The organism is Serinicoccus sp. JS2-9, from assembly GCF_059025165.1.
Map to the genome: position 1 here is coordinate 2978591 of NZ_CM180091.1, position 109692 is coordinate 3088282.

119 protein-coding genes, 2 tRNA genes, 1 other RNA gene and 3 pseudogenes (2 of these 125 only partly in view) are annotated in these 109692 nt (G+C 72.3%); 40 read left to right on the top strand and 85 right to left on the bottom strand.

From position 1 onward, the window contains the following. A protein-coding gene (gene nadC, locus AC5PYY_RS14370) for a carboxylating nicotinate-nucleotide diphosphorylase (protein ID WP_493897475.1) crosses the window boundary here: on the top strand, positions 1-627 show its 3' portion. It extends 348 nt beyond the left edge of the window; the window shows 627 of its 975 coding nt (coding positions 349-975); the start codon falls outside the window, past its left edge; its stop codon occupies positions 625-627. Positions 628-935: 308 nt separating this feature from the next. Here nadC and tsf read toward each other — a convergent pair whose 3' ends face one another. Beyond that, entirely contained in the window at positions 936-1763 is an 828-nt protein-coding gene (tsf, locus tag AC5PYY_RS14375) for a translation elongation factor Ts (RefSeq protein ID WP_493897476.1), read from the bottom strand. Positions 1764-1805: 42 nt separating this feature from the next. Then, the gene (gene rpsB, locus AC5PYY_RS14380; RefSeq protein WP_493897477.1) at positions 1806-2753 is read right to left on the bottom strand and encodes a 30S ribosomal protein S2; all 948 of its coding nucleotides are present in this window, start codon (positions 2751-2753) and stop codon (positions 1806-1808) included. Positions 2754-3011: 258 nt separating this feature from the next. On the opposite strand from rpsB, the gene AC5PYY_RS14385 reads away from it, so the two are divergent. The 3 genes from AC5PYY_RS14385 to AC5PYY_RS14395 are packed head-to-tail and all read left to right on the top strand — an operon-like array spanning position 3012 to position 5777. After that, positions 3012-4196 carry a pyridoxal phosphate-dependent aminotransferase gene (locus tag AC5PYY_RS14385; protein ID WP_493897478.1) on the top strand — a complete coding sequence of 395 codons (1185 nt, stop codon included), beginning with the start codon at positions 3012-3014 and terminating at the stop codon, positions 4194-4196. Positions 4197-4209: 13 nt separating this feature from the next. Then, on the top strand, positions 4210-4857 hold the full coding sequence (locus tag AC5PYY_RS14390) for an RDD family protein (protein WP_493897479.1): 648 nt from the start codon (positions 4210-4212) through the stop codon (positions 4855-4857). Further along, on the top strand, positions 4854-5777 hold the full coding sequence (locus AC5PYY_RS14395) for a tyrosine recombinase XerC (RefSeq protein ID WP_493897480.1): 924 nt from the start codon (positions 4854-4856) through the stop codon (positions 5775-5777). The genes AC5PYY_RS14390 and AC5PYY_RS14395 overlap by 4 nt, the downstream gene beginning before the upstream one ends. Positions 5778-5785: 8 nt before the next feature. On the opposite strand, the gene AC5PYY_RS14400 is transcribed toward AC5PYY_RS14395, so the two are convergent. The 5 genes from AC5PYY_RS14400 to AC5PYY_RS14420 are packed head-to-tail and all read right to left on the bottom strand — an operon-like array spanning position 5786 to position 9928. Next, on the bottom strand, positions 5786-6301 hold the full coding sequence (locus tag AC5PYY_RS14400) for a DUF4112 domain-containing protein (protein WP_493897481.1): 516 nt from the start codon (positions 6299-6301) through the stop codon (positions 5786-5788). Between the two features lie 15 nt (positions 6302-6316). Continuing rightward, positions 6317-6904, bottom strand: coding sequence for a M23 family metallopeptidase (locus AC5PYY_RS14405; protein WP_493897482.1), 588 nt, complete (start codon positions 6902-6904; stop codon positions 6317-6319). After that, complete coding sequence (dprA, locus tag AC5PYY_RS14410; RefSeq protein ID WP_493897483.1) at positions 6898-8013, bottom strand: DNA-processing protein DprA; 1116 nt, start codon at positions 8011-8013, stop codon at positions 6898-6900. Before dprA ends, AC5PYY_RS14405 begins: the two co-directional genes overlap by 7 nt. Continuing rightward, positions 8010-9539 (bottom strand): YifB family Mg chelatase-like AAA ATPase, encoded by a 1530-nt coding sequence (locus AC5PYY_RS14415; protein ID WP_493897484.1) that lies wholly within the window; start codon positions 9537-9539, stop codon positions 8010-8012. Before AC5PYY_RS14415 ends, dprA begins: the two co-directional genes overlap by 4 nt. After that, the gene (locus tag AC5PYY_RS14420; RefSeq protein ID WP_493897485.1) at positions 9539-9928 is read right to left on the bottom strand and encodes a YraN family protein; all 390 of its coding nucleotides are present in this window, start codon (positions 9926-9928) and stop codon (positions 9539-9541) included. Before AC5PYY_RS14420 ends, AC5PYY_RS14415 begins: the two co-directional genes overlap by 1 nt. A gap of 137 nt (positions 9929-10065) precedes the next feature. Between AC5PYY_RS14420 and AC5PYY_RS14425 the strand changes: the two genes are divergently transcribed. Continuing rightward, the gene (locus AC5PYY_RS14425; protein ID WP_493897486.1) at positions 10066-11598 is read left to right on the top strand and encodes a CoA-acylating methylmalonate-semialdehyde dehydrogenase; all 1533 of its coding nucleotides are present in this window, start codon (positions 10066-10068) and stop codon (positions 11596-11598) included. Between the two features lie 40 nt (positions 11599-11638). Here AC5PYY_RS14425 and AC5PYY_RS14430 read toward each other — a convergent pair whose 3' ends face one another. The 4 genes from AC5PYY_RS14430 to rplS all read right to left on the bottom strand — a co-directional run bounded on the left by AC5PYY_RS14430 (position 11639) and on the right by rplS (position 13998). Beyond that, positions 11639-11959: a DUF2469 domain-containing protein gene (locus AC5PYY_RS14430; RefSeq protein WP_493897487.1), complete on the bottom strand. Its 321-nt coding sequence runs from the start codon at positions 11957-11959 to the stop codon at positions 11639-11641. After that, a complete protein-coding gene (gene rnhB / locus AC5PYY_RS14435) occupies positions 11956-12693 on the bottom strand; it encodes a ribonuclease HII (protein WP_493897488.1) in 738 nt (245 codons plus the stop codon). The genes AC5PYY_RS14430 and rnhB overlap by 4 nt, the downstream gene beginning before the upstream one ends. Further along, a complete protein-coding gene (gene lepB, locus AC5PYY_RS14440; RefSeq protein WP_493897489.1) occupies positions 12690-13454 on the bottom strand; it encodes a signal peptidase I in 765 nt (254 codons plus the stop codon). Before lepB ends, rnhB begins: the two co-directional genes overlap by 4 nt. A gap of 121 nt (positions 13455-13575) precedes the next feature. Further along, complete coding sequence (gene rplS, locus AC5PYY_RS14445; RefSeq protein ID WP_493897490.1) at positions 13576-13998, bottom strand: 50S ribosomal protein L19; 423 nt, start codon at positions 13996-13998, stop codon at positions 13576-13578. A 298-nt stretch (positions 13999-14296) separates the two neighbouring features. Here rplS and serB point away from each other — a divergent pair, with 298 nt between their 5' ends. Next, positions 14297-15172 (top strand): phosphoserine phosphatase SerB, encoded by an 876-nt coding sequence (serB, locus tag AC5PYY_RS14450; RefSeq protein ID WP_493897491.1) that lies wholly within the window; start codon positions 14297-14299, stop codon positions 15170-15172. Between the two features lie 256 nt (positions 15173-15428). Further along, positions 15429-16835 carry an IS1380 family transposase gene (locus AC5PYY_RS14455; protein ID WP_493896825.1) on the top strand — a complete coding sequence of 469 codons (1407 nt, stop codon included), beginning with the start codon at positions 15429-15431 and terminating at the stop codon, positions 16833-16835. Positions 16836-16985: 150 nt separating this feature from the next. On the opposite strand, the gene trmD is transcribed toward AC5PYY_RS14455, so the two are convergent. The 4 genes from trmD to rpsP all read right to left on the bottom strand — a co-directional run bounded on the left by trmD (position 16986) and on the right by rpsP (position 19126). Continuing rightward, the gene (gene trmD, locus AC5PYY_RS14460) at positions 16986-17717 is read right to left on the bottom strand and encodes a tRNA (guanosine(37)-N1)-methyltransferase TrmD (protein ID WP_493897492.1); all 732 of its coding nucleotides are present in this window, start codon (positions 17715-17717) and stop codon (positions 16986-16988) included. Between the two features lie 5 nt (positions 17718-17722). Continuing rightward, the gene (rimM, locus tag AC5PYY_RS14465) at positions 17723-18247 is read right to left on the bottom strand and encodes a ribosome maturation factor RimM (protein ID WP_493897493.1); all 525 of its coding nucleotides are present in this window, start codon (positions 18245-18247) and stop codon (positions 17723-17725) included. Between the two features lie 112 nt (positions 18248-18359). Further along, positions 18360-18602 (bottom strand): RNA-binding protein, encoded by a 243-nt coding sequence (locus AC5PYY_RS14470; protein ID WP_493897494.1) that lies wholly within the window; start codon positions 18600-18602, stop codon positions 18360-18362. Between the two features lie 2 nt (positions 18603-18604). After that, positions 18605-19126 (bottom strand): 30S ribosomal protein S16, encoded by a 522-nt coding sequence (gene rpsP, locus AC5PYY_RS14475; protein WP_493897495.1) that lies wholly within the window; start codon positions 19124-19126, stop codon positions 18605-18607. A gap of 140 nt (positions 19127-19266) precedes the next feature. On the opposite strand from rpsP, the gene AC5PYY_RS14480 reads away from it, so the two are divergent. Then, entirely contained in the window at positions 19267-19431 is a 165-nt protein-coding gene (locus AC5PYY_RS14480) for a hypothetical protein (RefSeq protein WP_493897496.1), read from the top strand. Positions 19432-19470: 39 nt separating this feature from the next. Here the strand turns inward: AC5PYY_RS14480 and AC5PYY_RS14485 are convergent, their stop codons facing one another. Then, positions 19471-20973: a helix-turn-helix domain-containing protein gene (locus AC5PYY_RS14485; protein ID WP_493897497.1), complete on the bottom strand. Its 1503-nt coding sequence runs from the start codon at positions 20971-20973 to the stop codon at positions 19471-19473. A gap of 118 nt (positions 20974-21091) precedes the next feature. On the opposite strand from AC5PYY_RS14485, the gene aceA reads away from it, so the two are divergent. Then, entirely contained in the window at positions 21092-22399 is a 1308-nt protein-coding gene (aceA, locus tag AC5PYY_RS14490; RefSeq protein ID WP_493897498.1) for an isocitrate lyase, read from the top strand. Between the two features lie 84 nt (positions 22400-22483). Continuing rightward, entirely contained in the window at positions 22484-24103 is a 1620-nt protein-coding gene (locus AC5PYY_RS14495) for a malate synthase A (RefSeq protein WP_493897499.1), read from the top strand. Between the two features lie 271 nt (positions 24104-24374). Here the strand turns inward: AC5PYY_RS14495 and AC5PYY_RS14500 are convergent, their stop codons facing one another. Continuing rightward, positions 24375-25457 (bottom strand): amidohydrolase family protein, encoded by a 1083-nt coding sequence (locus AC5PYY_RS14500; RefSeq protein ID WP_493897500.1) that lies wholly within the window; start codon positions 25455-25457, stop codon positions 24375-24377. Between the two features lie 74 nt (positions 25458-25531). On the opposite strand from AC5PYY_RS14500, the gene AC5PYY_RS14505 reads away from it, so the two are divergent. Further along, entirely contained in the window at positions 25532-26242 is a 711-nt protein-coding gene (locus AC5PYY_RS14505; RefSeq protein WP_493897501.1) for an N-acetyltransferase, read from the top strand. 16 nt (positions 26243-26258) lie between these two features. Here AC5PYY_RS14505 and AC5PYY_RS14510 read toward each other — a convergent pair whose 3' ends face one another. Together AC5PYY_RS14510 and AC5PYY_RS14515 are read right to left on the bottom strand one after the other, a co-directional pair. After that, positions 26259-26837, bottom strand: coding sequence for a mismatch-specific DNA-glycosylase (locus tag AC5PYY_RS14510; RefSeq protein ID WP_493897502.1), 579 nt, complete (start codon positions 26835-26837; stop codon positions 26259-26261). Continuing rightward, positions 26837-27976 (bottom strand): M4 family metallopeptidase, encoded by a 1140-nt coding sequence (locus AC5PYY_RS14515; RefSeq protein ID WP_493897503.1) that lies wholly within the window; start codon positions 27974-27976, stop codon positions 26837-26839. The genes AC5PYY_RS14510 and AC5PYY_RS14515 overlap by 1 nt, the downstream gene beginning before the upstream one ends. Positions 27977-28045: 69 nt before the next feature. Here AC5PYY_RS14515 and AC5PYY_RS14520 point away from each other — a divergent pair, with 69 nt between their 5' ends. Continuing rightward, positions 28046-29011, top strand: coding sequence for a hypothetical protein (locus AC5PYY_RS14520; RefSeq protein WP_493897504.1), 966 nt, complete (start codon positions 28046-28048; stop codon positions 29009-29011). Positions 29012-29024: 13 nt separating this feature from the next. Here the strand turns inward: AC5PYY_RS14520 and ffh are convergent, their stop codons facing one another. After that, on the bottom strand, positions 29025-30677 hold the full coding sequence (gene ffh / locus AC5PYY_RS14525) for a signal recognition particle protein (RefSeq protein ID WP_493897505.1): 1653 nt from the start codon (positions 30675-30677) through the stop codon (positions 29025-29027). Positions 30678-30774: 97 nt separating this feature from the next. Between ffh and AC5PYY_RS14530 the strand changes: the two genes are divergently transcribed. Further along, positions 30775-31776, top strand: a complete 1002-nt coding sequence (locus AC5PYY_RS14530) for an oxygenase MpaB family protein (protein ID WP_493897506.1) — start codon at positions 30775-30777, stop codon at positions 31774-31776. Here AC5PYY_RS14530 and ftsY read toward each other — a convergent pair. After that, positions 31757-32944: a signal recognition particle-docking protein FtsY gene (gene ftsY, locus AC5PYY_RS14535; RefSeq protein ID WP_493897507.1), complete on the bottom strand. Its 1188-nt coding sequence runs from the start codon at positions 32942-32944 to the stop codon at positions 31757-31759. The two genes, AC5PYY_RS14530 and ftsY, sit on opposite strands and share 20 nt — an antisense overlap. Positions 32945-33111: 167 nt before the next feature. Here ftsY and AC5PYY_RS14540 point away from each other — a divergent pair, with 167 nt between their 5' ends. Next, a complete protein-coding gene (locus AC5PYY_RS14540; RefSeq protein WP_493897508.1) occupies positions 33112-33849 on the top strand; it encodes an AAA family ATPase in 738 nt (245 codons plus the stop codon). A gap of 2 nt (positions 33850-33851) precedes the next feature. Here the strand turns inward: AC5PYY_RS14540 and AC5PYY_RS14545 are convergent, their stop codons facing one another. The 3 genes from AC5PYY_RS14545 to smc form a co-directional block, all read right to left on the bottom strand. Then, positions 33852-34235 carry a hypothetical protein gene (locus AC5PYY_RS14545; protein ID WP_493897509.1) on the bottom strand — a complete coding sequence of 128 codons (384 nt, stop codon included), beginning with the start codon at positions 34233-34235 and terminating at the stop codon, positions 33852-33854. 116 nt (positions 34236-34351) lie between these two features. Further along, positions 34352-34930 carry a hypothetical protein gene (locus AC5PYY_RS14550; RefSeq protein ID WP_493897510.1) on the bottom strand — a complete coding sequence of 193 codons (579 nt, stop codon included), beginning with the start codon at positions 34928-34930 and terminating at the stop codon, positions 34352-34354. Further along, a complete protein-coding gene (gene smc, locus AC5PYY_RS14555) occupies positions 34927-38622 on the bottom strand; it encodes a chromosome segregation protein SMC (RefSeq protein WP_493897511.1) in 3696 nt (1231 codons plus the stop codon). Before smc ends, AC5PYY_RS14550 begins: the two co-directional genes overlap by 4 nt. A 343-nt stretch (positions 38623-38965) precedes the next feature. On the opposite strand from smc, the gene AC5PYY_RS14560 reads away from it, so the two are divergent. Then, on the top strand, positions 38966-39406 hold the full coding sequence (locus tag AC5PYY_RS14560) for a putative endonuclease domain-containing protein (protein ID WP_493897512.1): 441 nt from the start codon (positions 38966-38968) through the stop codon (positions 39404-39406). 183 nt (positions 39407-39589) lie between these two features. Here the strand turns inward: AC5PYY_RS14560 and AC5PYY_RS14565 are convergent, their stop codons facing one another. Next, positions 39590-39871, bottom strand: coding sequence for an acylphosphatase (locus AC5PYY_RS14565; protein WP_493897513.1), 282 nt, complete (start codon positions 39869-39871; stop codon positions 39590-39592). A gap of 23 nt (positions 39872-39894) precedes the next feature. Here AC5PYY_RS14565 and AC5PYY_RS14570 point away from each other — a divergent pair, with 23 nt between their 5' ends. Further along, the gene (locus AC5PYY_RS14570; RefSeq protein WP_493897514.1) at positions 39895-40926 is read left to right on the top strand and encodes a Gfo/Idh/MocA family protein; all 1032 of its coding nucleotides are present in this window, start codon (positions 39895-39897) and stop codon (positions 40924-40926) included. Between the two features lie 17 nt (positions 40927-40943). Further along, complete coding sequence (locus AC5PYY_RS14575) at positions 40944-41228, top strand: hypothetical protein (protein WP_493897515.1); 285 nt, start codon at positions 40944-40946, stop codon at positions 41226-41228. Positions 41229-41340: 112 nt separating this feature from the next. Here AC5PYY_RS14575 and mutM read toward each other — a convergent pair whose 3' ends face one another. The 9 genes from mutM to AC5PYY_RS14620 all read right to left on the bottom strand — a co-directional run bounded on the left by mutM (position 41341) and on the right by AC5PYY_RS14620 (position 49730). Continuing rightward, entirely contained in the window at positions 41341-42291 is a 951-nt protein-coding gene (gene mutM, locus AC5PYY_RS14580) for a bifunctional DNA-formamidopyrimidine glycosylase/DNA-(apurinic or apyrimidinic site) lyase (protein ID WP_493897516.1), read from the bottom strand. A 12-nt stretch (positions 42292-42303) separates the two neighbouring features. Further along, positions 42304-43053, bottom strand: a complete 750-nt coding sequence (rnc, locus tag AC5PYY_RS14585) for a ribonuclease III (protein WP_493897517.1) — start codon at positions 43051-43053, stop codon at positions 42304-42306. Positions 43054-43069: 16 nt separating this feature from the next. Then, positions 43070-43264: a 50S ribosomal protein L32 gene (gene rpmF / locus AC5PYY_RS14590; protein WP_493897518.1), complete on the bottom strand. Its 195-nt coding sequence runs from the start codon at positions 43262-43264 to the stop codon at positions 43070-43072. A 1-nt stretch (position 43265) separates the two neighbouring features. Next, positions 43266-43874, bottom strand: a complete 609-nt coding sequence (locus tag AC5PYY_RS14595) for a YceD family protein (RefSeq protein ID WP_493897519.1) — start codon at positions 43872-43874, stop codon at positions 43266-43268. A gap of 116 nt (positions 43875-43990) precedes the next feature. After that, positions 43991-44473 (bottom strand): pantetheine-phosphate adenylyltransferase, encoded by a 483-nt coding sequence (coaD, locus tag AC5PYY_RS14600; protein ID WP_493897520.1) that lies wholly within the window; start codon positions 44471-44473, stop codon positions 43991-43993. A gap of 31 nt (positions 44474-44504) precedes the next feature. After that, positions 44505-45047 carry a hemerythrin domain-containing protein gene (locus AC5PYY_RS14605; protein WP_493897521.1) on the bottom strand — a complete coding sequence of 181 codons (543 nt, stop codon included), beginning with the start codon at positions 45045-45047 and terminating at the stop codon, positions 44505-44507. A 38-nt stretch (positions 45048-45085) separates the two neighbouring features. Next, the gene (locus AC5PYY_RS14610; protein ID WP_493897522.1) at positions 45086-45745 is read right to left on the bottom strand and encodes an RsmD family RNA methyltransferase; all 660 of its coding nucleotides are present in this window, start codon (positions 45743-45745) and stop codon (positions 45086-45088) included. Positions 45746-45750: 5 nt separating this feature from the next. Next, a complete protein-coding gene (locus AC5PYY_RS14615; RefSeq protein ID WP_493897523.1) occupies positions 45751-48078 on the bottom strand; it encodes an ATP-dependent DNA helicase RecG in 2328 nt (775 codons plus the stop codon). Continuing rightward, on the bottom strand, positions 48078-49730 hold the full coding sequence (locus AC5PYY_RS14620; RefSeq protein ID WP_493897524.1) for a DAK2 domain-containing protein: 1653 nt from the start codon (positions 49728-49730) through the stop codon (positions 48078-48080). The genes AC5PYY_RS14615 and AC5PYY_RS14620 overlap by 1 nt, the downstream gene beginning before the upstream one ends. 362 nt (positions 49731-50092) lie before the next feature. Between AC5PYY_RS14620 and rpmB the strand changes: the two genes are divergently transcribed. Next, on the top strand, positions 50093-50278 hold the full coding sequence (rpmB, locus tag AC5PYY_RS14625) for a 50S ribosomal protein L28 (protein ID WP_151525143.1): 186 nt from the start codon (positions 50093-50095) through the stop codon (positions 50276-50278). A gap of 119 nt (positions 50279-50397) precedes the next feature. On the opposite strand, the gene thiL is transcribed toward rpmB, so the two are convergent. After that, positions 50398-51429 carry a thiamine-phosphate kinase gene (gene thiL / locus AC5PYY_RS14630; RefSeq protein WP_493897525.1) on the bottom strand — a complete coding sequence of 344 codons (1032 nt, stop codon included), beginning with the start codon at positions 51427-51429 and terminating at the stop codon, positions 50398-50400. 46 nt (positions 51430-51475) lie between these two features. Here thiL and AC5PYY_RS14635 point away from each other — a divergent pair, with 46 nt between their 5' ends. Together AC5PYY_RS14635 and AC5PYY_RS14640 are read left to right on the top strand one after the other, a co-directional pair. Next, positions 51476-51709 (top strand): Lrp/AsnC ligand binding domain-containing protein, encoded by a 234-nt coding sequence (locus AC5PYY_RS14635; RefSeq protein ID WP_493897526.1) that lies wholly within the window; start codon positions 51476-51478, stop codon positions 51707-51709. A gap of 41 nt (positions 51710-51750) precedes the next feature. Continuing rightward, positions 51751-52215, top strand: coding sequence for a DUF3515 family protein (locus AC5PYY_RS14640; RefSeq protein WP_493899388.1), 465 nt, complete (start codon positions 51751-51753; stop codon positions 52213-52215). A 42-nt stretch (positions 52216-52257) separates the two neighbouring features. Here the strand turns inward: AC5PYY_RS14640 and AC5PYY_RS14645 are convergent, their stop codons facing one another. The 3 genes from AC5PYY_RS14645 to AC5PYY_RS14655 form a co-directional block, all read right to left on the bottom strand. Next, complete coding sequence (locus AC5PYY_RS14645) at positions 52258-53466, bottom strand: D-alanine--D-alanine ligase family protein (protein ID WP_493897527.1); 1209 nt, start codon at positions 53464-53466, stop codon at positions 52258-52260. Between the two features lie 114 nt (positions 53467-53580). Then, entirely contained in the window at positions 53581-54582 is a 1002-nt protein-coding gene (locus tag AC5PYY_RS14650) for an NAD(P)H-dependent glycerol-3-phosphate dehydrogenase (RefSeq protein WP_493897528.1), read from the bottom strand. Further along, complete coding sequence (locus AC5PYY_RS14655; RefSeq protein ID WP_493897529.1) at positions 54579-55316, bottom strand: lysophospholipid acyltransferase family protein; 738 nt, start codon at positions 55314-55316, stop codon at positions 54579-54581. The genes AC5PYY_RS14650 and AC5PYY_RS14655 overlap by 4 nt, the downstream gene beginning before the upstream one ends. Before the next feature lie 45 nt (positions 55317-55361). Between AC5PYY_RS14655 and cofC the strand changes: the two genes are divergently transcribed. Both cofC and AC5PYY_RS14665 read left to right on the top strand, forming a co-directional pair. After that, on the top strand, positions 55362-56033 hold the full coding sequence (gene cofC, locus AC5PYY_RS14660; RefSeq protein ID WP_493897530.1) for a 2-phospho-L-lactate guanylyltransferase: 672 nt from the start codon (positions 55362-55364) through the stop codon (positions 56031-56033). A 163-nt stretch (positions 56034-56196) separates the two neighbouring features. Continuing rightward, positions 56197-56427, top strand: coding sequence for a hypothetical protein (locus AC5PYY_RS14665; protein ID WP_493897531.1), 231 nt, complete (start codon positions 56197-56199; stop codon positions 56425-56427). 130 nt (positions 56428-56557) lie between these two features. Here AC5PYY_RS14665 and AC5PYY_RS14670 read toward each other — a convergent pair whose 3' ends face one another. The 6 genes from AC5PYY_RS14670 to clpS form a co-directional block, all read right to left on the bottom strand. Continuing rightward, positions 56558-57397 (bottom strand): HU family DNA-binding protein, encoded by an 840-nt coding sequence (locus AC5PYY_RS14670; protein WP_493897532.1) that lies wholly within the window; start codon positions 57395-57397, stop codon positions 56558-56560. Positions 57398-57484: 87 nt separating this feature from the next. Continuing rightward, a tRNA-Glu gene (locus AC5PYY_RS14675) sits at positions 57485-57557 on the bottom strand. Positions 57558-57640: 83 nt separating this feature from the next. Beyond that, positions 57641-57712, bottom strand: a tRNA-Gln gene (locus AC5PYY_RS14680). Between the two features lie 229 nt (positions 57713-57941). Beyond that, complete coding sequence (gene gltX / locus AC5PYY_RS14685; RefSeq protein WP_493897533.1) at positions 57942-59501, bottom strand: glutamate--tRNA ligase; 1560 nt, start codon at positions 59499-59501, stop codon at positions 57942-57944. Between the two features lie 110 nt (positions 59502-59611). Then, a complete protein-coding gene (locus AC5PYY_RS14690; RefSeq protein ID WP_493897534.1) occupies positions 59612-60196 on the bottom strand; it encodes a DUF2017 family protein in 585 nt (194 codons plus the stop codon). A gap of 3 nt (positions 60197-60199) precedes the next feature. After that, positions 60200-60448 (bottom strand): ATP-dependent Clp protease adapter ClpS, encoded by a 249-nt coding sequence (clpS, locus tag AC5PYY_RS14695; RefSeq protein WP_493899389.1) that lies wholly within the window; start codon positions 60446-60448, stop codon positions 60200-60202. Positions 60449-60549: 101 nt separating this feature from the next. On the opposite strand from clpS, the gene AC5PYY_RS14700 reads away from it, so the two are divergent. Next, a complete protein-coding gene (locus AC5PYY_RS14700) occupies positions 60550-61848 on the top strand; it encodes a nicotinate phosphoribosyltransferase (protein ID WP_493897535.1) in 1299 nt (432 codons plus the stop codon). 55 nt (positions 61849-61903) lie between these two features. Here the strand turns inward: AC5PYY_RS14700 and AC5PYY_RS14705 are convergent, their stop codons facing one another. From AC5PYY_RS14705 to AC5PYY_RS14720, 4 genes and pseudogenes are all read right to left on the bottom strand, one after another. Beyond that, positions 61904-62341 (bottom strand): hypothetical protein, encoded by a 438-nt coding sequence (locus AC5PYY_RS14705; RefSeq protein WP_493897536.1) that lies wholly within the window; start codon positions 62339-62341, stop codon positions 61904-61906. 58 nt (positions 62342-62399) lie between these two features. Further along, positions 62400-62867: pseudogene (locus AC5PYY_RS14710) on the bottom strand (low temperature requirement protein A). Positions 62868-62909: 42 nt separating this feature from the next. Continuing rightward, positions 62910-63494, bottom strand: coding sequence for an isochorismatase family protein (locus AC5PYY_RS14715; RefSeq protein ID WP_493897537.1), 585 nt, complete (start codon positions 63492-63494; stop codon positions 62910-62912). 35 nt (positions 63495-63529) lie between these two features. Next, positions 63530-63991, bottom strand: a complete 462-nt coding sequence (locus AC5PYY_RS14720) for a hypothetical protein (RefSeq protein ID WP_493897538.1) — start codon at positions 63989-63991, stop codon at positions 63530-63532. Here AC5PYY_RS14720 and AC5PYY_RS14725 point away from each other — a divergent pair. Next, a complete protein-coding gene (locus AC5PYY_RS14725) occupies positions 63969-64136 on the top strand; it encodes a hypothetical protein (protein WP_493897539.1) in 168 nt (55 codons plus the stop codon). The two genes, AC5PYY_RS14720 and AC5PYY_RS14725, sit on opposite strands and share 23 nt — an antisense overlap. An 18-nt stretch (positions 64137-64154) precedes the next feature. Here the strand turns inward: AC5PYY_RS14725 and AC5PYY_RS14730 are convergent, their stop codons facing one another. The 4 genes and pseudogenes from AC5PYY_RS14730 to AC5PYY_RS14745 form a co-directional block, all read right to left on the bottom strand. Continuing rightward, entirely contained in the window at positions 64155-64970 is an 816-nt protein-coding gene (locus AC5PYY_RS14730; protein WP_493897540.1) for an RDD family protein, read from the bottom strand. Between the two features lie 27 nt (positions 64971-64997). Beyond that, complete coding sequence (locus AC5PYY_RS14735) at positions 64998-65624, bottom strand: HIT family protein (protein WP_493897541.1); 627 nt, start codon at positions 65622-65624, stop codon at positions 64998-65000. Positions 65625-65714: 90 nt separating this feature from the next. Further along, positions 65715-66704: pseudogene (gene hppD / locus AC5PYY_RS14740) on the bottom strand (4-hydroxyphenylpyruvate dioxygenase). Between the two features lie 74 nt (positions 66705-66778). Beyond that, complete coding sequence (locus AC5PYY_RS14745) at positions 66779-68140, bottom strand: cytochrome P450 (protein WP_493897542.1); 1362 nt, start codon at positions 68138-68140, stop codon at positions 66779-66781. Between the two features lie 180 nt (positions 68141-68320). On the opposite strand from AC5PYY_RS14745, the gene AC5PYY_RS14750 reads away from it, so the two are divergent. Next, positions 68321-69298, top strand: a complete 978-nt coding sequence (locus AC5PYY_RS14750; RefSeq protein WP_493897543.1) for a DUF559 domain-containing protein — start codon at positions 68321-68323, stop codon at positions 69296-69298. 220 nt (positions 69299-69518) lie between these two features. On the opposite strand, the gene AC5PYY_RS14755 is transcribed toward AC5PYY_RS14750, so the two are convergent. From AC5PYY_RS14755 to AC5PYY_RS14810, 12 genes are all read right to left on the bottom strand, one after another. Then, the gene (locus AC5PYY_RS14755; RefSeq protein WP_493897544.1) at positions 69519-71267 is read right to left on the bottom strand and encodes a DEAD/DEAH box helicase; all 1749 of its coding nucleotides are present in this window, start codon (positions 71265-71267) and stop codon (positions 69519-69521) included. A gap of 92 nt (positions 71268-71359) precedes the next feature. After that, positions 71360-71767: a hypothetical protein gene (locus AC5PYY_RS14760; RefSeq protein ID WP_493897545.1), complete on the bottom strand. Its 408-nt coding sequence runs from the start codon at positions 71765-71767 to the stop codon at positions 71360-71362. Further along, positions 71710-72594: a hypothetical protein gene (locus AC5PYY_RS14765; protein ID WP_493897546.1), complete on the bottom strand. Its 885-nt coding sequence runs from the start codon at positions 72592-72594 to the stop codon at positions 71710-71712. The genes AC5PYY_RS14760 and AC5PYY_RS14765 overlap by 58 nt, the downstream gene beginning before the upstream one ends. A 139-nt stretch (positions 72595-72733) precedes the next feature. Beyond that, the gene (locus AC5PYY_RS14770) at positions 72734-73549 is read right to left on the bottom strand and encodes a hypothetical protein (RefSeq protein WP_493897547.1); all 816 of its coding nucleotides are present in this window, start codon (positions 73547-73549) and stop codon (positions 72734-72736) included. Between the two features lie 80 nt (positions 73550-73629). Next, the gene (locus AC5PYY_RS14775; protein ID WP_493897548.1) at positions 73630-73959 is read right to left on the bottom strand and encodes a DUF3039 domain-containing protein; all 330 of its coding nucleotides are present in this window, start codon (positions 73957-73959) and stop codon (positions 73630-73632) included. Positions 73960-74018: 59 nt separating this feature from the next. After that, entirely contained in the window at positions 74019-74600 is a 582-nt protein-coding gene (locus AC5PYY_RS14780) for a YqgE/AlgH family protein (RefSeq protein ID WP_493897549.1), read from the bottom strand. Further along, positions 74600-74962 (bottom strand): VanZ family protein, encoded by a 363-nt coding sequence (locus tag AC5PYY_RS14785; RefSeq protein WP_493897550.1) that lies wholly within the window; start codon positions 74960-74962, stop codon positions 74600-74602. Before AC5PYY_RS14785 ends, AC5PYY_RS14780 begins: the two co-directional genes overlap by 1 nt. Positions 74963-75006: 44 nt before the next feature. Next, positions 75007-76431, bottom strand: coding sequence for an NAD-dependent malic enzyme (locus AC5PYY_RS14790; RefSeq protein WP_493897551.1), 1425 nt, complete (start codon positions 76429-76431; stop codon positions 75007-75009). Between the two features lie 156 nt (positions 76432-76587). Next, positions 76588-78180, bottom strand: coding sequence for an ABC transporter ATP-binding protein (locus AC5PYY_RS14795; RefSeq protein WP_493897552.1), 1593 nt, complete (start codon positions 78178-78180; stop codon positions 76588-76590). Further along, positions 78177-79052 carry an ABC transporter permease gene (locus tag AC5PYY_RS14800; RefSeq protein WP_493897553.1) on the bottom strand — a complete coding sequence of 292 codons (876 nt, stop codon included), beginning with the start codon at positions 79050-79052 and terminating at the stop codon, positions 78177-78179. The genes AC5PYY_RS14795 and AC5PYY_RS14800 overlap by 4 nt, the downstream gene beginning before the upstream one ends. Further along, positions 79045-80103 (bottom strand): ABC transporter permease, encoded by a 1059-nt coding sequence (locus AC5PYY_RS14805; RefSeq protein WP_493897554.1) that lies wholly within the window; start codon positions 80101-80103, stop codon positions 79045-79047. Before AC5PYY_RS14805 ends, AC5PYY_RS14800 begins: the two co-directional genes overlap by 8 nt. Next, positions 80082-81686 (bottom strand): ABC transporter substrate-binding protein, encoded by a 1605-nt coding sequence (locus AC5PYY_RS14810; RefSeq protein ID WP_493897555.1) that lies wholly within the window; start codon positions 81684-81686, stop codon positions 80082-80084. The genes AC5PYY_RS14805 and AC5PYY_RS14810 overlap by 22 nt, the downstream gene beginning before the upstream one ends. Before the next feature lie 145 nt (positions 81687-81831). Here AC5PYY_RS14810 and AC5PYY_RS14815 point away from each other — a divergent pair. The 3 genes and pseudogenes from AC5PYY_RS14815 to trxA form a co-directional block, all read left to right on the top strand. Then, a pseudogene (locus AC5PYY_RS14815) lies at positions 81832-82404 on the top strand (glycoside hydrolase family 3 N-terminal domain-containing protein); the annotation flags it as partial. Positions 82405-82471: 67 nt separating this feature from the next. Next, the gene (locus AC5PYY_RS14820; RefSeq protein WP_493897556.1) at positions 82472-83164 is read left to right on the top strand and encodes a fibronectin type III-like domain-contianing protein; all 693 of its coding nucleotides are present in this window, start codon (positions 82472-82474) and stop codon (positions 83162-83164) included. An 80-nt stretch (positions 83165-83244) separates the two neighbouring features. Continuing rightward, positions 83245-83637, top strand: coding sequence for a thioredoxin (gene trxA, locus AC5PYY_RS14825; RefSeq protein WP_493897557.1), 393 nt, complete (start codon positions 83245-83247; stop codon positions 83635-83637). Positions 83638-83928: 291 nt separating this feature from the next. On the opposite strand, the gene ssrA is transcribed toward trxA, so the two are convergent. Further along, positions 83929-84297, bottom strand: a transfer-messenger RNA (tmRNA) gene (gene ssrA / locus AC5PYY_RS14830). A 214-nt stretch (positions 84298-84511) separates the two neighbouring features. Between ssrA and AC5PYY_RS14835 the strand changes: the two genes are divergently transcribed. After that, positions 84512-84862: a hypothetical protein gene (locus AC5PYY_RS14835; RefSeq protein ID WP_493897558.1), complete on the top strand. Its 351-nt coding sequence runs from the start codon at positions 84512-84514 to the stop codon at positions 84860-84862. Here the strand turns inward: AC5PYY_RS14835 and smpB are convergent. After that, entirely contained in the window at positions 84846-85328 is a 483-nt protein-coding gene (smpB, locus tag AC5PYY_RS14840) for an SsrA-binding protein SmpB (RefSeq protein WP_493897559.1), read from the bottom strand. The genes AC5PYY_RS14835 and smpB overlap by 17 nt on opposite strands. Before the next feature lie 124 nt (positions 85329-85452). Here smpB and AC5PYY_RS14845 point away from each other — a divergent pair, with 124 nt between their 5' ends. Next, entirely contained in the window at positions 85453-85755 is a 303-nt protein-coding gene (locus AC5PYY_RS14845; protein ID WP_493897560.1) for a type II toxin-antitoxin system Phd/YefM family antitoxin, read from the top strand. A gap of 139 nt (positions 85756-85894) precedes the next feature. After that, on the top strand, positions 85895-86314 hold the full coding sequence (locus AC5PYY_RS14850; RefSeq protein ID WP_493897561.1) for a CBS domain-containing protein: 420 nt from the start codon (positions 85895-85897) through the stop codon (positions 86312-86314). Between the two features lie 102 nt (positions 86315-86416). On the opposite strand, the gene AC5PYY_RS14855 is transcribed toward AC5PYY_RS14850, so the two are convergent. The 3 genes from AC5PYY_RS14855 to ftsE are packed head-to-tail and all read right to left on the bottom strand — an operon-like array spanning position 86417 to position 89720. Next, on the bottom strand, positions 86417-88090 hold the full coding sequence (locus AC5PYY_RS14855; protein ID WP_493897562.1) for a peptidoglycan DD-metalloendopeptidase family protein: 1674 nt from the start codon (positions 88088-88090) through the stop codon (positions 86417-86419). Between the two features lie 14 nt (positions 88091-88104). Next, positions 88105-89028: a permease-like cell division protein FtsX gene (gene ftsX / locus AC5PYY_RS14860; protein WP_493897563.1), complete on the bottom strand. Its 924-nt coding sequence runs from the start codon at positions 89026-89028 to the stop codon at positions 88105-88107. Next, on the bottom strand, positions 89025-89720 hold the full coding sequence (ftsE, locus tag AC5PYY_RS14865; protein ID WP_493897564.1) for a cell division ATP-binding protein FtsE: 696 nt from the start codon (positions 89718-89720) through the stop codon (positions 89025-89027). Before ftsE ends, ftsX begins: the two co-directional genes overlap by 4 nt. Positions 89721-90251: 531 nt before the next feature. On the opposite strand from ftsE, the gene AC5PYY_RS14870 reads away from it, so the two are divergent. Beyond that, entirely contained in the window at positions 90252-92840 is a 2589-nt protein-coding gene (locus tag AC5PYY_RS14870) for an ExeM/NucH family extracellular endonuclease (RefSeq protein ID WP_493897565.1), read from the top strand. A gap of 363 nt (positions 92841-93203) precedes the next feature. Continuing rightward, positions 93204-93401, top strand: a complete 198-nt coding sequence (locus tag AC5PYY_RS14875; RefSeq protein WP_493897566.1) for a hypothetical protein — start codon at positions 93204-93206, stop codon at positions 93399-93401. Here AC5PYY_RS14875 and prfB read toward each other — a convergent pair. Further along, positions 93346-94461, bottom strand: a complete 1116-nt coding sequence (prfB, locus tag AC5PYY_RS14880; RefSeq protein ID WP_493897567.1) for a peptide chain release factor 2 — start codon at positions 94459-94461, stop codon at positions 93346-93348. The genes AC5PYY_RS14875 and prfB overlap by 56 nt on opposite strands. 554 nt (positions 94462-95015) lie before the next feature. Here prfB and AC5PYY_RS14885 point away from each other — a divergent pair. From AC5PYY_RS14885 to AC5PYY_RS14905, 5 genes are read left to right on the top strand one after another with little or no spacing between them, the layout of a single operon-like run. Next, positions 95016-95960: a lysophospholipid acyltransferase family protein gene (locus AC5PYY_RS14885; RefSeq protein ID WP_493897568.1), complete on the top strand. Its 945-nt coding sequence runs from the start codon at positions 95016-95018 to the stop codon at positions 95958-95960. Further along, positions 95957-96718, top strand: coding sequence for an ABC transporter ATP-binding protein (locus AC5PYY_RS14890; protein WP_493897569.1), 762 nt, complete (start codon positions 95957-95959; stop codon positions 96716-96718). Before AC5PYY_RS14885 ends, AC5PYY_RS14890 begins: the two co-directional genes overlap by 4 nt. Beyond that, positions 96675-97196 (top strand): ABC transporter permease, encoded by a 522-nt coding sequence (locus AC5PYY_RS14895; protein WP_493897570.1) that lies wholly within the window; start codon positions 96675-96677, stop codon positions 97194-97196. The genes AC5PYY_RS14890 and AC5PYY_RS14895 overlap by 44 nt, the downstream gene beginning before the upstream one ends. Further along, a complete protein-coding gene (locus AC5PYY_RS14900; protein WP_493897571.1) occupies positions 97090-99174 on the top strand; it encodes an ABC transporter permease in 2085 nt (694 codons plus the stop codon). The genes AC5PYY_RS14895 and AC5PYY_RS14900 overlap by 107 nt, the downstream gene beginning before the upstream one ends. Then, positions 99171-99701: a ThiF family adenylyltransferase gene (locus tag AC5PYY_RS14905; RefSeq protein WP_493897572.1), complete on the top strand. Its 531-nt coding sequence runs from the start codon at positions 99171-99173 to the stop codon at positions 99699-99701. The genes AC5PYY_RS14900 and AC5PYY_RS14905 overlap by 4 nt, the downstream gene beginning before the upstream one ends. Here AC5PYY_RS14905 and AC5PYY_RS14910 read toward each other — a convergent pair. The 6 genes from AC5PYY_RS14910 to AC5PYY_RS14935 are packed head-to-tail and all read right to left on the bottom strand — an operon-like array spanning position 99662 to position 102567. Next, a complete protein-coding gene (locus AC5PYY_RS14910) occupies positions 99662-99976 on the bottom strand; it encodes a transposase (RefSeq protein WP_493897573.1) in 315 nt (104 codons plus the stop codon). The two genes, AC5PYY_RS14905 and AC5PYY_RS14910, sit on opposite strands and share 40 nt — an antisense overlap. Next, the gene (locus tag AC5PYY_RS14915; protein ID WP_493899390.1) at positions 99957-101360 is read right to left on the bottom strand and encodes an IS30 family transposase; all 1404 of its coding nucleotides are present in this window, start codon (positions 101358-101360) and stop codon (positions 99957-99959) included. The genes AC5PYY_RS14910 and AC5PYY_RS14915 overlap by 20 nt, the downstream gene beginning before the upstream one ends. Beyond that, entirely contained in the window at positions 101246-102094 is an 849-nt protein-coding gene (locus AC5PYY_RS14920) for a DDE-type integrase/transposase/recombinase (RefSeq protein WP_493897574.1), read from the bottom strand. The genes AC5PYY_RS14915 and AC5PYY_RS14920 overlap by 115 nt, the downstream gene beginning before the upstream one ends. Before the next feature lie 2 nt (positions 102095-102096). Then, positions 102097-102231 carry a hypothetical protein gene (locus AC5PYY_RS14925; protein ID WP_493899402.1) on the bottom strand — a complete coding sequence of 45 codons (135 nt, stop codon included), beginning with the start codon at positions 102229-102231 and terminating at the stop codon, positions 102097-102099. Next, entirely contained in the window at positions 102189-102398 is a 210-nt protein-coding gene (locus AC5PYY_RS14930; RefSeq protein ID WP_493897575.1) for a transposase, read from the bottom strand. Before AC5PYY_RS14930 ends, AC5PYY_RS14925 begins: the two co-directional genes overlap by 43 nt. Further along, a complete protein-coding gene (locus tag AC5PYY_RS14935; protein WP_493899403.1) occupies positions 102346-102567 on the bottom strand; it encodes a hypothetical protein in 222 nt (73 codons plus the stop codon). Before AC5PYY_RS14935 ends, AC5PYY_RS14930 begins: the two co-directional genes overlap by 53 nt. Positions 102568-102611: 44 nt before the next feature. Between AC5PYY_RS14935 and AC5PYY_RS14940 the strand changes: the two genes are divergently transcribed. Together AC5PYY_RS14940 and AC5PYY_RS14945 are read left to right on the top strand one after the other, a co-directional pair. Next, positions 102612-102785, top strand: coding sequence for a hypothetical protein (locus AC5PYY_RS14940; protein WP_493899404.1), 174 nt, complete (start codon positions 102612-102614; stop codon positions 102783-102785). Positions 102786-102871: 86 nt separating this feature from the next. Then, the gene (locus AC5PYY_RS14945) at positions 102872-103408 is read left to right on the top strand and encodes a DinB family protein (protein ID WP_493897576.1); all 537 of its coding nucleotides are present in this window, start codon (positions 102872-102874) and stop codon (positions 103406-103408) included. Positions 103409-103450: 42 nt separating this feature from the next. On the opposite strand, the gene AC5PYY_RS14950 is transcribed toward AC5PYY_RS14945, so the two are convergent. The 9 genes from AC5PYY_RS14950 to AC5PYY_RS14990 all read right to left on the bottom strand — a co-directional run. After that, a complete protein-coding gene (locus AC5PYY_RS14950; protein WP_493897577.1) occupies positions 103451-104977 on the bottom strand; it encodes a beta/alpha barrel domain-containing protein in 1527 nt (508 codons plus the stop codon). Between the two features lie 198 nt (positions 104978-105175). Further along, positions 105176-105826: an HAD-IA family hydrolase gene (locus AC5PYY_RS14955; protein ID WP_493897578.1), complete on the bottom strand. Its 651-nt coding sequence runs from the start codon at positions 105824-105826 to the stop codon at positions 105176-105178. Positions 105827-105864: 38 nt separating this feature from the next. After that, entirely contained in the window at positions 105865-106314 is a 450-nt protein-coding gene (locus AC5PYY_RS14960) for a pilus assembly protein TadG-related protein (RefSeq protein WP_493897579.1), read from the bottom strand. Then, the gene (locus AC5PYY_RS14965) at positions 106311-106721 is read right to left on the bottom strand and encodes a pilus assembly protein (protein WP_493897580.1); all 411 of its coding nucleotides are present in this window, start codon (positions 106719-106721) and stop codon (positions 106311-106313) included. Before AC5PYY_RS14965 ends, AC5PYY_RS14960 begins: the two co-directional genes overlap by 4 nt. A gap of 44 nt (positions 106722-106765) precedes the next feature. Continuing rightward, positions 106766-107152 (bottom strand): TadE/TadG family type IV pilus assembly protein, encoded by a 387-nt coding sequence (locus AC5PYY_RS14970; RefSeq protein WP_493897581.1) that lies wholly within the window; start codon positions 107150-107152, stop codon positions 106766-106768. A 1-nt stretch (position 107153) separates the two neighbouring features. Beyond that, entirely contained in the window at positions 107154-107354 is a 201-nt protein-coding gene (locus AC5PYY_RS14975; protein WP_493897582.1) for a hypothetical protein, read from the bottom strand. Positions 107355-107389: 35 nt separating this feature from the next. After that, on the bottom strand, positions 107390-108319 hold the full coding sequence (locus AC5PYY_RS14980) for a type II secretion system F family protein (protein WP_493897583.1): 930 nt from the start codon (positions 108317-108319) through the stop codon (positions 107390-107392). Next, positions 108316-109182: a type II secretion system F family protein gene (locus AC5PYY_RS14985; RefSeq protein ID WP_493897584.1), complete on the bottom strand. Its 867-nt coding sequence runs from the start codon at positions 109180-109182 to the stop codon at positions 108316-108318. Before AC5PYY_RS14985 ends, AC5PYY_RS14980 begins: the two co-directional genes overlap by 4 nt. Beyond that, positions 109182-109692 carry the end of a TadA family conjugal transfer-associated ATPase gene (locus AC5PYY_RS14990; protein ID WP_493897585.1) on the bottom strand. It continues 719 nt past the right edge of the window, so 511 of the gene's 1230 nt are visible here — the last part of the coding sequence; its start codon lies beyond the right edge, outside the window; the stop codon is at positions 109182-109184. The genes AC5PYY_RS14985 and AC5PYY_RS14990 overlap by 1 nt, the downstream gene beginning before the upstream one ends.

The window sequence follows — 109692 nt, forward strand, 5'->3', positions numbered from 1 at the left end:
GACGGCTCACGGGTGGCAGCGGGTGACGTGGTCGCCACCGTCTCAGGGCCTGCGCGGGCCCTGCTGACGGGTGAACGGGTCGCCCTCAACTGTCTCGGGCACCTGTCGGGCGTGGCCACCGCCACGGCTCAGATCGCGGACGCGATCGCGCATACCGAGGCGCGGGTGTGCTGCACCCGGAAGACGACACCGGGCCTGAGGGCGGTGGAGAAGTATGCGGTGCGCGCCGGTGGCGGCGTCAACCACCGGTTCGGGTTGGACGACGCGGTGCTGATCAAGGACAACCACCTGGCTCTGGCGGGATCGGTGACCGAGGCGGTCCGGCGGGTGCGGGCCCGGGTCGGCCACCTGGTGTCGGTCGAGGTCGAGGTCGACACCCTGGAGCAGCTCGAGGAGCTGCTCTCCCTCGACCGGGCCGTCGACGCCGTGCTCCTGGACAACATGGAGCCGCCGGTCCTCGCGCAGGCGGTCGAGCTCGTCGACGGCCGGATGGTGACCGAGGCCTCGGGCCGGGTGACGGCCGCGACCGCGCCAGCGCTGGCCGAGACCGGGGTCGACCTGATCTCTGTCGGCTGGATCACCCACAGCGCCCCCGTCCTCGACCTCGGCCTCGACACCCCCACCTGACCGGCCGCACGATATGTCGTGACTGGCCGCACGGTTTGCTGCGACTGGCCGCACGGTTTGCTGGTAGTCACGGCATACCGCGCGGGCGGACACGGCATACCGCGCGGGCGGTCACGGCATACCGCGCGGGCGGTCACGGCATACCGCGCGGGCGGTCACGGCATACCGCGCGGGCGGACACGACATACCGCGCGGGCAGTCACGGCATATCGCGCGGGCAGTCACCCAGGGGGTGGGCATGCGCGAGGGCCGGGTCCCACCGTGCGGTGGTGACCCGGCCCTGCGGTATGCCGTGGCTCAGGCGGGCGTCAGACGCCGACCTTGAACCGCGCGAAACCGGTGACCTCGGCGCCGGCCTCACCGGCCACCGTGGCGACGGTCTTCTTGGTGTCCTTCGCGAACGGCTGGTCGAGCAGGACGTTCTCCTTGAAGAAGCCGTTGACCCGACCCTCGACGATCTTGGGCAGCGCCTGCTCGGGCTTGCCCTCCTCGCGAGCGGTCTGCTCGGCGATCCGGCGCTCGTTCTCGACGGTCTCGGCATCGACCTCGTCGCGGGTCAGGACCGACGGGGAGAAGGCGGCGACGTGCATCGCGATGTCGCGGGCCACCTGCTCGTCGCCACCGGACGTGGCGACGAGGACGCCGATCTGCGCGGGCAGGTCGGGGTTCGTCTTGTGCAGGTAGGACACGACCTGGTCGCCCTCGACCCGGGCCACGCGGCGGACCTCGATCTTCTCACCGATCGCGGCGTTGGCGTCGTCGAGGACCTCCTTGACGGTCTTGCCGTCCAGCTCCGAGGCCAGCAGCGCGTCGGCGTCGGCGGCACCGACGGCGACGGCCTGGGCCAGGACCTGGTCGGCCAGCTCGCCGAACTTCGGGCCCTTGGCCACGAAGTCGGTCTCGCAGTTGACCTCGACGAGGGTGCCGACGCCACCGTCGACCTGGGCACGGACCAGGCCGTTGGAGGCCGAGCGGCCCTCGCGCTTGGTGACGCCCTTGAGACCCTTGACGCGCAGGATCTCGGTGGCCTTGGCGGTGTCGCCGTCAGCCTCGTCCAGGGCCTTCTTGACGTCCATCATCCCGGCGCCGGTGGACTCGCGCAGCGCCTTGATGTCAGCGGCGGTGTAGTTCGCCATGAGTGAGTTTCTCGCTCCTGTTCGGAAGGGGTCGGCGGAGGGTCAGGACTGGGTGGTCTCGGCGGCCGGCGAGGCCTCCGCGGGCTCGTCGGCGGCAGCCTCGGTCGCCTCGGCGGTGGCCGGCCCGGTCGCGGCCTCCGTCTCGGCCGACTCGGTCTCGGCGGCCTCCGACGGCGCCTCGGCAGGGGCCGGCGCCTCGGTGCCCTGCGACTCCGAGCCCGACAGCAGCTCGCGCTCCCACTCGGCCATCGGCTCGTTGGCGGCGCTCTCGTCGGCGGACTCGCCCTCGCTGCTGCCGCCGGAGCGGGCGATGAGGCCCTCCGCGACGGCGTCGGCGACCACGCGGGTCAGCAGGGTGACGGACCGGATGGCGTCGTCGTTGCCCGGGATCTTGTAGTCGACCTCGTCCGGGTCGCAGTTGGTGTCGAGGATCGCGATGACCGGCAGGCCGAGCTTGCGCGCCTCGGTGACGGCCAGGTGCTCCTTCTTGGTGTCGACGACCCAGACGGCCGAGGGCACCTTCTGCATGTCGCGGATACCGCCCAGTGCCTTGGCGAGCTTGTCGTACTCGCGGCGCATCATGAGCAGCTCCTTCTTCGTGCGGCCGCTGCCGGCCACGTCGTCGAAGTCGATCTCCTCGAGCTCCTTCATGCGCGCCAGGCGCTTGGAGACCGTCTGGAAGTTCGTGAGCATGCCACCCAGCCAGCGGTGGTTGACGTAGGGCATCCCGACCCGGGTCGCCTGCTCGGCGATGGCCTCCTGAGCCTGCTTCTTCGTGCCGACGAAGAGGATGGAGCCGCCGTGGGCGACGGTCTGCTTGACGAAGTCGAAGGCCTCGTTGAGGTAGGTCAGCGACTGCTGCAGGTCGATGATGTAGATGCCGTTGCGCTCGGTCATGATGAAGCGCTTCATCTTGGGGTTCCAGCGACGGGTCTGGTGCCCGAAGTGGACGCCGCTCTCCAGGAGCTGGCGCATGGTGACGACGGCCATGCCGTGGTCTCGCTTTCTTCTCGGTTGCAGTTGTGTCCTGGCCCGGGGACGCTCCCCACCCGACGGCGGTATGCCGTGCGGGACCGCGGGGTGCGCCACCGCCCCCAAGCCATCGGCCGCCGTCGGCGGTCGGTGGTGCGAGCGGTCGCGCCCGGGCGCGAATTCGCGCGTCTCACCCGCCCGAGGGCAGGAGGGGGCGCACGTGGGTCTCATGGTACGGCAGGAGGGCTCGGCCGAGCGAATCGCTACGGTGGCGCCATGATGACGACGCCGTCGAGCAGCAGCGACCCCCTCGTCCAGCGGCTACGACCGTTCGGTACGAGTGTCTTCGCCGAGATGACCCAACGCGCGCTGCAGTTCGACGCGGTCAACCTCGGGCAGGGGTTCCCGGACACCGACGGACCGGAGGAGATGCGCGAGATCGCGGCGAGGGGGCTGCGGGACGGACTGAACCAGTACGCGCCCGCCCGCGGGATGCCCGAGCTCCGCGAGGCGGTCGCCGCGCACCAAGAGCGGTGGTACGGCATACCCCTGGATCCGGCGACCCAGGTGCTGGTGACGGTCGGTGCCACCGAGGCGCTCGCCGCCGCGCTCATCGCCCTAATCGAGCCGGGCGAGGAGGTGCTGCTCATCGAGCCGTCCTACGACTCCTACGGCGCCGCGATCGCCATGGCGGGTGGCGTGCGACGCACCGTGCAGCTGAGCTTCCCCGACCTCGAGCTCGACCTCGAGGCCCTGCGCGCCGCGGTGACCGGGCGCACCCGGGCGCTGGTGCTCAACACCCCGCACAACCCGACGGGCAAGGTCTTCACCCACGCCGAGCTCGAGGGCATCGCCGCGCTGGCTCGCGAGCGCGACCTCGTCGTGATCTCCGACGAGGTCTACGAACACCTCGTCTTCGACGACCGCGCGCACGTGCCCATCGCGACCCTGCCGGGGATGTCCGAGCGCACCCTCACCATCTCCTCGGTGGGCAAGACGTTCTCGCTCACCGGGTGGAAGACGGGGTGGGTCTCCGGGCCGGCGCGCCTGGTCGACGCGGTCGCCGCGGTCAAGCAGTTCCTCACCTTCGTCGGCGTGACCCATGTGCAGCCGGCGGTGGCCCACGGCCTGCGGATGCCGGAGGACTACTTCCGCGGCTTCGCGGCCGAGCTGCAGGGCAAGCGCGACCTGCTCGTGGCGGCGCTGGACGAGGTGGACGTGCCCGTGAGCCCGTGCGAGGGGACCTACTTCGTCATCGCCGACCTCGCCGGCCACGGGGTCGAGGACGCCGTGGACTTTTGCCGCCGCCTCCCCGAGGAGCTCGGCCTCGTGGGCGTGCCGGTCTCGGTCTTCTGCGACGACCCCGAGCCGGTGCGCAGCCTCGTGCGCTTCGCTTTCTGCAAGCGCGATGAGGTGCTGCGCGAGGCGGCGCGTCGGCTCCGGGGCCTGGGCGGAGCCTGACACGCTGGGCGGTATGACGTCCGCTCCCCCGACCTCGCCGGTCGCCCGCTGGCGGCCCGCTCCGGTCGCGCGGGTGCGGTCGTGGTTGGGCGACTGGGTGGTGATCGGCGTCTGGATCGGGCTGCTGACCGCCGTGGGCGCGGTGGTGGTCCCCCTGCTGGAGCTGCCCGGCGTGGCGAGCGCGTCGGTCCGCGAGCTGCTCGTCGCCGACGTCGTCTTCGCGCTCCTGACGGTGGTGCCGTGGTGGTGCTACCTCTCGGTGACCGAGAGCTCGCGCCGACGCGCGACGCTCGGCAAGCGGTGGGCCGGGCTGGTGGTCGCCGACGCGGCGGGCGGCACGGCCGGAGCCGGTGCGGTGTGGCTGCGCAACCTGGTGAAGGCGACGCCGTGGCAGCTGGCCCACCTGGGGGTCAGCCGGATGATCTACGAGCTGCAGCTGGGGCTGGGCATGGCCTTCCTCGTCGCCTCCCTCCTGCTGCTGGCTGCCTGCGCCGGGCCTGCGCTCACCGGTGGGCGGGGCGTGCACGACCGCGCCGTCGGGCTGCGGGTCCAGCGTGCGGCGTGGTCGGCGGCGTGGGGCGCCGAGGCGAGCGCCACCACGGGTCGCGGCTGCACTGAGGGCCGGCAGCCGCGGGCCCCGGGACCAGGGGCACCGCGGTGAGCGCCGGACCGCTCAGGGGCGGTGCCTCGCTCCTCGGCGACTTCGAGCGGCACCTCACCGTGGAGAAGGGCCGCTCGGCGCATACCGTCCGGGCCTACCTGGGCGACCTCGCCGCGCTGGACCGCTACCTGGCCGAGCGCGGCACCGACCGCCTCGCGGACGTGCGTCTGGCGGATCTGCGGGCCTGGCTCGGCACGATGGGCGCCGAGGGCGCATCGCGCTCGACCCTCTCGCGGCGGGCGGCGGCTGCGAAGACCTTCTTCCGCTGGGCCCAGCGCACCGGTCGGCTGACGGCCGACCCGTCGCTGCGGCTCGCGGCTCCGGGGAAGGACTCCCACCTGCCGGGAGTGCTGCGGGCGCCCCAGGCGGCCGAGCTCATGGACCTGGCGGCGGTCGCCGCCGACGACGAGGACCCGCTCCACCTGCGCAACCGAGCCATGCTCGAGCTCCTCTACGCCTCCGGGATGCGGGTCGGAGAGCTCACCGGCCTCGACCTGGACGACGTCGACCTGGAGTCCGGCACGGCACGGGTGCTGGGCAAGGGCGACAAGGAGCGCATCGTGCCCTTCGGCGCCCCGGCCGAGCAGGCCCTGCGCCGATGGATCACCGACGGACGACCTCGTCTCGCGACGGGCGAGTCTGGACCGGCCCTCTTCCTCGGGCGCCGCGGGCGTCGGGTCGACCAGCGCCAGGTCCGCTCGACGCTGCAGGACCTGCTGCGGCATCTTCCCGACACCCCGCCGATGGGTCCGCACGGGCTGCGGCACAGCGCGGCGACGCACCTGCTCGACGGCGGGGCGGACCTGCGCACCGTGCAGGAGCTCCTAGGCCACGCGAGCCTCACGACGACCCAGATCTACACCCACGTCTCCGTGGACCGCCTCCGGGCGGCCTACCGTCAGGCCCACCCCCGCGCCTGAGGATCGCCCTACCGCGTGAGGAGGGTCCAGAGCGCGAGCAGGACGAGCACGCCGACGGCGATGCCGAGAGCCAGCGGCAGCACGATGAGCAGGACGGCCAGCAGCAGGTAGACCGGCCCGGACCGCCGCGAGGTCTGCCCGTCCGCGAGCGCCGCCTGCAGCAACCGGTAGTTCTTGCGGTTGGCGCGGTGGGCGACGTCGGCGGCGTCGCCGACGACCGGGACGAGCCCGAGCGCCGCGTCGAGAAGCATGTTCCACGCCATCCGGACCAGGACCAGCAGCGGCACGCGGCGGCGCGCTGCGTCATACATGATCACGGCAGACATGCCGGAGCCGATGATGTCGCCGGCACCCGGCAGGAGCCCGAGCACGGCGTCGAGACCGATGCCGATGCGGGTGCCCGGAATCGTCACGAGGTCGTCCATGACCCGGGCCAGGTGCCGGCTCATCCCGGTGTCGGGATGCCGGTCGGGGTCGGCGTCAGGCCGAGACCCGGTGCGGGGGTCGTGCTGAGGGAGCGTCACCTGCACGAGTGTCCCTCAGTCGCGCACCGGCAGGAGGGTGAGCTCGACCCCGAGCAGCAGCGGCGTGGGGTCGACATAGCTGGCCTGGCCGCGCAGCGCGCCCAGGTGGAGGCAGTCGCGGACGAGGCAGTGGCCACCGGTCGCGAGACGACCGATGGCGTCGCCGCGACCGACCCGGGAGCCTCGGGAGGGCCTGTCGTCGACGGGCTGGTACGTGCTGCGCAGCCCGCTCTCGTGCGTCACGCTCACGACTCCCACGCCGGCGATGACTCCGCTGTAGGTCACCACCCCGGCCTCGACGGCGAGGACCTGCTCTCCGGCCACCCCGACGAGGTCGAGCCCCCGGTGCCCCGCACCCCACCGCTCCGCGGGCGGGTCGAAGCCGCGCGCGATCTCGGGAGCGCCGGCGAGCGGCCACCCCCACCGCGCGGTCCGCTCCCGGTCGGGCGTCGCCGGCAGCGCGCGGACCGCCACGACCTGGGAGGCCACGAGGCCGGCGCGGGCCGTCTCCGAGCCACCGTTCGCCGCTGATGTCAGCGGCGCCCCCACGACGAGGAGGAGTGCCACGGCACCCCGCACGAGCAGCACGGGTGCGCTCAGCACGGTCCCGCACCTGCGCGCCGCCGCCATCCGTCGAGGAGCTCCTCGGCGTAGCCGTCGTGCTCCAGCTCCCGCAGGGCGGCGAGTGTCTCGCCGAGCGTCAGGCCGGCCCGGACCATGACCTCGTCCACGGTGCTGGAGCCGCGGGGGCGGAGCCATTGCCACACCCGCCGCAGCTGCGGGGCCAGCGCGTCCTCCCCCCGGCGGGGTCCCTGCTTGACCGGCGCCAGGTCGTGCCCGATCCGGCCCACCAGCTCGGCGACCTCGGCTCCGTCCGTGACCAGCTCGGCCCCCATCCGGATCTCGGCGTGCGCCCCCTGGGAGAGCAGGCTCTGCACCGAGCCGGGCACCGCCATGACGTGGCGACCGAGCTCCCGCGCGTGCTTGACGGTCGACCGGGCCCCGGAGCGCAGCCCGGCCTCCACGACGACGGTGCCGAGGGACAGCGCGGCGATGAGCCGGTTGCGCGCGAGGAAGCGCATCCGGGCCGGAGCCCCGCCGGGCGGGGTCTCGCTCACGAGGAGGCCGGTCTGGCCCACCCTCCGGATGAGGTCGGCGTTGGCGCGTGGGTAGGCGACGTCGACACCGCCGGCGAGGACGGCCACGGTCACGCCGTCACCCGACAGCGTGGCCCGGTGGGCCGCGGCGTCGATGCCGAAGGCCGCACCGGAGACGATGGTGAAGCCCCGGTCCACGAGGTCCAGGCACAGCCCAGCAGTGACGTGGTCGCCGTAGGCGGTGCTGGCCCGGGCCCCGACGACGGCGACCCCACGCTCCGGCACCTCGCCCAGCCGGACTGGCCCGAGCACCCACAGGCACCAGGGCGGATGCCCGAGCTCCTCGACCTGCGCCGGCCACTCACCATCGCCCGGCACCAGCAGCCGCGCCCCCAGGGAGCGCGCGATCCGGGCGTCGTCCAGGGCGAGCGCTGCCTGGGAGCGGCCGACCAGCCGTTGCAGCGACACCCCGTCGGGGGTCCGGCCGTCGCGCAGCGCATAGCCGACGAGGTCGAGCACACCGTGCTCGGCCACCAGCCCTTGGATCTTCTCGTCGTAGGGCTCGGCCAGCCGGGACAGCAGGATCCGGGCCCGGCGCTCGTCCAACGCCATCATGCGACCTTCACCCCGGTCGGGGTGCGCAGGTCCAGGGCGAGCGTGACGTCCTCGAGCTGCGGCCGGGAGACGCCCCGCAGATCGGCGAGGGTCCACGCCACCCGGAGGGCGCGGTCCAGGCCTCTCAGGGTCAGGGCGCCCCGGTCCATGGCCAGCTCCAGAGGCCGGCGCCGGGCCGCGTCGAGGCGCCACGGACCGTCCCTGAGCACCGAACCCGGCACCTGGCTGTTGAGCGACCACGGCAGGTCCGACCACCGCTCGCGCTGCCGCCGTCGCGCCTGCGCGACCCGGGTCGCCACCACGGTGGTGGACTCGCCGGCGGGCAGCGACAAGTCGGTGCGGGTCACCGCGCTCACCGCCAGCTTGAGGTCCACCCGGTCCAGGAGCGGACCCGAGAGGCGCGCCAGATAGCCGTTGCGCCGGAACGGCGCGCACACGCACTCTCCCCCGGAGCTGCCGCAGGGGCAGGGGTTCGCGGCGAGCACGAGCTGGAAGCGCGCCGGAAGCCTGAGGTGCCGGTCGGCGCGGGCCACCACGACCTCGCCGGACTCCAGCGGCTGACGCAGGGCGTCGAGGACGTCCCGCCGGAACTCCGGGGCCTCGTCGAGGAAGAGCACGCCGTGGTGCGCACGCGAGACGGCGCCGGGTCGGACCGCCCGCGATCCGCCACCGACGACGGCCGCTGTGGAGGCGGTGTGGTGCGGCGCCACGAAGGGCGGCCGGTCCACCAGCGAGTCGTCGGTCGGGAGCGCGCCCAGGACGGAGTGGATGGCCGTCACCGCCAGCGCGTCCTCGGGGCCGAGCTCGGGCAGGATGCCGGGCAACCGCTCCGCCAGCATGGTCTTGCCCGCCCCCGGTGGACCGACGAGCAGCAGGTGGTGCCCACCGGCCGCGGCGATCTCGAGAGCCTGCCGGGCCACCGCCTGCCCCACGACGTCGCCCAGGTCCGGCACCGAGGGGGGCGGGGTCGGCTGCCCCGCCGGCAGGGCGAGCCTGACCTCCCGGCCCTCCGACCGCGCGCGGTAGAAGTCGCGCACCTCGCCGAGCGAGCGCACCGGATGCACGGCCACCCCACGCACGAGAGACGCCTCCCGGGCCGCACTGGCCGCCACGAGGACCTCCTCCACACCACGCTCGGCCGCCGCCACGACCATCGGCAGGACCCCGGGCACCGGTCGCACGTCACCGGCCAGGCCCACCTCGCCGATGTGCGCCAGACCGCTCACCACCTCGGGCGGGACGTGCTCCTCGGCCGCCATGAGCGCGACGGCGATCCCGAGGTCGAGGCCGCTCCCAGACTTCGGCACGCCGGCCGGGGAGAGGTTGATGGTCCAGCGCCGCGGCTTGATCGACATGCCGCAGTTGCGCAGCGCCGGACGCACCCGGTCCGGTGCCTGCCGGCAGGCGCTGTCGGCCAGGCCGGTCATCACGGTGGCCGGCAGACCGTCCGCCCCCTGCGCCTCGATCGTCACCACCTGGCCGTCCACGCCGCTCAGGGTCACCGCGCAGGTGCGCGCCAGAGCCATCAGGCCACCCCGCGCAGATGGGTCAGCCGCGGCTTGGCGTCGCCGCGCGTCAGCACGCCGACGACGTCGATGCGCAAGTCGGCGCCGCGGGCGTCATGGGCGGCGAGCCAGGCCCAGGCCAGGCGCCGCAGCCGCCGGGCCTTGTCCTGATCCACCGCCTCGACCGGCTCACCGAAGCGCACCGAGCGGCGGGTCTTGACCTCGCAGAACACATAGACCGGTCCCCCGTCGTCGTCCTGGCGGGCGACGACGTCGAGCTCCCCCTCAGGGCAGCGCCAATTGCGCTCGATCACCTCCCATCCCAGGGCCTCCAGGTGCGCGCACGCCAGGTCCTCGCCCCGGTCACCGATCGCCCGGGCCCGCGCCCACGGCATACCCCTGCCCTGCATGGTCTCCCCTCCCTGACGGCCGACGCACGCGACCGGTCACCACCAGCGAAGGACGTCGCGCCCGCCGGCACAAGGCGGCCACCCCGATCTGTGGACGAGTGGACACCCCGCGCGGAGGATGTGGACGACGTAGCATCATGAGGATCGTGTCGACCACCCTCTCCGAGCAGACCGCTGCCAGCCTGATCCCGCACTGGATCGCCGGCGTGACGACCACGGGCACCGACCCGCGGACCGCGCCGGTCTACAACCCCGCCCTCGGCACGGAGAGCGCCCGCGTGCCCCTGGCAAGCCCGGAGGAGGTCGAGGCCGCGGTCAGCGCCGCGAGCGCCGCCTTCCCCGGGTGGCGGGACACCTCGATCGCCCGACGACAGGCGGTCATCTTCCGTTTCCGCGAGCTGCTCCACGAGCGCAAGGACGAGCTGGCGACCCTCATCACGAGCGAGCACGGCAAGGTGCACTCCGATGCACTCGGGGAGGTCCAGCGCGGCCTGGAGGTCGTCGAGCTCGCCACCGGCTTCCCGCACTTCCTCAAGGGAGAGTTCTCCGACAACGTCTCCCAGGGGGTCGACGTCTACTCGCTGCGGCAGCCGCTCGGCGTCGTCGGCATCATCTCGCCGTTCAACTTCCCGGCCATGGTGCCGCTCTGGTTCTTCCCCGTCGCTATCGCCGCCGGCAACGCCGTCGTGCTCAAGCCCAGCGAGAAGGATCCTTCCCCCGCCCTGTGGTTGGCGCGGCTCTGGCAGGAGGCCGGTCTGCCGGACGGCGTCTTCAACGTCCTCCACGGCGACAAGGAGGCGGTGGACGGCCTGCTCACGCACCCGGACGTCGCGTCCATCTCCTTCGTCGGGTCTACCCCGATCGCCCAGCACATCTACGAGACCGCTGCCCGGCATGGGAAGCGGGTGCAGGCGCTCGGAGGCGCGAAGAACCACATGCTCGTCCTCCCCGACGCCGACCTCGATCTCGTCGCGGACCAGGCCGTCAATGCCGGCTACGGCTCGGCGGGTGAGCGGTGCATGGCGATCTCCGTGGTGCTGGCCGTGGAGCCGGTCGGCGACGAGGTGATCACGCGGCTGACCGAGCGCATCGGGCGGCTGCGCGTCGGCGACGGGACACGCGACCCGGACATGGGGCCCTTGATCACCCGGGCCCACCGCGACACGGTCGCGTCCTACATCGACGTGGCCGCCCAGGACGGCGCCGAGGTGGTGGTGGACGGGCGCGGGATCACCCCCGACGGCGACCCTGGCGGCTTCTGGCTCGGCCCCACGCTGCTGGACCGGGTGCCCACGAGCAGCCGCGCCTACACCGAGGAGATCTTCGGTCCGGTGCTGTCGGTGGTCCGCGTCGCGTCCTTCGACGACGGCGTGGAGCTCATCAACTCCGGTGCCTTCGGCAACGGCACGGCCATCTTCACGCGCGACGGCGGTGCGGCCCGACGGTTCCAGCGCGAGGTCGAGGTCGGGATGATCGGCATCAACGTCCCGATCCCCGTGCCGGTGGCCTACTACTCCTTCGGCGGCTGGAAGTCTTCGCTCTTCGGAGATGCCAAGGCCTACGGCACCCAGGCCTTCGACTTCTTCACGCGGCAGAAGGCGGTGACGACGCGGTGGCCGGACCCCGCGGAGCACGGCGGGATCGACCTGGGTTTCCCCCGCAACGCCTGAGGCGCACCCGGGTCGTCACTCGCCCCCGCCTCCGCCGCCGTCACCGGTCGCCGGTCAGCCCCTTCACGTCCAGATCCGACTTGGCCAGCTCCTCCACGTTGACGTCCTTGAAGGTGATGACCCGTGCCTTCTTGACGAAGCGCGCGGGGCGGTAGACGTCCCACACCCACGCGTCGGTGAGGGTGACCTCGAACCACGTCTCCCCTCCCCCGGTCCGGACCTGCACGTCCACCTCGTTGGCGAGGTAGAAGCGCCGCTCGGTCTCGACCACGTGCGAGAACAGACCCACGACGTCGCGATACTCGCGGTAGAGCGCCAGCTCGGCGTCGGTCTCGTACTTCTCCAGATCCTCGGCACTCATCGTCCCGTCCCTTCGTCGTCACGGTGGTCGGCGGCAGCCGCGAGGTTCCAGCTGCGCCGGTGCCAGGCGCTCGGGCCCAGCCGGCGCAGCGCCTCCTGGTGCTCGGGAGCTGCATACCCCTTGTTGTGCTCCCACAGATAGGGGGTATGCCGTTCCTCCCGGGCAGCCTCCACCATCAGTTGGTCGCGCTCCACCTTGGCGAGCACGGAGGCGGCGGCGACGGAGGAGCACCGCAGGTCGGCCTTGATCATGGTGCGGACCGGGGGTGGCTCGGGGCCCTCGACCAGCCCGAGCAGGCCGACCCGCTGCGGGTCGGTGAGCCAGTCGTGGTTGCCGTCCAGGAGCACCAGGTCCGGCCGGATCGAGCCCAGGTCGGCGAGCGCCCGCTCGCCGGCCAGGCGCAGGGCCCCCATGATGCCGATCGCGTCGATCTCCGCCGGCCAGGCGTGCCCGACGCCGTGGCCGAGCGCCCAGCGCCGGATCCGCGGCACGAGCCGCTCCCGGACCGCGGGGGCCAGCAGCTTGGAGTCCTTGACCCCCTGGGGAGCCGTCCGGCAAGCGGGGTCGATCGCGACCACGCCGACGCTCACCGGACCGGCCAGCGCGCCGCGGCCGACCTCGTCCATCCCCACGAGCACGGCATACCCCTCCCGCTGCAACGTGCGCTCCACGCGCAGGCTCGGGCGGGTCACGGTGGCCCGGGACCGGCGGGCCCGCGTCGTCGTCGCCGTCATCCGCCCTCCGGGACCGTGTCGAAGGTCTCCGGCACGGTGAACCAGTCGAAGTGGTCGAAGGGGAAGATCAGCACGACCGCCTGCCCCACCACGTTGTCGAGGGGCACCGACCCGGTCTCGCCGGTGCCGTCGTCGTTGGCACGGCTGTCGCGCGAGTTGGACCGATGGTCGCCCATGAGCCAGATGTGGTCCTCGGGGACGGTGATCTCGAAGTCGGTGGTGCTCGGCTGGTCACCGGGAGCGAGGTAGTCCTCCTGCAGCGGCTCACCGTTGACCGACAGCCGCCCGTCGTCGTCGCAGCAAGCGACGGTGTCGCCGGGCAGGCCGATGACGCGCTTGATGAGGTGGTTGCCCTGCGAGGAGGGGGCCACGCCGACGAACTCCAGCCCGCGCAGCAGCCCGTTGACGACCGGCCCGCGGTCCTCGCGCTCAATGGTCGGCAACCAGCCACCGGGGTCCTCGAAGACGACGATGTCGCCGCGGTCCACCCCTAGGGAGCCGGCCTGGATCTTGCTCACCATCACCCGGTCGCCGTAGACGAGGGTGTCCTCCATGCTGCCCGACGGGATCCAGAACGCCTGGGCCAGGAAAGTCTTGATGAGGAAGGAGATGACCAGGGCGGTCGCCGCGATCGCGACCACCTCGCGGATCGCCGCGACGACGCCGCCTCGGCGGCGCTGCGGAGCCGCCTGCGCGGACTGCGGAGCCTGATCCTCGCGCTCCTGACCCTGCGCCCGGATGTCCCGTGTGGGATCGCTCACCGCTGTCGTCCTCGCCTCGAACCGTTGTCGCTTCCTCGACCCTAACGCCCGACCCTGGAAAGGGATCGATCCCCCGCCGGACGGGCCGACGGAGGATCGAGGGGTATGCCGTGCGGTCGGCTCAGGCGTCCTGCTCGGCCGGGGCAGCAGGCTCCGCCGGAGCCGCCTCCGGCTGCGTCACGGCACCCTTGCTCGGCACGCTGTCGCGGCGCTCGCGGATCTTCGCCGCCTTGCCGCGCAGGTCGCGCAGGTAGTAGAGCTTGGCGCGGCGCACGTCACCGCGGCTCACGACCTCGACCTTCTCGATGTTCGGGGAGTGCAGCGGGAAGGTGCGCTCCACACCGACGCCGAAGGAGACCTTGCGAACGGTGTAGGTCTCGCCGAGGCCCCCGCCGTGGCGGCGGATGACGACGCCCTTGAAGACCTGGACACGAGAGCGGTTGCCCTCGATGACCTTGACGTGGACGTTGACCGTGTCGCCTGCGCGGAACTGCGGGATGTCGGTCCGCAGGCTGGCGGCGTTGAGATCGTCAAGCTGGTGCATGGTGCGTGTCTCCTGCTCGGGGTGCCACAGGTCACCCCCGGCGCTTCGGTGCTCGACCGGCAGAGTCGAGCACGTGTCGTCGTGGTGTGGTCCTCGGACGGGCACCACCCGCGCAACTCCCCCTGTGGCAGGGGCACGGGCTGGTCGGCGCGGACGCCGGGACGCAAGGGTCCAGTCTGCCAGAGGGAGCCGCGAGCCTCCAAGTCGCGACGCCGGTCGACCTCCGCGTGACGCGGGCCCACCTCCGCGCGTCCGGCAGGGTGCGCCGCGGCGCGGCGGTGCGGCATACCATCTGCGCGTGCCGATCCTCACCCTGCTGACCGCGCCGAGCGCCCCTCACCTCACCGACGCGCAGGTCGAGGAGGTGACCGACGGGCGGCACGGGGTGGTGCGCTGGCTGAGCCCCGGCGCCGCGGTCGCGGTCGAGGTGGCCACGCCCGCTCCCCTGGACGAGGGGCTGTGGGGCGCGTGGCAGGAGCGTGGCGTCGACCTCGTGCAGCAGGACTCCGTGCGTCGGCGGCGGGTGCTGCTCGCCGACATGGACTCCACCATGATCGAGCAGGAGTGCATCGACGAGCTGGCGGCGCACGCGGGGGTGGGCGAGCGCGTAGCCGACATCACGGCTCGGGCCATGAACGGCGAGCTCGACTTCGAGGAGGCGCTGCGGGAGCGGGTGGGTCTCCTGCGCGGACTGTCGACGGGGGTGATCGAGACCGTGCTCGTCGAGCGGATCAGGCTGGCGCCCGGCGGGCGGGCGCTGGTCGCGACCATGCGTGAGCACGGCGGGTATGCCGCGCTCGTCTCCGGGGGGTTCACCCACTTCACCGGCCCGGTCGCGCGCACCCTCGGTTTCGACGAGGACCGCGCCAACACGCTCGATGCGGCCGACGGCGCGCTGACCGGCGACGTCGTGCCACCCGTGGTGGGCAAGGAGGCCAAGGTCGCCGCGCTGCAGGACATCACGCGGCGCGTCGGCGTCGGCACCGACGACGTGGTCGCCGTCGGCGACGGGGCGAACGACCTGCCGATGCTGCAGCTCGCCGGCCTCGGGGTCGCGCTCCATGCCAAGCCCGCCGTCGCCCGGCAGGCGGCGGTCCGCGTCAACCACGGCGACCTCACGGCTCTGCTCTACCTGCAGGGCTATCAGGACGACGAGATCACGCGCCCGGGCTGAACGGGCCAGGCTCTCGGACCGAGCAGCCAGGCTCTCGGACTGAGCACGCCAGGCTCTCGGAGCGAGCACGCCAGGCTCTCGGACCGGACAGGCCAGGCTCTCGGACCGAGCAGACGAGGCTCTCGGTCAATTAGCCTGGATCCACCGATGGGGTGAGGGCTAAAGACGGCGTGGGGAAGTGAGAATGCCCCTCTGACTTGGGAAGATACGACTTGTCTAGAGCACGTATCACCCAACCCGGAAGGGCATCTCGTAGATGCAACTCTCTCATACCCTGCCCGTGGCCTCCGCGACGTTCGATGACCCCAACCTCGTGTCGGCCGCTGGGCTGGTCCCGGTCATGGCGCTGGCCGAAGAAGCCGGTCTGCGCGCCCTGGGTGATGAGCACCTGAGTCTGCCGACCGACAAGGGCGCCAACGCCGGGGCGAAACTGGCCGCCCTGGTGGCCGGGATGGCCGCCGGCGCGGACAGTATCGAGGACTTGGGGCTGTTGCGCCACGGCGCGATGGGCAAGGTCTTCGACCGGCCCTACGCTCCCTCCACGCTCGGTTCGTTCCTGCGCGCCTTCACCTTCGGACACGTCCGCCAGGGCGACGCGGTCGCCTCCCGCTTCACCCTGGCCCTGGCCGAACAGAGCGGGTTGCTCGGTAAGGCCGGCGACACCGGGACGGTACTGCTCGATATGGACGACACCATCGTGGAGGTCCACGGCTACGCCAAGCAGGGCGCCGGGTTCGGGTACACCGGGGTCCGAGGCCTGAACGCGCTGCTGGCCACCGTGACCACCGACCAAGCCGCCCCGGTCATCGCCGCCCAACGCCTGCGCAAGGGCTCCGTCGGCTCCTCCCGCGGAGCGCTCCGGCTCGCGACCGACGCCCTGGCGCTGGTCCGGCGCAGCCACCTGGCCGCACGACCCGTGCTGCTGCGGGCCGACTCCGCGTTCTACTCCGCCACCTTGGTGGGCGCCGCCATCAAGGCCGGGGCGCAGGTCTCGATCACCGTCCGGCTGGACCCCGCGGTCAAACGTGCCATCGCCAGCATCGACGACGACGCCTGGACCACGATCAGGTACACCGACGCGATCTACGACGAGACCACCAAGACCTGGGTCTCCCGGGCAGAAGTCGCCGAGGTGCCCTACACCGCGTTCACCTCGGCCAAGAAGGCCCAGCAGGTCACCGGCCGGCTGGTGGTGCGCCGCATCCCCGACCTGAACCACAAGGCCAAGGACGGGCAGGCTTCCCTGTTCGACACCTTCCGCTTCCACGCCTTCTTCACCACCACCCCGGTCACCGAACGAGGCACCGTGGCCGCCGACCAGGTCCACCGGGGTCACGCGATCATCGAGAACGTGCACGCCGACCTGAAAGCCTCCGCCCTGGCGCACCTGCCCTCGGGCACGTTCACCGCCAACGCCATCTGGCTCATCGCCGCGACCATGGCCTTCAACCTCACCCGCGCCGCGGCCACCCTCACCGGCAGCACCCAGCTGGCCAGGGCCACGACCCCGACGATCCGGCGCAAGCTGATCAACCTGCCCGCCCGCATCGCCTCCTCCGCCCGACGACTGCACCTGCACTTGCCCCGCGACTGGCCATGGCAGGACGCGTGGACGGCGCTCTACGCCGCCCTCCTGCCCAACCCGGCGCCCGCACCGACCTGAGCACCAGCCCTCAGTCCCTACCAGCAGGAACCCCAGTGGAAAAGCCGGGCAGACCGGCAGCTCCCACCTGCCCTCACCGACACCCAAGCCTCCGTCGTCCTCCGGGCCGTCTACGCAGCCAGTCTCACCAGCTCATCGGTGGATCGAGGATTAGCGGGTAGGGCCGTCCGGCGCCTCGCCCTGACGCGCCAGCAGGTCCGGGCGGCGGGCGGCCGTGCGCTCGTGCCGCTGCTCCTCGCGCCAGGCGGCGATTCGGCCGTGGTGGCCCGACAGCAGGACCTCGGGGACCTCGTGCCCGCGCCACTGCGCGGGCTTGGTGTAGAGCGGATACTCCAGCAGGCCGCCGGTGTGCGACTCCTCGTGCAGGGACGCCTCGTTGCCGACCATGCCCGGGAGCAGCCGCGCGATCGCCTCGGTCATGGCAAGCACGGCGACCTCGCCGCCGTTGAGCACGTAGTCGCCGAGACTGAGCACGGAGAGCGGGTAGCGCGCCCCGAACTCGTCGTAGACGCGCTCGTCGATCCCCTCGTAGCGCCCGCAGGCGAAGACCAGCCAGTCGTCCTGCTCCGCCATCCGCCCGGCGATCTCCTGGGTGAAGACCTCGCCGCCCGGTCCGGGCACGACCACGTGCGGGGTCTTCCCGGGACGCGAGGCGCAGACGGCGTCGAGCGCCTCGCCCCAGGGCTCGGGCCGCATGACCATGCCGGCGCCGCCGCCGTACGGCGTGTCGTCGACGGTGCGGTGCCGGTCGTGGGTCCAGGCGCGCAGGTCGTGGACCTGCACCTCGAGCAAGCCCTCCCGCTGCGCCCGCCCCAGCAGCGAGAGCTGCAGCGGAGCGAGGTAGTCGGGGAAGATCGTGACGACGTCGATGCGCAACGGCATACCCCTCACTCCCCCAGCTCGAGCAGCCCCGGCGGCGGGTCGACGACCACGCGCCGAGCCTCCTCGTCGATCTCCGGGACCAGCTCGTCGACGAAGGGGACGAGCTGATCGCCGCGGGCGGTGCGCACCTCGAGCAGGTCCTGCACCTCGCGCAGGTGCAGGGCGACGACCTCGCCGAGCACGGTCCCGTCGGGGAGCGCCACGGAGAAGCCGAGCAACTCCTCCTCGCGCCAGCCCTCGTCCGGCGCGGCGTCCTGCTCCGCCTCCCGAGCGTCCTCGACGAGCAGGCGGGTGCCGCGCAGCGCCTCGGCGGCGGTCCGGTCCTCGTGCCCGTCGAACCCGAGCAGGTAGATCCCCTGGTGCACCCGGACGCTGCGCAGCACCAGCGGCCCAGCCGCCGCGGGGTCGGTCACGAAGGACGCGCCCGGGGCGAAACGCCCGGCAGGGTCGTCCGTGTGCACCTGGACGGTGACCTCGCCCCGCAGCCCGTGCGGCTTGCCGATGCGGGCGGCCACGAAGGTGTCGCTCATGTCTGCTCCTCGCAGGTATGCCGTCGCGCCAGCCGGGCGCCGGGGTCAACGCGCGCGGCCCGCCCCGGCAGGTGCCGGTGCGGGCCGCGCGAAAGGGGGTAGGTCGAGTGCGTCAGCGGGCACGGTCGGTGTCGACGATGTCGACCCGGACCTTCTCACCGCCGGCCAGCGCACCCATGACGGTGCGCAGCGCGCTCGCGGTGCGGCCGCGCCGACCGATGACCCGACCGAGGTCCTCGGGGTGGACCCGCACCTCGAGGATGTCCCCGTGGCGGGCATTCTTGGTGCGGACCGTGACGTCACCGTCGTGGTCGACGATGCCCTTGACCAGGTGCTCCAGGGCTTCCTCGAGCACGCTCAGGCCTCGTCGGTCGTCTCGGTGCCCTCGGTCGAGGCAGCCTCGTCACCGGTGCTGGCGGCGGCCGAGCCGTCGGTGTCGGCGGCGGGGGCCGTCTCCTCGGCGGGCGTCTCCTCGGACTGGTCAGCCTTGTCGGCCTTCTTCTTGCGCGAGGTGGTGGCGCCCGAGGTGTCCTCGGAGTCGGAGGCGGCGAGGGCGGCCTCGTAGAGCGCCTTCTTGTCCGCCTTGGGCTCGCGGACCTTGAGGGTCCCCTCAGCACCGGGCTCACCCTTGTGCTTCTGCCAGTCACCGGTGATCTTCAGCAGCGCCGCGACCTGTTCGGTCGGCTGGGCCCCGACGCCGAGCCAGTACTGCGCCCGCTCGGAGTCGATGTCGATGAGCGAGGGCTCCTCGGTCGGGTGGTACTTGCCGATCTCCTCGATCGCCCGGCCGTCGCGCTTGGTGCGCGAGTCCATGACGACGACACGGTAGTACGGTGCACGGATCTTGCCCATGCGCTTCAGGCGAATCTTGACAGCCACGTGTGCGGTGTCTCCTCAATCTGTCTGTGGTGAGTCGCTCGGCGTCCGCGTGGGGAAACACGCGCGGTGCCGTGCGGCGTGGACACGTCCGGGCAGGTGAGAGGGACCGACCGCGAACGGGTACGACTTCATTGTGCCACATGCGGCGGGGCCGGTCCGTCCGCGTCGTGGTGGCTGGCTTCGCGCCCGAGGAGCGGCCCGCCCTGTGGGCCCCGGGCCGCACCGACGGGGACGAGCGGACCCCGGAGACCCTGGTGCTCAACGCCGACAACGACGCGGTCGTCCGCATGATGACGCGCTCCTAGCGGAGCTGGCGCAGCGACGTCACGGGTGCGCGAGGCACCTCACTCCGAGGCGTGCTCGGCGACGAAGCGCAACACCTCCGTGTCGTCGACGCCCGGGAAGACCCCCGGCGGCATGACGGCCAGCAGGTGCGAGTGGGCCCGCGCGGACGGCCAGACCTGCCCGTCCCAGGCGCTCGCCAGGTCGGGCGGCGGCTGCGTGCAGCACCGCGGGTCGGGGCAGCGCGAGACGCGCCGCTCGCGGGTGTCGCGGCCCCGCATCCACCGCACCTGGTCGAAGGGCACACCGAGGCTCACCGAGAAGAGGCCGGTGGATGTGGGCTCGGCGACCGCGGTGCACCAGTAGGTCCCGCGGCCGGTGTCGGTGTACTGGTGGTAGACCTCGCCGACGGGCCGGTCGAAGACGACGCGCGCCGTCCACGCCCGGCAGACGCGCGCCCCCTCGATGGCACCCGAGGCATCCATCGGGAAGCGCACCCCGTCGTTCTCGTAGGCCTTGTAGATGACCCCGTCGGCGCTGATCCGCATGAAGTGCACCTGCAGGTCCAGGTGCTCTGTCGCCAGGTTGCAGAACCGGTGCGCGGCCGTCTCGTAGGACACGGCGTAGGCGTCTCGCAGGTCCTCTAGGGCGATGTCACGCGCCTGCTTGGCCCGCTGGAGGAAGGGCACCGCGCTGTGCTCCGGCACGAGAACCGCGGCGGCGAAGTAGTTGATCTCGACCCGCTGCGCCAGGAACTCGGCGTAGTCGCGGGGCGGCTCATGCTGCAGGACGACGTGACCCAGCGCCTGCAGAGCCGCCGCGCGGGGGTCGTGACCGCCGTGCGTGGGCAGGTAGATGCGCCGGTGCGCGAGGTCCGTCACGGTCCGCGTGGAGGACGGGACGTCGGGCACGGTGCGGATCTCGAAGCCGACGTGGCGGGCGAGCCGGTGCACCGCCTCGCGGGTCACCGGGCCCTGGGCGTGTCCGACGGTGCGGACCAGTTCGGCCGCGCGGGCCTCGATCTCGGGGAAGTAGTTGTGCGCGGCGCGCATCCGCGCGCGGAGCTCCCCGTTGGCCAGGCGCGCGAACTCGGGCGTCGCCGCCCGCTGCTGCTGCAGCCCGACGACCGTCTCGTAGAGGCCGACGAGCGCCTCCAGCGCGTCGTCCGGGAGCCCGGCGCCGACCCGCACCGAGGGTATGCCGAGGGTGTCGAACCCGGCCGAGCGCTGCGCCCGCTCCCAGCGCACCTCGAGCGAGGAGCGCCGGCTCGGTGGGCCGCCAGAAAGGAGCCGGGCGACGTCGACGCCGAGAGCGGCGGCGATCTCCCCCAGGACCGACACCCGCGCCTCCCTCCGCCCGTTCTCCACGAGGGAGAGCGCGGACGGCGACAGCGAGACCTGCGTGGCGAGATCGGCCAGGGTGAGACCCGCCTCCCGGCGGTGGTGCCGGATCCGGCGACCGACCGCCACCGGATCGCTGTCGCTGCCGCCTCCGGCAGCCGGCGCGACGCTCTCCAGCCGCTCGGACGGACGGAACGGCAGCACGCGGCCCGGGGAGGACGTCATACCTCCACAATAGCGAAAGAACCCGGATTCTTGACACCCTTGAAGGGTGGTGGCGGGGGTTCAGAGGGGCGACAGTGGTGTCAACAGGCCCTCCTCCACTCACCGAAAGGGGTCGACGATGACGACCACGGCGGACCACACCAGCACCACCCCGGCGGCCCAGCAGGCGCTGGACATCGAGCACGACTGGCAGACCAACCCGCGGTGGGCGGGTCTGGAGCGCCGCTACTCCGCCGAGGACGTCGTGCGCCTGCGGGGCTCCGTCGTCGAGGAGCACACGCTCGCGCGGCGCGGCGCGGAGAAGCTGTGGGAGGCGCTGGAGAACAAGCCCTTCACCCGCGCCCTCGGCGCGCTCACCGGCAACCAGGCCGTGCAGATGGTCAAGGGTGGGCTGGAGGCGATCTACCTCTCCGGCTGGCAGGTCGCCGCCGACGCCAACCTGGCCGGACAGACCTACCCGGACCAGAGCCTCTATCCCGCCAACTCGGTCCCCGCCGTCGTGCGCCGGATCAACAACGCGCTGCAGCGCGCCGATCAGATCGCCTGGATGAACGGCGACACCTCCACGGACTACTACGTGCCGATCGTGGCCGACGCCGAGGCCGGCTTCGGCGGGCCGCTCAACGTCTTCGAGCTGATGAAGTCGATGATCCAGGCCGGCGCCGCGGGCGTCCACTGGGAGGACCAGCTGGCCTCGGAGAAGAAGTGCGGCCACCTCGGCGGCAAGGTGCTCATCCCGACCGGTCAGCACGTGCGCACGCTCAACTCGGCGCGCCTCGCCGCTGACGTGCTGGGCGTGCCCTCGATCGTCGTGGCCCGCACCGACGCGCTCGCGGCGGACCTGCTCACCAGCGACGTCGACGAGATCGACCAGGAGTTCACCACCGGCGAGCGCACGTCCGAGGGCTTCTTCCGGGTCAAGAACGGCATCGAGCCGGTCCTGGCCAGGGCCAAGGCCTACGCTCCCTACGCCGACCTCATCTGGGTCGAGACCGGCACCCCCGATCTCGGGCTGGCGCGGGAGTTCGCCGAGGAGATCCACAAGGACTTCCCGGACCAGAAGCTCGCCTACAACTGCAGCCCGTCCTTCAACTGGAAGGCGGCGCTGTCGGACGAGGAGATCGCGCGCTTCCAGGACCAGCTCGGCGAGCTCGGCTACGCCTTCCAGTTCATCACGCTGGCCGGCTTCCACGCGCTCAACCACTCGATGTTCCAGCTCGCCCAGGGGTATGCGGAGAGCGGCATGACCGCCTACGTCGAGCTCCAGGAGGCGGAGTTCGCGTCGGCCGGCTCGGGCTACACCGCGGTGCGCCACCAGGCCGAGGTCGGCACGGGGTACTTTGACGCGGTGAGCACGGCGGTCAACCCGGAGTCGTCCACGACGGCGCTCTCCGGCTCGACCGAGTCCGAGCAGTTCACCCACTGACCGAGCACCCTGCGGTGTTCGCACCCGGCCCGGCCCGCGACAGGGCCGGCCGGGTGCGCCCCGTTTCCCCGATGTGAGGACGAGATGGCCTACCCGAGCACCCTGCTGGACGACCGCACCCTCGACCTGCTTGAGCAGCTGGAACGCGACTCGCGCGAGCGGCGGGCCGCGTTGCTGCGGGCCCGCAAGGACCAGTCCCGCGCGGTCCGGGCCGGTGCCGAGCTGGGCCTCTCCGACGCGTCCGTGGCGATCCGCGACGACGACTCCTGGCGGGTCGCTCCCCCACCTGCCGACCTGACCTACCGACTGGTCGAGCTCGCGACGGCCGCCACCCCCGAGCAGGCGACGGCCGCGCTGGCCTCCCGGGCCGACGTGTGGGTGGCAGACCTCGAGGACATGCTGGTGCCGACACCGGGCCGGCTCGTCGCCGCCCAGGAGACCATCGCCGACGTGGCGGCCACGCGCACGGGTGACGCCCAGCCGGGTGTGCCCACGCTCATGATGCGCCCGCGGGGGCTGCATCTGGACGAGGCGCACCTGCCGGTCGATGAGCGCCCGGCCAGCGCCTCGGTCGTCGACACCTTCACCTTCATGGCTCGCTGCGGGCAGACCCTGCTGGACAACGGCACCGCCCCCTACCTCTACCTGCCCAAGGTCGAGTCGGCGGCCGAGGCGGTCTGGTGGGACGCGCTGCTCACCCAGGCCGAGGAGCTGCTCGGGCTGCCGCAGGGCTGCACCCGCGTGAGCGTCCTGGTCGAGACGGTCCAGGCGACGTATGCGCTCGAGGAGATCGTGCACGCCTTCCGGCAGCGCCTCACCGGTCTGGCCGCGGGTCGCTGGGACTACATCTTCTCCCACCTGCGCACCTATGGGACGCGCAGCGACCACCTGCTCCCCGACCGCGACGCCTTCACCATGAACACCCGCTTCCTGCGCAGCTACACCTCCCTCATCGTCGGCGTGTGCCAGCGCCGCGGGGTGCAGGCGATCGGGGGGCCCATCGCCCTCGCCGCCAGCGGGCCCTTCGACGACTCGGTGTCGATGACCCACGCCCGCGTGCACCGGGACAAGGCCCGCGAGGCCAAGCAGGGCTTCGACGGCGCCTGGGTGGTGCACCCCGCGATGGTGCCGGTGGCCCGGGCCCCCTTCGAGGAGCGGGACCGGCAGCGGGAAGCCGGCACGTGGGACGAGGTCGACCCCCGGGCGGCCGCCACCATCGACCCCGTGGCGCTGCGGGACGTCAGCGCCATCCCCGGTTCGTCGACGTTGACGGGGGTGCGGACGGCGCTGCGTTCGTCGCTGACCTATCTGACCGGCTGGCTCGCCGGTGAGGGCACCGCCGTGATCTCCGGCCACGTGGAGGACTTCGGCACGGTGGAACTGAACCGGATGCAGCTGTGGCAGTGGCTCACCCACGGCCAGCGGCTGGCCGAGGGGCCGACCATGTCGGAGCTGCTCCTGGACCGGATGCTCGAGGACGAGGTCGCCCTGCTGCGGCGGCGTGGCGCGCGCGAGGATCTACTGCAGCACGCCGTCACGCTGCTGCGCGACTCGGTCGTGGCCGCCGAGCCGCCCGCCTTCCTGTCCCAGCGGGCCTACGTCGTGCTGCTCTCCCTGGGCGACCTCGACGAGGACGGCGGAGATGGCGGCGACGGCGGCGACGGCGATCAGGACCCGACGGCACAGGAGTCCGACGCCGCCTGACCCGACCGGCCGCACGGTATGCCGTGACTGGACGCGCGGTATGTCGTGACCGCCCGCACGGTATGCCGTGACCGCCCGCGCGGTATGTCGCAGTTCTGTCGTGAGGTCGCGCATATCGCGCGGCCAGTCCGGGCATATCGCGCGGCCAGTCCGGGCATATCGCGCGGCCAGTCCGGGCATATCGCGCGGCCAGTCCGGGCATATCGCGCGGCCAGTCCGGGCATATCGCCCATGGTGACTGGCGGCCCCAGCGGGCGTCGCGCATGGTCGCTCAGTAGGCGCGTCCGCGCAGGATGACCCGGTGCGGATCGGACAGGGCGCGGACGTCCTGGCGCGGGTCGTCGCGATAGACGACGAGGTCGGCGGACTCCCCCTCGGCGATCCCGGGCCGGCCCAGCCATTCCCGCGCCGCCCAGGTCGCCGCGCCGATCGCGTCGAGCGTGCTCAGGCCCGCCGCGGTCAGGGCCTCGACCTCCTTCGCGACCAGTCCGTGCGGCAGCTGACCACCCGCGTCGGTGCCGACATAGACCGGTATGCCCGCCTCGTGCGCCTTCGCGACGGTCTCGCGCCGCCGCGCATACAGGTCCATCATGTGGTCGGCGTAGGTCGGGAACTTGCCACGTCCCGCCTCCGCGAAACCTGGGAAGTTGTCGATGTTGACCAGGGTCGGGACGATCGCGATGCCCTGCGCGGCGAAGGTGGCGATGGTCTCGTCGACCAGCCCGGTCGCGTGCTCGATACAGTCCGTCCCGGCGGCCGCGAAGTCGACGAGCGACTGCTCGGCGAAGCAGTGGGCCGTGACCCGCGCCCCTTCCTCGTGCGCCGCCGCGATCGCGTCGGTCAGCACGTCCACCGGCCAGCAGATCCCCAGGTCGCCGGTCTCCCGGTCGATCCAGTCGCCGACGAGCTTGACCCACCCGTCCCCGTTGCGGGCCTCCTGGCGCACGTAGTCGACCAGGTCCTCCGGCTCGACCTCCCAGGCGAAGTCGCGGATGTAGCGTTTCGTGCGGGCGATGTGGCGGCCGGCGCGGATGAGCCGCGGCAGGTCCTCCCGCTCCTGCACCCAACGGGTGTCGGCCGGGCTGCCGGCGTCGCGCAGCAGGAGCGCACCGGCCTCCCGCTCGGCGAGCGCGTGCTCCTCGGCCCGCGCGTCGTCGACGGCACCCTGCGCCTCGAGCCCCACGTGACAGTGGGCGTCGACGAGGCCGGGCAGCGCATACCCCTGAACCGTCTCGACGTCACCACCCGCCGGGGCGCTGAGGCTGAACCGACCGTCGACCACCCAGATCTCGTCGAGCACATCCTCGGGCCCGACCAGGATCTGACCTCGCACGTGCAGCGCCGGTGCGCTCATCTCGCCTCACCTTCGTCGACGGTATGCCGTGCGCCCACCGTAGCGCGGCAGGGTGCGCCCTAGACTCTCGCCTCGTGCCCGCCGCCCCCTCCCCCACAGGTCGCCCCGTCGGTGACGACCGACGACTGCACGTGCCGCAGGTGGACCTGGCCGCGATACTGAGGGACGCCGAGCGCGGCCGCTTCCCTGCGGCGGACGGTCGCTTCTCGCGGGCCCGTCCCTGGCGCGACGGGGTGGAGGGAGCGATCGCCTTCACGGGGCACGCGGTGATGGTCGTCGGGGACGACGTCAGCGACGGAGAGCTCGCCGCGCTGGGCGTCCACGGCTTCGGTGGCGCGCACGACCCCCGCGTGGCCCTCGCCCTCGCCGGAGACGGCCCCGTCGGCGTGCTGGACGCGCTGCTCGTCTCCCACGGCACCGGAGAGGGTGGCGCCCTCGTGGCGCGACCCGACCTGGCCGACACCGACCGCGCGGCCCACGCCGGAGAGTGGCGCCGCGACGTGGACGTCTACGGACTGCCGGACGAGTCGGTCTCGTCGCTGGCGACGCTGTCACGCGGCATCGCCGGGCTCCCCGAGGTAGGCATCCAGGCCGCGGACGGACACGCCGACGCGTTGCTCGCCGGTATTCGGGCGCGCCTGCCGCGCGGGGAGCCGCTGCTGGCCTCCGTCACCCCCGGCAACGCCCGGTCGTTGCGTTTCTTCCTGCGCCACGGCTTCGTGCCCGTCGGCAGCGAGCAGCTGTGGAAGCCCAGCCGCCCGGAGCGGCGACAGATCCCGCGCTGACCGGCACCCTGGCTCCTCAGACCACCCCCGCCGCTCGGGCCGGCTCCGCATAGGCCTGCGCCAGGGACTCGACCGTCTGGTGCGCGTTGAGGCCGCTGGGGTTGGGCACGACCCACAGCTCGGCGCCCTCGAGACCATCCGGCTGACGACCGACGACCGCACCACGGACACCGAACGCGCTGCGGTAAGCGGTGATCCCCGCCACCGCCACCACGGCCGGTGCCGTGGCACGGACGGTGGCACGCAACCGCTCGCCGCCCTCGCGCAGCTCGGCCGCGGACAGCTCGTCGGCGCGGGCGGTGGCGCGGCGCACCAGGTTGGTGATCCCGACCCCACGTGAGAGCAGGTAGGCGCGGTCGGTGTCGTCCATCCCCGCGGCAGGGTCGATCGGCCGCTCGATGATGCCGGCGAGCTCCAGCGCGGGGTAGAACCGGTTGCCCGGGTGGGCGAAGTGCGTCCGGGTTGCTGCGGTCCACAGCCCCGGGTTGATCCCGACGAAGAGCAGCCGGAGGCTGTCACCGACGTCCGGGACGAGGTCCGGCACGTGCGCGTCCCGGTAGCCCTGAAGCTCCTCCCTCGTGAAGCGCGCGGCCATCAACCGACCTCGATCCCGACCCCGGCCCAGGCGCCGCGGAGCGCGTCGGCGACGTCCGGCGCGGCGGCATACCGCTCCTGGGCCGAGGTGAGCGTCGCGGCGGCGAAGGTCGCGAAGTCCGCGTCGCGGGGGATGCGGCCGCGTGTGGCCACGGTGTCGAACCACACCTGGCCGGCCCGCTCCCAGGCGTGCTCTCCCAGGGCGGTCGCGAAGAGGTGGAAGGCCTTGTTGGGGATGCCGGAGTTGACGTGCACCCCGCCGTTGTCGTGGTCGGCGTCGTGCGGCAGCTGGACGTAGTCGTCGAGGTGGCCCACCTGCGGATCCTTTCCCAGGACTGCGTCGTCGTAGGCCGTGCCGGGGTCGGCCATCGAGCGCAGCGCCACGCCCTGGACGCGGTCGGTCAGCAGCTCGGCGCCGATGAGCCAGTCGGCCTCGTCGGCACGCTGACCCAGCACCCACTGCCGGACCAGGACACCGACCACGTCGGAGACGGACTCGTTGAGGGCACCCGGCTGACCCACGTAGGTCAGCCCGGCGGAGTACTGCACCAACCCGTGCGCGAGCTCGTGCGCGATGACGTCGAGGCTGGCGGTGAAGCGGGTGAAGTAGACGCCGTCGCCGTCGCCGAAGACCATCTGTCGACCGTCCCAGAAGGCGTTGTCGTAGTCCCGGGCGTAATGGACCGTCGCGACCAGCGGCAGCCCCTGCCCGTCCAGCGAGTCCCGACCGAAGACCTGCGCCAGGAGCGACCAGGTGGACCCCAGTCCGTCGTGCGCTTCCGTGGCGGCGGTGTCCCCCGTCGACGGCTCACCCTCGGTGCGCACCAACCGGCCCGGGAGACCGGTCGTGCCCTCTGCGTCGTGGATCCGCCGACGGGGACCGGCATCCGGGGTGACCGTGATCGGCGCCTCCGGCACGTCGGTCGGCTGCTCGAGGTCGCGCTGGAGCGTCGAGGACAGGATGCTCCCCTGCAGCGGCGCGTGGCCGCCAGGCCAACGGGTGGCCTCGACCTCGCGTCGGCCGCGCGTCGCCGCACCGTCCTGAAGCGTGAAGCGCACGGCGGGCGCGAGATCGGGCTCCTCCTGGGCGATCCGTTCCAGCAGGTATCCCGGGATGATCGTGCAGCGCGTCCCCATCATACCTGGACTCTGTCACGCGACACCGACAGACCAGCCCCTGGCCCGCGAGATCGCGCTAGAGTCACGCTCATGGCTTCGCACCGGAGGCACCTGCACCACCCGGCCGGAATCCTGGCCCCGGTCCTGCTCTCGACCGTGCTCCTCGCCGGCTGCGGGGGTGCGGGTGAGCCGTCCGCGTCGCCCACCGCCACTCCCGACGACGCAGGCGCCACGGACGCGGGCACGCCCGTCACTGCTGCCGCGACCGCGACACCCGCGGAGGAGGACACCGGCGCGGCGACGGAGTCCTCGGCAGCGACGACTGCCGCTCCCGCCGTGGCCGGGATGGATACGGTCGACCTCGGGGAGCTCGACTGGGCCTTCCGGCCCGGCGCCAATCTCCCCGAGACCGTCCAGGTGCCGCTCTCGGGTGGGACGGCGGACATCGACGGAGTGACGTACACCTTGGGTGAGGTCCTCACCGTCGACCTCACCGGCGACGGCGTCAAGGATGCCGCGGCCCAGCTGACCCGGCTGGACGGCAACGCGGTCGACGACCAGTGGTACCTCTGGGTCGCCACCGAGGACGGGCCCGTCCAGGTGACCCTGCCGGTGGCCCGGACCGCGAGCTGCGGCACCGTCACCGAGTCGGTCAGCGTCGTCGACGAGGGCCTGCAGATCCACGAGTTCCGGCGCGGACCGGGTGAGGAAGGCCTGCCCTGCTCGGAGCGCGGCGGTGACGAGCGGACCCGCGTGGTCGCTGCTCTCGAGGCACGCAACGCCGGGGAGTGGTGGCCCGTGCAGGTCGCCCCGGCGGGGGGCTACGGCGGCATCTGCCCCACCGCGACCGACCTCGACGGCTTCGCGCACGACGGTGCCCTGTATGCCGCGCCCGACACCGGAGCCCCGGAAATCACCGGTGGCGCCCAGGTCGGCGTGGCGTCGGTGGAGGGCTGGCCGGTCTACGGCGAGCCGTTCCCGGGGTGGCTGCTCGTCGCGGTCGTGGACATCGAGGGCGGCAACCTGCGCTGTGCCTGGAGCGAGGTGCCCGGATAGGACCCGGGGGCGCCTACTTCGTGCCGTCCCCGCCGTCGAGGTACTTCTCGAAGCCCTTCGGGAGCTTGAGGCCGGAGAGATCCTGACCCGGCACGGCGTCGTCGGTGGCGCCCGGCACACCCGCCCCGAAAGCACTCTCGAACGACCGCTCGCGCGCCGCCTGCTCCTTCGCGACCGCCTCCCGCTCCTGCTGCGCCCGCTTGGCGGGGTTGCCGGACTTGCCCTTCTTGCGCTGCTGCTGCTTGCCCTTCTTGGCACCCCCGGCGCCGCCGCCCATGCCGGGCATCCCCGGCATACCGGGCATCCCCGGCATCCCGCCGCCCTTCTTGAGCTGGCGCATCATCTTCTGCGCATCGCCGAAGCGCTCCAGCAGCTGGTTGACCTCGCTGACCGTGACGCCCGAACCGCGCGCGATGCGCGCCCGGCGAGAGCCGTTGATCTGCTTGGGGTGGTTGCGCTCGAACGGAGTCATCGACCGCACCATGGCCTCGACCCGGTCGAACTCTCGCTCGTCGAGGGCGTCCAGCTGCTCGCGCATGCCCTGCATCCCGGGCATCATCCCGAGCATCTGCTTGAGCGAACCCATGCGCTTGATGGCCGACATCTGGTCGAGGAAGTCGTCGAAGGTGAAGTCCTCGTCGGCCAGGAACTTGCGCGTCATCTCCCGCGCCTGTGCCTGGTCGAAGGCCTTCTCGGCCTGCTCGATCAGCGTGAGCACATCACCCATGTCGAGGATGCGCGAGGCCATCCGGTCCGGGTGGAAGAGCTCGAGGTCCTTGACGCCCTCACCCGTCGAGGCGAAAAGGATCGGCTGCCCGGTCACCGTCGCGACGGACAGGGCCGCACCACCGCGGGCGTCGCCGTCGAGCTTGGTGAGGACCGAGCCGGTGATGCCGACGCCGTCGGCGAAGGCCTTCGCGGTCTCGACCGCGGCCTGGCCGATCATCGCGTCCATGACGAAGAGGACCTCGTGGGCCTGCGTCTCCAGCCGGATGTCGTGGGCCTGGCGCATGAGGTCGACGTCGACCGCGAGTCGGCCGGCGGTGTCGATGATGACCACGTCGTGGTTCCTGTGCCGCGCCTGCTCGACACCGTCGACAGCGACATCGACCGGGTCGCCGAAGGAGCGCGTCCCCTCCCCCGACTCCAGCGCCGCGTCGTGGCCGAAGATGTTGCCGCGCTCGGGCGCGAAGACCGGCACCCCGGCGCGCTCCCCGACGACCTCGAGCTGGGTCACGGCGTTGGGGCGCTGCAGGTCGGCAGCCACGAGCAGCGGGGTATGCCCCTGGTCGGCCAGCCACTTGCCGAGCTTCCCGGCGAAGGTGGTCTTACCCGAACCCTGGAGCCCGGCCAGCATGATGACGGTGGGCGGCGTCTTGGCCAGGTTGAGCCGGCGCGTCTGACCGCCGAGGATCGAGACGAGCTCCTCGTTGACGATCTTGACGATCTGCTGCGCCGGGTTGAGTGCCTGGTGCACCTCGGCCCCGAGCCCCCGCTCGCGGATCCGCCCGGTGAACTCCTTGACGGCTGGCAGAGCCACGTCGGCGTCCAGCAACGCCATCCGGATGTCGCGGATGGTCGCGTTGAGGTCGGACTCGGTGACGGTGCCCTTGCGCTTGAGGTTGCGGAAGGTCTGCGTCAGGCGGTCGGAAAGACTGTTGAACACCCGCCCAAGGATACGTGCCGCACCCGGCTGCTCCGATCGGCGACCACAGCGCCTCCTCCGGCGAGCGACCTGCCCGACTGCTGCGCATACTGTGGACGTGCCCGCTCCCCGACCTCTCGTCGACGCCCGTCGCCGGCTCGCCGCCGCGCTGCGCGACCGGGTCGCCGGGCCGGACGCGGAGCGCCGGGCGCACGCCATCTGGCTCGCGCCGGGCGAGCGCCGCTTCGCCCCCACCGATCCGATCTGTCGGGTCCACGGCCACCCGGGGATGTATGCCGCCGGGATCCGCGCCTTGCTGCTGCAGTCGCTGCACCCGCTCGCGATGGCCGGGGTCGGCGAGCACTCCGGCTACCGCGGCGACCCTTGGGGTCGGCTGCAGCGCACCAGCGAGTTCATCGCGATGACGACCTATGGACCGGTCGAGTCGGCACAGCGCGTGCTGGACCGCATCAACCGGGTCCACCGCACCGTCCAGGGCACGGCACCGGACGGGCGCCGCTACTCGGCCACCGATCCCCACCTGCTCCGGTGGGTCCACGTGGCCGAGATCGACAGCTTTCTCGTCGGCCACCAGCACTACGCCCGCCGTGGGCTCACGCCGGCGGAGGCTGATCGCTACGTCGACCAGGCGGCCTGGACCGCGGAAGAGCTCGGGGTGCTGGACCCACCACGCTCGGTCCGCGAGCTGCAGGACGCGCTGACGGCATACCGGGGCGAGCTCGAGGCGAGCGAGGGAGCACGAGATGTCGCCCGCTTCCTGCTGGCCGAGCCTCCGCTGCCGCCGGCGGCGCGCCCGGGTTTCTGGATGCTCGCGGCGGGCGCGGTGCAGATGCTGCCTGGGTATGCCCGGGATCTGCTCGGTCTGCACCTGCCCGGGCGGCTGCGACGGCTGGAGCCGGCGGCGCTCCGGCTGTTCGCCGACCCGGTCGGACGGATCGGCACGACCGTCGTCGGGTGGGCGCTGAGCAGCCCGGAGGATCCACGCAACTCGCCACAGAGCTCCGCCGTGACGGACCGGACCAGCTCGGGGTCCAGGCTGGACCCTCCTGACGGAAGGCGCGACCAGCCCGCCTCGCCGGTCAGCCGACGATGGCGCTGACGAAGGCCTCCGGATCGAAGGGTGCCAGGTCGTCGGGGCCCTCGCCGAGCCCGATGAGCTTGACCGGCACGCCCAGCTTGCGCTGCACGTTGACCACGATGCCGCCCTTGGCGGTGCCGTCCATCTTGGTGAGCACGATGCCGGTGATCGCGACCTCCTTGGCGAACTCCTCCGCCTGGCGCATGCCGTTCTGGCCGGTGGTTGCGTCGAGGACGAGGAGCACCTCCCCCACCGGCGCCACCTTCTCGACGACACGCTTGATCTTGCCGAGCTCGTCCATCAGGCCCCGCTTGGTATGCAGTCGCCCGGCCGTGTCGACGAGCACGACGTCGACCTCCGCCTCGTCGCCCGCTGTGACGGCGTCGAAGGCCACCGACGCGGGATCGGCGCCCTCCTTGTCCGAGCGCACGGTGGGGACGCCGACCCGCTCGCCCCAGGTCTGGAGCTGGTCCGCGGCCGCCGCCCGGAAGGTGTCGGCGGCACCGAAGAGCACGTCCTTGTCCTCCGCGACCAGCACGCGCCCCAGTTTGCCGACCGTGGTGGTCTTGCCGGTGCCGTTGACGCCGACGACCAGGATCACGGCCGGGTGCGGGCCGGTGCGGCTCGCGGCGATGCGGCGGTCGAGCGTGGGGTCGACCAGGCGGAGCAGGTCGTCGTGCAGCCATTGCTTGACCTGGGCCGGGTCGGTGGTGCCGTCGACCTTGACCTGCGTGCGGAGCGAGCCGACCAGCTCCTGGGTCGCCTCGACTCCGAGGTCGGACGCGAGCAGGGTGTCCTCGACGTCCTCCCAGTCCTGATCGCTGAGACCACCCCGCGAGAGCAGGGTGAGAAGGGCCTGGCCGATGGCGTTGTTGGAGCGCGCCAGTCGGGCCCGCAGCCGCTGCAGTCGTCCGCGCGCGGAGTCAGGGCGCTCCAGGGTCGGTGTCGCCGGCTCCTCGGGCGCGTCGACGGCGACCCCGCCACCCCGGTTATCCACCTCCCCGGAGGCCGCCGGGCGCTCCTTCGTGAGCACGTCCGCGTCGTCGGCACCCGCGGGGCGGTCGGCCTTCGGCAGGGTCGCGCTGTCGCCGCCGCGGCCGCGCACGAGGGCGACCAGCAGCGCCAGCCCGCCCAGCACGACGACGGTGACGAGGGTCAGGATCTCCCAGAGTTCGTTGATCGGTCCCACGCGAGCAAGTCTGTCAGACCTGACCGACAGTGCCCGCACCGAGAGCACGACGACGCCGCGGCCGCGCCCCGGTCCTTCGCGCCAGCCACGACCACGTCGCAGGAGGAACTCCGGAGGAAGCACGGCGCGCGACCACTTTTGTCGGTGGTGCGGCATACCGTGCACGTATGTCGAGCGAGGAGGAGGCGAGCTTCGCTCCCGTCCCGGTGCGTCGCGTCGAGAGGGATCCCTCCTGCGCGCTCCCGACGCCACGGGTCTGGCCGCAGACGATCCCTGCCGTCGCCCAGCTCCTCGAGGAGGGCCTCGACCTCGGTCCGGCGACGGTGCTGGTCGGGCCAAACGGATCGGGCAAGTCCACGATCCTGGAGGCGGTGGCGATGGCCTTCGGCCTCAACGCCGAAGGTGGCTCGACCGGAGCGATGCACCAGACCCGGAAGACCGAGTCCGCGCTGGTCGAGTGGCTGCGCCTGGTGCGAGGGCCAGGTGCCTCCCGCTGGGGATACTTCGTGCGGGCCGAGACGATGCACGGCTTGTTCAGCTATCTGCAGGACACCGTCGAGCACGACTTCCACGGGCTCTCGCACGGTGAAGCCTTCGTGGCCCTGCTCAGCTCGCGGCGCTACTGGGCGGACGGCTTCTTCGTCTGGGACGAGCCGGAGGCCGGCTTGTCATTCGACGCGCAGCTGCACCTGCTGGCCGAACTCGTTGACATCGCCCGGCGACCGGGGGCTCAGGTGCTGCTGGCGACCCACTCACCGGTGCTGGCCGCGCTCCCGGGAGCCGTCGTCATCGAGTGCTCGGACGAGGGGATGCGACGCAGATTTTGGGACGACCTCGACGTGGTCGACCACTACCGACGGTTCCTCCAGGCGCCCGAGCGCTATCTCCGGCACCTGCGCGGCTGACCTCAGCTGGCGGCGCGGAACTCTCCCGGCGCCTCGTCGGACCCCTCGTCCTGACCGGCCGGCTGAGCGACAGCTGCGGAGGTGTCGGACTCGCCGGTGGCTCCCGGAGCTGCCACGGCAGTCTCGTCCGTCCGGGGTGCTTCGTCGGTGCCGTCGGCACGGCGCTTCTCACGCAGCGCCTGGGTGCGGGCTGCTGCGGAGCGGCCGAGCTCCTCGCTCCGACTGCGGACCTTCTCGCCCGTGCGCCGGGCACCGGCAATGAGCTCCTCGCCCTCGGGGGTCCAGAAGTCACCACGGCCCTCGCGGCGGGCCTCGAGCATGACGTACCCCACGACCCCCGCGCCCAGGGCAACGCACAGGAGCATGGCCAGGACAAGTGCAAGCATGTGACCAGTGTGCCGCGCGGGAGCACCCGCCGCCGAACTCGCGCACGGCGTGTCCTGGGCGTGTCGCACAGATCGTGAGCAGGCTCACAGCCACCCCGACCGAGGCTCTTGGTGGGTCAGGGGGAGGACGCGGGGAGCTCACGCTCGATCCGCGCCACGGCCTGGCGGCTCGAGGCCACCAGGCCGCGATCGACGGCGCCGGCACCCTCCCCCGCACCGCCACCCCCGGCGGCGCCACGCCGCCCTGGGGCCTCACCCGCCCGTTCCCGCAGGGCGAGGGCCTCCAGCGCCGCGGCTCGCGCCTCGGCATACCGGCCCTCGTCGAAGAACGCCTTGGCGCGGTGCTGCAGCATCAGGGCCGTGCGCGCGTCGTCCCCGGTGAACACCTCGGCAGCGGCGTCGAGCAGGTCGTGCGCCTCGGCATACTCCTCCCGCCAGTGGTGCACGTGGGCGAGCCGCACCGCCGCAGTCGCCCAGGCGGTGCTGCCCGGCTCCCCCTCCAGCAGCCGTGCCCGGCCCGCCGCGAGCGCCCGGTCCAGCTCCCCCAGCATCCGCAGGAAGGCGACGGAGTGCGGGTCGTCCGGGGTCTCCTCGACCCACTCGCGCGTCTCCTCCTCGTCGAGCAGCTCCTCGCGCAGCGTCTCGTCGTCGATGACGTAGGCGGGGAACTCGGCACCGCCGAAGACGACGGTCATACCGACGCGGGCTCCTGGCTCGCCGCTGCTGCCTCGCCGGACACCGGCACCGGCTCCCGGTCCTGCTCCGAGTCGGGCACCGACACCCCCTCGGGAGCGACGTCGCGCACCCGCTGGCTCACGACCGTGGTGACGCCGTCGCCGCGCATCGACACGCCATACAGCGCATCGGCGATCTCCATCGTGCGCTTCTGGTGCGTGATGACGATGAGCTGGCTGGAGTCGCGCAGCTCCTCGAACAGCGTGATGAGTCGGCCGAGGTTGGTGTCGTCGAGCGCCGCCTCGACCTCGTCCATGATGTAGAACGGGCTCGGCCGCGCCTTGAAGATCGCGACGAGGAGTGCCACCGCGGTGAGCGAGCGCTCGCCGCCGGACAGCAGCGAGAGCCGCTTGATCTTCTTGCCCGGCGGGCGGGCCTCCACCTCGATCCCGGTCGTGAGCATGTTGTCGGGATCGGTGAGCGTGATCCGCCCCTCTCCGCCGGGGAAGAGCCGGCCGAAGACCCGCTCGAACTGCGCCGCGGTGTCGTGGAAGGCCTCAGTGAAGACGCGCTCGACCCGCTCGTCGACCTCCCGCACGATCTCCAGCAGGTCGTCCTTCGATCGCCGCAGATCCTCGACCTGCTCCGTGAGAAAAGTATGCCGTTCCTCCAGCGCCGCGAACTCCTCCAGGGCGAGGGGGTTCACCTTGCCGAGCTGGCTGAGCGCGCGCTCGGCGCGGCGTAGCCGCTTGTCCTGCACCTCCCGGACGAAGGGCTGCGGGTCCGGGGCGTCAGGGTCCTCGGGGTCCTCGTCCGGCCCGGGGACGTGCGGGATGAGCAGGTGCGGGCCGTACTCCTCGACCAGCGTCTCCGGGTCGACGCCGAGCTCCTCGACGGACCGGGTCTGCAGCGCCTCGATGCGGAGCCGCTGCTCCGCGCGGGCGATCTCGTCGGCGTGCACCGAGTCGGTGAGGTCACGCAGCTGGTCGGCGAGCTCTCGGGCCCGCTGCCGGGCCCCGGCGAGCGCCTGGTCGCGCTCGGTCTGCGCCGCCTGCAGCTGCTGGCGCCCTCGCCCCGTCTCCTCCAGCACCTGCTCGGTCCGGGCGAGCAGGTGCCCGGCGCCGACGCCGACCGCCTGGGCGGTGGCCCGCTCCTTCGCCCGCCGGGCGCGGCGCTCGGCCGCCCGCTGCCGGGCCGCCAGCTCGTTGCGCGCGGCGGCCTCCAGGCTGTCGGCCCGCCCGGCCAACGAGCTGGCGCGTTCCTCCTGCGTGCGCAGCGCCAGCCGGGCCTCGGTCTCGGCGCTCCGGGCCCGGGCGGCCGCCTCGGCCAGCCGCTCGCGCTCGCCGGTGTCGGGGTCGTCGGTGCCCTCCTCGGTGGCCAGCGACTCCGCGTCGGAGAGCCGCTGCTCGAGGTCGGCCAGCTCGGCCCGCGTGGCCGCCAGGCTGTCCTCCGCGGTGGCGATGGCGGTCGTGGTGCGCTCGTGCTCGGCGCGGGCCGTGCGCATGGTCGACCCCAGCTGGCCGAGCTGCTCGGCGACCGCGGTCATCCGGGCGTCGGAGTCGTGCAGCGCGTCGAGCGCCGCCTCGGCCGCCTCCCCCGCCTGCTCCAGCTCCTCACGGGCCGTGCCCAGGGCGAAGGTCGCCCGCTCGGCCCGGGCGATCGCCTCCTCGGCCCCGCCCTGCGCCTCGTCGAGCGCCGACTGCAGCTCGAGCAGGCTCGGCGCCGCCGACGAGCCGCCCCGCACCCACCCGGGCCCGTAGACATCGCCCTGCGCGGTCACGACGGTCACGCCCGGAAGCGCCCGGACCAGCAGGGCCGCGTCGTCGGCGTCGTCCACGAGCGCCACCCGCGCCAGCAGCCCGGCGACCGCCCGGAGCAACCCCTCGTCCGACGCCCGCACCATGTCCGCCGCCCACACGGCATACCCCGGGAGGTCGGGCCACCCGGAGCGATCCGGCGCCGCGCCCCCGCCCGCCAGCTCCGGCACGACCATCCCCGCCTGGCCCTGGTCCTCCTCGCGCAGCCAGCCCAACGCCTCCTGCGCAGCGCCGAGACCGTCGACGACGAGGGCCTCCCCGGCCCAGCCGAGCGCAGCGGCAACGGCGGCCTCGCGCCCGCTCTTGACCTGGAGCTCACCGGTGACGGTGCCGCGCACCCCACTCACCCCGTCGGCCGACAGCAGCGCGCTGGCGCCGTCGGTGCGGCGCAGGCTGAGCGAGAGCGCCTCGACCCGCGCCTGCAGGGTGCCCTGGTCGGCCTGGGCGGTCCGCAGCTCCTCGGTGAGCCGGTCGACCTGCTTCTGCGCCGCGGCGCGACGGTCCTCGGCCTGCTCGTAGTCGGAGTCCAGCCCCTCCTCGCCCTGCTCGACGTCGAGGACGGTGCCCTCGAGCGCCGCGAACTCCCGCTCGGCCTGCTCCGCCCGCTGCACCACGGCCGCCGCCACCTGCTGCAGCCGGGTGATCTCGCCCTCGCCCGCCTCGACCCGGGACCGCCGGGCCGCGACCTGGCCGCCGAGGCGCGCCAGGCCCTCACGCCGGTCCGCTGCCGCGCGGGCCAACCGCTGCAGCCGCGCCTGCTCCTGGGCGTGCGCCTCCTCGGCCTCGCCGCGCGCCTGCTCCGCGGCGCCGAGCGCGTCGGCGAGCTCGGCGACCCGCGCCAGCAGCGCCGCCTCCTCCTCGCGCACCCGCGCGGCCTGCGCGCGCAGCTCCTCAGGGTCCCGCGACCCGCTGCGCCCACCGCTCTCGGCTCCCGCGTCCTGCTCCTCCGCCGAGAGCAGCCGGACCCGTTCGGCGGCGAGGTCACGCAGGGCGCGCACGCGTTCGAGCAGGGAGGAGAGGGCATACCACCGGTCCTGCACCGCCGTGAGCTCCGGCGCCGCCGCGGCCCGCTCCCTCTCGAGCTCGGCGACGCTCGCATCGGCCGCCTGCGCGGCCTGCTGCACCCGGGTGCGGCGCTCCAGGAGCGCCCGCTCGTCGGCCAGCTCCTGCTCCAGCGAGCTGGTGAGCTGCACGAGATCGTCGGCGAGGATCCGCAACCGGGCGTCGCGCACCTCCGCCTGGATCGTCGCGGCGCGACGCGCGGTCTCGGCCTGACGACCGAGCGGCCCCAACTGGCGCCGGATCTCCGCGGTGAGGTCGCTCAGGCGCGTGAGGTTGCCCTCCATCGTCTCCAGCTTGCGCAGCGCCCGCTCCTTGCGCTTGCGGTGCTTGAGGACCCCCGCGGCCTCCTCGATGAAACCGCGCCGCTCCTCCGGCGTCGCGCGCAGCACCGCGTCGAGCTGCCCCTGCCCGACGATGACGTGCATCTCACGGCCGATGCCGGAGTCCGAGAGCAGCTCCTGCACGTCGAGCAGCCGGCAGCCGGTGCCGTTGATCGCATACTCCGAGCCGCCGGTGCGAAACATCGTGCGGGTGATGGTCACCTCGCTGTAGTCGATCGGCAGCGCCCCGTCGCTGTTGTCGATCGTCATCGAGACCTCGGCCCGGCCCAGCGGCTGCCGCCCGGAGGTGCCGGCGAAGATGACGTCCTCCATCTTGCCGCCGCGCAGGCTCTTGGCCCCCTGCTCCCCCATCACCCACGCGAGCGCGTCGACGACGTTGGACTTGCCCGAGCCGTTCGGCCCGACGATGCACGTGATCCCCGGCTCCAGCCGCATCGTCGTCGCCGAGGCGAACGACTTGAACCCCTTGAGGGTCAGGCTCTTCACATACATCTGGGCATCTTCCGAGGTCTGGTCACCGGTTCCTCGTCAACATACCCGCCAGGTATGCCGCACCCGCGCAGCCGCGCGGTCGGCCGGTGATCGCAGCCCTCGCAGGCAGGAGAACGTGCCGCCGTCCGGCATACCCAGGCGTCACTCGCGACTCGTGCCGGGCAGGAAGCATACATGCCACGCAGGGCACACTGTTCACACGCGCACCACCGTGCCAGAACCTCGCCTCTGCCGCGGTCGCATCCTGCGCGGATTCGAGTTTCCTGGCACGCGGTGACTGGCGTGGCTGCTGTGGCGACCGAGGATCGAGGGCGACCTCGAGGGAGTCCGGACCGAGGCCGGTATGCCGCGACGCGCCGTCCGGCCCCTGCCACGCGCCCGGGCCACCGTGGCGTCCGGCGCCTGTGGACAACGCAACGCAGCCCCACGTGTCGCGGAACTCGCCTCGGCGAAGAGCGAGTCGGCGGGTGAGTCGCGGACCCGGTGGCTGCTGCTGACCATCGGCTACCAGCCACCCCAGCAGCAGGCCGAGATCGCGGACGAGCACGGGCTTCTCGTCGCCAGGGTCGACTTCATCTTCCGGGCCGAGAAGGTGATCGTGGAGTTCGACGGGATGCTCAAGTACACCGATCCCTCTGCCCTCCGCCGCGAGAAGGTGCGGGAGGACCGGCTCCGCGAGCTCGGCTACGAGGTGGTCCTCACCTGGGCCGACCTGGACGACCCGTCGCTCGTCGCCCGCCGCCTCGAGGCCGCCTTCGCACGAGCGCGGACGCGACGCTCCTGAAGGCCACCACCCAGCGGGGCCCAGTCCGGCAAAGCGCGCGGCCAGTCACGACATACCGCGCGGGCGGTCACGACATACCGCGCGGGCGGTCACGACATACCGCGCGGGCGGTCACGACATACCGCGCGGGCGGTCACGGCAAAGCGCGCGGGTGGTCACGACATACCGCGCGGGCGGTCGGGGTCAGCGCTCCACGAAGCCGCTGAGCCCCTCGCGCACCGGGTGCTCCTGCACGACGACGCCGTCGACCCGCCCGGGCCGGGTCCGGGTCGTCGGGTCTTCGCGGAGCAGCTCCACCAGCGCCTCGATCGCCTCCACCGGGCCCTGCGCGTTGATCTCGACCCGGCCGTCGGGCAGGTTCGCGGCGTGGCCGACGAGCCCGAGCTCGAGCGCGCGGGCACGGGTCCACCACCGGAAGCCCACTCCTTGGACCCGGCCGCGGACGAAGATCAGTGCGCGCTGCATACCCGCGACACTACGGTGGAGCCATGCAGGACTCGACCGACGCGCCCGCCTACCCGCCGATCACCGACCGCCCGGTGCGCTGGGGGCTGCTGGCCGCCGGCGGCATCGCCCGGGCCTTGGCCGCCAACATCACCGACGTCCAGGGCGGCGAGCTGGTCGCCGTCGCGGCGCGCGACGGGGAGCGGGCGGCCGCCTTCGCCCGCGACTTCGACATCCCCCGCTCCTACGAGGGCTACGACGCGCTCTACGCCGACGACGAGGTGGACGTCATCTACGTCTCCTCCACCCACCCCTTCCACAAGGAGCAGGCCCTGGCCTGCATCGCGGCCGGCAAGCACGTGCTGCTGGAGAAGCCGGCGACGCTCACCGTCCACGACACCGAGGAGGTGCTCGACGCGGCCCGCGAGGCCGGCGTGCTCCTGCTCGAGGCGTTGTGGACCCGCTACCAGCCGATCGTGCGCGACGCCCTGGACCGCGTGCGCCGCGGCGACATCGGCGCGGTGCGCAGCTTCCACGCCGCCTTCACCGTCCCCTTCCCGTATGACGAGACGCACCGCCTCTTCGACCTCGCCAACGGCGGCGGGGCACTGCTCGACCTGGGCATCTACCCCGTCACGCTGGCGCATCTCTTCGTGGGCCACCCCACCGACGTGCAGGTCCTCGGCACCAAGGTCGCGACCGGCGCCGACTCGCAGGTCGCCCTGCAGTGGATGACCCAGGACGGCGCCGTCGCCCAGGTGGCCACCGACTCGCAGTCCCACGGCACCACCGAGACCCTCATCCGCGGCACCGACGGGTCGATCCAGCTGCACGGCCCGGTCAACAACCCCGAGTCCTTCACCATCCAGCGCGGTGAGGAGTCCGAGCTGGTCGAGGGTGACCGGCGCGGGCGTGAGCACGAGGTCGAGGAGATGCACCGCTGCCTGCGCGAGGGCCTGCTGGAGTCGCCGCTCGCCCCGCACGCCGACACGGTCGCGATCATGACCATCCTGGAGAGCGCACGCCGCGAGCTGGGGGTGCGCTACCCCCAGGAGGACGCACCCCTGCACACCTGAGGCAGGATGGAGGCGAGATGATTCAGATCCTGCTCTTCCTCGTCCTCGGCTGCGTGATCCTCACCTACCTGGGCCGGGTGGCGACCCCGCGCTCGCAGCGCCTCCCGCTGCGGCAGTGGACACCGGTGCACGTCGTGGACCTCATGGGGCGCGGGCTGCGCGTCTTCAACGACGCGGGCAAGGAGCGCTCGCGGCGCCAGCAGCTGGCCCGCGAGGAGGCCGAGGGACGCACCCCCGGCGAGCAGCACGAGGGGCCCATGCCCCCGCCTCCCCCGAACCCCGAGGACCCGCCGCAGCGCTGAGCCGCTTCCCATCGAGGGTGCGCTGCCGCGCGCCGCGCCAACCTGCGCACAGACATCGGCGCTGGCACAGGGACATATCCCCCGCTTGGTGCCGACTTCTATGCTCAGGTTGTCATGCAGGCAGTCGAGGCCGCGACTGACAGCGCGGGCAGAAGTGCGAGCTGCGGTTCATGAACTCCTCGCGCCGGATCGGGGTGCCGCATCGCGGGCAGGGCGCTCCCGTCTGGCCGTAGGCCGACAGCGACCGGTCGAAGTAGCCGCTCGCCCCGTTGACGTTGACGTAGAGCGCGTCGAAGCTGGTGCCGCCCTGGCCCAGCGCCTCGCGCATGACCCCGGCGGCGTGGTCGAGCACCCGCCCCAGCGCCGGCTTGGTGAGCGCGGAGGTGAGCCGTCGCCCATGCACCTGCGCCCGCCAGAGCGCCTCGTCGGCATAGATGTTGCCGATACCGCTCACCACGCCCTGGTCGAGCAGCACCCGCTTGATCGCGACGTCCTTGCCCTTCATCCGGTGCACGACTGCGGTCCGGTCGAAGGCCGGCTCCAGCGGGTCGGCGGCGATGTGCAGCACCGGCTCCGGTATGCCGTGCGCGTGCCCGCTCGAGAGGTGCAGGTTCTCCTGGCCGGAGACACCGGGCTCCCGGTCGTAGCCGGTCGCCAGCGCGCGGGGGTCCGCGAGCAGGGGAGTGAGGGCGAGACCCCCGAAGGTGCGCTGGTCGACGAAGCGCAGCTGCGGGCCGCCGTCGTGGAAGTCGAGGGTGGCGTGCAGGTGCTTCTCCGGCGGCGCGTCCGCCGGCTCGACGAGCATCTGGCCGCTCATGCCGAGGTGCACGACGAGGGCGTGCGGGTCGTCGTCGGGAGGGTCGAGCACGAGCCAGAGGTACTTGCCGCGACGGTCGGCCGCGACGACGGTGGCGTCGGCCACCCGCGCCATGAGATCGGCAGGTCCACCCTGGTGCCGCCGGGCGACCCGTTGGCCGCTCAGCACCGCGCGGGAGATGCGCCGACCGACGACGTGGTCGGCGAGACCGCGACGCACGACCTCGACCTCGGGGAGCTCCGGCATACCGTGGCCCGCTCAGCCCTGCACAGAGGTGCTGGCGCTGGGGCTGGGCTCGACGCTGGCCATCTCGGCGGCGCGCTCGGTGAGCAGCCGCCACGCGGCCTCGGCCGCCTTCTGCTCGGCGAGCTTCTTGGAGCGGCCCTCACCGGTCCCGACGACCTCACCGGCGACGACGGCGCGCGCGGTGAACGTCTTGTCGTGGTCCGGGCCCTCGGCCTCGATGAGGTACTCCGGCTGACCCAGCGACCCGGTGGCGGCGACCTCCTGCAGGCTCGTCTTCCAGTCCAGCCCGGCCCCCAGGTCGGCGCTGCGGCGCATGAGCGGGTCGAGCAGATGATGCACGAAGGTGTCGGCGCGGTCGAGTCCGCAGGAGAGGTAGACGCAGCCGATGACCGCCTCGGTCGTGTCGGCGAGGATCGAGTCCTTGTCACGCCCGCCGGTGGCCTCCTCGCCCTTGCCGAGGAGCACGAAGGACCCGAGGTCGATGACCCGCGCGACCTCCGCGAGCGCGCGCGAGTTGACGACGGCCGCGCGCAGCTTGGCCAGCTGACCCTCGGAGAGATCGGGGTGGGCGCGGTAGAGCGTGTCGGTCACCACGACGCCCAGCACCGAGTCGCCGAGGAACTCGAGCCGCTCGTTGTGCGGCTGGTGGTCGTGCTCGTAGGAGTAGGACCGGTGCGTGAGGGCACGCAGCAGCAGCGCCGCGTCGCAGGACTGCCCGACGACCTCCTCGAGGTAGTCGTTCAGCTCGGCGACGGGGCGCATGCGCGAGGGTGAGTGGTCAGCCCTGGTGCTCGGTGCGCTCGGCGGCGGTGTAGTGCCGGCCGGCGTAGGTGCCGCAGGACGGGCACGCCTGGTGGGGGGTGCTCACGGCCTTGCACTGCGGGCAGGTCGACAGCGCGATGGGCGCAGCCTTCCACTGCGAGCGGCGGTGCCGGGTGTTCGAACGGGACATCTTCCGCTTGGGAACGGCCACGTCAGGTCCTCTTCTCGTCGTCTGCGGTCGGCGTGGCCAGTCCGGCCAGTGCCGACCACCGGGGGTCGATCACGTCGTGCTGATGGTCCGGGTCGTCGGCCAGGCGTGCCCCGCACTCGGAGCACAGACCCGGACAGTCGTCCTGGCACACCGGTTGGAAGGGCAACGCGGTCACGACGGCGTCCCGGACGACCTCCTCGAGGTCCATCAGGTCACCGTCGAGGACACGCTGCTCGTCCTCGTCGGCGTTCGCGTCCTTGTCGCTCTCGGAACTCGAGCGGGACTCCACCTGCTGGTGGTGGGCCGCCCGGTCGGGATAGGCGAAGAGCTCCTGGAAGGTCACGTCGAGGGGCTCGACGATCTCGTCCAGGCAGCGCACGCACTCCCCTCTCGCCATGGCGTGAGCCGTCCCCGTCGCCAGGATCCCCTCAACGACCGACTCCATCCGCAGCTCCAGGTCGACCGGGTCTCCGGTCGGGACGGCGATGACGTCGGTGCCCAGCGGCTCCGTCGTGGTCACCTGGCGCGAGTCCTCCCGCATGGTGCCGGGCCGGCGGACCAGCTCCCGGGTGTCGAACACCCAGTCGCGCTCCGTCTGCTGGGCAGCCATGATGAGACTTCCTCGCGTTGGTGGTGACCTGCTCTGGCGGGGTGCGGCCCTCGTCCGCGTCAAGACGATCGGCAGGGACACAAACCGACGCACCAGACTACCCGAGCGCGCCGACCTCACTCAAGTTCGCGCAGCGCGGCCAGGACCGCACCAGGGACCAGCTCCGAGACGTCCCCGCCGTAGCGGTGCACCTCCTTGACCAGCGAGCTGGAGACGTGCTCCAGCGCCGGGTCGCCGGGGAGGAAGACTGTCTCGACGCCGGTGAGGTGCCGGTTCATGAGCGCCATCGGCAGCTCGTAGGCGAAGTCGGTGCCGCCGCGCAGCCCCTTGACGATCGCCTCGGCCCCGAGCTCGCTGCAGACGTCCACGAGCAGCCGGTCGGCGAAGGCCTCGACGACCACCTGGTCCCGGACGCCTTCGGGCAACGACTCGCGCACGAGCTGCAGCCGTTGTTCGACCGGGAAGGTGCCCCGCTTGGCCGGATTGTGCAGCACGGTGACGACGACCTCGTCGTAGAGCCCCGCCGCCCGCTCCACGATGTCGAGGTGGCCCAGGGTGACCGGGTCGAAGGATCCGGGGCAGACGCAGCGGCGGGTCATGGCCGTCGAGCCTACTGCCCCGGCACGGGGCTCACTCCTCGTCGTCGAGCAGCCCGTCGGTGCGCGCCTGCTCGACCAGCGCGCGAACGGTGTCGATGCTGACGCCGGCGTCGAGGTGGCGACCGCGCACCTCCAGGAAGGCCGCGCCGAGCTCACGCCGGTCGGCCTCGGAGACCTCGTCGCGGGCGGGGTTGAGGATGCTGAGCTCCTCCTCGGTGAGGTGGTGCTGCAGCACGTCGTTCATCGCCTCGACGGCGTCCTCGAACTTCTGCGTGTCGGTCCCGGAGCACTCCAGCAGCGCCAGCAGCGCCTCGTTGATCTCGGCATGCTCCTCCTCGCCGTGCTCGGCCTCGTGGGTGTCGATGGCATCCTTGCGCCGCAGCCGGGGATAGACCTTCTCCTCCTCGGCCTCGCCGTGCGCGATGAGCACGTCGGCGAAGGCGGCGCGGGCGGCGGCCCGGTCGGCCGAGCTGTCGCGCATGTCGCGCATGAGGGCCTCGAAGAAGCGGTGGTCGTCGAGGATGAGGTCGACGACGTCACCGGAGACGGGTCGCGGGATCGTGTAGGCGGGCATGGGCCTGATCCTCGCAGCGCCAGGCCCTGGCCGCGCGGTCAGGCGCCGGGCACCTCGGCCCAGTGCACGGCCGTCTCGCCGTAGCGTCGGGTGTCGAGGTGGGTCAGCCCGGGCGGCCAGGTCGGCTCGGGCGAGCGGGCGCTGCGTTCCACGACGACCAGGGCGTCCTCGGTCAGCCACCCGTGCTCCACGAGGGAGGAGAGCACGGCCGCGAGCTCGGTCTCCCCGACCGGATAGGGCGGGTCGAGGAGCACCAGATGGTATGACGTCCCGCTCGCCTCGGTCTCCTGGCCGGGCCCGCGCCCCTCGTCGTGGACGGGTCCGTGCCCCTCGTCGCGAGCAGGACCGCGCCCCTCGTCGTGGCCAGGCCCTCGGGCGAGCACCGCCTCGACCCCACCCGCGAGGACCTCCACCTGCGCCGCGAGCCCCAGCTCGCGCGCGTTGCGCTCGACCAGCCGGGCGGTCGGGCGGTGCCGCTCCACCGCGGTGAGATGGCCGGCGCCCCGGGAGAGCGCCTCCAGCCCCAGGGCTCCGGAGCCGGCGTAGAGGTCGAGCACCCGGGCTTCGTCGAGGTCCAGCAGGGACTGGACCCGGGAGAAGAGCGCCTCGCGCACCCGGTCGGTGGTGGGACGGGTGTCCCGCCCCGTCGGCACCTGGAGCGAGCGGCCCCCGGCCCGGCCCGCGATGATCCTGGTCACCCCGCTCAGCCCCGCTCCAGGAAGGCGGCGCTGGCGGCGTCGAGCCGGGCCAGCTCGGCGGCCAGCGCCGGGTGCTGCTGGAGCTCTGGGTCGGCCTCCACCGTGCGCCAGGCCGCGTCGTGCGCCTGCACGATGAGGTCCTCGTCGCGGGTGAGCCGCAGGAAACGCAGCCCGCTGCGGCCGCCGCTCTGGCTGGCGCCGAGCACATCGCCCTCGCGGCGGGTCTCCAGGTCCAGCCGGGCCAGTTCGAAGCCGTCGGTCGTCGCCGCGACCTGCTCGAGCCGCTCCACGGCCGCCGGGTCGACCCCCTCGCCCTGGGTCACGAGCAGGCACAGCCCGGGCTTGCCGCCGCGCCCCACGCGACCGCGCAGCTGGTGCAGCTGCGAGATGCCGAAGCGGTCGGCATCGAGGACGATCATGGTCGTGGCCTCGGGCACGTCGACGCCCACCTCGATGACGGTCGTGGAGACCAGCACCTCAACGCGTCCGGCGGCGAAGGCCTGCATCACCGCGTCCTTGTCCTCGGCCGGCATCCGGCCGTGCAGGACCGCGATCTCCAGGGCCCGGGTGGCCGGCAGCTGCTGGAGCGCCCGCGCGACCTGGTGCACCCCGTGCAGCTGCGGCGCCGGGGTCCCGGTGTCGACCTCGAGGTCCAGCAGGTCGGCCCCGTCGTCCCCGCCGAGAGGATCCGCGCCGGCTGCGTCGGCAGTACCACCCGCGCCAGCCGCCGGGATGGGGACCCCCGGGCCCTCCTCCCGCGCCGCCGCGAGCACGGGATCGTCCACGTCGCCGATCCGGGGACACACGACATACACCCGGCCGCCGCCACGCACCTCCTCCGCGACCCGCTCCCAGGTGCGCCGCACCCACCCCGGGCGCTGCCCCTCGACCACGAAGCTGCTGATGGGTCGGCGCCCGCGCGGCAGCTCGCGCAGCGTCGAGATCTCCATGTCGCCGTAGACCGTCATCGCGACCGTACGCGGGATGGGCGTGGCCGTCATCACGAGGACGTGGGGCGCCACGTCTCCCCCGGCCTTGGCGCGCAGGGCGTCGCGCTGCTCGACGCCGAAGCGGTGCTGCTCGTCCACGACGACCATGCCGAGCTCGGCGAACTGGACGTGCTCCTGGATGAGCGCGTGGGTGCCGACGACGATGCCGGCCTCCCCGGAGGCGGCGGCGAGCAGGGCCTGGCGCCGGTCGGCGGTCGACTGGCTCCCGGTGAGCAGGGCCAGGCGGGTGCCGCCCTCGAGCCCGCCGAGCAACCCGCCCTCGGCGATCGGGCCGAGCAGCTGGGCCATCGACCGGTGGTGCTGGGCGGCGAGGACCTCGGTCGGCGCGAGCAGGGCGGCCTGACCGCCCCCGTCCACGACCTGCAGCATCGCCAGGAGCGCCAGCACGGTCTTGCCCGAGCCGACCTCTCCCTGGAGCAGGCGGTGCATCGGCACCTCGCCCGCGAGATCGCCGCCGAGGTCGGCGAGGACCTCTTCCTGACCCTGCGTGAGCTCGAAGGGCAGCCGCGTCCGCAGGGCGTCGGCCAGCCCACCGGCGATCGCGCGGCGCGGGCGGGCGGGCACCGCGTCGGCCGAGCGGCGCATCCGGGCCAGCTGCGCCTGCACGACGAAGGCCTCCTGCCACTTCAGCCGCCACCTCCCCTTGCGGTGGTCGGCATCGGTGCGGGGGCGGTGGACCAGACGGTATGCCTCGAGCAGGCTGGGCAGCCCGGCCTCCGCGCGGACGTCGGCCGGGAGGGGGTCGGGCAGCGCGTCGAGCTGGTGCAGCACGAGCTGGAGGCTGTCGCCGTGCACGATGGGCGAAAGCCCCTTGGACACGGTGTAGACCGGCACGAGCCCGTCGAGCAGCCACTGGCCGGAGTCTCCCCGGGGCCCTCCGAGGACGGCGTAGTCCGGGTGGGTGAGCTGCAGGGTGTCGCGCCAGACGTCGACCTGCCCGGAGCAGACCACCCGCGCCCCGGGGACGAGACGGTCCTGGTGGCCGAAGGGCTTGAAGAAGGTGAGCTGGATGACCCCACCCGCGTCGTCGGCGACGTCGACCACGAGCCGGCGGCCGCGTCGGTTACGCATCTGGTGGGTGGTGGCCGAGCGGACCGTGCCGACCACGACGACGTCCTCGCCCCGCGGCAGCTCTCGGAAGGCAGCGGGGCGGCTGGGGTCGAGGTAGGTGCGGGGCAACCAGTCGAGCAGCTGGCCGACGGTGCGGATGCCGCGGGCCTTCTCGAACTTCGGCGCGCTCGGACCGATGATGTCGCGGAGCAGGACGTCGAGCGGGTTGGCCTTCTCCCCCGGGGCGACGGCGCGCACGTGCCGTGGACCCATCACTCGACCCCGACGAGCACCGGGTAGGTCGGCTGGCCGCCGACCAGGGAGGTCACCTCGACCACGCTGCCGGCGGTGCGGCGGTCGAGCGCGCGGGCGAAGTCGGCCTGCACCTGCGTCGTCGCATCCGCGCCGAGCAGCACCGTGACGAGCTCGGCCCCGGGGTGCCAGATCGTGTCGAGGACGGCCTCGGCGGCCGGGCTCAGGTCGTCGGAGACCGCCACGATCGCGTGGTCGACGATGCCCAGCCACTGGCCCTCCCGGCACGGGCCCACCGGCGTGTCGACGGCCCGGTCGGCGCGGGTCACCGCTCCGCCCCGGACGCCCGCGGCGGCCTCGACCATCGCCGACGCCACCTCCGACGCAGTCCCGCCGGGGTCGTGGACGGCGAGCGACGCCATACCCTCCAGGAGCGTGCGGGTGGGGACCACCTCGACGGCGAGGCCTTCGGCCACGGCCTCCGCGGCCGCCGCGCGGGCGACCATGACGGTGTCCTCGTCGTTGGGCAGCACGATCACCGCGCCGCTGTCGCAGGCACGGATCGCGGCGAGGAGCTGGCCGGCCGAGGCGCGCCGACGCGGACCGCTCGGCACGACGACCGCGCCGGCCTCGGCGAAGAGTCCGACGACGCCCTCGCCGAGACCGCAGGCCACGACGCCGACGCCCGTGGGGACGGCCCCGGTGGGAGGCGGCTCGTGCAGATGGCCGTCGGTCAACGAGGTGTGGCGTACGGCACTCACCACGCCGGCGAGGCTGCCGGCCTCGACCGCGGCGGCCGGCTCGTGCAGGTGGACGTGCACCTGGTAGTCGGTGGGGCCACCCGCGACCGCGACCGAGTCGCCGAGATGGGTCAGGTGGGTCCGGAGCCGCTCGGCCCGCTCGGGGTCGCTCTCGGTGAGCAGATACATCACCTCGACCGCCTGCTCGCCAGGGGCGCCGGAGGCGTCTGCGTGATCGTGGTGGTGCTCCGCAGCAGTGCCCCACCACTCGGGCAGCTCGGCCTCCGCACCCGGCGCTCGCTCCCGGAGCACGGCCTGCAGGGCCTCGATGACGAGCAGCAGCCCGGCACCTCCGGCGTCGACCACCCCGGCGGCCCGGAGCTCGGGCAGTTGCTCGGGCGTGCGGGCCAGCGCGGCCTCGGCGGCCGCCTGGGCGGCGTCGACGACCTCAGCGACGTCCGGTGCCCCCGCGTCGACCGCCGACCGGGCGCCGTCACCGGCTGCGCGGGCGACGGTGAGGATGGTGCCCTCGACGGGCTCGGCGACCGCGCCCCAGGCCGTCCGCGCGGAGGCCTCGAAGGCCGCCGCGACCTCGGCGGGGCCGGCGACGTCGACCTCCGGACCCACCGCGTCGGCGAGCCCCCGCGCCAGCTGGGCCAGGATGACGCCGGAGTTGCCGCGCGCCCCGAGGAGCATGCCCCGCGCGATGAGCGCCAGGCCCTCCTGGAGCCGGTCCGTGCCCGCGATCTCGAACTGCACCCGCAGGTGCTCGAGCGCCCCGTCGAAGGTGAGGAACATGTTGGTGCCGGTGTCGCCGTCCGCGACCGGGAAGACGTTGAGCCCGTCGATCCGCTCGCGGGCCGCGCCCAGCATGAGCCGAGCCGTCACCGCCCACCGCCGGGCGGTCACGAGGTCGAGCACGGGATCTGGCACGGGTCAAACCTAACGGTCGCGACCGGCATACCCTCCCGCCGTCCCCAGGCTCAACCTCAACTCCACCCCCTCCCCGCACCAAGAGCCTGCTGCACACTCCGGCAGCCTCGCCTGCGCACTCCGAGAGCCCCGCCCGCGCACTCCAAGAGCCCCGCCCGCGCACTGCGGCGCATATCGTGCGGCCAGTCACGGCATTTCACGCGGGCAGTCACGGCATTTCGCGCGGCCAGTCACGGCAAACTGCGCGGCCAGTCGATGATTTGGGTGGTGCGGACGGCGTCCGGTACTCTGGACCGGTTGCCTGCTGGCCCCCGTGCCGCAGGCCCGTTGACCACTCACCGAACGACCCTCAGGAGAACACCGTGGCTGCCACTTGCGACGTTTGCGGCAAGGGACCGAGCTTCGGTCACAGCATCTCGCACTCGCACCGCCGCACGAAGCGCCGTTGGAACCCCAACATCCAGCGCGTCCGCACGACGGCCGGTGGGACCTCGAAGCGTCTCAACGTCTGCACCTCCTGCCTGAAGGCTGGCAAGGTCACCCGCTGACCTGACCCTCCTCGGCAGACGAGCCGGCGCCACCCTCGGGTGACGCCGGCTTTCTCGTCCGCGAGCACGGTCGCTCCGCAGACCCCGTCGCGGTCGCCGTCGACGCTGCCGCCAGGGTCTCAGCCGCCGTAGTGGTCCCAGCCGCCGCGCCGCGGGTCGAGCCGCTCCTCGCCGAGCAGCACAGCCGGGCCCCGGTCGTCGGCCGCCAGCACCTCGCCGAGGGTGACCCACCCTGAGGGCACCGCGCCCGGCGGGAAGGTCGCCAGCAGCTCGTGCTCCTCACCCCCGCTCAGCACCGCCCGGTATGCCGCAGCACCCGTCAGCGGGGCCAGCCCAGCCGCGAGGGTCTCGACCGCAGCGGGGTCCAGACGCAGCACCACGTCGCTCGCGCGGGCGACCCGGTCAGCGTCGCGCCCGAGCCCGTCGGACACGTCGATCATCGCGGTGGCACCCGCCCGGGCGGCGACGGGGCCCTGGGCGAGATCCGTGACCGGTCGCCGGTGGTAGTCGACGAGGTCGCCCTGCCGCTCCCCCGCCCGCAGCAACTCGAGCCCCGCGCCCGACCGGCCGAGGGGACCAGAGACGGCCAGCGCCTGACCCGGAGCCGCGCCGCTGCGCAGCACGGGCGCGTCCACGCCGTCCGGCAGCTCTCCCAGGGCGGTCACCGACACCGCCACCAGCCCGGGCGGAGCCGCGCTGAGGTCTCCGCCGACCACCGGGACACCGGTGCCGCGCGCCGCCGCGGCGAGTCCTTCGGCCAGCCCGCGGGCCCAGGCCACCGGGAGCGCATCGTCCGCGACGAGGGTCACCAGCACACCCGTGCCGACGCCGCCCATCGCGGCCAGGTCGGCGAGATTCTGCGTCATCGCCTTGGTCGCGACGTCGTGCGGCGTGGACCACGCGTCGAGCCAGTCGTGGCCACGCACCATGGTGTCCGTCGTGGTGAGCACCGCACCGCTCCCCACCCTCAGGTATGCCGTGTCGTCGCCCGGGCCGACGAGCACGCCGTCGGTCGGTTGGTCAGCGAGGGCGGCGAAGACTTCCGCGAGCACACCCCGCTCCCCCACCCCGCCGAGCACCGGACCGTCTGCGGGTGGAGCTCCGCCGAACTCGCCGCGGGGGTCGGGCCCTCCGCCGTCGCTCGCGCTCACCCCCGCACGGTAACCTCCCACCAACCGCGGCCGGAGGAGGGCGCTCGTGATCAAGGCATACATGCTCGTGCAGACCGAGGTCGGCGCGTCGGCGCAGGTGACCGCATCCATCCGGCAGATCCCCGGGGTGGTGACCGCCGAGGACGTGGCCGGGCCCTACGACGTCATCGCCGAGGTGCAGGCCGCCACGGTGAGCGAGCTGGGACGCGACGTCATCTCGCCCATCCAGCAGGTCCCCCGCATCACCCGCACCACCACATGCACTGTCGTCGAGCTCTAGGCGACGGCCGGCGGCACCGTGCGACGCGTCCCGGTGCCACCCTGCGCGCCGACGGACGTCCCTCCGTCCTCCTCGCCGCCTGCCTCCTCCTGGCCGCCTGCGGTGAGGAGGCTGTCCGCGCGGTGCCCTTCGACGCCTCCGACTCCGAGGCCTGCCAGCAGGTGGCCGCCCGGTGGCCCGAGACCGTCGGGCCCTACGAGCCGCGGGTGACCGCCGTGCAGTCGCGTGGCGTCGCGGCGTGGGGGGACCCGCCGATCGTGGCCCGCTGCGGCAAGCAGACGCCGGCTCCGACGACCGACCCCTGCGTCGACGTGTCCGGCGTCGACTGGGTCGCGACGACCCTCGACGACGGCGGCACGATGTTCACGACCTACGGCCGCGACCCGGCGATCGAGGTGCTCGTGCCCGCGGTCTACGACAGCCACCCGATGCTGCTGCCCGAGTTCGACGACGCCGCGCGCCAGGTGGAGCAGACGCTCGGCGAGTGCACCTCGCTGACGGAGTGACCGCCTACCTGTGCCGGTGTCCGTGCGCGCTGGTGCGCCCGTTCACCGCAGCCCGACCGGGCGCTCGAGCGCGAGCGTGATGAGCTCGTCGACCAGCTCCGGATAGCTCACGCCGGAGGCGGCCCAGGCCTGGGGATACATGGAGTAGGGCGTGAAGCCCGGCATGGTGTTGATCTCGTTGAGGGTCACCTCGCCACCCGGCGTGACGAAGCAGTCGACCCGCGACAGCCCCTCGCCGTCCGCGACCTCGAAGGCCAGGGCAGCGATGCGGTGGATCTCCTCGCGCACCTGCGGCGGGATGTCAGCGGGCGCGGTGATCTGCACGCTGGCCTCGTCGAGATACTTCGCCTCGAAGTCGTAGAAGTCGTGCCCGCCCGAGACGACGATCTCACCGCACTCGCTGATCCGCGGCGGCTGCGCGCCGCGCCCCTGCAGCACCCCGCACTCGACCTCGCGCCCCTCGATGCCCTGCTCGACGAGCACCTTCGGGTCGTGGTCGCGGGCCTTCTCGACGGCGACCTCGAGATCTTCGGGCCGATCCACCTTGAAGACCCCGACCGACGACCCCGCGCGCGCCGGTTTGACGAAGACCGGGAAGCGCAGCGCCGACGCCGCGTCCAGCGCCGCAGCGCGGTCGCGGCGCCACTGCCGGTCGGTGACGACGACGTAGGGTCCGACCGGGAGGTCGACGGAGGCGAAGAGCACCTTCATCACGTGCTTGTCCATCATCGTCGCCGACGCGGTCACCCCGCACCCGACGTAGCGCAGGTCGGCCAGCTCCAGCAGCCCCTGGATGGTGCCGTCCTCGCCGAACGGCCCGTGCAGCAGCGGGAAGACGACGTCCACCTCCCCGATCGGGTGCACGCCGCCGTCGCCGCCCACCCAGGTCCATTGGTGCTCGACCCCACCGAGCGGCACGATGACGCGGCGGCCGGTGTCGGTCACCGACGGCAACCGTCCGTCCCGGATGTCCAGCGCCTCCGGGTCGTCGTCCACGAGCACCCAGTGCCCCTCGCGGGTGATGCCGACCGGCACCACGTCATACCGCTCCCGGTCGAGCACGCGCAGCACGCTGGCGGCCGTGGCGCAGGAGATGGCGTGCTCCTCGGAGCGTCCGCCGAAGACCAGCGCGACCCGGGTCCGACCGGCGTCGACTCCCGACGGCTCGGGAGTGGCTGCCGCCGCGGCTCCGTCGGAGGAGGTGCCCGCCGTGGGGAGTCCAGGGGTATGAGGTCCGGTCGCCGCATCCATATCGGCACGAGCCTAGTCAGTCCGGTCGGCGTCAGCCGTCATCCCCCACCGAGCGTCGCGAATGGTTGGCCCCACACCCACCGAGCGTCGCGAGTGGTTGCTGAACGCGGGCGATCAGTGCCGCTCGTGCTTGCGGGCGCGGGTCATGAGCTCGCCGGTGAGCCGCTCGGGGGTGATCTGCCCGGCCACGACCGCGGTGACGCCCTGGCAGATCGGCATCTCGACGCCCTGGCTGGCGCCGAGCTCCACGACGCTACGGCAGCTCTTCACGCCCTCGGCGGTCTGGTGCGGCACCGCGAGCACCTGCTCGATGGTCTGCCCCTGCCCGAGCGCCACACCCACCCGGTGGTTGCGCGACAGCGGCGACATGCAGGTGGCGATGAGGTCGCCCACGCCGGCCAGTCCCATGAGCGTGGCCGGGTCGGCGCCGAGCGCCTGCCCGAGCCGCGCCGTCTCGGCCAGGCCGCGGGTGATGAGGCTGGACTTGGTGTTGTCGCCGTAGCCCAGCCCCTCGGCCATGCCGACCGCCAGCGCGATGACGTTCTTCACCGCTCCGCCGAGCTCGGCGCCGACGACATCGGTCTGGGTATACGGACGGAAGTAGGGCGTCATGCACGCCGCAGCGACGCGGTCGGCCGCGGCGTGGTCGGCTCCGGCGACGACACTCGCCGCAGGCTGCCGAGCGGCGATCTCGCGGCTGAGGTTGGGCCCGGTCACGACGACGACGCGCCGCCCCTCGATGCCGCACTCCTGCACCACCTGGCTCATCCGCAGCCCCGTGCCCAGCTCGATCCCCTTCATCAACGAGACGACGGGGGCGTCGTCGGGCAGCTGGTCACCCCACTCGGCGAGGTTGTCGCGCAGGCTCTGCGAGGGCACGGCCAGCACGACGAGGTCGGCACCGGCGGCGGCTTCCGTCGGGTCGGTGGTCGCGGTCACGACCCGGTCGAGCTCGACCTCGGGGAGGTAGTCGGGGTTGCGGTGCTCCTCGCGGATCCCGGCCGCGATCTCCTCCCGGCGCGCCCACAGGACGACCCGGTGGGCTCCGGCGTCGGCCAGGATCTGGGCGAAGGCCGTGCCCCAGCTGCCGGCGCCGAAGATGGCGGCGCGCGTCATACCTCCCCCTCCTCGCGCCGACGCGCGGGGTCGAACGGCTCGGCGGGCGGCTCCGCGCCCCGGATCCCGGCGAGCTGCTCGGTGATCGCCGCCATGACCCGCCGCGTCGCCTCCGCCTGGGCACGCGGATCCTCGGCACGATCGTAGAGGTCGGCGAGGTCGACCACCGGCCCGGCGCTCACGTGCTGGACGGGCCGCTTGAGCAGGTTGCCCGGGCGGCGCGCGTAGTGCCCGAGCACCTCCTGCGCGCCCCACTGGGCGATCGGCACGACGGGGGCACGGCTGGTGAGAGCGAGCCGCCCGACGCCGGACTTGGCCTTCATCGGCCACAGGTCGGGGTCGCGGGTCAGCGTGCCCTCCGGCATGATCGCGATGCACCGCCCCTCGGCCAGCGCCTCCCGCGCGGCCACGAGCGCATCCCCAGCGCGGGAGCTGGAGCGATGGACCGGCACCTGCTCCAGGTGGGTCAGGGCCCGCCCCAGCAGCGGCACCTCGAAGAGCGAGGATTTGGCGAGGAAGAACGGCGCGCACCCGTGGTCGACGAGGAAGTGCGCCAGCATGAGCGGGTCCACCTCGGAGTAGTGGTTGCCGGCGACGATGAAGCCCTCGCCCGTCGGCAGGTGCTCGGCCCCCGACCAGTCGCGGCGGGTCACGCCCATGAGCAGCGGGCGGACGGTCGCGATGACGGCGTGGTAGGACCACGGCACGCGCTGACGGAGGGGGCGGCGCTTCACGCCGTCATCTTTGCATCCGGGCGCCACGCTGGCGAGGATGCTCCCGTGACCGGTGAGCCTGCCCCCGACCCGCACGGCGCGGCTCCCCCGCAGCGGTGGCACCTCGTCGTCCCGGTCAAGGAGGCGGGCCGGGCCAAGAGCCGGCTCGCGCCACCGGATCCGTGGTCCCGTCCCGAGCTCGCGCGCGCCATGGCGGGCGACACCGTCGACGCGGTATGCCGTGCCCTCCTGCCCGGACGCGGCAGCGTCACCGTCGTGACCTCTGATCCGGAGGCGCTCGCCCTGGCGCAGGAGCTGGGGGCAGGGTCGGTCGCCGATCCTGGGCGCGGGCTCAACGCGGCCGTGCGGGCGGGCCTGGAGAGGGCGAGGGCCAGGCTCGCCGAGCACGCCGGGGTGGCGGTCCTGCTGGGTGACCTCCCGGCACTGCGCCCCCAGGACCTGCTGACCGCCCTGGCGGCCTGCGGTGAGCACGACCGGGCAGTGGTGCCCGATGCGGACGGCAGCGGGACGGTACTGCTGACCGCGCGAGACGGCATACCGGAGCCGGAGTTCGGGCGCGGCTCTGCCGCGCGGCATGCCGTGGGAGCGACCCGGCTGGACCTGGGCCTGCCGCGGCTGCGGCGGGACGTCGACACCACTGACGATCTGGCGAGCGCAATCGAGCTCGGGGTCGGCACCCGCACGTCCGCGGTGCTCGCCGCCCGCACCAGCCGCTGAGCCGTCGTCCCCTCCTGGCGCACCGGACGCACGGTCTGCACACACCGGACGCACGGTCTGCACGCACCGGACGCACGGTCTGCACGCACCGGACGCACGGTCTGCACGCACCGGACGCACGATCTGCTCCGGCCTGGCCGTGTGACGACGTAGGGTTGACGCCGTGCAGGCCAGCGTCCACACCTTCGACCTCGAGGAGCTCACCGGTCAGGTGCTGCTCGACACCGGGCGGGTGCTGCCGTTCGACGCGCCGGTGTTCGAGGCGAGCGGACTGCGCCACCTGCGGCTCGGGCAGCGGGTCAGCATCGAGGTGTCCGGAGATCCAGAGGCGCCGGGCACGATGGTGACCCGCCTGTGGATCGTGGGCATCGGGCCGGGCGAGCCGATCGTCTGACAGCGCCCCGCAGCAACCCTTCGATGCCCGGTCGGGATGTGAGCAACCACTCGCGACGCCCGGTGAGGCCTCGAGCAACCCTTCGCGACGTCCGGTCGGGGTCTGAGCAAACATGCGCGACGCTCGGTGGCTACTTCTTCGTGGACTTCTTCTTTCCCTTGCCCTTGGCCTTGTCCTTCGCGGCCTTCGTGTTCTTCGCGGCTTTCTTGTCCTTCTTCTTCGCCTTCTTGGCCTTCTCGTCGTTCTTCACCTTCGCGAGCTGTGCCTTCTTGGCGGTGATCATGCTGGCCGTGATGTCCTCACCGCTGGCGAAGACGCGACCGCCGGCCGCGGCCTTCTGGTCGGCGGCAGGGGACGGGTCTGCCGCGACGTCCTCGACCGCGGCCTCCCGCGCCTGGGCGTCGTCGGTTTCAGGAGTGGTCTTCCGGACCGTGCTGGGCGTACCTGACTCGGCCGCGCGACGATCCCGCGGCGTCGGGGAGTCCGGGCGCCCGGCGGGCCCGCGCCCCGGGGGCCGCGTCGAGCGCGCCCGGCGCACCGAGGTCGGGGCGCCTTCGCTCACCGTCGGGGCGGACTGAGGCTCGGCATCTCCCCCGCTTCCGCCGCCCCGCACGCCCGCGAGTCCCTCCACGGGCAGGGTGGCCGGGTCGGCGACGACGTCCTTGAAGTAGCTGCCTGGGCGGAAGCGCGGGGAGCTGGTGCCGGCGATGGGCACGGCCTCACCCGTGCGAGGGTTGCGCCCGGTGCGGGGCGCGCGGTCCACCTTCTCGAAGGTGCCGAAGCCGGTGATGCCGACCGTTCCCCCTGTCGCGACCTCGCGCAGGATTACGTCCACCAGGGCCTCGACGGCCGCGGCCGCCGCCACCCGGCTCCCCAGACGCCCCGCGAGGGCGTCGATCAGATCTGCCTTGTTCACGTCCGCGTCCTCCTCGCTGCTCGGCTCGGCGAGCGTGGCGCCCGCGTCCGCCACGCTACACGCGCCAGCCCACGACATACCGTGGGGCGCAACGCGAAGCGGCCCCCATCGCTGCTCGCGATGAGGGCCGCTCGACACGGGTAGCCCCGACGGGATTCGAACCCGCGCTACCGCCTTGAGAGGGCGGCGTGCTAGGCCGCTACACAACGGGGCCATGTCCGACGCTGTCTGCGCCGAGGGGAGAGCCTACCTGAACGGTGAGTTCTCCACGAAATCGGAGCCGTGCTCCATCTCGCGCTGGGGTACCAGGACTCGAACCTAGAACAACTGAACCAGAATCAGCCGTGTTGCCAATTACACCATACCCCAAGGGGTATCTCCGCCCCTGTCAGGGCGGCGAACCGATCAACCACTCTACCGTGAGCTCCACGCCGACCCAAATCCCCGCCACGACGCGCCCCGGCACGTGACCAACGCGCGTCCGGTGCGGGACGAACGCGCGTCCGGTGCGGGACGAACGTGCGTCCGGTGCGGGACGAACGCGCGTCCGGTGCGGGACGAACGCGCGTCCGGTGCGGGTGGGCACCGGCGCAGCGGGTCAGAGCGACGCGCGCAGGCGGGCGAGTCGGTCCAGGGTCTCGTGCTTGCCGAGGATCTCCATCGACTCGAACAGCGGCGGGCTGATCCGCTGCCCCGAGACGGCCGTGCGCAGCGGCCCGAAGGCGAAGCGGGGCTTGAGCCCCATCCCCTCCACCAGCGCCTCGCGCAGCGCCGCCTCGATCCGGTCGTGGGTCCACTCGACCCCTCCCCCGAGCGGCTGCGGAGCCGCCCCGGAGATCGGCTCCAGCGCCGCGATCGCGGCATCGAGCACCGCCCCCGCGTCGTCCTTGAGCTGCCCACGCGCGTCCTCGGCGATCTCCAGCTCCTCACCGCGGACGTAGAACGGCGCCACCATCGGCACCGCCTCGGAGAGCACCTGGATGCGCGTCTGGATCAGGTCGGCGATCGCCTCGAGCCGGGCCAGCTCACCCATCCCGGACTGCTCCCCCAGGACCCCGGCTTCCCGCAGCACCGGCAGCAGCCGGGAGGTGAACTCGGCCAGCGAGAGCCGACGCAGGTGGTCGCCGTTGATCGACTCGGCCTTCTTCTGGTCCCACCGGGCGGGGTTGGGGTTGACGTCGCGCACGTCGAAGGCCGCGACCAGGTGCTCGGGCTCGAAGATGTCGCGGTCCGGCCCGATCGACCAGCCGAGCAGCGACAGGTAGTTGACCATCCCCTCCCGCACGAAGCCGCGCTCCCGGTGCAGGAAGAGATCGGACTGCGGGTCGCGCTTGGACAGCTTCTTGCTGCCCTCGCCGAGCACCAGCGGCAGGTGGGCGAAGGTCGGCACGCGCTCGGCGACGCCGATCTCGACGAGGGCGCGGTAGAGCGCGATCTGCCGGGGCGTCGAGGAGAGCAGGTCTTCCCCGCGGATGACGTGGGTGATCCGCATCATCGCGTCGTCGACCGGGTTGACCAGCGTGTAGAGCGGCTGACCGTTGCCCCGCACGATGACGAAGTCGGGCACGGAGCCGGCACCGAAGGTCACCTCGCCGCGGACCAGGTCGTGGAAGGTGATGTCCTCCTCGGGCATCCGCAGCCGCAGCACCGGCTCACGCCCCTCGGCGTGGAAGGCGTCCTTCTCCTCCTGGCTCAGCTGACGGTCGTGGTTGTCGTAGCCCAGCTTGGGGTCGCGACCGGCGGCCCGGTGCCGCGCCTCGACCTCCTCCGGCGTGCTGAACGACTCGTAGGCCAGCCCCGCCTCGAGCAGCCGACGGGCGACATCCGCGTGCAGGTCGGCCCGCTCGCTCTGCCGGTAGGGCCCGTAGTCGCCGCCGACCCCCGGGCCCTCGTCGTAGTCGATGCCCAGCCAGGCCAGCGCCTCCACGATCTGGTCCATCGACTCCTGGCTGTCGCGCGCCGCGTCGGTGTCCTCGACCCGGAAGACGAGGGTGCCGCCGTGGTGCCGGGCATACGCCCAGTTGAAGAGCGCCGTCCGGGCCAGGCCGACGTGCGGCGTGCCGGTCGGGCTGGGGCAGAAGCGGACCCGGACGTCGGCACCGGTGGCCTCGGCATCGGCGGGAGCGGGGGCGGCGTGGGGCGTGGCGTCGGTCGTCATGATGGGCGCCAGCCTACTTCGCCGACCGACCGTGGATTTCGACCACGGGAATCGTCGCCGTGGCAGCGCTTCCGGTGGTCGAATTCGGGGAGAGGCGCGGGGGTATGCCGTCAGCGCGCCATGAGCGCGATCGTCACCGACTCCTGCACCCAGGAGAGGAAGTCGTAGTAGGCCATCTGCTGCGCCGTCGCCGGGTCCAGCTCGCTCTCCCCGGCCAGCGTCGCCTCCAGCTCGTCGTGCAGCCGCTCGGAGTCGGAGTCCTCCCGCAGGCCGAGCCGCTCGCCCAGGATGAGCCGGGCGTCGGTGAGCCCGATCGCCAGCGCCCGCCCCTGGTCCAGGTCCAGCTCCAGCCGGGGCGGCTCCGCCTGCTCCAGCGCGGCGATGGCGGTCGAGAGCGTGGCCGCCTTGCGCTGGCGCAGCCCGTGCTCGGTGAGCCGGCGGAACTCCGCCGCCTGCTCGTCGTCGTCCCGGGAGGCCGGCGGCAGCAACCGGGCCAGCGCCGGGTCGCTCGGCTCCTCGGGGTCGACCTCCTCGCCCAGGCCCGCGACGAGGTCGAGGAAGGGGTCACCGGTGTCGGGCCGCTCGGGGGCCACGAAGTCGCGGGTCAGCCGCAGCACATGGGCCACCAGGGCCAGCTCCTCGGCGTCGAAGGAGCCCACCAGCCGCTCGCCCTTGCGCCGGAACGCACGCGCCATCGCTCAGTCGTCCTTCTGGAAGGTGGCCCACAGGCCGTAGCCGTGCATCGCCTCGGTGTCGGCCTCCATCTTCTCCCGGGTGCCGGTGGAGACCACCGCGCGCCCTTCGGAGTGCACGTCCATCATGAGCTTCTCCGCCTTGGCGCGGCTGTAGCCGAAGTGCGTCTGGAAGACCCAGGTGACATAGCTCATGAGGTTGACCGGGTCGTTCCACACGAGGGTGATCCAGGGGGTGTCGGGGCGGTCGAGCACCGCGACCTGGCCGCCCTCCTGCGGGGTGGTCTGCGGGTCGGCGGGCGGGGCCGGCGGCGTCGGACTCTCGATCGGCACCCGCCCACCATAGGCTGACGACCGTGAGCCCGAGCACCGCACTGCTGACCGACCACTACGAGCTGACGATGATCCAGGCCGCGCTGGCCAGCGGTCACGCGCACCGGCGCTGCGTCTTCGAGGCCTTCGCCCGCCGGCTCCCCGACGGGCGCCGCTACGGCGTCGTCGCGGGCACCGGTCGGGCCCTGGAGGCCTTGCGCGACTTCCGCTTCGGCGAGGAGGAGATCGCCTTCCTCGCCGATCAGGGCGTCGTCGACGAGCGCACCCTGGCGTGGCTCGCCGACTACCGCTTCACCGGCGACATCTGGGGGTATGCCGAGGGCGAGATCTACTTCCCCGGCTCCCCGCTGCTCGTGGTCGAGTCGAGCTTCGCCGAGGGGGTCGTGCTGGAGACGCTCTTCTTGTCGGTGCTCAACCACGACTCTGCCGTCGCCTCGGCCGCCTCGCGCATGACCGCGGTCGCGCACGACCGCCCGTGCATCGAGATGGGCTCGCGCCGCACCCACGAGCAGGCCGCCGTCGGAGCGGCGCGAGCGGCATACCTCGCGGGTTTCGCCTCCACCTCCAACCTCGAGGCGGGGCGGCGCCACGGCATCCCGACGATGGGCACGGCCGCGCACTCCTTCACCCTCCTGCACGACGACGAGCGGGAGGCCTTCGCGAACCAGCTCGCCAGCCTCGGGATGTCCACGACGCTGCTCGTCGACACCTACGACGTGACTGGCGCCGTCGAGCTCGCGGTCGAGCTGGCCGGGCCGCAGCTGGGCGGCGTGCGGCTCGACTCCGGTGACCTCGTGCAGCAGGCGTTCGAGGTGCGGGGCCGGCTGGACCGGCTCGGTGCGACCGACACCCGCATCGTGGTCACCTCCGACCTCGACGAATACGCCATCGCCGCCCTGCAGGCCGCCCCGGTCGACGCCTACGGCGTGGGCACCAAGGTGGTCACCGGCTCTGGGCACCCGGCCGCCGGCATGGTCTACAAGCTGGTCAGCCGGGAGAGCGGCTCCGGGGAGATGGAGGGGGTCGCCAAGGCGAGCAAGGACAAGACCAGCGTGGGCGGTCGCAAGTATGCCCTCCGTCGCCGCACCGACGGCGTCGCCGCCGAGGAGATCCTCGGCATCCACGAGCAGCCGGTCGACGACGGTGACGACCGCGAGCTGCTGGTCCCCCTCGTGCGCGACGGTGAGGTGGTGACCCCGACCGACGTGGAGTCCGCGCGGGCCCACCACGAGGTCGCCAGGGCCGAGCTGCCGCAGCGCGCGCTGCGGCTCTCGCACGGCGACCCCGCCCTGCCGACGACCTATCTCGACGACTGGGGCTGAGCCCGCGGCCGGACCGGCCAGGGCACGGCCGGTCGCCCGGGACGTCGAGGGGGCGTCAGCTGCTCAGCTGCTCGACCTCGGACTCCATGTGCTGGTGTCCCCGCCACTCGTATCCGACGATCGAGAAGACCGGCGCGAACGACGCGACGAGGATGCCGACCATGACCGGCGCGCCGAGGGCCACGACCAGGACACCCGCCGCGGCGACGAGCAGCGTGCCGACCAGCAGCCCCAGGTGGAAGCCGTCGTGTCGGCCGTCGGTGCGCAGCAGCAGGGCATACACCCCGAAGGCGAGAGCGACGAAGATCGCGACAGGCAGGACGACGGAGAGCACGGTGCCGACCGGGCCGATCGTCACCTCGAAGCCCGCGTGCTCGGCGTCCAGCAGGTAGGACACCACGTGCAGCCCGGCGCCCGCGGCCGCGATGGAGATGTAGATCGGGTAGTGCAGGACGTTGTAGAGCGGCGCTGCGTCTCGCCGCTCCTCCAGCACGTCCGCCGCGGGGATGACGAAGTAGACCCACCACCTGCGCGATCGACCAGCCGACGACCTAGGTCATGAGGATCGAGCACCGCTCGGGATCACGGCGTGCGGCGCGCAGGAACTGCGCGATGAGGGCGACCCGCATGACGACATACCCCGCGACCAGCACCTCGTTGTGGAAGACGCCGCCCTCCTCCATGGAGTGGAAGATGTCCGGTATGCCGAGGGCCAGCAGCGCGACGCCGGTCATCTGGACCAAGGCCAGGGTGCGGTAGATCCAGTCGTCCGTGTCGTAGGCCGAGGCGAACCAGGTGAAGGACACCCAGGCGAGGATCACGCCGAACATGCAGAAGACGAAGGCGATGATGCCCTACCAGATGTGACCCGCGGCGAGCGCGTGCGCGAGCTGGGAGCCGGCGACCCCGAAGGCGACGACGAAGACCAGGTCGTAGAGCAGCTCGAGCGGTGTGGCGGCGCGGTGGGCCTCGTGCGGGTCTCGCCCGCCCATGACGCGGCCTCGGTGGGACAGCGTCATGCGCGGGATGCTGACACGTCCTGGCGCTGGTGGAAAGAACCGTCAGCCGGAGTGGACGGTGACCCGCGCCTCGCGCATCTCGGTCAGCGCAGCGTCGGTGGTCTCAGGGGCCACCCCGGCGCACAGGTCCTCCAGCAGCGTCGTCGCCAGGCCCTCGCGCCGCGCGTCGAGGGCGGTCGCCCGCACGCAGTGGTCGGTCGCGATGCCGCAGACGTCCACCGCGCCGATCCCCCGCTCGCGCAGCCACTCCCCCAGCCCGACGAGCTCGCCGTCGACGGAGGCGCTGCCTTCGAAGCCGGAGTAGGCCGCCTCGTGCTCCCCCTTGCGGAAGATCTCCTGCACGTGGGCCAGCGCTCCGGCGAGCTCGGGCCGGAAGTCCGCACCCTGGGTCCCGACCTCGCAGTGGACCGGCCAGGACGTCGCGAAGTCGGGGTCGCCCTCGGTGGCCCAGTGTTCGCCCGGGTCCACGTGCCAGTCGGCCGTGGCCACGATGGCGTCGTAGTCCACGGCGTGCCCCTCGACATGCGCGCTGATCGCTGCGGCGACGGCAATGCCGCCGGTCACCGGCAGCGACCCGCCCTCGCAGAAGTCGTGCTGGACGTCGACGATGATCAGGGCCCGCTTCATACCCTCGTATGCTTCCACGTCCGCGGCAGGCGCGCTCAGCCGCCCACCGAGGTGGCCACGGCGGCGGCCGCGTCCCGCACCGCACCGGCCACGTCGGAGGTCGTGAAGCGTTGCAGCGCCACGACGCCCACGGAGGCCTCCAGCCCGGCTAGCCCCAGGATCGGGCTGGCCATGCCATGGGCCCCCGGCTGCAGCTCCCCGGTGGCCACGACGGGATCCGAGACGCCCTGCCGGGCACCGACCCGGCCGAGGCGATCGAGGCGGTGCGGCGGCTGCGGGCCTGCCCGGCGGTGGGCCTGGTGGGGGTCGAGGTCGCTCACGACGCCTTCGGGCGGTGGCGCGAGGTGCTCACGACCGTCCTTCCGGTGGCCGTCGAGGTCAGCCCCGACGCCGACGAGCAGGACTGCGCCCTCGACGAGCTGGCCGCCACGGACACCCGGCAGGTGGGCGCCGACCGGCGAGCGCGGGTCGCTGTTGGAGCTGACCTGGAACGGCACCGAACCGCTGGCCCTGGACGACGGGAGCGCGCGCGGCTTCCTCGAGGACGGTGACACGGTCACGATCACGGCCACCGCGCCCGGGCCGGACGGCTCGGTCATCGGTCTCGCCGAGGTGCGCGGCACCATCCTCCCCGCCGTCTGACGCCGACGGACCTCCCGCTCAGCGCGTCCGGACGACGTTGGTGCGGGCGACCTTGTCGTGGATCGCCTGCTTGCGGCTGTCCCAGAGTGGCCAGAGCACGTCGAGCAGCGGGAAGAAGCCGAGGAAGCTCAGCCCGGCGTTGAGCTGGCTCACCAGCCCGACCCCCTGATAGACGAGCGCCCGCAGCACGGACGCCCCCCACCCGATCCGGCCCGGGGTGTCCCGGAGCCGGATCCGCAGCCCCGTGGCCAACTTGCCCAGCGTGCCGCCCAGCAGCCTGACCAGCACGATCTCGTAGACCAGGCCGACGAGCCCCACGGTGAAGGTCCACTGGACCTGCGCCGCGGCGAGGTCGGCCGGCGGGATCGCGAAGGCGTCGTCGACCTCCATCGACCACTCCATGAGGTCGGTGATGAACCCCGGGACCACCAGGGAGGCGATGAACCCGCCGACGATCGCGATGACGACGCCATCGATGAGGCGTGCGCCGACCCGGTGCCACCACCCCGCCAGGGGCTGACCGTCCGGCGTCGTGGGACGGGGCTTGGCCTGCCACTGGCCCTGCTCCTGCCACGCCGGCGCTCCCTGCTGGCCCTGCCACTGCTGCTGGCCACCCGCCTGGGCGGAGTAGGGCACGGACTCGCGCTGCTGGCCATACCCCTGCTGCGCGGGAGCGCCGTCGGTCCGGGCGTCGTCGGCACCCACCGCCTGACCCGCGCGGTCCAGGTTGGGCTTGCGCTTGGGTGCGACATGATTGGTCCACTGCACGCCGTCCCAGTAGCGCAGCTGCTCCCGGTCCTCGGGGTCGTCGTACCACCCTGCTTGCTGAGCCATGCCGATCAGCCTATCCGCGCGGCCGCGCTACCCCTCCACCGCCGTGCCGCCGACCCTCGCGGCGAGCGCGCGGACCACCGCGACCTGGTCGGCACGGAACTGCTCGACCGGCACCGGCGGCAGCAGGTCGTCCCAGTGCGACAGGAACGTGCCACGCAGCTGGAGCATGCCGGTCGGCCGGGCGTAGAGCCACCAGTGCAGGTGCTCCCCGCCGTCACCCCACCGCGCGACCTGGATGCGAGGCACCGGGAGCACCTCGGTCGCCGCCACCTCGATCGCGGTGAGCAGCTCCCCCTGCCGGGCCGCCTCCGGCGACGTCAGGTCACGCAGGTCGGCGTGCCGCCGCGGCATGAGGAAGAGCGCGAACGGCAGAGCCCGCGGTTCGTGCGGCAGCCCGAGCACGAACAGGTCGTCGTGCCACACGACATACCCCGGGTCGAGGGTGCGCACCCCGTCGCACGTGCGGCAGCCCTCTCCGCCAGCGCCATGCCGAGGCGGCTCCTCCTCGGCGGGCGGGTCGAGCGGCTTGGGCGCGAGGCGACCGCTCCAGGGCCAGGACGACCACTGCTGCAGGTCGCTCTCGCGAAAGCCGTCGCGCTCGATCGCGGCTCGGGTGCGGGCGTACCACTGCTGCGGGCTCTCGGGCTCAGGCACGCGTTCAGGGTATGCCGTGGCGCGGGTCAGCGGACGTCGTCGACCTGCTCGCCGCAGCCGAGGGCGTCGGCGAGGGCCGTCGGTCGAGCCTCAGAGGTTGCCGCGCTTGTCCTGCTCGCGCTCGATCGCCTCGAAGAGCGCCTTGAAGTTGCCCTTGCCGAAGCCGAGCGACCCGTGCCGCTCGATGAGCTCGAAGAAGACGGTCGGCCGGTCCTGCAGCGGCCGGGTGAAGATCTGCAGCAGGTAGCCGGCCTCGTCGCGGTCGACGAGGATGCCGCGGCTCTGCAGCTCCTCGATCGGCACGCGGACCTCGCCGATGCGCTCGCGCGGCGTGGGGTCCTCGTAGTTGGAGTCGGGCGTCTCGAGGAACTCGATCCCGTTGGCGCGCAGGTGATCCACGGTCGCGAGGATGTCGCCGGTGGCGAGCGCCAGGTGCTGCGCGCCGGGGCCGCGGTAGAACTCGAGGTACTCGTCGATCTGGCTCTTCTTGTTGGCCACCGCGGGCTCGTTGAGCGGGAACTTCACCCGGTGGTTGCCGTTGGCGACAACCGTGGACATGAGCGCGGAGTGGTCGGTGGCGATGTCGTCGCCGATGAACTCGGCCATGTTCACAAAACCCATCACCGTGTTGTAGAAGGTGACCCACTCGTCCATCTTGCCGAGCTCGACGTTGCCGACGACGTGGTCCAGCGCCTGGAACAGCCGCTTCGGCTCCCCCTCGCGCTTGACGTAGTCGCTGGTGCGGGCGACATACCCCGGCAGGTAGGGACCGTCGTAGGTCTGGCCACCCACGGTGCGCTGGACGAGGGTATGCCGCGTCTCGGCTTAAGTGGCGATGGCCGCGATGCGCACGGTGCCGTGCTCGTCGGTGAGGTCCTCCGGCTCGCGCACGACGGTGGCGCCGATCGAGCGGGCGTGCGCGATGCACTTGTCGACGTCGGGCACTTCGAGGGAGATGTCGTCGACGCCGTCCCCGTGCCGCCGGACGTGGTCGTCCAGCGGGCTGTCCGGGTCGACGCCGCCCTTGACGACGAACCGGATCGAGTCCGTCGTCTCGTCGTAGGGCACCAGGCCGACCAGCTACTTGAGCTGGTCCATCTCGAGGTCGGCCTCGCGCTCCTGGGCGGTGAGTTGGCTGGGGTCGGACGTCGTCGTCATACCGCGAGGGTGCCGCCGCTGGTCGAGCGCTGACGCACCCGGACCGGCGCGCCGTCACCCGGCACGTTGGTGATGTTGCGCAGCCGGACGGGCGACGGGCGGTCCGCCACCACGTCATACCGGCGCAGCACCTCACCGAGTGCGACGACGCCCTCCATGAGCGCGAAGGCGGCGCCGACGCAGCGCCGCACGCCACCGCCGAACGGGATGTGGGTGTGCGGCGCCGCACCGTCGCCGAGGAAGCGCTCGGGCCGGAACTCCCCCGGCTCGGGAAAGTGCTCCGCGTCGTGGTGGGTGAGCAGGATGGCCGGGCAGACGGTGACCCCGGCGGGCAGGTCCCACCCACCCACGGTCTGGGGACTGCGCAGGGTGCGCGCGACGTAGTCGATGATCGGGTGCAGCCGCATCGTCTCCTTGACGCAGGCCTCCAGGTGGTCGTCGTCGCCGACGTCCGCGGCGCGCTGCGCGGCCTGGAGCTGCTCGGCGTCGCGGCCCAGCTCGTGCAGGGTCCAGGACAGGGTGGACGCCGTCGTCTCGTAGCCGGCCAGCAGCAGCGTCACGACCTGGTCGCGGATCTCGGCCGCGGGGAGGGCCGAGCCCTGGGCGTCGTCGACCCGGACGGCCAGGAGGTGGTCGAGCAGATCTCGCTCGCCTGGGCCGTCGGTCGGCTCGGTGCTCGGGGTGCGCGCGCGCCGCTCCTCGATCTCGCCGTGGACGAGCGCGTCGATCCCCCGCAGGTTGGCGGCGTGCCCGCGCCACGGCGGCAGGGCACGGAGCCGCGGATAGAGCCATCCGACGACGACCACGGGGTCGACCTCGACCAGCCGGAGCACCCGCGGCCGCAGCTGCGCCAGCCGCTCCGGGTCGCTGCGCCCCAGCACGACCTCGAGCATCACCTCCAGGGTGAGCGCGCTCATCCGCTCCAGGGTCGGGACCGTGCCGGTGGCGGGCCAGCCGTCCACCTCGGCGCGGGCGGCGCGCTCGACGAGGGGCCGGTATGCCGCCACGGCGGCGGGTGAGAAGGCCGGCATGAGATAGCGCCGGATGGTGCGGTGGTCGGCGCCGTCGTTGAGCATGACCGAGCGGTCGCCCATCGCGGCCCGCAGCATCTCGTTGCCCAGCGCCCCGCTGAACTCCACCGGGTCTCCGGCGAAGATGTCCTTGACCGCGTCGGGGTCGCTGAAGAGGACCAGCCGCTGCGGACCGGGGTGGAACCACACCGTGAACGGGTCGCCGTAGCGCCGGCGCAGCCGCTCGAAGGTCCCTTGGCGGTCCCGCAACGCCGCCACGGTCTGCAGCACCGCCGGCGTCCTCGGCCCCGGCGGCAACTTCGCCCCTCCCCTGCGCGCGATCGGCATACCGGCACCGTATCCGGTATCCCCATCTCGGACCTGTGCACGCTCCGGTGGCCTGTGCACACCGCATATCGTGTGCACCGGTCACGGGAGCGTGCACAGGTCCGGGGCCATCACGCAGCCGCGGGTGCAGCTGTGGACAACCGGCACGAGTCCCTGGGCCGCTGCGCCAGAGTGAGGGCCATGGACCTTCTGGGGGAGCGGCTGGCCGCGCAGCACCACGTCATCCACGGCGCCGAGCTGCGGGCCCTCGGGACGACCTACAGCGAGCTCCGCCGGCTGCTGGCCGACGGGGTGCTGGTGCGGGTCCGGCGGGACTGCTTCGTCTCGGGAGAGGTATGGCGTGCCGCCCCACCGTGGGAGCGTCACCAGCTGCGGGCCCGGGCGGTGGCGACCGGGCTGTGCGGTCCGGGGCGACCCTTCGCCCTGAGCCACCACAGCTCCCTCGCGGTGCAGGAGATCGGCTCGTTCGGGGTCGACGACAGGGTGCACCTGGTGCGGACCGACCGGCGGCGCGGGCGTAGCGACGACGTGGTGCACGTCCACCCGCCGGTGGACGCCGGCTGGGTGGTGGGCCAGCGCGCCGACTCAGCGCGGGAGGACTCGATCGTGGACGGCGATCCGCCCGTGACCGATGTCGCGCTGGCCTGCCTGCAGGTCACTGGGAGCTTCGGCCTCGTCCCTGGCCTGGTGAGCACCGACATCGCCCTGCGCCTGGAGCTCACGACGATGGAGCGTCTCCGGGAGGCGCAGCGGGAGGGCTCGTTCGGGCACGGCGCGCCTGCGGTGCGGACCGTGCTCGAGCAGGCCACCGCGCTCAGCGGCTCCGCCGGTGAGACACGATGCCGATGGATCATGGCGACCTCCGGCCTGCCGGCTCCCGAGCTCCAGGCCCGCATCTGCGACGAGCGGGGCGACCTGATCGGCTACGTCGACTTCCTGCTGCGCGACGCCTGGACGATCGTCGAGTTCGACGGGGCAGTGAAGTACGGTTCGCCCGCAGACCTCATGGCGGAGAAGCGACGTGAGGACCGGCTCCGGGCCCTCGGCTACGAGGTTGTCCGCGTGACCTGGGACGACCTGGCCCACCCCGAGCGCGTCGTCGGCCGGATCCGCGCCGCCATGGCCAGGGGGCGCGGACGGCATACCCCCTCGGCGTGACGAGCGGTCGCGCCCGGCTTCACCCGCCGGATCGCCCGACCTGTGCACGCCACACCGACCTGTGCACGCCACATCCTCACCTGTGCACGCCACATCGACCTGTGCATACGGCATAACCTGCGCACCGGCCACGGGAGCGTGCACAGGTCGGGTTGGGGCGCGGGCACGCCCGTCTCACAGGGACGCGCACAGGCGCGGACCGACAGCCGGAGGTATGCCGTCAGCGGCGGCCGACGAACCAGCGCCGGATCGCCTCGATCCGGTCTCGCACCTGCTCCGAGCTCGCCGTCGCCAGCTCGGGGCCGCCACAGGCCCGGCGCAGCTCGGCGTGCACGACGGCGTGCGGCTGCCCCTTCTTCTGGGCGTAGGCCGAGACCAGCTTGTTGAGCTCCTTGCGGTGCTCGGCCAGCGCCCGGTGGGCCGAGACGGCTTCGGCCCGCTCCCGCCCGCCGCCGCGGCCGACCTGGGTCTTCTGCCGCTCCCGCAGCAGCGTCGCGACCTGGTCCGGCTCGAGCAGACCCGGCAGCCCGAGGAAGTCGTCCTCGTCCTCCGACCCCGGCATCCCCCCGAGCCCGAACTGCTCGGCGTCGAAGAGCACGTGGTCGAACTCCGCGTCCGACCCCAGCGCCTCGTAGCTGCCGCTCAGCTCGTCGGAGGCCCCCTCCTCCGCCTGGGCGGCGGCGAGCAGCCCGTCCTCCTCGGACCACAGCTGGTCCTCGTCGGACTCCTTGCGGTTGAGGGCGTGATCACGCTCGAGCTCCATCGTCCCGGCGTGGCTGAGCAGGAGCGGGACGTTGGGCAGGAAGACCGAGGCAGTCTCGCCCCGTCGGCGCGCCCGCACGAAGCGACCGACCGCCTGGGCGAAGAAGAGCGGCGTCGAGGTGGACGTCGCATACACCCCGACGGCGAGCCGCGGCACGTCGACGCCCTCGGAGACCATCCGCACCGCGACCATCCAGCGCGACGTCCCCTGGGCGAACTCCTCGATCCGCGCCGAGGCACCGCTGTCGTCGGAGAGCACGACCGTGGCCGGCTCACCGGTGAGCTCGCGCAGCTGCGCCGCGTAGGCGCGCGCGGAGCGCTGGTCGGAGGCGATGACCAGGCCCCCGGCGTCCTCGACGTGCCGCCGGACCTCGGTCAGCCGCTTGTCCGCCGCCCGCAGCACGGCCGGCACCCACTCCCCCGCGGGGTCCAGCGCCGTGCGCCAGGCCTGCTTGGTGAGGTCCTTGGTGAGAGGCTCCCCCAGGCGCGCCTCCAGCTCGTCGCCGACCTTGGTCCGCCACCGCATCGTGCCGCCGTAGGACAGGAAGAGCACCGGGCGGACGACGCCGTCCCGGAGCGCATCGGCATACCCGTAGGTGTAGTCGGCGCGCGAGCGCATGATGCCCTGGGCGTCCAGCTCGTAGCGGACGAACGGGATCGCCGCCGTGTCAGAGCGGAACGGCGTGCCGGTGAGCGCGAGCCGGCGGGTCGCCGGCTCGAAGGCGTCGCGGATCGCCTCGCCCCACGACAGCGCGTCGCCGCCGTGGTGGATCTCGTCGAGGATGACCAGGGTGCGCGCGGCCTCGGTGCGGGCCCGGTGGAGCAGCGGCTTGCTCGCGACGCCCGCGTAGGTCACGGCGACGCCGTCGAAGTCCTGGCTGTGCCGGCCCTGGGCGTTGGCGAAGCGGGGGTCGATCCGGATGCCGACCTTGGCAGCCGCCTCGGCCCACTGGGTCTTGAGGTGCTCGGTCGGGGCGACCACGCAGATCCGCTGCACCTCGCCGCGGTCCAGCAGCTCGGTCGCCACCCGCAGCGCGAAGGTCGTCTTGCCGGCCCCCGGCGTCGCGACCGCGAGGAAGTCGCGGGGGCGCTCGGTGAGGTAGCGCTCCAGGGCGTCGGCCTGCCAGGCACGCAGCTTGCCCGCCGTCCCCCAGGCGGCACGCTCGGGATAGGCGGGGGGCAGATGGGAGGCGGCTGAGGTGGACATCGGCGACCCACGATAGGTCCTTTTCGGATCCGACTCACCCGGCGCACGAGTGCTCGGGACAGGCACCCCGACGTGGTATGCGCCCGCCCGCGTCAGCCACCCAGCGCGGCCGCCTGGGTGGTGACGATCGATGCGAGGTCGTAGCCGACGTGATCGCCCGGCACCACGACGCGGGTGGCGGCTGCGTAGCCGGTTGCCCGGTAGGCCTCGAAGCCGGCCGCGCTCGCCTCCAGTGCCGACCAGTCGCTCGGCTGGGTCGCGCCGTAGCCGTCGCGGTCACCGACGATCCAGGTCAGGCGGGGGCCGGTGGCGGGGCTGGTGACCTGCTCGCCGTAGATCCCGCCGCCACCCACGAAGACCACGCCGCTGCCCGGCGGCATCCACCCGGTGCCGGTGCGGGCCAGGTGGCGCGAGAGGAACTCCGCACCCCCGGAGTAGCCCCTCAGGAGGACCGAGCTGCTGCCGGTGCCGCGACTGACCTGCTGCACCAGCTCGCGCACCGCGACCGCTGCCTGCTGCGGATCACCCGCGCGCCAGCTGGTTCCCGTGGGGGGGCGTCGACGAAGAGCAGGGCCCGGTTGCTCGAGGTTGCGGCAACAGCCAGGGCAGCGGCCCGCCCCTGGCCCGGGCTCTCGAAGCTCGTGGTGCCGTCTCCGTCGACGTAGGCGACGGTGCCGTCCAGCGTCGACGGGCCGCGACCGTGGCCGAGCAGGTGGTAGTTCACGGTGAGGCCGTTGCTCGCCGTGAAGCTGAGATGAGTGCCCACGTCCGACGGAGCGACACTCGGGGCCGGCGTCGGCTGCGTCGAGGGCGCGGGGGTCGACGTGGATCGCGCCGGCGGGTCGGGGGCGGTCAGGCCCGGGGTGGGCGACACCGGCCCGGGGTCCGCCGTGGACGTGGCGGTGGCGGTGGGTGCGGGCTCGGCCGGGGCAGCGCGAGCCGGCTCCTCGGGCGGCGCGACGGCGGGAGTCGGGGCGACGGCTCGAGTCGGCGCCTCCGCCGGAGCGGGCACGTCGTCGGAGCCCCGATCGGACGACGACCGGGACGCGGCGTCCTCGGTGCGCCCAGCCGCTCGCCCGGCGCCGCCGTCGGTCTCGTGGGGGGCCTCGACGTGGTCCTGGGCCGGGATCGGCAGATCTGTGGCTGTCGGGTCGGGGTCGGAGGGTATGCCGACAGTCACCCGCTCGGCGCCCGTGGTCGACTCCTCCTCGACGGGACCGAGGAGAGGGGACGACTGCCGCGGCTGCACCACCTGCGAGGCGACCATGCCGGCCACCGCCACGGCGACGAGGCCGCCCACCACGCGGACCCCACCCGGTCCACGCATACCGCCCGCCGGAGGCGACGAGAGTCGGCTGGCCACGGAGCGCCGAGCGGGCTGAGGGACGCGGGGACGCCACGATCACCCTCACGTCGAGCGGGCGAGCACCCCGCCTGGTCTGCGGACGGGTATGCCGCTGGGTCGGTCAGCGGGCGAGGGAGGAGGCGTGGCTGCGCAGGAGCGCGACGAAGTCGTAGTCGGTGTGTCCGCCCTCGACGACGATGCGCTCGGCGGAGCCGTAGCCCGCCTCCCGGTAGGCCGCGACCGCGACCTCGCTGGCCTCGAGGGCCGACCAGTCCTCGGGCTCGGTCGCGCCGTAGCCGTCGTCGTCACCGACCACCCAGGTGATCGATGGAGCAGGATCATCCGGCGGCTCGACGGGGCGGCTGTAGGTGCCGCCGCCGCCCACCAGGAGGACCCCCGAGTCTTCCGGCAGCCACCCGCTGCCCTCCCGCACCACGGAGCCGGCGAGGAACTCCGCACCCCCCGAATACCCCATGAGCAGCACCGAACGACCCTCCGCGAGCGACAGCACCAGCTCACGCACGGCGTCGGCGTGCTGCTCGGTGTCGCCTGCGGTCCAGCTGGTGCCGGTCGGTGCGTCGAGGAAGGCGAAGGCTCGATCCTCCTCTGCGGCGGCGACGGCCAGCCGCTGGGCTCGACCCTCGTCGGGGCTCTCGAAGCTGCGGGTGCCGTCGCCGTCGAAGAAGACCACCAGACCGCGCAGCTCCTCCCGCGTCAGGTCGTGGTCGTCGTAGTGATAGCGCAGCTCGACGTCACCCTCGGACCACGCGGTGAGGTAGGTGCCGCTCACCGGCGCCGGGTCTCCGGTCCCCGTGGTCGGCGTCGACGAGATCGGCTCGTTCTCCCCCGCCACGCCGACGCCGAACGGGTGCCACGACGTCGCCGCCCACCAGCTGGCGACGCCGCCGAGCGTCATACCGAGCAGCAGGACGGCCACCCAGGCGAGTGGAGAGAGACGGCGTTGCCTGCTGCCGCCCCTCCACGCGTGTCGGGCGCGTGCGCCGTGGCGCCGAGCGCTCACTCCTGCCCGCCACCGCCTGAGCCGTCCGAACCGCCGCCGTCCTGGGGCTCACGCAGCCCCTCGTAGATCTCCTTGCACATGGGGCAGACCGGGAACTTCTCCGGGTCTCGGCCCGGGATCCAGACCTTCCCGCACAGGGCGATCACCGGGTTGCCGGTCATCGCGGACTCCATGATCTTCTCCTTGCGCACGTAGTGCGCGAAGCGTTCGTGGTCGCCCGGCTCGGAGAGGTCGGGCTCGACCCGGGTGTCCTCGCGCTCCAGGAGCGCGGTCTGGGTCGACGGGGCGGTCGGGGCCTCGGGGGCATCGAGCGGCTGGTCGGACATGTCGCCAGTGTAGGACGGGGCGTCGCGAGGCTCTCGGTGTGAGCAGACGAGGCTGCTGGTCAGTTGAGCTCGGGGCTGTCGGTGTAGGTCGTGAGGAAGGACACGGGTGAGCGCTGGCGCAGCAGCACCTCACGCCACAGCTCGCCAGTCTGCTCGTGGAAGGGGTCGCGGGGCTCGCGCGGCACCACCTGCCAGGCGCCCTGACGGATCTCGGAGTCCAGCTGCCCGGAGCCCCAGCCGCTGTAACCGATGAAGATCCGGAAGGCGCCCAGCTCCGGCACCACGAGCGGCGCGGGGGCGTCGAGGTCGACCAGACCGATGCCGCCGAAGAGCAGCTGCGTGCCCAGGGGCGGGTCGCCGGGGTCGTGCCCCGGGACGCTCACCAGGCCCATCGCCGTGTCGCGGCCGACCGGGCCGCCGCGGAAGAGGACGCCCGGGTCGGTGACGAAGGGCTGCCACTCCGGCAGCACGGCGTCGACCCCGGCCTCCATCGGCTGGTTGAGCACCAGGCCGTGCGCCCCCTCCTCGTCGTGGTGCAGCACGAGCACCACGGCCTCGGCGAACGGATCGCCCGTGAGCGGCGTCGCCACGAGCAGCCGACCGGCGAGCGGACCGGCCGGCGCCTGCGCGCGCGGTGACATCAGCGCTGCTCGGGAGCGGACGGCATACCCTCATCATGACCCGACCGGCGGGCCCACGTCGCGCTGACCCAGACCCCGAGGGCGATGCCGACCAGGTCGGCGGCCGCGTCGAGCCAGTCCAGCGAGCGCTCCGGAGACAGCGCCTGCTGCAGCGGCTCGCTGACCAGGGCGTGCAGCACGAGCACCGGCACCACCCAGCGCGCGCGCAGCCACCAGGCGAGCGCCGCGGGCACCGCGAAGGCCACCAGGTGGCCGATCTTGTCGAGCCCGGGCACGCCGTCCGGGCCGGGGCTGGACGGGGCATAGAGCCCGTAGCACTGGATGAGCAGGCTGACCCCGAGGGCCAGCCAGGCATACAGCACCCACAGGTCCAGGGGGCCCTGGTCGCGCCCCGGCGGCGGTGCGCTCAGCTCGACGCGCCCTGGTCGCCGTGTCGGGCCTTCGCGGCGGCCTCCACCGCCCGGGCGACGGCCTTGGTGGCCTGCGCGTTGAAGACGCTGGGGATGATGTAGGTCGGGTTGAGCTCGTCGGCCTTGACCACGTCGGCCAGCGCGGTCGCCGCCGCCACGAGCATGTCGTCGTCGATGTGGTCGCTCTGCGCGTCGAGCAGACCCCGGAAGACCCCGGGGAAGACCAGCACGTTGTTGATCTGGTTGGCGAAGTCGCTGCGCCCGGTGGCGACGACCGTGGCGTGCCGACCCGCCTCGACCGGGTCCACCTCGGGCGTCGGGTTGGCCATCGCGAAGACGATGGCGTCCTCGTTCATCGTCGCGATGTCGTCACCGGTGAGGATGCCGCCCGCGGAGACCCCGATGAAGACGTCGGCACCCACGAGCGCGTCCTTGAGCGTGCCGGTCTCGAGGGCCTGGTTGGTCTGGCTCGCGATCCAGGCGAGGTTGCCGTTGTCGCCGCGCATGACGTCGGCGCGCCGAGCGTGGATGACGCCGTCCACGTCCGCGACGACCAGGTCGCGGGCCCCGGCGCGCAACAGCAGCCGCATGATCGCCGACCCGGCGGCCCCCGCGCCTGACATGACGATCTTGACGTCGCCCATGTCCTTCTCCACGACCCGCAGCGCGTTGGTGAGCGCGGCGAGCGCGACGATGGCCGTGCCGTGCTGGTCGTCGTGGAAGACCGGAATGTCCAGCTCCTTGCGCAGCCGGGCCTCGATGGCGAAGCAGCGGGGCGCGGAGATGTCCTCGAGGTTGATCCCGGCGAAGCCCGGTGCCAGCGCCTTGACGATGCGGACGATCTCGTCGGCGTCGGTGGCGTCGAGGCAGATCGGGAAGGCGTCGATGTCGGCGAAGCGCTTGAAGAGCGCGGCCTTGCCCTCCATGACCGGCATCGCGGCCAGGGGGCCGATGTCACCGAGCCCGAGCACCGCCGAGCCGTCGGTCACGACCGCGACGGTGTTGCGCTTGATGGTGAGGCTCCGGGCGTCCTCCGGGCTCTCGGCGATGGCCTGGCAGATCTTGGCGACGCCCGGTGTGTAGACCAGCGACAGGTCGTCGCGGTTGCGGATCGGCAGCTTGGACTTGATCTCGAGCTTGCCGCCCAGGTGGGCCAGGAAGGTGCGGTCGCTGACGCGCCCGATCTCGACCCCGTCGATGGCGCCGATCGCCTCGACGACCTCCGCGGCGTGGTCGGTGCCGTAGGTCGCGACGGTGAGGTCGGCCTGCAGCCGCTCCGTCCCGGAGTCGCTGATGTCCACCGCGGTGACCATGCCGCCCACGTCGGAGACGGCCGTGGTGATCTCGGAGACGGCGGTCACGCGGGCCGGCAGCTCGAGCCGGACGGTGATGGAGTTGGAGACAGACGGGACGGGGCTCATGGCCCCCATTGTTGCGCCTCACCCCGTCGGAGGGGTATGCAGCCCGTCACCCGGCGCGCCGGGCCGGTCGAAGACCGGGGGCGCGGCTCGCGGGGTGCACGTTCTCAGCCCTCGCGCGCGGGGTTCGGGCTGATGGGGGCGACGGGGAACGGAGGCTCACCATTCCACGACGCGGTCGCACCAGGTCCGGAGCAGCTCCTCGTCGTGCGAGGCGACCAGGACGCCGCACCCCGTCGCGTGCTGGTGCTCGTGCACCGCGCGGACGACCGCGCGGGCGGTGGCCGCGTCCACCATCGACGTGGGCTCGTCGAGGAGCAGGTAGTCCGAGCCCAGCGACAACGCCCGGGCGAGGACGACCCGCTGCAGCTGGCCGCCGGACACCTCGTCGGGACGGCGCGCGGCGAGGCCGGGCGGCAGTCCCACGCCATCCAGCAGCTGCGCGAGGACGGTGTCGTCCACCGGGTCGCCGGCGAGCCGTCGAGGCTCCGCCAGCGAGCGCCCGAGCGTCCACCGCGGGTCGACGGCCTGGCGCGGGTCCTGCGGCACGTAGGCGATGCGACGCCGCAGGGCGGCGGGCACCTCGTGACCCGTGCCGCGCACCGGCACCCCCTCGAGCACGACCTGTCCCGCCGCGGGTGGGTGGAGCAGCGCGAGCGTGCGCAGCATCGTGGTCTTGCCCGCGCCGGAGGGCGCCATCAGGCCCGTCGTGCGATCCGGGGGAACCTCCAGGGTGGCGTCCTCGGCGACGACGACCCCTCTGCCGCGTCGGAGCGTGACCTGGACCGCGGTCAGGCCCGCGGCCTTCGGACCGGGACGACCCGGCGCCCTCGGCCGCTCCGGCGCCTCGGTGACCACGTGCAGGCGGTCCGCCACCCGACGGTGAGGCGCCAGGTGGTGGCTCGCCCCTCGGGCGCGCTCGACGACCTCGTGCACGGGAGCCGGCTCCTGACGGGTCCGGCCGCCGTCGAGCTCGATGACGCGGTCGGCGACCTGCTCGGCGATCCGGAGGTCGTGGGTCACGACGAGCACGGCCCGGCCCTCGTCGTGGGCCATCTCCGCCAGCCCGGCGGCTGCGGCGTCGGCGCGCGGGCGGTCCAGGCCGGTCGTCGGCTCGTCCGCGAGCACGAGGCCGGGGTCCCCGATGAGGGCCAGCGCGTTGGAGACCCGCTGCGCCTGCCCGCCGGAGAGCTGCGAGGGGAGCCGGCGGCGCCACGACTGATCGACGTCATGGCGTGCCAGCGCCGCGTCGACGGTGGGCTCGACGTCGGCGGTGGGCACGTGCACACGCGCCGTCTCCTCCAGGTGGTGACCCACGGTCAGCACCGGGGTCAGGGCCGACGCGGGAGCCTGCGGCAACCACGCCGCCAGCCGCCCCCGGATCCGCTCCCGGACACCTGGGTCCGGGTCGAGCAGATCGGTCCCGCCGGTCGCCCAGTCGTCCCACCAGGCCCCGCCGCGCACGAGCGCGCCCGCCGGGAGCAGACCCAGCAGCGCGGCGACCAGGGTCGACTTGCCGGCCCCGCTGGGGCCGAGGAGCACCACGAGCTCACCAGGGCGCACCTCGACATCGACCTGCTCCAGCACTGTCTCGTGCCCGCCCCGTCCGTCCGGGAGCGCGACGCCGAGGCCTTCGACCCGCAACCCGCCCGCGCCGTACGCACCGTCAGCGCCGGACGCGCCTCGCGCACCGCCCGCGCCGGACACACCGCCGGCGTCGCCCACGCCGCCGGCATACCCCTCCTCGCTCATGCCCGCCCCCGCGACTCCGGCCGCAGCCGCTCCGCCAGGGCGAAGACCGCCAGGCTCAGCGCGACGAGCAGCAGGCCCGGCAGCACGGCCGGCCACCAGTGACCGGCCAGCACCGCAGCCCGCGACTGCTCGATGATCGTGCCGAGCGAGGCCCGGTCGTCGGGCAGCCCCAGCCCGAGGAAGCTCAGCGCCGACTCGTGCATGATCGCGTGCGGCACCATGAGCACGGTCGCGAGCAGCACCCGGCCCAGGACGTGGGCCAGCAGGTGCCGCGAGAGCACCCACCACCGGCTCGCTCCCGCGCCGACCGCGGCCTCGACGAAGCCGGCTCCCTGCAGCGCCAGCAGCTCGGCCCGCACCAGCCGCGCGGTGGTGGTCCAGTGGGTGAGCGCGACGCTGAGGATCACGCTGGTCAGCGAGGGGCCGAGCAGCGCCACGATGACGATGCCGAGCACGAGGTGCGGCAGGGCGTTGACGGCGTCCACGAGGCGCATGAGCAGGCCATCGACCACTCCTCCCCCGGCCCTCGTCGCGAGCGACCCGGCCAGCCCACCCACCAGCACCCCGACCACGGAGGAGACCAGCGCCGCCACCAGCCCGACGAGCAGCGAGACGCGGGCCCCGCCGAGGCTGCGGACGAGCAGGTCACGGCCCGCCTCGTCGGTGCCGAACGGGTGCTCGGGCGAGGGCGGCAGGAAGGCGCGTCCGAAGTCGGCCCGCTGATCCCCGGCGCCCGCGCCGAGCAGCAGGACCAGCACGAGCAGCGCCGCGAGCGCCCCCCACCACCAGAGGGCGCCGGCCCGGGCCGTGCGGCGCGGCGCCGCCCAGGGCCGGGCCCGCTCGTCACGAAGCGTGCGCCAGCCCTCAGCCATCGCGCTCCCCCACCCGAGGGTCCACCAGCCGGTAGCCCACGTCCGCGGCCAGGTTGCCGAGCACCACCAGCACGGTCGTGAGCACGGTGAGTGCGGCGAGCAGCGCGAAGTCGAGGCGCAGCGCCGACTCGACGGTCGCGCTGGCGATCCCTGGCCAGGAGAAGACGGTCTCGACCAGCACCGCCCCGGTGATGAGCTCGGGCACCCGCACCCCGAGCACGGTGAGCAGCGGCAGCAGCGCGGGGCGCACCGCGTGGTCGCGCAGCAGCCGGGAGCGAGGTATGCCGCGCGCCCAGGCCGCGCGGACCGGCAGCCCCGCGAGCGCGTCGCGGGTCGCGTCGCGCACCACGAGCGCGAACCACGGCAGCTGGGAGGCCGCCAGCACCAGCACCGGGAGGACCGCGTGCCGCAGCACGTCGCCCACGGCGACCGCGTCGGCCCCTGGCGTGGTCGCGCCCCCGGTCGGCAGCCACCCGAGCCAGACCGCGAAGACCCACACGGCGACGAGGCCGACCCAGAAGGGCGGCGCGGCCTGCAGTGCCAGCAGCGAGCCCCCGACGACCCGGTCGGCCCAGGAGCCGGGCCGGGTGCCGGCCCAGCCCCCGACGACCAGCCCGGCCAGCACCGACAGCGCGAGGGCGACGGTCATGAGGCCCAGCGTCCAGGGCAGCCGCTGCGCGATGACGGTCGAGACCGGCTGACGCTGGCTGGAGGAGGTGCCGAGGTCGCCCTGGAGCGCGTTGCCCCACCAGGTGGCCCACTGCTGCACCGCCGAGGTGTCGGCCATCCGGGCCCGCATCGCCTCCAGCGTGGGCCCGTCCAGGGTCAGGGCCCGCTCCCCGAGCGCTGCGAGCACCGGGTCGAAGGGGGTGCGCTGGGCCAGCGCGAACATCACGAGCGTCACGACCCCGACGAGGACGGGCAGGAGGACCAGGCGGGCGAGCACCAGCCGCGTCAGGGAGCCGGCGCGTGGGTCGAGGGCCCGACCCGTCCGCCACGACCGGGCGTCTCGCGCAGCCCCGGCCGGGGTCACCCCGCGGGGATCGTCCACGACGGGAGGTTCCACCACGGCCCGCCCTGGAGCCCGTGCTCGTGCGGCTCGACGAGCGGCACGTCATACCCGGACCAGGTGTCGGCCCGCAGGACGTAGTCGTGCTCGACGTAGGCGAGGAAGACCCACGGGAGGTCCTGCGCGAGCTGCTCCTGCACCTCGGCGTAGGCGTCCACCCGGCCGGCCTCGTCAGCCGCGGTGCGACCGGCCTCCAGCGCCGCGTCCATCTCCTCCGAGGCGTAGCCGCCCGGGTTGTCGAAGCCCTGCAGGGCCCGCGAGGAGTGGAAGAGCGGGTAGGTCGACAGGTCGGCGTTGTAGGGGTTGCCGGTGCCGTAGACGAGGGCGTCGGTCGCCATCCGCGGCTCGATCGCCTCCCAGCTCAGCCCCTCCGGCTCGACCGCGATCCCCAGGTCGGCGGCCTGCGCCTGGACCTCGAGCGCGATGTTCTGGCGGAGCGTGTCGCCGGCGGGATACATGAGGGTGAAGGCCGCGCGCTGCCCGTCCCTCTCCCGGACCCCGTCCGCGGCCTCGGTCCAGCCCGCGTCCTCCAGGGCCTGCTCGGCGGCGCGCGGGTCGGGCTCGACCTCGAGGACGGGGTTGTACTCGACCGCCTCCGGGGGGATCGGGCCGTACGCGGGGCGGCCCGCCCCGGCGAGCGCGCCCGCGACCAGCGCCTCCCGGTCCAGACCGGTATGCAGTGCCTCCCGGATCGCGGGATCGCTGGTCACCTCGCCCGCCTCGGGCAGCACGAGCGCGCGGAAGTCGGCGGTGTCGCGGCGCACGACCTCCCACTGGTCGTCGTCCTCGAAGCGAGCCAGGGCCTGGGCCGGGAGCAGCGCGCCGTCGACCTCACCCGAGGCCAGCCGGGCCGCGCGCGAGGCGTCGTCGTCGACGAAGAGGAAGGTCGCGCGCTCCACCTCGGGCGCCGCGCCCCAGTAGTCGTCGTGCCGGGTGAGGACCAACCGCTCCCCGGAGCGGTAGTCGGCCACCTGGTAGGGGCCCGTCCCCACGATCTCGTCCGGCGCCTGGGCCTGCGCACCGGAGGCTGGCAGGACGCCGAGCACGGTCGCCGTGACGAAGGCGGACTGCGGGTGGCTCAGGGTGAAGCGCACGGTGCGCTCGTCCACCGCCTCGACGTCCGCGACCGCGGTGAGGTCGGCCGCCACCGGCGAGGCGTTGTCGGGGTCGAGGGCGGCCTCGTAGGTCGCGACGACGTCCTGCGCCTGCAGGCTCGTCCCGTCGTGGAAGGTGACGTCCTCGCGCAGGGTAAAGGTATAGGTCTGCCCGTCCGCGGACACCTCGGGCAGCTCCACGGCGAGCGCCGGCTCGGGCGTGAGGTCGGTGGTGAGGCGCACCAGACCTTCGGTGACCTTGCCATCGCCCCAGCGGGCGTAGCCGAGGGCGGGGTTGAAGGTGTCCGGCTCGGCGCCCGCGGCGATGACGACCTCGCTCGCCTCGCCCTGCGCGGATGAGGCGCCCGCGTCCGCCGGGTCAGCGGCGTCGCCCTGGTCCGGGTCGACGCAGCCGGAGACGATGAGAGCGGCGAGGGCGGCGGGAGCGAGCGCCCGGGCGAACTGCGGCATACCGAGCACGATAGTTCACGGCAAGTTGTGGCAACCAGAGGTCCCGGGGGCCGACGGGGAGAACACTCGGTGAACCAGACCCGATCCGAAGGAGCATCGACGTGAGGGCGACGGCACCCCCTCCCCGCCCGCCACCGCGCTGCCGATGACGATCGGTGTGGCCGCGTCCTTCGACCCCGAGCTCGCCTACACCTACGGCGACATCATCGGCGCCGAGTGCCGTCACCTCGGGCAGCACGTGCTGGAGGGACCGGGGGTACGCCTGCACCGCACCCCGATCGGCGGGCGCAACTTCGAGTACTTCTCCGAGGACCCCTACCTCAGCGGGCTCATGGGGGTGCAGGTCACCAAGGCGATCCAGGACCACGACGTCATCGCGATGGCCAAGCACGACGTCGTCAACGACCAGGAGCACGAGCGCTTCCGCGCCAACGTCGAGGTGGACGAGCACGTGCTGCGCGAACCCTACCTGCTGCCGTTCGAGATGTGCTGCAAGGACGCCGAGATCGCCTCGATCATGAGCGCCTACAACCGGGTGCGCGGCACCTACGCCACCGAGACCGCTACACCCTCCACACCATCCTGCGCGAGGAGTGGGCCCTGGGAGGGCTACGTGCAGTCCGACTTCTGGTCCTGCCGCAGCGCCGCCACCGCGCTGAGCGCCGGGCTGGACCTGGAGATGCCGGACGTGAAGTGGCTCAACGAGGAGAACCTCACCGCCGCGCTGCACGACTTCTCGCTGGAGATCCAGACTGTGGACCGGGCGCTGGTGCGATGCCGTCGTCGTGCTCAAGAACTCCACCCCCGTCGTGATGCCGTGGATCGAGCAGGCGGACACAGTGCTCGAGGTGTGGAACCAGGGCGCGGAGGACGGGCACGTCGTCGCCGACCTGCTCGTCGGGGTCGTCAACCCCTCCGGCAAGGTGCCGACGACGCATGCCGCCCGCGAGGAGGACCTGCTCCACCACGGCGACCCGGTGCGCTACCCCCGCACCGACGAGGGCGACGGCTACCCCACCATGCGCTACACCGAGGGGCTGCAGGTGGGCTACCGCTGGTTCCAGGCGCAGGGCGTGGCGCCGCAGTTCCCGTTCGGGTACGGCCTGTCCTCCACGACCTTCGAGGTGGCGGACGTGGGCGTGTCGGACTTCGACGGCAGCGCGCCGCTCTCGGTCAGCGCGACGGTGCGCAATACCGCTGAACGGGACGGCGCCGAGGTGGTGCAGGTCTATCTCGGCATCCCGAGCGAGGGCCAGCCGCCCAAGCGGCTCGTCGGCTTCGCCAAGGTGTCCGTGCCCGCGGGCGGGAGCGAGCAGGTCGAGATCTTGGTCGATCCGGCCGCGACGCACAAGCCCTTCTCGGTGTGGGACTACGCGACCGGGTCCTTCCAGGTGCGGCCCGGTGACTACCGCGTCTACGTGGGCACCTCGAGCGAGGACACCCCGCACGAGACGACCGTGACGGTGCCGGCGAGCTGACGGCATACCTCTGGGCGCGGAGCGCTGCGCCACCCGGCGGCCCTGGAAGAAGATCCGGGGCCGCCGGTGTTGGACAGGGTATGAGCACCGTAGACCTGACCGCCGACACCTTCGAGCAGACCGTCACCGGCAACGACATCGTGCTGGTCGACTGGTGGGCCGAGTGGTGCGGCCCGTGCAAGATGTTCGCCCCGACCTACGAGAAGTCGTCCGAAGGGCATGACGACGTCGTCTTCGGCAAGGTGGACACCGAGGATCAGCAGGCGCTGGCCCAGGGTGCGGGGATCTCCTCGATCCCGACGATCATGGCTTTCAAGGAGGGCGTGCTCGTCTTCCGGCAGCCGGGCGCCCTGCCCGCGCGCGACCTCGAGTCCGTCATCGAGCAGGTCAAGGCCCTCGACATGGACGAGGTGCGCGCCAAGCTGGCCGCCGCCGAGGCCGAGCAGGCTGACCAGGGGGCGCAGCAGGCCTGACCGGCACCACGTCATACCTCAGGAATCGGCCCTGGCGTTCACGTGAACGCCAGGGCCGATCTGTGCGGGCGTGTCGTCGGCCCGAGGGTTCACGTGAACGCTGCAGCCGATGCTCCCCGGGCGCGTCGCGTCAGCGGGTCAGGCGGAAGATGACGCAGCGCGGGCGCGTGGGCCCAGGCGTGCGGCATGAGGTGGGCGTTGGTGGGCCGGGCACCACAAAGCCCCCAGATCCGCGCGGTTCCGCGGAATCTGGGGGCTGACGTGCGACAACCCGCACAGCGTGAGACACATGGGTGGAGGTGGCGGGAATCGAACCCGCGTCCGTTGCCGGGAAACCAGGGCTTCTCCGGGTGCAGTGCGCTACGGCTTTTCTCGGCCCCAGGGCTCGCGCGCACACGTTCCCTGACAGGCCCAGTCGAGTTGGAGTCCCACGTGATCCCCCGACACAGATCACGCAGCAAGTCATCTAGATGATGCCAGGATCTGAGCCGATGACGAACTCAGGCTGACAGACTTCGGGCTCGCTCAGGCGGCGAGGGCGAAGTCGCTGCGCTTGGAATTGGCAGCTATTGGTTTCGCAAGGAGCGTTTGACGAGATGACCTTGCATCCTCGACCCGCTTCCCCTGAAGTGCCGAACAACGTCGAAACCGATCACCCCCATGGGGTGTCTCACGCTGTGCAGTTGTCAACCACCGCGCCACGGCCGAGCCGTCACGCGGACGTTCCATTCTAGAGGGAGAACGCCTGAGGGTCCACGCAGATTCCTGCGCCGTGCGAGGCTGGGGCCATGTCAGCCGAGGACAGGGGGGGACCCGGGATCCCGACGACCCTGGCGGGCTGCGTCCGACGGTCCGGCTGGTCCGCTGGATGTCCGTGCTCCTGCTGCTCCTGGTGCTCCCGTCGTGGCTCAGCGGCGCACGGTTGTCCCCTCCGGAGCCCTGGTCGTCGGTGACCCTCGGCTTCGCCGTCCTGCCCTCCCTCGCGGTGCACCGGGCCTGGCGCATGCCGGCCCATCCCGACCTCAGACTCGAGTCCGCACTCGTCTGGGCCGTCGTGCTCATGCGCGCGACCGCGCTGATGGTGCCGCCGATGATGGCGTTCCTGGTCTGCGCGCGCAGCGAGCCACGCAACCTGACGATCTATCTCATCGCCGTCGGCTACGCCTGGATCGGGGTATGGCGTCTCACCCGACACCCGGCGCTGGGGATCAACCGTGCTGCTTGAGGTGGGCGGACATCGCCCGCTCCGCCTCGCGGCGGTCCTGCCGCTCGCGCAGCGTCTGCCGCTTGTCGTGCAGCTTCTTGCCCTTGGCCAGCGCGATCTCGACCTTGGCGCGCCCGTCGACGAAATACAGCGACAGCGGCACGATCGTGTGCCCGGCCTGCTCGGCCTTGGCGACCAGCTTGTCGATCTGCTCGCGGTGCAGCAGCAGCTTGCGCCGGCGCCGCGCGGAGTGATTGGTCCAGGTGCCCTGCGTGTACTCCGGGATGTGCACACCCTCGAGGTAGAGCTCGCCGCCGTAGGACGTGGCATACCCGTCCACCAGACTCGCGCGGCCCTGCCGCAGCGACTTCACCTCGGTGCCGGTCAGCACGAGCCCGGCCTCGACCGTGTCCTCGATGAGGTACTCGTGCCGGGCCTTCTTGTTGCTCGCGACCAGCGTGCGTCCGGGTGGTGTCTTCTTGGCCATGAATGGTCAACTCTAGGACAGACCGAGGTATGCCGTCGCCTGCGTTGCGGTGATCCCACGCGACCAGGGCCCTCTCGCCAGATTCGCCCGGGCGTGGAACGACATACCCGTAGAGTCCCCCAGCATGAAGTCCATGTCCGAAAGCGAAGCGCGGAGGGGCCTCTTCGAGATCCTGGACCGCGTATCCGGGGGTGAGGAGATCACGATCACCCGGCACGGCAAGGCCGTCGCCGTCGTGGTGCACCCGGACGTCCTGCGTCGTCGTCGGGTCGGCGCTGGCCTCGCGGAAGCAGACGAGATCCGAGTACTGCTGGAGCAAGCGGGCACGAAGCCGCTCCCCCGCGACGGGTCGATCTCTGCCGAGCAGGGCGAGCACCTGCTCACCGAGTTGGCCCGGCACCGCGGGAGTCACGCCGCGGACAGGTGAGATACCGGTCATGTGGCCCTGCGATCTGTGACAGCCCTCATCGGGTCGCCGACCACCGTCCGCCCCTCCGGTTGCCGGTCAGGTGCAGGCACGGCAGGGTGGGTGCCGATCGAGCGACCCCGACCGAAGGAGCTCACCCATGACCACAGCCCGCGACATCATGACCGCGCAGGCGCACACCATCAGCGAGAACCAGTCGCTGGTCGAGGCGGCCGCGCTCATGCGCGACCACGGCGTCGGCGCCCTGCCGGTGGTGTCGGGTGACGGCGCACTCTCCGGCATCATCACCGACCGCGACATCGTGGTCGACGGCGTCGCCGCGGGCCACGACCTGGGTGCCGTCGCCGTCGGGGGCGTGACCCAGGGCATCGTCTCCACCGTCTCCCCGGACGAGGACGTCGAGCGGATCGTGGGCGTCATGGGAGACCAGCAGATCAAGCGCCTCGTCGTCGTCGACGGCCATGACATCGTCGGCATGATCAGCGAGTCCGACCTGGCCCGCCACGTCGCCGAGGACAACATCGTCGACTTCGTCAAGCAGGTCTACGGCCGCGCCTGACACCCGTTCCCCAGCGACGCAGGCCGACGCCCGGCTCCACCACGGAGCCGGGCGTCGCGCTGCTTTACTGTCCGGGCGTCCCGTCGTCGCAGGACCCCTGGCTCAGAGCCAGCTGCGGGCGTTGACCGCGGAGCCGTTCTCCCGGGTCTCGAAGTGCAGGTGGCAGCCGGTGGACGCCCCGGTCGTGCCGACGTAGCCGATCACCTGGCCCCGGCTCACCGACTGGCCCGCGCCGACGCTGGCTGCGCTCTGGAAGTGCATATACGTCGTCGTGAGGTTGACCCCGCGCAGCACCCCGTGGTCGATCGTCACGTAGTTGCCGCGGCTGTCGTCGTAGGCCACGGTGTAGACGGTCCCGTCCGCAGCCGCGGTGACCGGCGTGCCGCACCCCGCGCCGAAGTCGGTGCCCGCGTGCAGCAGCCACTGCTGGTGGACAGGGTGGAACCTGTTGCCGAACTCGCTCGTGATCGGCGCGTTGACGGGGAAGGACAACGTGCCGGACGAGGCCGCCGCCTGCGCCGCCTGGCGCTCCTGCTCCGCTGCCCGTGACGCCGCCTGCTGGGCCGCCTCGCGCTCGGATGCCTCGCGCTCGGCCGCTTCCTGCGCTGCCCGGGCCGCGGCGTCGGCCTCGGCCTGGGCCGCCTCCGCTCGGCGACGCGCCTCTGCAGCCGCTGCCTCGTCCCGCAACCGCTCCGCCTCGGCGGCCGCTGCCCGCTGCCGCTCGGCCTCCCGCTCGGCGGCACGCTGGCGCGCCGCCTCCTCGGCGGCCGCCTTTTCCGCCGCCTCGCGCCGGCGCTGCTCCTCAGCCTGGCGGCGGCGCTCCTCCTCGGCGATCCGGTCCAGCTCGGCCTGCTCCTGCGCCTCGAGCCCGTGCTTGGTGCGGGCGAGCTCGGCCAGCTCCGCCTCGAGCTCGGCGTTCTTGTCCCGCTCGGCCTCGAGCGACTGCTCGACCTTGTCTTTCTCGGTCTCCAGGTCGGCCTTGGCCTGCTCCTGCTCGGCCTCCAGCGTCTCCAGCTCCACCTTCGCCGCGTCGGCCGCCGCCCGCGCCAGCTCCTTGGCGACGACGTTGGCCTCGGCCTTGGCCAGCAGGTAGTCGATGTCCGAGCGGACCCCGCCGAGCCGGTCCTGCTCGGCGACCTGCTCGGCCTCCTGGGTGGCGAGCTGACGGATCTGCTGGTCCTGCACCCGCAGCACGGTGCGCGCCATCGACATCTCGTCGACCGCGTCCGCCTCGCCGGAGAGAAGCTCGAGGGTCGAGGCGAGCGACCCCATACCCCCCTCCTTATAGCTCTGCCGCGCGATCGCCCCCACCGTGCTGCGCGTCTCCTGCTGCTCGTCCTCGTTCGCCGCCAGCGATTCCTCGATGCGCGCCTCGTCCGCACGCGCGAGCGCCAACTCGCCCTCGATCCGCTCCGCCTCGTCCTCGGCGTCGGACAGGTCGAGCTCGGCCTCCTCGAGCACGATGCGTGCCTCGGCGACCTTGGCCGTCGTGGCGCGCAGACGCTCGTCGGCGGCCACCAGCTCGGCGCTGGTGTGCTCCAGGTCCTCCCCCAGCGCGTCGACCCGCTGCTCGGTGGCGTCCCGGTCGGAGGTGGTGGCGTCGCGCTCCTGCTCGACCCGCTCCAGCCGCTCCCGGATGTCGTCGAGCTCGTCGCTCGCCAGCGCCGGCGTCGCGAGCCCGATCGCGCCGACGAGGGCGAGGCTGAGCGCGCGACGGACCCGGGGACGGTATGCCGCGCGCGTCGCCTCGGGCCTGCTGCCGTGGGTGCTGGTCATGGTGCGTCTCCTTCTCAGACCCGCACGTGGCGCAGCAGCGCCATCCAGGCGGTCACGACGGCCAGCAGGATCGCCCCGCCGACCAGGAACGGGGTGATCAGCCACAGGTCGCGCTCCCCGACCAGGCTGATCAGGCCGCTCTCCCCCGCGAGCAGTTCGGACAGGAAGCCGCTGATCCCGAAGCGCACGGTCGCGTAGAGCAGGCCGACGGCGAGCCCGGCGCCCACGAGGGTGGCGACGACGGTCTCGAGGATGAACGGCAGGTGGATGGAGAAGGCGCTGGCGCCGACCATGCGTTGGATCGCGGTCTCCCGCCGCCGGGTCCAGGCCGTGAGCCGGATCGTCGTGGAGATGAGCAGCACCGCGCAGACGACCATCGCCACGGCGAGCGCGAGCGCACCCCAGCTCAGGGCGCCGAGGAAGCTGAAGAGCTTGTCGACGACCTCGCGCTGGTCCTCCACGCTGTCGACCCCCGGTGCCTGCTCGAAGGCGGCGCGGATGACGTCGTACTTGCTCGGGTCGGACAGATTGACGCGGAAGGAGGAGGGGATCGACTCGCTCGGGACCGAGTCGAGCACCGAAGAGTTGCGGAACTGCTCGGTGAAACGCTGGTATGCCTGCTCGTTCGACTCGTAGAAGTACTCCGTCACGAGCGGCTCCAGGCCCTGCAGGTCGCGCTCGATCTGGTCGCGCTGCTCCTCGCTGACCTCTCCCCCGACGCACCCGGCCGCATCGGTCGAGTCCGGCGTGCACAGGAAGATCGAGACCTGCACGCGGTCGTACCAGTAGCCCTTGGCGGTGTTGACCTGCGCCTGGGCCAGGAGCCCGATGCCGAGGAAGAACAGGGAGACCATCGTCACGAGGACGACGGAGACGAACATCGAGGAGTTGCGGCGCAGGCCGTTGCCGACCTCGCCGAGGAGGAAGCCGGGCCTCACGGCAGGACCACCTCCCGGTAGCCGCCCTCGGCCTGGTCGCGCACCACCTGGCCGTCGCGCAGCTGCACGACGCGCTTGCGGAACTGGTCGACGATGGTGGTGTCGTGCGTCGCCATGAGCACCGTGGTGCCGGAGCGGTTGATCCGCTCGAGGATCGCCACGATCTCCTGACTGGTGTCGGGGTCGAGGTTGCCGGTCGGCTCGTCCGCGAGCAGGATCGGCGGCTTGTTGACCATGGCGCGCGCGATGGCCACCCGCTGCTGCTCACCGCCGGAGAGCTCATGCGGCAGCCGGCGACTCTTGTCCTGCAGCCCGACGAGCGCGAGGGTCTCGGGCACCCGCTGACGGATCTCGTGGCGGCTGGCGCCGAGGACCTGCAGCACGTAGGCGACGTTCTGGTGCACGGTCTTGCCGGACAGCAGCCGGAAGTCCTGGAAGACCGTGCCGATCTGGCGACGCAGCAGGTGGACCCGCCGGTGGGCGAGCTCCCCGAGGTCGTGCCCGGCGACGAGGACACGCCCGCTGGTGGGCTGCTGCTCCAGGATGACCAGCCGCAGCAGCGACGACTTGCCCGAGCCCGACTCCCCCACGACGAAGCAGAACTCGCCCCGCGTCACGTCGAGGTCGACCTCGTCCAGAGCCCAGGGGTCACCCTTGGCGTAGCGCAGGCTGACGCGCTCCATGGTGATCATCCGGATGCTTCTCCAGGACTCGTGTGACTGCTGGGACAAGAGGGGCACGGTATGTCGGGCGTGACTCACGGTAACTGATCACCCGCCAACCGCTGAGCACCCACGCCGGAGCGCCCTGCCGCAGGGTCACGGCCGCATACCGGTCAGTCACGACCGGGCGCTGACGTACTGTCAAGGTTTCGTCAAGAACCTCGATCTGACGTAGCGTCACGGCCTAGCGTCCGAGCCGTCAGCTCGACGTCAAAGGGGACACCACCGTGGCGCAGACTGGCGCGCTCGCGGCTTCCGCAGCGGCCGCCGTGGCCATCGCCGGGATCGGCAGCCCTGCTCTCGCCGCGGGCCGCCCCGGCACCGACCGCAACTCCAACACCGGTGAGGCCATCACCGCCGCCGTCACCCCCGCGGCCGTCTTGGGGGGTGACACCTGGGCGGGTCGCGCGGCTCATGCTGCGCGACCCGCCTCGGTGTGGGTAGGTTCGCCTCAGCCGCAACGACGCGGCCTACCTGTCCCCACTCCCCTGGAGCACGCAGATGCACTTGCCCCCCTTCCGCCGACGTGCCGTCGCGGCCCTGTCCACGGCATCCCTGGCCGTGACCGGACTGGTCGCTCTCGCCCCGGCCAGCCTCGCGGCCGGCCCCGGCCTCGTGATCAACGAGGTCTACGGCGGTGGCGGCAACTCCGGCGCCGACTACACCCATGACTTCGTCGAGCTCTACAACTCGAGCGACGAGGCGATCTCCCTCGACGGGTATGCCGTCGCCTACTACTCCGCGGCGGGAAACCCGGGCGGCGGTTCCTGCGCGCTGAGCGGCACGGTGGAACCCGGCAGCTACTTCCTGGTCCAGCAGGCGCAGGGCAACGGCGGGACGACACCTCTGCCGACCCCCGACGCCGACTGCGGCGCGTCGATGAGCGGCTCCAGCGGCATCGTGGAGCTGACGTCGGCGGACGAAATCGTCGACCTGGTGGGCTACGGGTCGGCCAATCGCTACGAGGGCGGCGGTGCTGCACCGGGGCTGTCCAACACCACCTCCGCCAGCCGGACCGACGCCGTCGACACCGACGACAACGCGGCCGACTTCACCCGCGGCGAGCCCACGCCGACCAGCAGCGGCGGCGGCACCGATCCCGACCCGGAGCCGGAGGAACCGACCGAGGCGACCATCGCCGAGATCCAGGGCACCGGGGACGCCTCGCCCTTGGTGGATCAGGAGGTCATCACCACCGGGGTCGTGACCGCGGCCTATCCCGAGGGCGGCTTCAACGGTGTCTACCTCCAGACCCCGGGCACCGGCGGCACGGCCAAGGCGCCGGGCGACGCCTCCGACGGCATCTTCTTCTACAGCTCGTGGGCTGCGGGGAACCTCGCCGTCGGCGATTGCGTCACCGTCGATGGCGCCGAGGTGGTCGAGTACTTCGGCCTCACCGAACTTTCCGGCGGCTTCGTCGACGCCGCCGAGGGCTGCGAGCCGGTCGTCGCCACCGAGTTGACCACCCTCCCGGCGACCGACGCCGAGAAGGAGGTCTACGAGGGAATGCTCGTGCATCCCCAGGGCACCTACACCATCACCAACAACTACCAGCTCAACCAGTATGGCCAGCTCGGCCTCGCGGTCGGTGACGAGCCGCTCTACCAGGCGACCGAGGTCGTCCTCCCGGGCGCCGAGGCGGAGGCCTACGAGGCGGCCAACCAGGCGAAGTACATCACCCTGGACGACGGATCGAGCTGGGACTTCATCCGCAACGACGCCGCCAAGGAGTCGCCGCTTCCCTACCTGTCCGCCGAGGAGCCGCACCGCACCGGCTCGCAGGTGAGCTTCACCTCGCCGGTCATCGTCGACTACCGGTTCCAGTGGAACTACCAGCCCACCGGGCAGGTGGTCGGCTCGGAGAGCGCCTCCGACCCGATCGCGTCGGAGAACGACCGGGAGGCTGCCGTGCCCGAGGTCGGGGGCACCGTCCAGATCGGCGCGTTCAACGTCCTCAACTACTTCGACGACCTCGGCCGTGACGAGGAGGGCTGTGACTACTACGCCGACCGGTTCGGCGACCCGGTGGCCACGGACTTCTGCCAGGTCCGCGGAGCCTGGAGCGAGCGGGCATACCTCGACCAGCAGGCCAAGCTCGTGACCGCGATCAACGGGACCGACGCCGAGGTGCTGGCCCTGATGGAGATCGAGAACGCCGCCGCCGTGACCTACAAGGACCGGCCGCGCGACGCGACCCTCGCCGACCTCGTCGAGGCACTCAACGCGGACGCCGGCGAGGAGCGCTGGGCCTACGCGCCCTCGCCCACGGTGACCCCGCCGAACGAGGACATCATCCGGACCGCGTTCATCTACGACCCCAGCGCGGTTCAGCTGGTCGGTCCGTCCCTCATCCAGCTCGACGACGCCTTCGCCAACGCGCGCTACCCGTTGGCTCAGGAGTTCGAGGCGATCGGCACGGGGACGTCCTTCGTAGCGGTCTCCAACCACTTCAAGTCCAAGGGCTCGGGCGAGGACGACGGCACCGGCCAGGGCAACGCCAACCCCTCCCGCATCGCGCAGGCGCAGGCGCTCACCGCGTGGGCCGAGGAGATGTTCGCCGACGAGGCGGTCTTCCTCATGGGCGACTTCAACGCCTACTCCAGGGAGGACCCGATCCGCATCATCGAGGACGCGGGCTACCTCAACCTCGCCAAGGACGCCGAGCCGATGTCGGCGACCTACCAGTTCAGCGGTCGCCTCGGCTCGCTGGACCACGTGTTCGCCAACGAGCCGGCGCAGGCCCTGGTCACCGGCGCGGCCGTGTGGGACATCAACGGCGATGAGTCCATCGCCTTCCAGTACAGCCGGCGCAACTACAACGTCGTGGACTTCCACTCCGACGACCAGTTCGCCAGCTCGGACCACGACCCGGTGATGGTGGGCCTGGACACCGGCAGCACGGGCGATGTCGAGGAAGGTGAGCGCCGACGCGAGGAGGCGCAGGCTGAGGCCGAGCGGCGTCGCCAGGAGGCGGAGGAGCGCCGCGAGGCCGCTCAGGAGGAAGCCGAGCGCCGTCGCGCCGAGGCGGCTGCCAAGCGTGAGGAGGCCCAGCGGGAGGCCGCCGAGCGGAGGGCGGCTCGCCGCGGCTGACCACAGGCGGGCGGGTATGACGAAGGGGCCGGTGCGGGGACGCACCGGCCCCTCCGCCGTCTCCGGGTTGCGCACGCGTCATCCCCAGAGCGATGTCGCGACGGCCAGGCCGCGCTAGGTCGAGGCACCGCGCGACGGCGGTGGCATGGCATACCGGAGGAGTTCGGTCATGCGCATACTGATGGGTCTTGTCATCGCGCTGCTCGGCGGCGCCGTGGGGTAATTGTCCTGGGAGATCGTCCCCTCCGCCCGCGACGACTGGACGCCCCTGCATCTGCTGGTAGGCGCCGTGGTCACCCTGGTCGCCGCTGCGCCGGCACGGTGGTCGCCCGCGCGGGTGCCGGGATCGACACCCTCACGGGCGTGGTCGCCCTCGTGGGCTTCAGCCTCACCTGGATCTGGCGCTACCAGGAGGAGACCGGGCTGGTTCTGGCCGGGCTGCTCTTCTTCCTCATCCTGGCCACGGTGCCCGTCGTGGTGGCCGGGTTGCTGACCGGCGTCTGGGTCAGGCGTCGGCGTCCTTCTCCGCAGCCCGCTTCCACCGGATCCCCGCGTCGATGAAGTCGTCGATGTCGCCGTCGAGGACGGCCGCGGTCGATCCGACCTCGTAATTGGTGCGCAGGTCCTTGACCATCTGGTAGGGGTGCAGGACGTAGGAGCGCATCTGGTCGCCCCAGGAGGCCTTGATGTCGCCGGCCATCTCCTTACGCGCGGCATCCTCCTCCTGCTTCTTGAGCAGCAGCAGGCGGGACTGCAGCACGCGCAGCGCGGCGGCACGGTTCTGGATCTGGCTCTTCTCGTTCTGCATCGAGACGACGGTCCCGGTCGGCAGGTGCGTCATGCGCACCGCGGAGTCGGTGGTGTTGACCGACTGCCCGCCCGGGCCGCTGGAGCGGAAGACGTCGACCTTGAGGTCGGACTCGGGGATCTCGATGGTGTCGGTGCTCTCGATGAGCGGCACCACCTCGACCGCCGCGAAGCTGGTCTGCCGCCGGCCCTGGTTGTCGAAGGGGCTGATCCGGACCAGCCGGTGGGTGCCGGCCTCGACGCCGAGCGTGCCGAAGGCATACGGCACCTTGACCTCGAAGGTCGCCGACTTCAGCCCGGCCTCCTCGGCGTAGGACGTGTCGAGGACGGTCGTCGGATAGTCGTGCCGCTCGGCCCAGCGCAGATACATCCGCATGAGCATCTCGGCGAAGTCGGCCGCGTCGACACCGCCGGCGCCGGACCGGATCGTGACGACGGCCTCGCGCTCGTCGTACTCACCGTTGAGCAGGGTCCGGACCTCGAGCTGCTCGACCGCCTTGCGGAGCGCGGTCAGCTCGCGCTCGGCCTCCTCGAGAGTCTCCGCATCGCTCTCTTCCTGGCCCAGCTCGACGAGCGCCTCCAGGTCGTCGATGCGCGCGTCCATGCCGGTGACCTTGTCGTGCTCGGCCTTGGCGCGGGACATCGCGGAGGTGATTTTCTGCGCGTTCTCGACGTCGTCCCACAGGTCAGGCGCGCTGGCCTGGGTCTCGAGCTCGCTGATCTGGGCCTGCAGCCGATCGAGGTCGGTGACGTCACGCACCGACGCCATGGTCGTGCGGAGCTGCTTGATCTCGGTCTCGAAGTCGACTGCCACGAGGGTCCAGCCTACGGCAGTCCTGCGGGCCGGGCTACGAGGCACCGAGAAGGACGCCAGGTTGACCAGATGAACTACAGGTAAACACCAGGTAGCCCGTTCCTTAAACCCCAGTCAGAACTTGGCCAAGTCCGCCCACACGGCCCACGCCCGTTGCCTGACCCCACTACGTTCCTCATGTCCGAGGAGATGTGGCGGGGTGAATGCGCGGCCCCTCTGTGGGGGAGGGTCCACCTGGGTCCCGGCTGCTCGCAGCTGGGACAGCAGGCGGTAGGCACATGGGTTCAACCGCTGCACTTCGGGCTGTTCGCTGTCCGAGCGCTTCGGTGCTGTGTGCCGTGTCATCGAAGACCGATGTTTGGAGGGAGTGAACACCATGACAAAGACGTCCGACCGCATCCTGCCGACCGGCGCCGCGGCCCGCTGCCGCGATGGCGGCTGCCTCTGCACCTGATCCCAGGCACACCAGGGGTGGTGGCTGGGCGCAACGGACGCGCCCAGCCACCACACCCCCATTGTCCCATCACGGCACCTTTCCGACCCCAAGGACGGCCATGTCTGAGCTCCCGCTCTTCACCACCTTCCAGGCCCCCGCACACGCGCAGTGGTTCCGGGCCCTGCAGGCCAGTGGGCCCCGTCGGGCCTGGCAGCGCATGGACGAGCTCCGGGCGCTGGGCGAACCCTTCTACCTCGCGCAGAGCGAACCCACCGTCGAGGAGCTGACGACCCGGACCACCGCCTTCATGGAGCAGCTCCCTGCGCTCCCGACCGAGCGGATCCCCGAAGAGGCCGCCCGGTTCGCCGACTACGGTCCACGGCTGCAGTTCGAGGCGACCTTCATCCACCTCTGGCTGAAGGATCGGCGCGTGCTGTTCGACGAGGTCGTCGATGCCTCGGGTCAGGAGCACCTGGCCGAGGCGAAGAGTCACGGCCGTGGCGTGCTGCTCCTCCCCCTGCACATCGGGCCCTCCTACGCTGCCATCCCCCTGGCGGCCCACTTCACGCCGGTCAAGACCCTCTTCAACAAGATGAACTTCGACGAGATCAAGGCCTGGTCCTGTCCTGACCTCGAGGTCCAGGGCATGCAGCTCGGTAGTGCCAACGCGGCGATGGAAGCCGTCCGGGTGCTTCGGCAGGGAGACACCTTCTGCATGTTCCCCGAGATGGACCCGCGCCACACCACCGACCAGCACCATGTGCCGGTGCCCTTCCTGGGCAGCCAGGTGCTGGCACCCGTCGGGCCCATCGCCCTCAGCAAGATGGCCGGCGCCCCAATGCTGCCGGTCGTGCTGCGGACGGCCGGCCCGGGCCGCTTCGACTTCCGCTTCCTGGCGCCGCTGGCACCGCCCCGGTCCCGGGAGGACATGGACGCCCGGCTCCTGCAGCTGTGGGAGCTCATCGAGCACGAACTGCTCCGGGACCACTTCGGCGACTGGGAGATGTGGTTCTCCTTCGACAGGATTTTCGCGGGCCGACGCCCCGAGCTGGTCGGCGCATGAGGGGTCTGAGCGCCACCGGCATCACCCGCGAGTTCAGCTCCGGGCCGGAGACGGTCACCGCCCTCGACGGCGTCGACCTGCGCATCGCCCCCGGAGAGCTGGTCGCGCTCATGGGTCCCTCCGGATCCGGCAAGTCCACCCTGCTGCAGATCCTGGGCGGATTGGACGAGCCCGACTCGGGCTCGGTCCTCATCGACGGTGAGTCCCTCAGCGACATGGACGACGACGCCCGCACCGTCTTCCGCCGGGAGCGCCTGGGCTTCGTCTTCCAGGCCTTCCACCTCGTGCCCACGCTCAGCGTGCTGGAGAACGTCGCCCTGCCGTTCATCGTCGCGGACCTGCCCCGAAGCAGGTGGGTCGACCGCGCCTCGGAGATCTTGGAGGAGCTGGGCATCGGCGAGCTGGGATCGCGCCCGCCCCACCGGCTCTCCGGGGGGCAGCAGCAGCGGGTCGCCGTCGCGAGGGCGCTGGTGAACCGGCCAGCGGTCGTGCTGGCGGACGAGCCCACGGGGAACCTCGACGAGGAGAGCGCCGAGGTGGTCAAGCGGATGATCCGCGCCGCCGTCCACCCGACGGCCGAGACCTGCGGGGTGCTGGTCACGCACGACCCCGCCGTGGCGGCGATGGCCGACCGGGTGGTGATGCTCGCGCACGGGCGCGTCGTCTCGAGCACCGCGATGGGGCGGTGGTCCGAGAATCAGGGAGGGGACGAACGTGTCGAGAGCCTTCGCGCTCGCCTTGCGTCAGCTGCGAGCTGACTGGCGCCGCTTCACCGTCTGCGCCCTCACACTGGTCGCCGGAGTGGCCCTCATGGTGGCCTCGGTGACCAGCCTTCAGGACATGGAACGCAGTCTGGCCACCTCGGCCAACAGCATCCAGGGTCTGGGCCCGGTCTCCGTCGTGCCCTCCGGTGCCGGAGGATCGCTGGACGACGCCGACGTCCAGGCGCTCACCTCGCTGCCGGACGTGACGCGGGTGATCCCGATGACCTCGTTCTTCACCGTCGGTCGAGGCCCCGGGGGCGCTGAGCACGAGATCAACGTGACGGGCGTGCCCGTGGACCAGGGGCGGCTCGGTGTCGAGGACGCGGTCGACGGCCGGCTCCGCCGCCGGCGCCGAGGAGGCCACTGTGCCCGGATCGCTGGCGGAGCGGCTCGAGGTCGCCCCCGGCGACACCCTGGAGCTGGCGACCGACGGCGAGGTGAGCACGGTCAGCGTGGTCGGGATCCTCGATGAGTCACGGACCCAGGTCTACGCGGGCAACAGCATCTTCGTCCCGCTCCCGCTGGCGCAGGACACCTCGTCGCAGGGGGCCGGGTTCACCCGAATCGACCTGCAGCTCGCCCCAGGGGTGGAGGCGACCCCCTGGCTGGCCGAGCACTCCCCCGCCCTCTCCGCGGACATGAGCCCGATCGACATCGGCTCCGCCGCATCATCCTTCGCGCCTGTCCTCACCGCCGTCCACACGGTGCTCCTGCTCTGTGCAGCGGCCGCACTGCTGCTGGCCGTGGCGCTAATGGCCGTCGCCTTCGCCGCCACCGTGCGCAGCAGGACCCGCTCGTATGCCGTGCTCCGGACCGTCGGTGCCTCGCCCACGTGGCTGCAGCGCTCCGTGCTCTGGGAGGCGGGCGTCCTCGGGTTCGTCGCCTCGGCCGTGGGGGTCGCGCTCGGCGTCGGTGCCTCGGGGCTGGTCAGCATGGCCCTGGCCACCCTCCTGCCGATCGAGTCCAGCACCCCCTCCATCACCTGGTGGGCGGTGCTGGGCGGCCTGTGCGTCGGCACGCTCGCCTGTCTCCTCGGAGCATGGGTCTCGACCCGCACCCTGGCCCGGGCCACCGTCGGCCAGCTCCTCGGTGAGGCTGCGCATCACCCGAACCCCGCATGGATGCGGCGCACCGCCCTGGGCGCTTGCGCGCTCGTGCTCGCCGCCCTGCTGACGCTCGCCCCGTGGTTGCCCGGGTCGGTCGCGGCCTTCGTCCTGGCGCTGACGGGTGCAGGTCTGGTCGCACCAGCGGCCATCCGCGCAGGGGCCTGGCTCCCTCGTGCCGCCCGCTGGCCCGTGGGCATCTCGCAGGACTCGGTGCTGCACAACCAGGCTGCGGGCCCCGTCGTCACCGTCATGTCCATCCTGATCACGCTCGGGGTCTCCTTGTCGGTGGCGGTGAGCAGCATCGGCACCGCGATGACCAACCAGGTCACCCGGCAGTTCGGGGCTGACGTGCAGGTCACCACCGCCTCGCCCCAGGACTCGAGCATCGACGCAGCGCTGCGGACCATCCCCGAGGTGACCACCGTGAGCAGCACCTCCTCCGGACAGGTCGACGCGGTCGCCGCCCCCCGGGACCCCTCATCCTCCCGGCTCGTTCCCGCGCTGGCCGTGGATCCCACCTCCTACTTCGAATCCGCCCAGCTGCCCTGGGTCGACGGAAGTGACGCCCGTACCCCCGCACAGTTCCAGGCCAGCGACAGCTCGGTGGTCCTGCCGGCGAGCCTGGCCGATCAGCTGGGGCTGGCCGTGGGCGACCAGCTCCGGCTCGAGGGCGGTGGGTCGGCGGCCGACGTCGAGGTCGTGGCGACGTACGCCTCGTTGGCGACAGGCATGCAGATCGTCCTGCCCCAGGGCACGGCGAGCACCCTCGGCATCGACGGGGCGACGTCGTGGAACGTCGGCCTCCAGGAGGGCGCCGACCCTGCCGCCACGGCCGAGAGGGTGAGTGAAGCCCTCGCCGGAATTCCGGGGGTGCACGTGTCCACCGCGCACGAGATGCGGGAGATCGCGGAGAGCGAGCTTCGCACCTACACCCTCATTCCCTCCCTCTTCACCGTCCTGGTCGTCGGCCTGGGTGCTATCGCGGTTGCTGGTCTGATCACGCTGGACGTCAGTGGCCGCCAACGCACCTTCGCGATCCTCCGGGCGGTCGGGGGCTCACGGTCCTCACTGCGCGCCTTCGTCCTCCTCGAGGCCCTGCGGTATGCCGTCGCCGGCATCGTCGTGGGTCTCGTGGCCGGTCTGGTCGGAGGAACCGCGCTGAACCACGTGCTGGGGTCCGTCCTGGGGACCAGCACCCGGCTGAGCGTCTCCGTCATCCAGCTGATCCTGATGAGCGGGGGCGTGCTGGTGCTGATGCTCGCAGCCGCGCTGCCCACCGCCCGTCGGGTGTCCCGGCTCCACCCAGCCACCACCTTCGCACCGAGTGATCAGGAGTTCCGATGACCGAGCCAACGCCGCGCGTCCGACCAGGGGTCATGGTCTACGCCCGCGACGGACACGTGCAGTTCACCTCGCTGCTCGACATGTGGATCAAGGACTTCGACGTCGAGGCCCACGTTCCCGAGATCCTGCGCCTGCTGGACGGCAGCCGCACCGAGGCCGACGTTGTGACGGCCTGTCTCGAGGCATCGGTGGCAACCCGGGACCAGGTCGTCGACGTGCTCGGGGTCCTGCAAGAAGAAGGCATCCTCACCACCGCTCCAGCGCCGGAACCGAGCACCGACCGGTACGACCGGCAACGTCGGTTCCTCGACGGGCTCCTGAGCTCCCAGCCGGTCGCGACCTCTGCCCAGGTTGGCCAGGACGCCCTCCGTGCCGCCCATGTCGTCGTCCTCGGGCTGGGTGGCGCCGGTGGCTGGGTCCTGCAGTCCTTGGCGATGTGCGGTGTGGGTCGGCTCTGTGGTTCCCATCAGGTCGTGGAGGGCTTCTCTTACGCGGCGTCCCGGTCGGGGGCTGCGGTGTTCTCGTAGTTGATGGGGCTCATCAAGCCCGCTGAGCTGTGTCGCCGGTCGTGGTTGCAGAACCCGTAGCACCAGTCAATCACGGCTGCTCGTGCCTGGGCGCTGGTCTCGAACTCGTGCCGGGACAGGACCTCCCACTCCAGGGAGGAGAAGAACGCCTCGGCGGCGGCGTTATCGAAGCACGACCCGACCCGGCCCATCGACTGGCGGATGCCCAGCTCGACACAGAGCCTGGTGAAGCTGCTCGCCGTGTACGTCTTGGGTTCAACCGGTCGTTGCAACACCGGGTTGTTGATGGGAGCGTATCTGGTCCTCGAAGACTTCGGCTGGTGTCTTCCACCCGAGGACCTTGCGGGGCCTGTTGTTGAGGGTGTGCGCGACGGCCTCGAGGTCTTCGGCGGACCAGCGGGACAGGTCGGTGCCCTTGGGGAAGTACTGGCGCAGCAGGCCGTTGGTGTTCTCATTCGTCGGCCGCTGCCATGGGGAGTGTGGGTCGGCGAAGAACACCTTGGTGCCAGTCTGGACCGTGAACAGGGCATGGCCTGAGAGTTCCTTGCCGCGGTCCCAGGTCAGGGTCTTGCGCAGCTGCTCGGGCAGCGTGGTCATCGACGCCGTCAGCGCGGCGTTCATCGCCGTCGCGCCGTACCCACCCAGCGATGGTCCGTTCTTGACCGGTGGGTTCTGGCCCCAGCCCTGCATGCGGGGCAGGTGGACCAGGATCGTGGCGCGGCTGCTGCGCTCCACGATCGTCCCGATCGCGGACCGGCCGGTCCCGATGATCAGGTCGCCTTCCCACTGGCCGGGGACGGCGCGGTCGTCGGCCTCGGCGGGGCGCTGGCGCAGGACGACATCGTCCGTGACGTGGCCTTGCGCCTTGTTCTGCGACCTGGCTCGGGGCTGCCGCAGCGCGCGCCCGGTGCGCAGGCAGGCGACGAGTTCCCGTTTGAGTGCACCACGGCCCTGGATGAACAGCGACTGGTAGATCGCCTCGTGGCTGATGCGCATGGACTCATCATCGGGGAAGTCGATTTTCAACCGGTGCGCGATCTGTTCCGGGCTCCACGCCAGCGACCAACGCCGGTCGGCGCGGTGCGGCTTGTTCAACCCTTTCCACGGCGGTGGTGTCGGCCCCGGCACGATCGTGCCGTCAGGGCGACGCACATTGCCGGCGAGCCGGTCTTGGACGTACTCCCGCAGCCGGGGGTTGTCGACCAGCTTGGCGGTCTTGGGGCGCTTGGCCGCCTGCTGCGCCTTCCACTGCGCCACGCTGGCCCGATACTCCTGCTTGCCGCCTCTGGTCGCCGCGTTGCGGCGCAGCTCGCGTGAGACCGTCCCCGGGTCGCGTCCTATCGCCCGGGCGATCTCACGCACACCCTTGTCTTGGGCGCGCTGGATCGCGATCTCCCCGCGTTCCTCGAACGACAGGTAGCGGCCGGTGGGCTCGGCCAGTGAGATGGGCGGCATGCCGCCAGCGTGGCGAAACCACCGTGTTCCGACCGGCACTGACACGCCGACACTCAGCGCCGCGTCTGCCGAGGTGATGCCCGTGGCGATCAGCCGCCAGAACTGCCGCTGCACCACCCGGGAAGGGTCCGGCCGTCCCGGCGAACGCATCGCCGGTCGCAACGCGCGGTCCACACGCCACTGCCGACGCGCGCTTTCGGGCATATCGCTGGTCTTCTTGCTCCAGTCCCCTGTTGCCATCGATAGACACCTCCGTGATCGAGGTGTTGCGACGACCGGTTGAATCCGCCCGTGGACCCGCGGTCGGTGTGGAACACGAGGCGCTCGGACTCCTCCTGCCGCCAGATAGCGTCCTTGCCGCCGCGAGCGGCTACGGCCATCCGGATCGCCGCACACGCCAGGTCGGCGTCAGGATGGGCACTGGTCGCCGCGCCGAGCAGCCGGCGTGAGTACAGGTCGATCACGGTGGCCAGGTAGAGCTTGCCCTCACCGGTGGGGATCTCGGTCATGTCGCCGACCCACCGGCAGTTCGGCGCCGACGCCGTGAAGTCGCGGCACAGCAGGTCCGGGAACGGCCGTTTGGTCTTGTCCTGCCTGGTCAGGCCACCACGACGCTTGATCACGCGAGCCACCAAACCTTGACGGCGCATCGAGTCCGCGACCGTCTTCTCACTGCTCTGCCAGCCGGCATCACGTAGGTCGGCGTGCAGGCGAGGTGAGCCGTGCAACCCCTTCGCCTTGCGGAACGCGAGGGCCACGGCCCGGTCCACCGTGTCACGACGCCGGTCGGTGTCGGTGAACAACCCGCTCGCCGCACCGGACCCGTCAGCGCGCTTGATCCCTTTGTAGAACCACGCCAGCGACACCCCGAGCAGGGCGCAGACCAGCGTGTGCGGCACGGCGTACTTGGTCCTCTGGTCGGCGATGAAACGTGCCACGCTCACTTCGTCGCCTCCTTCACCCACCCGGCCACGGATCGCTTGAGGACATCACGCTCCATCCGCAGCTCAGCGTTCTCCGCGCGCAGCCGCTTCAACTCCTCGTAGTCGTCCTCGGACAGCTCGCCACGACCCACCCGTTCAGCGCGAACACGCTGGACCCAGTTGCCCAGCGTGCCTCGTTCACGCCAAGGTCCCGGGCGACCTGCGCCACCGGCTTCTTGGTCTCCTCGACGATCCGGACCGCTCCCTCACGGAACTCCCGGTCGTACTTCTTCCTTGCCTCTGGCATCTCGTTCCTCATTGTGGATGCCTCTACGCTCCGGGGGAAACCTCACACCGGCCTCGGTCGCGGCCTGAGCGATCGTGGCCTCGCCACGGACCAGCCGCAGCCAGATCTCATACTTCGCCGACGGTGACAGGACCTTCTTCGGCCGTCGCCGCCTCGGCATCGAGGTGTTGTTGCTGCTCATCGTGCCCCCTCCTGGAGGTGTCACGAGGACCGTACCGATGTGGTTTGATCCAGCGCGTCAAACCGGACACGAACGCTCAATTAACTCACTACGAACACCACGAAGCCCTCCGCGCCCTCGGCAACCGATGGGTCAGCATCCTGCACGGCTGCCTCAAACACCGCACCACCTACGACGAACACACCGCCTGGGCACACCGCCAACCAACCGCCGCTTGACACGTTAGAGCCCTGGGATATCTCGTCTGCTCACCGCGACCCCAAAGCACAGGAGATCCGGCGGCGGAGCGGGTAGCGTGAGACACGTGACGGAGATCCAGATCGACGACGAGGGCCGCCCGGAGCCGCTTCTGGGCGCTGACGAGCTCGCGACGTTGACCGGCTTCCTCGACTTCCAGCGGGCCACGCTCGAGTGGAAGACGCGGGGGCTCACGAGCGAGCAGCTGCGGCTGCGCCTGCCGGGACACCCCTCTGGTATGACGCTCGCCGGGCTGCTCAAGCACCTCGCCTACGTCGAGGACTACTGGTTCACCGAGGTCGTGTCGGGCCGGCCCATGCCTGCGCCCTGGGACGCCGTGGACTGGACGGCCGACGAGGACTGGGACTGGCACAGCGCGGTCGTCGACGATGGGGACGCTCTCCGCGAGCTCTGGGAGACATCCGTCACCCGCTCGCGCGCCGCCGGCGCCGGCGCGCCGCTGGACCAGCGCCATTCCGCCTGGGGCGGCCGCGCGGAGGTCTCCGGCCGCTGGGTTCTGACCCACATGATCGAGGAGTATGCCCGGCACAACGGCCACGCCGACCTGCTCCGGGAGGTCATCGACGGTCAGACGGGCGAGTAGCCCGCCCCACGTCAGCGACGGGCCAGAGCAGCACCTGGCGGCTCAGGCGTAGACGCGCAGCTGGGGCACCGGTCGCGCTCCCGCCTCCATGCTGGTGCCGAGAGCCAGCGACTCCTGCAGGTAGTCCAGGGCCTGCACCGCCGTCCATCCTTCGGGGTGGCGGGCGATGAGTTCGTGGGCGCCGGTGAGGTCCTGACCGAGGGTCACGAGGGTGTCCTCGACGTAGCCGTCCTTGCGCTCCTGCCCCATGCCGATGTTGGCCATGAGCCCGTTGCACAAGCACTTGCGGCCCACGGTCTCGGCCTCGTCGCCACCCTTCTTGAGATACATGTGCACCGGCTCCGAGGCGCAGCGGTAACCGATCTCGCCGTCCTCGCGCTCGTAGGGCTGGCGCAGGTAGGACAGGTCGCAGAGGCGCGGGCGCGCGTCATACACCTCGACCTGGCTCGCGGTGCCCTCAAGCGTGGCGACCTTGAACGGGAACCCGGTCGGGCTAGCGCGGGGGTCGTTGCGCACGACGAGGTCTCCGCCGCGCAGCTGGCCCATGAGCTTGGCCCGCGGCTCGGGCGCGAGACCGGAGTCGGAGGACAGGGCGAAGAGCGTGCCGACCTGCACCCCCACCGCGCCGAGCTCGACGGCCTCGGCGACCTTGTCCGGGGTCGAGTAGGCCCCCGCCATCCAGAACGGCATGCCGAGGTCGACCATCTTGGCGAGGTTGGCCTCGTCGCGGTCGCCGTAGATCGGCTCGCCCGCCTCGTCGAGCTGCATCTTGCCGCGGGGCGGGGCCGAGTGGCCGCCCGCCGGCGGCCGCTCGACGACGAAGCCGTCGGGGCGGATGTCGGGGTCGCGGTGCAGGTAGTTGGCCAGCTGGTCGACCGAGATGATCGCGAGGAAGTCGGGCTTGTCCAGGGCGGGCAGGTCGTCGCCGAGCAGGTCGACCGGGTCCACCTCGATCCGCCGGCGCAGACTGCCCCCCGCCACGTCGGCCGAGATGCTGCCGGCCTCTCCGGCCGCCAGCGAGCGCAGCAGCTGCGGGATCTCACGCGGGATGCCCGCCCCCATGAGGACGTAGTCGACGCCCGCGAGCATGGCGCCGAAGAGCGCGGTCGGGTTGGCCATCTGGATCTTCTCGAGGCAGTTGATGCCGACGAGGCCGTCGTGCCCTTCCTTGGCGAGCCAGACCTCGGCGAAGTTGCCGACGACACCGAGCTCCTGCCCGGCGCGCGCCGTCTGCAGGGTCAACTTCGGGATCGGCTTGTAGGACGCGCCCGGCTCCTTGCCGCCTTCGATGAAGTACTTGTCGAGCACCCGCTGCGCCATCGCCGGGCTCGGGAAGGCAGCGAGAGCGCGCCGGTAGTGACCCCCCGGGTCGCCGTCCTGCAGGACCCGGCTGATCACCGCGTCCATCGCGGTGCCCGAGACGACACCGAGCTGGCCTGCCTGTGACACCTGACGGGCCAGTCTCCAGCCGGAGACGGCCACCCCCATGCCGCCCTGGATGATGACAGGGCGGTGTCGCTCGGGGGTCGACGGCTCGAGGTCGACGGGCTCGGTCGGGAGTGCGGCCATGCCGGGGGGAACCTTCCGTTGGCGGGGACCTACGTAAGCGTAGGTTTCGGTCGCGTAACCTACGGTAACGTAGGTAACGCCGCCTTGTCAGGTTCCTGTGCCACCTGTGCCGTGGGACAGGTGTCACACCGCTGCTCCGGTATGCCGTCACGCGCGTCGCCTCGGACGCACCGGCGTGGTGCCGCTGCCGCCGACGGCTTAGGTCAGAATGACCCGTACACCGTCCGCGGTCGCCTCGAAGCGCACGTCGGCCAGGCTGTCGACGATCAGGTCGGCCTCGCCCAGCTCCTCGCGGGTGCTCGTCGTGAGGAGCGCCAGCGTGGCAGCTCCGGCCGCCCGCCCCGCGGCGACGCCCGCCGTCGCGTCCTCGACCACGAGGCAGCGCTCCGGGTCGACGCCGAGCAGCCGCGCGCCGGTGAGATAGGGCTCTGGGTCGGGTTTGCCCCGGGAGATGTCGTCGGCGGTGACGACCACCCGCGGCGGCTGGAGGCCGGCGGCACCCAGGCGCAGGTCCGCCAGCTCCCGGCCGGCCGAGGTCACGATGGCCGCATGCTCCCCGACCCCGGCCAGCGCGTCGGCGGCGCCGGGCAGGGCCACGACGCCGTCGGTGTCCTGCAGCTCCAACCGGTCGATCTCGGCCGTGGCGGCGTCGGGATCGAGATGCGGCGCCACGCGCTCCACGATGCCCCGGCTCGTCACGCCGTGGAAGTTGCCAAAGGTCGCGAAGTCCACGCCGTGCAGCTCGGCCCAGGTCCTCCACGACCTTCCGACGGCGCCGCGGGAGTCGGCAAGCGTGCCGTCGTTGTCGAAGAGGACGGCCGCGAACGTCTCGGTGGTGATGTCTCTCACTGCCTCATCGTCTCAGGAGCTGTGAGTCACGTCGCAGGTCAGCCTTCCAGATCCGACCTGGCCGTCGACGTGACGGTGATGGTCACGCCGCCACCGAAGGCCGACAGCACCGGCGTGACGACGGGGATCTGGGCCGTGCCGGAGAGCGTGACGACGGCGGTCCGTCCGTCGGGCGTGCCGGTGCCAGTCATGACAGCCCAGTCCCGCAGCCGACCGGGACGGTCCCGCTGCGCGAGGTGCTGCGCCGCGGCGTCGGCGACCGTCGCGTCCGTGAGGGGTATGCCGTCACCCAGCCCCCCGGCATACACCTGGTCCGTGCTGAGCGCGTCACTCGCGTCGAGCGCGGCCGCGTCCGCGGCGTCCAGGAGCTGGATCCGGCTGAGCTGCACCGACGTGACCCCCACTACGGAGAGGATGATGGTCAAGGCCACGGCGACCATGCCGATGAGCAGCACGCTCACCTGCCCGTCCTCGTCGCGCCGGGTCATGGGCCACTCCCCCGGAACTCGTCCACCGGCTCGAGGTGCGAGGCGGTCATGGTGACCGCCGTCGGGACCGACCCACGCATGAAGTCGGGCACGAGAGGAAGCGGCACCGCGATCTGAGCATCCACGACGACCGACGACCCGGGGCCCAGGCACCCATCCTCCAGGCAGGTGACCGCCACGGACCCTTCGCCGGGTGCGAAACCATGAGACTCGTAGACGAGGGCGGCCGCGGTCTGCGCCCGCCCCGGCGCCTCGGCCACCGTGTTGGCCGTGACGAACGTCCGCGCGGCCTCGCGGGCTGCCGCACTGACGGCATACGCACCCGCCTGGACCCGCCCCACGGTGCCGACGAGATAGAACAACGGCACGACGAGGATGACGACCAGGACGGCCACCTCGATCGTCATGGACCCACGATCGAGCTGACCCCAGCCCCGCGGAGAAGAGGTGCTCACTGGTCCTCCGCGTAGGCCTGACCGGTCACCGTCATGGACCCTCCGGGACCGAAGGGGCCGAGCACCGGCAGCCGGAGCTCGGCGGTGACCTCGACCACCTCCACCCCACCGACCGCTGTGCGGCTGGCGCTCACGTGGGCGTCCTTGGCCGCGCCGGCCATGCCCGACGCCATGAGCTGGCGAGCCCGCTCCGCACCGCGCTCGGCCGTGCTGTCGGCCCGTGCTCCGACGCGGGCACCCTCCACGACGTGGGCTGTCGCCGTGTTGTGCACGTGGAGGGCGAAGGCCAGCTGCATCGCGGCCAGCAGCAGCAACGAGACCAGTCCCGCCAGCATCGCGAACTCGGAGGCCGCCGCGCCACGGTCGGGCGCAGGACCTCTCACGTCACTGCCGGACGCTGTTGACGGCCTCGGCGAACATGCTCGTCAGCAGCGGCTCGGCCACCACGAGCAGGGCCGCGACGAGGGCCGCCGTCATGATCGTGATGAGCACCCACCCCGGGACGTCTCCACGCTCTGAGTCTGTCCACCAGGTCAGCAGCGCGGCGGGCGCCGCTCCACGGACGCGGTTCGGTCGACGGGACATGATCAATCTCCTCCTGGTTGATGGTCAGTTGATGGTCAGAGTGCGAGCCGGAGCATGGAGACCCCGGGAAAGACGGCGAAGAGCACGGTGATCGGCAGGATGAGGAAGACGACGGGGACCATCATGGCGATCTCCCGCTTGCCACCCTCCTCGATGAGGGCCTGACGGGCGGCCTCACGAGAGTCCGCAGCCTGGGCGCGAAGCACCTCTCCGAGCGGCGTGCCCCGCTGCAACGCGGTGATGAGTCCGTCGACGAAACGCCCGATGGCCGGGACGCCCGTCCGCTGGCCCAGCCCCAGCAGCGCCTCGGGCAGGCTGGCACCGGTCCGGGCCTGCGCCAGGCACAGGTCGAGCTCGGCCGCCAGCTCGCCGTGCGAGAGCCGGGCCACCCGCTCGAGCGCCTGCGCCGTCCCCTCACCTGCCGTGACCGACAGGGCCAGCAGCTCGGCCACTGCGGGGAACTCGGAGAGCATCCGTTGCTCCCGCCGGGAGGCAGCCCGGCTCAGCATCATGTCTCGGGCCATGACCCCGGCCAGACCTCCGCTCCCGGCCAGGAGAGCGACGACGACCACGCTGGTGCCACGCGTCCACCAGAGGAGGCTCCCGAGACAGAGGGCCAGCGCGCCGACACAGATCCCCCAGACGACCTGCTGGACCCGGAACGCCTCGACATCACCACCGAGACCCGCGCGGTGCAGCCTGACGCGCACGGAGTCCGCACCGCCGAGAGTCCGGTCCACCAGACGTCCGAGCCTGCCCAGCGCCGGGGTGAGGAGCGCGGTCATCCGCCACGGTCGTGGGTCGTCGAGCGCCAGGAGCCTGGACCGGCGCGCGGGTCGGTCCAGGTAGGGCTCGATACGCTGTGCCAGGTCGACGCTCCGCGTCAACGGCAGGCCGGCCCAGATGAGCACCAGACCGCTGGCCAAGCCCAGCCCGAGCAGAGCTCCCCACCAGGGTGAGATCACCGGAGCACCCGCGCTTCCTCCGGCAGACGCCCGACGGCGACCATGATCCGGTAGGCGACGAGCGACACCCCACCGCCGATGGCGAGCACCAGCGCTCCGGCGGCGGTGCCGTACGCCTCCAGCGTGCTTCCCCGCGTGGCCAGCAGGAGCAGCACCGCCCAGGGTGCCGCCATGGCCAGGCGCGCCGCGTTGACGGTCCACGACTGACGCGCCTCCAGCTCGGCGCGCGCCCTGGCGTCCTCGCGCAGGAAGGTCGACAACGTCTGCAGGACCCTGCCGAGGTCGGTTCCGCCGACGTCACGAGCGATGCGCAGCGCTTCGACGAGCCGATCCGCCACCGGGTCGGCCAGCCGGTCCTTGAGCAGGTCCAAGCTCTCGGCGAACCGACCCGACGCCCGGTAGTCGTGAGCGAACTCGGTGAACGCGGGCCGCAGCTCGAGCGGCCCGCGATCCCCGAGCTGGACCAAGGCCTCGGGGAGCGCCAGGCCGGCGCGGACACCCGAACGCACGTGGTCCACGGCATCGGGCCAGACGTCCCGCAACTGGTGTCGCCGACGCCGCGCCCGGGCCAGGATCGCCGCGACGGGGAGCCACCCGGCCATGACCGCGAAGCACAAGGACACGGTCCAGACCTGGGTGACGGCATACCCGAGGACGAGGACGACCACCGCGAGCGCGGCACAGAGGGCGATGAGGGTGCGGACGCCCAGACCCTGGATGCCCGCCAGCACGATCTGGTCGTGGAGGCGCTCCCAGCGGCGGGCTCCGGCTCGGGGCCGGGCCCGCTCCTCCCGAGGCCACCAGGACCACCAGATGCTGGCCAGGCCCAGGCCAAGCACGAGACCCCACGCCGCCCCCTGCATCAGTCGGCCCTCAGCAGTCTGCCCAGGTCGAAGCCGGCCCTGGCGAACCGCTCGGCATGCGGCGGGAAGCCGTCGCTCCGCACGAGGTCGTCGCCGCGCCGGGTGAAGAGGTCAGCGATCTCGACGACCTCACCCTCGGCCCGCCCAGGCAGTCCGACGATCTCGCGGACCCTGCGCGTGCCATCGGCCTCCAGCGCCAGATGCACCACGAGGTCGATCGAGCTGGCGACCGTGGGCACGACGAAGCTGCTGCTGACGTTGGAACCGGCCAGGAGGGGCAACGTGCATATCTTGACGACGGCCTCGCGGGCAGAGTTGGCGTGCACCGTGCACATGCCGGGAAGGCCGCTGTTGAGCGCGATGAGCAGGTCCAGGCTCTCCGCCTGCCTGACCTCGCCGACGATGATCCGCCCCGGCCGCATCCGCAGCGCCTCTTTGACCAGCCGGCGCAGGGGCACCTCCCCCGTGCCCTCCAGGCTCGGCTGGCGGCACTGCATCGCCACCACATCG

Excerpts from the sequence above, each read along its gene's own strand:
- tsf (WP_493897476.1), bottom strand. The coding sequence starts at position 1,763 with ATGGCGAACTACACCGCCGCTGACATCAAGGCGCTGCGCGAGTCCACC.
- rpsB (WP_493897477.1), bottom strand. The coding sequence starts at position 2,753 with ATGGCCGTCGTCACCATGCGCCAGCTCCTGGAGAGCGGCGTCCACTTC.
- AC5PYY_RS14385 (WP_493897478.1), top strand. The coding sequence starts at position 3,012 with ATGATGACGACGCCGTCGAGCAGCAGCGACCCCCTCGTCCAGCGGCTA.
- AC5PYY_RS14390 (WP_493897479.1), top strand. The coding sequence starts at position 4,210 with ATGACGTCCGCTCCCCCGACCTCGCCGGTCGCCCGCTGGCGGCCCGCT.
- dprA (WP_493897483.1), bottom strand. The coding sequence starts at position 8,013 with ATGATGGCGTTGGACGAGCGCCGGGCCCGGATCCTGCTGTCCCGGCTG.
- AC5PYY_RS14415 (WP_493897484.1), bottom strand. The coding sequence starts at position 9,539 with ATGGCTCTGGCGCGCACCTGCGCGGTGACCCTGAGCGGCGTGGACGGC.
- AC5PYY_RS14420 (WP_493897485.1), bottom strand. The coding sequence starts at position 9,928 with ATGCAGGGCAGGGGTATGCCGTGGGCGCGGGCCCGGGCGATCGGTGAC.
- AC5PYY_RS14425 (WP_493897486.1), top strand. The coding sequence starts at position 10,066 with ATGAGGATCGTGTCGACCACCCTCTCCGAGCAGACCGCTGCCAGCCTG.
- AC5PYY_RS14430 (WP_493897487.1), bottom strand. The coding sequence starts at position 11,959 with ATGAGTGCCGAGGATCTGGAGAAGTACGAGACCGACGCCGAGCTGGCG.
- rnhB (WP_493897488.1), bottom strand. The coding sequence starts at position 12,693 with ATGACGGCGACGACGACGCGGGCCCGCCGGTCCCGGGCCACCGTGACC.
- rplS (WP_493897490.1), bottom strand. The coding sequence starts at position 13,998 with ATGCACCAGCTTGACGATCTCAACGCCGCCAGCCTGCGGACCGACATC.
- AC5PYY_RS14455 (WP_493896825.1), top strand. The coding sequence starts at position 15,429 with ATGCAACTCTCTCATACCCTGCCCGTGGCCTCCGCGACGTTCGATGAC.
- trmD (WP_493897492.1), bottom strand. The coding sequence starts at position 17,717 with ATGCCGTTGCGCATCGACGTCGTCACGATCTTCCCCGACTACCTCGCT.
- rimM (WP_493897493.1), bottom strand. The coding sequence starts at position 18,247 with ATGAGCGACACCTTCGTGGCCGCCCGCATCGGCAAGCCGCACGGGCTG.
- AC5PYY_RS14480 (WP_493897496.1), top strand. The coding sequence starts at position 19,267 with ATGCGGCGGGGCCGGTCCGTCCGCGTCGTGGTGGCTGGCTTCGCGCCC.
- AC5PYY_RS14485 (WP_493897497.1), bottom strand. The coding sequence starts at position 20,973 with ATGACGTCCTCCCCGGGCCGCGTGCTGCCGTTCCGTCCGTCCGAGCGG.
- aceA (WP_493897498.1), top strand. The coding sequence starts at position 21,092 with ATGACGACCACGGCGGACCACACCAGCACCACCCCGGCGGCCCAGCAG.
- AC5PYY_RS14495 (WP_493897499.1), top strand. The coding sequence starts at position 22,484 with ATGGCCTACCCGAGCACCCTGCTGGACGACCGCACCCTCGACCTGCTT.
- AC5PYY_RS14500 (WP_493897500.1), bottom strand. The coding sequence starts at position 25,457 with ATGAGCGCACCGGCGCTGCACGTGCGAGGTCAGATCCTGGTCGGGCCC.
- AC5PYY_RS14510 (WP_493897502.1), bottom strand. The coding sequence starts at position 26,837 with ATGGCCGCGCGCTTCACGAGGGAGGAGCTTCAGGGCTACCGGGACGCG.
- AC5PYY_RS14515 (WP_493897503.1), bottom strand. The coding sequence starts at position 27,976 with ATGATGGGGACGCGCTGCACGATCATCCCGGGATACCTGCTGGAACGG.
- AC5PYY_RS14520 (WP_493897504.1), top strand. The coding sequence starts at position 28,046 with ATGGCTTCGCACCGGAGGCACCTGCACCACCCGGCCGGAATCCTGGCC.
- AC5PYY_RS14540 (WP_493897508.1), top strand. The coding sequence starts at position 33,112 with ATGTCGAGCGAGGAGGAGGCGAGCTTCGCTCCCGTCCCGGTGCGTCGC.
- AC5PYY_RS14545 (WP_493897509.1), bottom strand. The coding sequence starts at position 34,235 with ATGCTTGCACTTGTCCTGGCCATGCTCCTGTGCGTTGCCCTGGGCGCG.
- AC5PYY_RS14550 (WP_493897510.1), bottom strand. The coding sequence starts at position 34,930 with ATGACCGTCGTCTTCGGCGGTGCCGAGTTCCCCGCCTACGTCATCGAC.
- smc (WP_493897511.1), bottom strand. The coding sequence starts at position 38,622 with ATGTATGTGAAGAGCCTGACCCTCAAGGGGTTCAAGTCGTTCGCCTCG.
- AC5PYY_RS14560 (WP_493897512.1), top strand. The coding sequence starts at position 38,966 with ATGCCGCGACGCGCCGTCCGGCCCCTGCCACGCGCCCGGGCCACCGTG.
- AC5PYY_RS14565 (WP_493897513.1), bottom strand. The coding sequence starts at position 39,871 with ATGCAGCGCGCACTGATCTTCGTCCGCGGCCGGGTCCAAGGAGTGGGC.
- AC5PYY_RS14570 (WP_493897514.1), top strand. The coding sequence starts at position 39,895 with ATGCAGGACTCGACCGACGCGCCCGCCTACCCGCCGATCACCGACCGC.
- AC5PYY_RS14575 (WP_493897515.1), top strand. The coding sequence starts at position 40,944 with ATGATTCAGATCCTGCTCTTCCTCGTCCTCGGCTGCGTGATCCTCACC.
- mutM (WP_493897516.1), bottom strand. The coding sequence starts at position 42,291 with ATGCCGGAGCTCCCCGAGGTCGAGGTCGTGCGTCGCGGTCTCGCCGAC.
- rnc (WP_493897517.1), bottom strand. The coding sequence starts at position 43,053 with ATGCGCCCCGTCGCCGAGCTGAACGACTACCTCGAGGAGGTCGTCGGG.
- AC5PYY_RS14595 (WP_493897519.1), bottom strand. The coding sequence starts at position 43,874 with ATGGCTGCCCAGCAGACGGAGCGCGACTGGGTGTTCGACACCCGGGAG.
- coaD (WP_493897520.1), bottom strand. The coding sequence starts at position 44,473 with ATGACCCGCCGCTGCGTCTGCCCCGGATCCTTCGACCCGGTCACCCTG.
- AC5PYY_RS14605 (WP_493897521.1), bottom strand. The coding sequence starts at position 45,047 with ATGCCCGCCTACACGATCCCGCGACCCGTCTCCGGTGACGTCGTCGAC.
- AC5PYY_RS14615 (WP_493897523.1), bottom strand. The coding sequence starts at position 48,078 with ATGGGTCCACGGCACGTGCGCGCCGTCGCCCCGGGGGAGAAGGCCAAC.
- AC5PYY_RS14645 (WP_493897527.1), bottom strand. The coding sequence starts at position 53,466 with ATGGATGCGGCGACCGGACCTCATACCCCTGGACTCCCCACGGCGGGC.
- AC5PYY_RS14650 (WP_493897528.1), bottom strand. The coding sequence starts at position 54,582 with ATGACGCGCGCCGCCATCTTCGGCGCCGGCAGCTGGGGCACGGCCTTC.
- gltX (WP_493897533.1), bottom strand. The coding sequence starts at position 59,501 with ATGACGACCGACGCCACGCCCCACGCCGCCCCCGCTCCCGCCGATGCC.
- AC5PYY_RS14690 (WP_493897534.1), bottom strand. The coding sequence starts at position 60,196 with ATGGCGCGTGCGTTCCGGCGCAAGGGCGAGCGGCTGGTGGGCTCCTTC.
- AC5PYY_RS14715 (WP_493897537.1), bottom strand. The coding sequence starts at position 63,494 with ATGAAGCGGGCCCTGATCATCGTCGACGTCCAGCACGACTTCTGCGAG.
- AC5PYY_RS14730 (WP_493897540.1), bottom strand. The coding sequence starts at position 64,970 with ATGGCTCAGCAAGCAGGGTGGTACGACGACCCCGAGGACCGGGAGCAG.
- AC5PYY_RS14745 (WP_493897542.1), bottom strand. The coding sequence starts at position 68,140 with ATGCCGATCGCGCGCAGGGGAGGGGCGAAGTTGCCGCCGGGGCCGAGG.
- AC5PYY_RS14750 (WP_493897543.1), top strand. The coding sequence starts at position 68,321 with ATGGACCTTCTGGGGGAGCGGCTGGCCGCGCAGCACCACGTCATCCAC.
- AC5PYY_RS14755 (WP_493897544.1), bottom strand. The coding sequence starts at position 71,267 with ATGTCCACCTCAGCCGCCTCCCATCTGCCCCCCGCCTATCCCGAGCGT.
- AC5PYY_RS14765 (WP_493897546.1), bottom strand. The coding sequence starts at position 72,594 with ATGCGTGGACCGGGTGGGGTCCGCGTGGTGGGCGGCCTCGTCGCCGTG.
- AC5PYY_RS14775 (WP_493897548.1), bottom strand. The coding sequence starts at position 73,959 with ATGTCCGACCAGCCGCTCGATGCCCCCGAGGCCCCGACCGCCCCGTCG.
- AC5PYY_RS14780 (WP_493897549.1), bottom strand. The coding sequence starts at position 74,600 with ATGTCACCGCGCGCGCAGGCGCCGGCCGGTCCGCTCGCCGGTCGGCTG.
- AC5PYY_RS14790 (WP_493897551.1), bottom strand. The coding sequence starts at position 76,431 with ATGAGCCCCGTCCCGTCTGTCTCCAACTCCATCACCGTCCGGCTCGAG.
- AC5PYY_RS14795 (WP_493897552.1), bottom strand. The coding sequence starts at position 78,180 with ATGAGCGAGGAGGGGTATGCCGGCGGCGTGGGCGACGCCGGCGGTGTG.
- AC5PYY_RS14800 (WP_493897553.1), bottom strand. The coding sequence starts at position 79,052 with ATGGCTGAGGGCTGGCGCACGCTTCGTGACGAGCGGGCCCGGCCCTGG.
- AC5PYY_RS14810 (WP_493897555.1), bottom strand. The coding sequence starts at position 81,686 with ATGCCGCAGTTCGCCCGGGCGCTCGCTCCCGCCGCCCTCGCCGCTCTC.
- trxA (WP_493897557.1), top strand. The coding sequence starts at position 83,245 with ATGAGCACCGTAGACCTGACCGCCGACACCTTCGAGCAGACCGTCACC.
- smpB (WP_493897559.1), bottom strand. The coding sequence starts at position 85,328 with ATGGCCAAGAAGACACCACCCGGACGCACGCTGGTCGCGAGCAACAAG.
- AC5PYY_RS14845 (WP_493897560.1), top strand. The coding sequence starts at position 85,453 with ATGAAGTCCATGTCCGAAAGCGAAGCGCGGAGGGGCCTCTTCGAGATC.
- AC5PYY_RS14850 (WP_493897561.1), top strand. The coding sequence starts at position 85,895 with ATGACCACAGCCCGCGACATCATGACCGCGCAGGCGCACACCATCAGC.
- AC5PYY_RS14855 (WP_493897562.1), bottom strand. The coding sequence starts at position 88,090 with ATGACCAGCACCCACGGCAGCAGGCCCGAGGCGACGCGCGCGGCATAC.
- ftsE (WP_493897564.1), bottom strand. The coding sequence starts at position 89,720 with ATGATCACCATGGAGCGCGTCAGCCTGCGCTACGCCAAGGGTGACCCC.
- AC5PYY_RS14870 (WP_493897565.1), top strand. The coding sequence starts at position 90,252 with ATGCACTTGCCCCCCTTCCGCCGACGTGCCGTCGCGGCCCTGTCCACG.
- AC5PYY_RS14885 (WP_493897568.1), top strand. The coding sequence starts at position 95,016 with ATGTCTGAGCTCCCGCTCTTCACCACCTTCCAGGCCCCCGCACACGCG.
- AC5PYY_RS14890 (WP_493897569.1), top strand. The coding sequence starts at position 95,957 with ATGAGGGGTCTGAGCGCCACCGGCATCACCCGCGAGTTCAGCTCCGGG.
- AC5PYY_RS14905 (WP_493897572.1), top strand. The coding sequence starts at position 99,171 with ATGACCGAGCCAACGCCGCGCGTCCGACCAGGGGTCATGGTCTACGCC.
- AC5PYY_RS14915 (WP_493899390.1), bottom strand. The coding sequence starts at position 101,360 with ATGCCCGAAAGCGCGCGTCGGCAGTGGCGTGTGGACCGCGCGTTGCGA.
- AC5PYY_RS14930 (WP_493897575.1), bottom strand. The coding sequence starts at position 102,398 with ATGAGGAACGAGATGCCAGAGGCAAGGAAGAAGTACGACCGGGAGTTC.
- AC5PYY_RS14935 (WP_493899403.1), bottom strand. The coding sequence starts at position 102,567 with ATGAGCAGCAACAACACCTCGATGCCGAGGCGGCGACGGCCGAAGAAG.
- AC5PYY_RS14950 (WP_493897577.1), bottom strand. The coding sequence starts at position 104,977 with ATGGCCGCACTCCCGACCGAGCCCGTCGACCTCGAGCCGTCGACCCCC.
- AC5PYY_RS14960 (WP_493897579.1), bottom strand. The coding sequence starts at position 106,314 with ATGACCCGGCGCGACGAGGACGGGCAGGTGAGCGTGCTGCTCATCGGC.
- AC5PYY_RS14965 (WP_493897580.1), bottom strand. The coding sequence starts at position 106,721 with ATGACGATCGAGGTGGCCGTCCTGGTCGTCATCCTCGTCGTGCCGTTG.
- AC5PYY_RS14975 (WP_493897582.1), bottom strand. The coding sequence starts at position 107,354 with ATGTCCCGTCGACCGAACCGCGTCCGTGGAGCGGCGCCCGCCGCGCTG.
- AC5PYY_RS14985 (WP_493897584.1), bottom strand. The coding sequence starts at position 109,182 with ATGCAGGGGGCGGCGTGGGGTCTCGTGCTTGGCCTGGGCCTGGCCAGC.